We start from the raw sequence: 108,948 nt of genomic DNA, 5'->3' as shown, positions 1-108,948 counted from the left end.
TAAAATGACATTTTCACAATGACAAGGAGCAAGTACATCGATGTTCTTGTTCCGGGAGCAACGAGTTCTCGCCGATTGTGCACGTCGTAACTTGGGGTTTACGGGGGAGTGATTTTTCTGTAGGGAGCGACTGCCTGAACGAAGTGAAGGCCGGCCCCTATAGAAATCAGCTAAGCAAATACGCTGAAAGCAGCGCCGTTGGCCTGCCCGGCGCAAGTACCTGGACATCTTTCTTTTACGAGGGGGTCGTTTAGCGGAAAACAGAAAAATTACTCCCCCGTGAACCCCTGACAACGTATAAACGGGATACCATTACCACGAACGGCCTCACAAACTGCACTTGATAAAAAAGTCCGTTGGCGTTTTCGTCAACGGACTTTTTCTGGCTATCTTTGTACTGCCAAACGTTTCTTATGCGTCAACGATATTGGCTTGAATTTTTTCTTCCATTTCTTTTTCTGCCAGCAGATTCTTGAGGCCGATAACCTTAGCCTTCGTGCCGGTGAACGTGCCCACGAGGGATTCGGAGCAGAACACCACATCATAGTTGTTGGCCTGAGATTTGGCATCGCCCACGTTGGTATGATAGATTTCCGCATCAAGGCCCAATTTCTTGAACACCTTTTCGAGCTTCATCTTGATAATCTGGGAAGAACCCATACCAGAACCACATGCAGCGATAACTTTCAATTTAGCCATTTTCAAGCACTCCTTTATATTACACCTAGAATAATCTGTAACTCCTAGCGCCCAAGGAAGGGCGCCTGCGGACGTAAATCCCCGGATGGGATTTCAGTCCGCGTTTTCTTTTGGATACTTTTCTTTGCGCCAAAGAAAAGTATCACCTCGCATTAATCAATAACTACCTGATCCACAGGCACGCCCTGTTTCTTGGCGAGGATTTCCTTGTACTTATCAAAATCCTCGGCAATCACAAAGTAAGTATCTTTGTTCTTCGCGTAGAGAATCTGCGGGATTGACAGCAGCAGGATAACAACTGCTGCTACACCGATGTACTGGAAGTTTTCCATAATCACACCGATGAACGGCCATACAGCATCCCAGTCGAAGTTGCCGTGCCAGCCACCGAAGTTACCAGTAGTGAAGTGGTAAGCAGCAAAGCCGCCGCCCAGTACCTGAATGATGCCGGAGCAGAAGGGAATGATGGCTGCAGCGCGGATACCGCCGAGGCGGTTAGCAAATACAGCAAAGGTTGCATTATCGAAGAACAGGGGTACGAACCCGGAGATAATCAGAATCGGGCTGTTGAACACAATCAGGCCCATGATAGCCAGGAACTGACCAAAAGCACCGAACAGGAAGCCGAAGGTTACAGCATTGGGATGACCAAAACCATAGGTTGCGGCGCAGTCCACTGCAGGCACGGAACCCGGCAGGAGTTTTTCGGAAATACCCTGGAAGGAATTCGTGAGTTCGGATACGAATGTACGAACACCAAGCTGCAGGATAGTCAGGTAAACGGCGAAGTTCAAGGATTTTTCGAGGATGTAGAAACCGAAGTTCTGCTTAGCACCGAAGCCCTTATCAATCTGATGCATGAGGTCCGGGCCGAGAATCGTGATAATCGTACCGAAGAAGATGGTCATGAGTACGCCCGTTGCTACCATGTTTTCATTAAAGATGGACAGGAAACCGGGCAGTTTGAGGTTTTCCAAAGAATTTTTCGGGTTGCCGATTTTCTTGGCAATCTTGGAAACGAGGAAGATACCAAACATCTGCTGATGACCTGTTGCAAAGCCGCCGCCTTCGGTGAGTTTGGCTACCGGTTCAACGGTGAGGTTGGAGGCAACCGCCCAGTAAGTACCCAGAAGGATACCGAGCATAACGACAACCTGCGGGTCCATAAGACCCGGGAAGCAGAACAGTACGAGCCAGAGAGCCGTGGAGGACTGCTGTACCATAACGTGACCCGTGATAAAGAGCGTACGAATCTTTGTATATCTGCGGAACAATACCAAAAGGATATTCATGGTGAATGCAATCAGCAGAACCATCATCATCATCGAGAAGGAACGGCCTATATTTTCTACCGAAGCCTGGGCAGCTGCCTGACCGAAGTACGGGTCGATAACCGCTGCGGAGAGTTCAAATCTGTCCTTGAGCCCTGCAAGCACCGGACGGAAGTTGCCAACCAAGCCGCCGCTGGCTACGTTCAAAATCATGTAACCAACCGTACCTTTGATGAAGCCCGCCAGACATTCATACCATTTCTTGCCCAAAAGAGCGTAACCGGCAAAGACGATAAAGCCGATGAAGAAGGCCGGTTTCGTCAGGATGTTGTTTTGGAAAAATTCCCAAACGGATAATAACATTTCCATAACTAGCTATTTCCCCACTTTCATTTTCTTTTCCCCTGAGGGGAGAACCCCGTCTCCCCTCGCCACATAGCTTTTATTCCTCGATTTTCAGCAAATCTTCCGGCGTCTTAGCTTCCAGAACTTTTGCTACAATATCCTCATCGGATAAGGTTTCGGAAAGTGCCATCAGATTGTTGAGGTGGACTTCATCATCCGTTGCCGCGAGCACCACGAAGATGCGGGCATCTTTATCCGGGTCATTCGGGTCAAAGCTGACCGGCTTTTCCGTCTTCATGAAGCACATAGCCGTATCGTTTACGCCACGGCCGCGCTCTGCATGCGGAATGCAGATGTTCGGGGCAATGACGATGTAAGGGCCAAGCTCCTCCACCTTTTCAATGATGATTTCGGGATATTCCTTCTCGATGGTGCCATCAGCCAGCAGCGGTGCGCAGGCTGCACGAACCGCGTCACGCCAGTCATCGAACCCTTCATGGAAGGAATAGTGTTTTTTCTCCACAAATTCTTTGAACATTTACGATCACCTTTCAGATTACAAGCAGGAACGGAACGGGATATTCTGCGGATGCTCGAAGCAATCCTCGAAGCCCCGGCGATGATGGTAGTAGAGCTTATCCTTATCCTGCGGGTAAGTGTACTTACCGCCCACCTGCCAGAAGAAGGGATGGAACTTGTATTCGTTGCGGTCTTTCTTGAAATCGTAAAGAACCTTGATTTCTTCGCAGTCAGCCTGGAAGTTCGTCCATACATCCCAGTGGATAGGAACGACAACCTTGCACTGGAGGTTTTCGGCCATGCGCAGCACGTCGATGGAAGTCATCTTGTCCTGCATGCCAATCGGGTTCTCACCGAAGGAACCGAAGGCCACATCAATGTCGTAATCCTTGCCGTGTTTTGCAAAGTAAATGGAGAAGTGGCTGTCACCGGAGTGGTAAATATTACCGCCCGGGGTTTTGAGGAGGTAGTTAACTGCTTTTTCGTCCATGTCCGTCGGGCACTTGCCGGTGAGTTCTTCTCTGTCCGGGCCGGTGCTGTCCGTGGTTACGATGCAGGTTCTGTCGAAGCTGTCGAGCGCGATGATTTCGATGTCCTTAATCTTAATCGTGTCACCCGGCTTTACGACCTGACAGCGCTCACGAGGTACGCCCCATTTTACCCAAGTTTCCACGCTCTTTTCGGGGCCGATGAACGGAACCGGAATTTCCTTGCCGGTTTCATCCGTCGTGGTCATGCCGCTGTTGATGACATGTGCGGCCCATTCAGCGGACATATGGTCCTGATGGTAATGGGTGGCGAGCACTGCATCCACATGCTTGAAAGCGAAGGGGTCAATGACAAACGGCACGTTGCGGAGGTTTGGCTGCATCGTGCGGCAGCCGCACATATTTGCCATCTGGTGGCCAACCTTCATCTTGCCATCGCCATGGGTGCGCTTGCCATTGCCGCACCAGAGGTCAACCGTTACGTTGGCACCGCCCGGCGTCTTGAACCAAACGCCCGTGCAGCCCAGCCACCACATGGAAACCTGACCTTCCGAAACGACCGCCTGCTCGATGTCCTCAACGAGCCAGGTGCCCCATTCCGGGAACGTGCTGTTAATCCAGGATTCTCTTGTCATCTCACTAATCTTGCTCATTTTGCCCCTCCTAATACTGTAAATAAGCATAACGAACATTTTTACGTCGTTTTCCCCTTTATTATGTTCGTTATTGGTCTAAATCATTTTATGCTCATATCATACACCACATTTACGCTTATTTCAAGTCTTTTTTTAATTATTTTTTCGTAAAACGACTTTCTTTCTTTATTTCATCCATAAAATAATCATTTATCGGTCACATTTGTCCTTGATTTATGCTCATTTACGTTTTATAATAGAATCAAGCGTATAAGAGCATAACCTGCTCACAACGCAAATAATAAGGAATAATACGCCAAGGAGGTTTTCTCCATGAAAAATAGCAAAAGCGTAGTCTTCAAGCGCCAGCAGGCCTTGTTAAAGGAACTGCGGGAGGAAAAGACCATCGATGTAGAAACGGTAGCCCAGAAGCTGAATGTCTCCCCCACCACCATCCGCCGGGATTTGGTAATGTTTGAAAAACAGAACTTAATTGAACGGTTTCATGGCGGTGCTACCTTATTAGAAGAATCCCTGCGGGAGGAAGACAACCCCACAGACAACCGTGAAGCTGAAGATAAAGAACAAAAACACATTATCGCCCGCTATGCGGCCGAGCTGGTGGAAGACGGCGATACCATCTTCATTAATTCCAGTTCCACAGCCCTGCTGATGCTCGACTACTTAAAAGGGAAAAACGTCATCGTGGTGACCAATAACGGCTTTGCCGTAGGCCACCCCCATGACCCGCAGGTGGAAATCATTATGACCGGCGGCGAAATCTATCAGCGCCGCAAATCCCTCGTCGGCGAGTTCGCCCTGCACACCCTGACCAAAATCATCGCCGACAAGGCCTTTATAGGTGTCGGCGGCATCAGCGCCGAGGGCGGCATTACCACATCGGTACTCCCCGAAACCGCCGTGAATGAAACCATGCTGCGCCGCTGTCAGGGGAAACGCTATGTGCTGGCTGCTAACAGCAAAATCGGGCGCGAGCACAACTTCCATAGCGCCGATGTCAATCAGGTCAACTGCCTGATTACCTGCAAAGGGGCGCCCTCCAACGAACTGGATGCCATACGTCATAGCGGTGTAGATGTGGTGGAGCTCAATCTATAATTACAATTTAACTTCGATACATTAAGAAGCCCGGTGGCTGATAAAACTTTCCCGCAGCTTAGGCAAACTTGTCTAACGCGACGGAAAAGCATATCAGCCACCGGGCTTAATTTTTTTTCAAAAATTTTTTTCAAAAAGGCCACACACTTTTCAATCTCACGGATATAAAGAACAGAAAAAGAAATTACCAAGAGCGAAAGGTGATGATTACAATGACCAGACAAAATCTTCTCAAACAGAATCCGATAAACGACGAACAGCTTGGCAAAGTGAACGGCGGCGCAATCCCCATCGGTCCCATCCTCAAGATTGTCGCTCCCATTATCTTACCGCCTGTAATTGAACAGATACAAGAAACCCTAAAGAAACCGAAAGGCAATCCGGCCGTTCCCAACACCGACTTAAATCCATATGTAGACAAGGATGCAGTCCCGAAGAAAACTTACGATACCGGCGAACCAGTCCCCAATGAGGACTTAAACAAATATGTAGAGAAATAAAAACAACTATAGCGAAATGAAAAGGAGTGTATTATCATGACGAAAGAAATCCTCACCAATAAACTGGCCAACGAACAGCTCAACCAAGTAAACGGTGGTACCTTTGACTCCAACAAGCATGATGAACGAATCTACAATCAGGCAGGCATGCGTACGGATTATGGTTTCTTTGCCAAAGATAAGTTCTTTATCAAAAATAAAGACGGCAAGGAAATTTCCATCACTTATGCACAGGCAAACTGGGCCGTTGAATACTGGATGAATCACAATAAGCAGGCAACCTACGAAATCGTCGCTGCAAACTGCAAAAAATAAAGAATTTCCTGCATACCCATTACAAAAGGCGATGCCCACCACCGGCATCGCCTTTCCTTATTCCCTATTCCTAGCTCAGCACAAGCCCTGCTCAATAAAGCCGCGGATGGTCTTCATCACCCCGTGCTCCGCATTGCTCGGTGCTACAAACCGTGCCGCTTCCTTTACCGGCGGATAGGCATTTTCCATGGCGTAGCTGTAGTACGCCGCGCCCATCATTTCCAAATCGTTCATATAATCGCCAAACACCGCACATTCCTCCGGCTTGAGGCCCAGGCGTTTCTGCAGGGCTTTCACTGCCATGCCCTTGTTGGCGCCCTTGTTGGTCACATCCACCCAGTAGGCACTAGCCAGCACCACCTGCATGGAATCGTAATACTTGGCAAACAGCGGATAAATCTTCTCCGAGGCATCCCCATCGGGAGTGAAGAAGGAAATCTTGATGGGTTCGTCAGGAATATCGTCAAAGCTGTCCACGATTTCCACTGCGCGGAAATACTTCTTGAGCTCGCCCATCTGTTCCTCGGGCTGCTTGCCGCGCAGGAGGTACACCGTCTCCTTGCCGCAGAACACGTTGTAGATGCCATCTATCTCGTTGACGCTGTTGTAAATCTCCCGCGCCAGGTCCCTATCGATGATATCAGAAAAGAGTTCCTCCCCATGCTGGCGCACGATGGTGCCATTGTCGCTGACGAAGATAAACTTATCCTCGTACTTCTCAAAGCTTTTCAGCAGGGAAAAATACTGCCGTCCACTAGCAGGCGCAAACTGCACGCCCCGGGCATGAAGCGCATCCATCACCTCGTCAAATTCCTGCGGCAGCTGACCATTTTCATCCAGCAAAGTACCATCCATATCGGACAAAATCAACTTGATCATGTAATTCTCCTTATCTCACCTTTACAAATCAATTCCAAGTATAACAAATCCCTGTGTGACTGTCGATAGCACACAGGGAATTTTGTATCAGGCAATATTGTTCACAATCCACGCCAGCAGGTGTTCTTCCACTGAGCAGCCGACACGGTCAGCAATTTTTTTCGTATCCTCATGGGCGTTGGCCGGAGCAATGCCCATATCGGCTTCTGCCAGCATTTCATTGTCGTTGAGGTAATCGCCGCAGGCAATGATTTCAATGCCCGGCAGCTGTTCGCGGATAGCCGCCACCATGGAGCCTTTGGACACGTCTTTGGACACGAACTCATAGTAATTGTCCTCGGAGTAGAAGCCGTTAGCCAGCGCTGCTACGCCCATCTGCTCGGCAAGCTGCACATATTTTTCCAAATGCGCGTGCTTGTCGCAGGCAAAGAATTTGAGCCACGGTGTCTTGGCCGTGTCCGTAAGTTTATTGAGCTCCGTATGCGCATAACGGTAATATTCGTGCGGCAGACGCGGGTCGTCGTTCGCCTCCGGCGTAACGATATGGCAGTTATCTGCCGTATAGACCTCGATGCAGGCCTCGGGAAATTCTGCCAATGCGCGCGCAGCAAAGGCCGGCCAGAGATTTTCCGTATCCTTTGCCGTCAGCGGCATGGTCTTGAGCACTTTTTTGGTCGCCCAGTCATAGAGCATGGCCCCGTTGAAGAACACGGACGGCGCATTTATCGGCAGTCCTTCCACATAACCTGCCGCCGCTTCAGGCGTGCGCCCCGTGGCAATGGCAAAACGGCCGCCGCCATCCACAAAGGCCTGAATGGCCGCTTTATTCTCCGCAGAAATCACGCCGCCCCGCGGAATCAACGTGCCGTCCAAATCGGAAATAATCATTTTGCCTGTATATTTACCCATAATCTTTTGCTCCTTACAGTTTTATACCCACGGTGATTTCCTGCATAAAGGCCTTGGGCGTGGTATGCAGATATTTCTTGAACATCTGCGTGAAGTTCTTGTACTCGCCAAAGCCTGTCTGCTCGGCCACCTCGTAGACCCGCCAGGTGCCCGCCTGTAGCATTTCAATGGCCCGCTGCAAGCGATACTGGGTCAAAAGATTCCCAAATGTCTGCCCCGTTTCTTCTTTGAGCTTGCGGGAAAGGTAGCTGGACGAAACGCCCAATTCTGCGGCAATGGCCTCGCTGCTTAGCCGCCCCTGATAGCCCGCTTCGATGCGCTTGAGCACCGCCTGCACATAGGGGTTGCCCGTATGATAGGCCGCCTTTAAGCCCTCGTCCCAAGAGAACGCTTCCTCTGCTGCCGGTTCTTTTGACTTGTCAATTTTGGCCAGCGCCTTGGCTAAATCCGCTTCGTTGACCGGTTTCAGCAGATAGTCGCAGACGTCTAAATGCAGGGCCGTCTGCGCATAGGAAAAATCCGCATAGCTGGTCAGATAGATGACCTTGGCCGGATTTTTCTCGGCTTTCAGCGCTTCCGTCAAAGCAATGCCGTCCATCACGGGCATCTTGATATCCGTCAGCACCACATCCGGGCTGGTTTCCTGAATCACCCGCAGGGCCTCCCGCCCGTTGGCGGCCTCGCCCACCACTCTGGCCCCCAGTTTCAGCCAGTCAATGGTACACACCAGCCCACGGCGGATAATTTCTTCGTCTTCCACAATCACCAAACTAAGCATCTTGTGACTCCTTTTTGAGCAGGGGCAGGCACAGATGAATCTCCGTGCCCCCCGTTGCCGGACAGTCGATTTTAAGGCCGCATGCCTCGCCGTACAAGAGCTGCAGCCGCCGCTGCACATTGAACAGGCCCTTGTGGCTGCTGTTGTTGGCACTGCTCTGCAAGAGCGCTTGCAGCTCGGCCAGCTTCTCAGGCGCGATACCGCCGCCTGCGTCCTTTACCCGCACGTTCAGCTGGCTCTCCTGCCACTCGATGCGGAAGTTAATTCGCAGATTGCCCTCTTCATCCTCGCCGTATTTTATGGCGTTTTCGAGCAGCGGCTGGAACAGTAGTTTCGGCACAGGCACCGTCTCCGCCCGCTTATCAATCTCCATCGTAAAATCCAGACGGCTGCCGAAGCGGTACTTCTGGATTTTCATATAGCTTGCCAGATACTTGATGTCCTCCTGCAAAGCCACCTGCCGCCCATCTTCGGCAATGCTGTAGCGCAGAAGCGCCGACAGCGCCATAATCATTTCCGTAGCCGCGCCAGGGTCAAGGCGCACCATGAATTTGATATTTTCTAGCGTATTAAAGAGAAAGTGCGGATTGAACTGGGATTCGAGCTCCCTGAGTTCTGCAATGGTGGTGAGGTGGTCCAAAGCCTGCGCGGTCAGCTTACTCTCCCGGCGGACGCTGCGCAGAATCAGCGGAATCATCAAGAGCACCGCCAGCACAATGGCCCCAGCGCCGATAATGTAGCGCACCAGCAAATCCGTGACAGGGGTCACGGCATAGAGGCGGTACTCCTCTCCGCCAAAGGGAACAGGGGTACTGGTCACATAGAAAATTTCTTTGCCTTTTTTCACCAGTTCATTATCTGCCGTGGCAAATTCGCCCAACAGCTTGCGGCTTTCCATGAAGCGTTCCCCGCTCTTTTCGAGCCGGACATTGCCGAAATGGTCGGTGAGCAGCATGGGCACCCAACTGTCGCTGGCCAGACTGTTCAAATAAGCCGCCGGAATGTCGTAGAGCAGATAGCCGGCCACTTCACCATCCACCACGATAGCCCGCCCGCAGAGCAAATCCTGCCCCATGGGCGCCGGCAAAAATTCCTGACAGACGGTAAAGGGTTCCTTCCCCAGCCGCTGCCATATGCCCCAATGTTTCTTCACCGGCAGGATGCCCTTGGGCAGTTTCTCTCGGCTGCCCAGAAGCACATCCCCATCCTTATCCACCACATAAAAATCCGCCCCGGTATGGCCCACATCCTCATAAAGCCGCGCAAAGGCCGCGCCCCGCTTTTCATCATCTTCCTGCCAGCGCGACATATCCCTGCCCTTGGCCAAAAAATGCGCTGTAGCCGCCCCATGCTGGGAAAAATCATCACTGACCGCCGCCAGCTTCTCCGCAGCCTGCTCCCGCGCATCCCGATTTATCCCCACCACCGAATGACGCCAGCTGGCAAACATCAGCACCGAGCCAATAAAGGCCATAATCAACAGCGGCACTACGGCATAAAGAAACAATGCGCGCTGCAGACGGGATTCAAAGTAACGGTGCATGGTGAGGGCTCCTTTCACGAAAAATTTACTCTCTGATAAAGATATTTCCACATCTCATGCAGATGTATTGCTTTGTCCATGAATCATATTTCTCCTGCCACACCTGCATTTTTTCATTATACTTCCGTACCTCTCTATGATGACCTAATCTCACCAGCAACAGCAGAAACAATGGGCCAAGCAGCGCTTGTCCAAAGTTCAGCACAGCTGGTACCACCTCCTGCAAGGGTTTATCAAAAAATAAAAGTCCAATAATCCAACCAACTATAGGAAGCGCACAAAGAAATACCGATATATAGACGAACCAAGCAATACAACCAGCTCCCGGCTCCTGCGGTTTCTCCGGCGGAGCAACCTCTCTAGCCAAATCTGTGCTATGGTCATATGCGCCATTTATAATGTGCCCCCTCTTATAAACCAAGGGCGAAGAAGAAATATTGTCACTATTACAACGTGGGCAACGATAATTACTGGAATCCATATTTTATCCTTTCTGCGAATCATAAAGTAAAATAATAGTACAACAATCACTTTGCAATAAACTGCCCTTTCATTCTACCACAGAAAAGAACTATTTTACAGACTGCCAAACTCCACCAATAATGATTACACCGCCAGTTGCTTCGCGACAGGGCAGGGATGGTGGTGACAGCGGAGCGTTAGCCCGATGACGTGAAGAAATAATTTTTTCCCTACCGCTAAAAATAGCTTGAAAAGCCAACTGTCTGAGCGTAGCGAGTTTTGGCTTTTCAAGCTATATAAAAGGGAAAAAATTATTTTAGTCACAGGGCGCAGCGGAGTCGTTACCACCATCCCTGCCCTGTCGCGTCACTCTTTTGCTTTACTGCACGCTGGTAAAGATATCTTTGAACTTATCCAGCCATGCTTTCTTGTTCTTATTCACCACTTCTTCATTATCCGTGATGGATTTGATTTCAGCCTTCGGCAGCAGGCCTACCGGTGCGGCTACGTCATCGCGGACGCTGCGGCGATGGAGTTTCTGCGTGATGAGGGTCTGTGCTTCTTTGCTGGTGATGAAGTCGATGAACTTCTTGGCATTTTCCATATGCTTCGCATTCTTGATGATGTAAATGCCGTCCGGCTTGGAGATAACGCCTTCCTTCATGTAAACCAGCTTAACCGGCGCACCGTCAGCCACGTATTTTGCGCCGCCTTCTTCAAAGGTCAGGCCTACAGCATATTCACCATCTGCTACACCTTTATAAACAGCGGAGGAACCGGACAGCAGCTTGCCATCGAGATTCTTGGCCAGCTTCGTCACATAATCCCAACCTTTGTCGGGGTCGCCATTGCCCATGGCATAGAGCATATTAATCAGATGTTCGTAGGAAGAAGAAGATTTAGACGGGTCAGCAAAAGCGATACGGCCTTTGAGCGCCGGATTCAGCAGGTCTTCATAACCTTCCACCTTCACATCCCCAATGAGGTTCGTGTTAATCATGATAACACTGGGGATATCCGTGAAGCGGGTGATGGAACCTTCTTCATTCTTGAAGGCCTTCTGTACATGGTCTTCATTGGCGGAACGATATTCCTCAAAGAGCGCTGCTTTCGGCTTCATGGTCGAAAGGGAACCGCCCCAGAAGATGTCGGCCAGCGGATTGCTCTTTTCCGATTCCACACGTTTCAGGAGCTCGCCCGTACCTGCGGCCACGACTTCAACCTTGACACCGCTCTGTTTCTCAAATTCTTCCACCAGCGGGTTGATAAAGGCCAGCGGATGCGGGCAGTAGATGACGACCTTGTTCTCATCATTGCCGGCACTCTTTGCCGCATCCTTCTGTTCCCCGCCGCCGCCACAACCGGCAAAACAGGTGGTGAGCATCGCCGCGCCCAACAGGCCGGCAATCCATTTTTTCAGCTTCATAACGAAACCTCCCTTAAAATAAAGTTATAGCGCTATAACGCCATAGGCGTTTTATAACGTAACATCGCGGCGTCCGGATACCTTGAAGAAGATAACCATAGCCGTGATGGTCGTTAACGTAAGAATCGTAGACAGGGCCGCCGCCGTGCCGTAGCTGGCACGGATAACCTCGGTATAAATGGCTACCGACATGGTTTTCGTGGCACCTGTGAACAGGATTACCGAAGAACTCAGTTCATTGATGGCCGTAATCCAGGAGATAATCGCCCCGCTCATGACGCCGGGCAGCATCATCACCGCCGTGACCTTAAAGAAGGTCTTGAGAGGCGATGCCCCCAAGCTGATGGAAGCCTCCTCCAGACTGGGACTCAACTGATAGAGAATCGCAGAGCTGGAACGCAGTGTATAAGGCAAACGGCGGATAACCAGCGAAATGATGATGATAATCGCCGTGCCAGACAAAAGCATGGGCTCATCGTTAAAGGCCAGGAGCAGGGTAATACCCAGTACAGAACCCGGAATGATATACGGGAACATGGTCAAGGTATCAATGACATCCGTAAGCCAGCTCTTTTTGCGGGTGGTCAGATACGCCACCGTCATGCCCAGGAACACAATCATGACCATAGCCGCCGTACTGTAGAGGTACGTATTGGTAATGGCCGTGCCCAGGGATTCAAAAATCGTGCGATAGCTGTCTAAGGAATAACCATCCACAAAGATGGAACCATTGGTCTTGAGGAACGAAGTATAGATAACCACGAGCTGCGGAATCATCGAGAGCGCCACGAGCACATAAATGCACAGATGCATGATGATATTCTTGAGGCCCGTCATTTCCCCCACCGGCAGCGGCCGCAGAGAACTCATGGTAAAGGACTTTTTATTGACCACATATTTCTGCAACATAAAGATGGTCGAGGTAATCAGCACCATAATCGCCGCCATGGCCGCCGCGAAGTTGGCCTGGTCGCCGACTTCGTTGATGAACTCCGAGTAAATCATGACCGGCATAACGTTAAAGCCTTCGCCAATCAGCATTGGCGTACCAAAGTCCGCCATGGCATTCATAAACACCATCAGCGCACCGGCGAGAATCGTCGGCGTAATCAGCGGCAGCATAATCGTGACCACCTTCTTGATGCCGCTGCAGCCCAGACTTTCCGCCGCCTCAATGAGTGCCGAGTCGATATTTTTCATGGCCCCGGCCACATAGAGATAGATAAAGGGATAGAGCTTCAAGGTCAATACGAGCAAAATCCCCGCAAAGCCGTAGATGGACGGGAAGTCAATCCCCATGCCTGCCAGCCACTGCGTCAAAATGCCGCTGCGGCCGCCAATCAGAATCCACGAATACGCGCCGATAAACGGCGGGGACAGCAGGGAAATGATGATGCAGATTTCCACGATATTCTTACCCCGGACTTTGAACAGCGTCATAAAGTAGGCCAGAGCCGTACCGATAATCACGGCCAGCACCGTCACGCAGGTCGTGACGCTGAAGCTATTAATCATGGACTGGTAATAATATTTTCGGTCAAAGAAGTGGGTGAAGTTCTCCATCGTGAACTCCCCGGTCATGGCATCCTGGAAGGCGCTGGCAAACAGGGAGAACAGCGGATACATCAGGAATAAGCCAAAGACCACAATGGAGAGCAGGGTTATCCACGCCCAGAAGTCCCATTGGAATTTCTTATTCATTTTCCACCACACCTTCCATCAGGCTCTTGGAGCCGTCTGCCCGGAACACGTTGATTTTCGCGGCGTTGGGTTTGAGATAAACCGTGTCACCGATTTCCAAAACGCGCTCTGCGTGTCCCAAATCCTGACTGAATTCAATGGCGGGCTGGTCAGGCACCAGCATATCCTCGGGGAACTCAAGCCCATAGGTGATGTACTTGCCCAAGAAAACCTTGGTCTTGATGGTGCATTTCACGCCCTGGCCTTCGCCGCAGATGGAAAATTCTTCGGGCCGTACCGCGATGGTTACATCATCGCCGATTTTTCCCTCTTCGCTGAGGGTATTCATGGGCAGGACAAAACCATCCGCAAAGACCACGGCCTTGCTGCCGCCACTTTCCTCAATGCGGCCCTTGAAGAGATTGGAGTGACCGATAAAGGTTGCCACGAACACATTGTAAGGACGGGTGTAAATCGTATGCGGCGAAGCCGTCTGCTGAATCACGCCCTTTTTCATAACCGCAATTCTATCGGAGATGGCCAACGCTTCTTCCTGGTCGTGGGTAACGTAAACGGTCGTGATACCCACCTGCTTCTGCACCTCACGGATAGCCGAGCGCATCTCCACACGCAGCTTGGCATCGAGGTTCGACAGCGGTTCATCCATCAAGAGCACACTCGGATGAATGACGATGGCACGCGCCAGCGCCACACGCTGCTGCTGACCGCCAGACAGTCTCTCTGGCAGCCTGTCCTGATACTCCGTAATCTGCACCACATCGAGAATCTTATCGACTTTGGCCTTCATCTCGTCCTTCGGCATATTGCGGAGTTTCAGACCATATTCGACATTTTCCCGCACCGTCAGATGAGGAAAAATCGCATAACTCTGGAACACCATGCCGATATTGCGCTTGTGCGCCGGAATGTCGTTAATCACCTGGTCATTGAAGCGAATCTGCCCGCCCTCAATGCTGTTAAACCCGGCAATCATGCGCAGGAGCGTCGTCTTGCCACAGCCTGACGGCCCCAAAAGCGTGAAGAACTCTCCGTTTTTTATGTTCTGGGAAAGCTGCGGGATAATCGTCAAATCCCCATACCGCTTAACCACCTTATCCGCCGTAATGGCAACACTCATTGCCCTCTCCTCCATTCGCACTGTCTATTATTCACTAGCTTATATTTATTTTAACCGCAACATAAATAACAAACAATCCAGAATAAAGGATAAATGTCCGAAAAAATGAACCACTCCGTAAACGAAATGGTTCATGAAAAGTCCTATTTTTGTTTTGCCGCCCACATGGTTCCCACGCAGACCAGCACGGCTCCTAGCCACAAGAGCCAAATACAGGGCTTTACACTGATGCTCGTCGTCACCGGCTGGCTGAGTTCTGCCGTAAGGGCAGGCATACTCTCCAGACGAATCTGTCTGCCGCTTTGGGTAATCCCCGTCAAACGCAAACGCCTTTGGCCGTTAAAGACCTCAACCGGCTTTGATGTGCCGCCATCTTTGGTCGCAACCAGCTGCAGCTCTGCTTCTTCAATCGTATTGCCGTCCGTCACGCCGACCTTGGCCGTCACCAGCATGGTGCCATCGGCCTGCTGTTCCATCGCCGCTTCTTCAAAGCGGTACGCCAGCACATCATCCATGCCCATATGGCCCTGCTTCAGAATCATTTCCATGCGTTCCTTGTCCTTGGGCGGCGTGGGCGCAAGGTAAACATCACCGCCCAGCCCCTTGGCGATAGCCGGTTCCCGGGCCGCATCTTCACCATTGGCATGAAGTTTGGTCAGGGCGCGGACTTCCTGCCCGTCCACCTGATACACATAATATTTTTCCTTATTGCCATCTGCAAATTCCTGTCCCTGATAGCGGATTTCGTGGCCAAAAACCGTGTAACTTTCGCCCACCTGCAGTTCCTGACTATGCGACTGACTGCCCGAGCCGGCCAGCACAAAAGCCAGACAGGCAAGCCCCAAGCCAATATGTGCCACAGCTCCGCCTGTCCGCAGACCCGACTTGCGCCAGGCAAGAACAGCCGCACCTACCGCCAGCAGAGAAGCTGCGGCCAGCAGGCCAGGCAAGACCTGCCGCACGCCGGCAAGATAAGCCGTCCCTGCACCGAGCAGGCCCAAAATAAGCAGCGGCATGCTGGAGGCCAGAACTTTTCCCTGACCATAGCCGCGCAAAAGCGCACAGCTGATGACCAAAAGCATGGCAATCGCCAGAGGCATGGTCGTCCGCACATAAAAATCCGTATCCACAGCCGCAGGCTTTCCCATCAATTGCGTGAGAAGCGGCATGGACATGCCCAAAAAGACAATCGCGCTGACAAAGACCATCAGTAAAGCGCCCAAGAGCAGGAGAAACTCCCGGCTGTCATAGGAAGGATAATATTCTCCCTTGGGCAGGCTGCCCGCCTTAGCCATAAGCAGCAACAGCCCCGCCAGCAGCACAATGGCATTGACCACCGCAATGCTCATGCCAATGCTGTCTCCGGCAAAGGAGTGCACGGAAAAATCGCCTAATATGCCGCTGCGGGTCAGGAAGGTGCCATAAATGACTAGCCCATAGGCAAAGATACCGGCCAAATGCACCATCGTAATAACAGCCGGACGAATCTGCGCGGCCTTCAACACATGCAGATAGATGCCCGCCACGAGCCAGGGCACCAACGAGGAATTTTCCACGGGGTCCCAGCCCCAGAAGCCGCCCCAGCCTAAAACCTTATAAGCCCAATAGCCGCCGATAAAAATGCCTGCGCCCAAAAAGCTCCAGGCGATAAGGGCCCAACGCCGCGCCGCTGGCAGCCACTCTTTGGCCTGCTGCCCCGTGATAAGAGCTGTCGCCCCATAGACAAAGGGCACTGCCAGCAGGGCATAACCGACAAAGATGATGGGCGGATGAACCGCCATCCACGGGTCCTGCAAAAGCGGATTGAGGCCAATGCCATTTTCCACCACATTCGGATTGGGCACAAAGGGACTTTTCGCCATGACCAGCACCGTAAGGAGTGCCTGCAAAGCCATATACACGGCCAGCCCAGCCGCAGGCAAAGCATGCTTCCTAAGCAGATAAAGACCTGCCATCGCATGAATCAGCAGCCAAAGCAGAAACGAGCCCTGCTGGCCTGCCCAAAAGGCGGAAATCTTATACACCAAAGGCAGTTCTATCGCCGAATAATTGGCCACATAGGCAATATCAAACCGATTACTCAGAATCAAGATAAGCAGATAAATGCTGGCCACGGCCGCAAAGGCAGAAGATAAGCCCATCAGGATGCGCCCGCGTCTTTGCCCTGCCTCACTCCCCCCGGCAAAGCAGAGCACTGCGCCGAGCGATAATAACAGGGTTAACGCTAACGAAATAACACCAACCAATCTCCATGCCCCCTTACTTTTGCTTCTGCTGTTCGTATTTGGACGGACATTTGATTAGCAGCTTTTGCGACTCAAACGCCGAGTCCTGATACTTGCCGATGGCTACAATATGATGGGCTTCGTCAAATTGGTCAGGCTTCGTCCCATGATAATGCACCAGCATGGTTTCGCCCGTCTCCTCATCCTGCAGGGTAAAGACGAACAAATCCCCCTCCATATGCGGAGCCGGCGCATTTTTCGCGAGCAGCCCCTTTACCTGCACGCTGCCCGTGCTCTTTTGTGCTTCGGCAATGCCCACATAGGGCGTGACCGCATCCATAAAGCTCCAGCCGGCATACCCCACAAAGGCCAATAGCAATACAGCCAATACAATTTTGCGATTCATACCTTTTCCCCCTCTGCCAAAAGCCTTTTCGTCTGCCACTTATACAGTCCGTAAAAGATTCCCGTCACATCCACCAGCGCCGCCATGAGTACAGCCAGCATCACCGTATCCATAGCCAGCCCGGAACCATTAATGACCGGCGACGGATGCAGGGAAAAATAAAGCCGCGGAATGATGAACACCAAAAACGGCACCGTCAAAAAGGAAAACAGCGCATAGACCGCCGCCGCCTTCGCCCGCTTGCGCCCTGCAGGCATCGCGCCCCGCAGGGTAAGATAGGCCCCATAAATCAGCAGCAGGACAAAAATCGTCGTCTGCCGCGGGTCCCAGTTCCAATACGCGCCCCAGGTAAGCTTGGAGAAAACTGCGCCGCTCACCGTGGCCAAAATCACAAAGAAAAAGCCCAGCTGTGCCGCCGCGGCACTTTTCGCATCAGCCAGCATTTCTCCTTTTTGCAAAAAACGCCCGCCTTCAAAGGCGCTGATAAAAAAGGCCAATACCGCGACCCAGGCCACGGGAATATGAAAAAAGGCCAGCCGCACATAGTAGCCCAAACCTTCTGCCGGCGGCACCACAAAAAACACCAGCCCCAAAACCAACAGGGTCAGCAGGCCGAGTATCGCCCTCATAAAAACTCCCCCAAACTAATCCTCATACCAAAGATAATCAAAGAGCACCGACGCCCCCATAAGCAAAACGCCATCGTAAAGCGCCATCCCGACAAGATAACTTAGAGGTGCTGAACCGCCGCCCAGCGCACCGGCCGTCAGAAAGATGGCCGGCAAAAACACCGGCAGGATGACCGGCAGCATCAGGATGGAAAACAGGCCGCTTTTGACCTGTGCCCCGCAGGTAAGTGCCGCAATAAGTGTGCCCGCCGCAGATATACCGAGCGTGCCTAGCAGCAGCGTTCCCAAGAATACGCCGCCCAGCACCACCTCAGCGCCCGTCAGCAATAAAAACAAGGGCGCAATAAAAACCGTCAGGCACAACAAGAGAAAGCCCGTATAGAGCAGCTTGCCCCATAGCACCATCTGTGCCGCCCCATACAGTTTCAGCGTGGGCAACGTCCCCGCCATATCCTCATCGGCAAAGCTTCGGTCTGCTCCGGCCATGGAAGCAAAAAACAAAATAATCCAGAGAAGCGCCGCCGCCAGGTTCGGCTCTAACGGCGCGCCCTGCAGCGCCATGCTAACGCAGGCCAGCGTGGTCAGCGCAAACATCAGCATCGCCCACCAGGCGGCCTTAAAGCGCAGGCCTAAGGTAAATTCCTTGACAAAGACCAGTTTAATCCCCGGCCAAAGCGATGATTTCATCTGCCAGCGCCTCCTCTCCGGGGTCATTCGTAGCGAGTGCTACCAGTATATTTTGCTGGGCGGCCGCCCGCACCTCGCGGGCCACCATCGCCCGACCGGCTTCATCAAGATTAGCCCCCGGTTCATCGAGCAGCCAAATATCAGCCTGCACGGCCAGCAGCACCGCCATTTTCAGCCGCTGCCGCATCCCCGTGGAAAACTCCCCCGTATAGGCCGTATTCGCAGCCTTAAAGGATAGTTCAACCCGCTCCAAAAGCTGCCGATAAGCCGCATCCGCAAGCGAAATCCCCCGCAGCCCCAGAAAAAAATCCATATTTTCCCGCGCGGTCAGGCGGTCATAAAAACGCAATTCCGGCGTTACCATAGCCAGATGCTCACGCAGCGCCGCCTGTTTCAATACGCCATCATCAGCACATACCGTAACCGTTCCCTTGGTCGGCAACAACAGATGCCCAGCGAGTTTCAAAAAGGTGGATTTGCCGCTGCCATTGCAGCCGGTAACGGCTGTAATCCGGCCGCTATGCAGTTTAGCGCTCAACGGGCCAAATATCTGCCGTCCATGAAAGGACTGACTGACCTCGCTAAATTCTATTGTCATCATAACTTAGTCCATCGCCGCAATCTTTACGGCATCCAATTCCATCCAATCCTCACCTGTGTGCAGGAGCCCTTCCGTCTGCATGCTGCTGATTTCACGGGTCAGCGCACTGCGGTTGCATTCCAGCTCCTTGGCCAGCTGCACCCGTCCCGGCACATGCACACGGGCTTTGCCCTGACGCTGCTCTTTATAGAGCAGATAGAGAATCAGCCGTTCCCGCAGTGTCTTTTGCGAGAGAATCTTGATTTTCTGCATCATCAGCACGTTTTTGCGGCAAAAGGCTTCCAAAAGGTTCTTCATGACCAGACCATGCGTGCGCCCCAGCTTCGGCCCTGCTGTCAGCAAAGACTGATAAGGAATCCAAAGCACCAGCACATCTGTCAATGCTTCAATGGCCATATCGTACGGAATCTGCGGCATAATGGCCGAAGTGCTGCCGAGCATCGCCCCCCGCTCCAGATTATGGCTGACATTTTCATTGCCGAAACGGTCTTCTGCCAATACCTGAGCCTCACCTTCCACAATGACACCGATATTGTGGTTTTCCTCATAAGCCTCCAAAATCCGTGCGCCCCGGCTGACCCGCTTTATCTTAGCACCAGTAGCCGCAATGAATTGCTCCACCTCTGCTGCCGGCACCCCCTGAAACAGCGGCAGCTCATGCAAATCAAGATGATAAACCTGCATCGCCTTCACTCCTAAGTACACATTTTTTCTTCATTATAGCAATAATAACGCGATCATCATGTTGCTTTGGCAACTGTATATAGTAATTATTCTATCAGGCGTAATAAACTCCTGCATTGGAGTATCCTACAAGAAATGAATCGCTGTTTTGTAAGGATATTTTCATAACAAAACCGCCCCTTAACGAGGCGGTTCTGTTCATTCGTCAGCATTATGTTTTTACAAGCTGCCTTTTACCAAAGCATTGGCATCCTGAATTACCTGATGTGCCAAATCAATGGCTTCACCGCTGATGCGCATGCACTTGTCCGGATTATGGAAGCCGTTGCCGTTTTCGGCGGCTACCCAGTCCCAATACCACTGTGCTTCACGCAGTTTCAGCCGTACAGGTGCCAGTTGTTCATCGGTAGCACCGGCATCCATGGCGGCCTTTACGGCCAGATGCGCTTTGGCTACCGTCTGTCCGGCAATGCGCTGCAGTTTGAAATTATTGTCATGGATGGTCTTCACCCGGGCAATCAGTGTTTCCTTGCTCTCATCATGGCACTTGAGGCAGGATGCTTCGATTGTCTTAAGCGGGCTGGTCATCCAATGGGAGGTGTATTTCTGACCGTTTTCCCGCATATAGGGCATATGGCAGTCCACACAGGTCACACCGGCATCGGCATGAACACTGGTCGTCCAGATTTCAAAATCCGGATGCTGCGCCTTGAGCATCGGCGTCTTGGAATCGGGATGGAGCCAATCCTGTTTGAAGGCGCCCAACTGTTCACTCTGCGTCTGATAGAACTTGAACTGTTCTTCCGGTTCCCAACCGGCAATGAACGGATGACGCACCCGGCCATCCTCTGCCATAAAGTAATATTCGTTATGGCACTGGCCGCAGACATAGCCCCGCATTTCATTATGGGAAGCCTTGCTGATATCGATGCCCTTCAGCGCCATGGATTCAACAAATCCCTGCTGGTAAACGCGCAGTTCCATGGTATCCGGGTCATGACAGGTAGAACAGCCCATATACAGGTCTGTGCCTTCCACGGTATCCTTGTTGGTATAAGGCGGCGTTGCCTCAGCAAACGGCAGGCTGGCAAAATCCCAACCGCTTTCCTTATACCATTTGTCGTACATCCAGGAACCCTTGCAGACAATGCAGTTGCCCTTCTGCGGCGGGATGCGCTGAGAATTTATCTGGTCAACGCCTGCCCATGTGTGTCCACGGGCCACATCGTACTGTACCGAGAACTTATAGCCTTTGAAATTCTCCTTGATTTCCGGCTGCATTTCGATATAGGATTTTCCCGGGTCGCTGCCGCCGTAACCGGTGGGGCTTTCCCCGCCCTGATTGTTTTTCATATAGGAATTATATTCCAACGGATAAGCCTCTTTATAGGCTTCCTTGCCCAAATGGGCATAATTTTCATGGGATATCTTGGCCAGCTTGACGCTGTCATCATTAGGCGCTGCACCCAGACGCACCACCACGAAGCCGAAGAACAGCGCACAGACGGCCACAATCCCTGCTAGAATTTTTTGCAGCTTACTCAACTTTTATCCCCCCTTCGAGATGGTTGCTTCCATGAGCTATGCGGCTGTGACATTTCAGACAGTCCGCGCCGGTATCCTTGTCCACACCTACGGCCATATGCACGCCACTCATGGTCTTTTCATGGCAGCGCAGGCAGTTGCCATTCACGGTCTTTTCCCCGCCCGCAGACAAATCAATCCGCGCCGGATAATCTCTAAGCACCGCATGATAGGTATCCACCATGCCCGTACGGCCCTTCTCAATCATGTAGATGGCCATATTGTCATGGGGAAGATGACATTCCACACAATCCTGTTTGCTATGCGTTGACTTGGCAAAGGACGCTGCTTCGCCCTTCATCGCATGGCAGGAACCACAAAAGGCCACCGACCCGGAAAAAGACATCATGCCCGCTCCGATGGCACAAACCACCAAGCCAATCGCGAATCCGCCCGCCAGACAGCCCAGGGTATGTTTGGTAAAAAATGCTTTCCAATCCACTGCCGCTCCCCTCCTCTCAACTTTGGCCCCATTATATCATTATTCAGAATAATTTGAGGTTGCCACAGCAACTCCCCTAAAAAAAAATTTCAAAAAAAGGCTGAAAAAGCCCACTGCCTGCTTGCAGTTTGACTTTTTCAGCCTTAACATCCGCTATTTATTTTTACATCCGCTTAACCGGCACCGGCCCACGGGAAAGAGCGATGGCGCCCGTGCGGGCAATTTCGATAATCTCGTACTCCGACAGCACCTCGATAATGCCGTCAATCTTGCTCTGCTGACCCGTGAGTTCGATGACGACATTTTCCTGACTCACATCCACGATGCTGGCGCGGAAGATATTGACGATATCGATAAGCTCAGCACGGTTGCTCTTGTCCGCCCGGACTTTAATCATCACGAGCTCGCGCTCAATGGATTCGACCTCGCTGAGGTTGACGATTTTGATAACGTCAATGAGTTTGCCCAGCTGTGTAACCACCTGGTCGAGTTCATTTTTCGACTCCACCGACACCACGATATTGATGCGGGTCACATCCGGCTCCTCGGTGTAGCCAGCGGAAATACTTTCGATATTGAAGGCCCGGCGGCTGATAAGCCCCGATACATGGGTCAGAACACCAGGTTTATTGTCTACAAGAACCGCGAGTAAATATTTCTTCATCATTTGCTACCTCCCAGCACCATCTGGTCAAGCCGCTTGCCGCCCGGAACCATCGGCAGGACATCTTCCTCCTCGGGAATCAGCACATCGATAAGAGCAGGCCCTTCTTCGGCCATAATCTGCGGCAATACCGTGTCGAGTTCTTCCTTCTTGGTCAGCCGGTAGCCTTTTAGCCCCATGGCCTCTGCCAATTTCACAAAATCCGTCTTGCCCTTGAGTTCGGACTGGGAATAATGATGATTGTAGAACAGGCGCTGCCACTGCCCCACCATGCCCAAGATGCAGTTATGGACAATGACCACCTTCACATCGATATTGTTGTCCGCAATGGTGGCAAATTCCTGACAGTTCATCATAATACTGCCGTCACCGGTAAAGAGTACGACTTTGCTCTTGGGTGCACCTATCTTAGCACCCATAGCCGCAGGCAAACCGTACCCCATCGTGCCCTGACCGCCAGAGGTCAGGAAATGACGAGGCTTAAATACATCAAAGAACTGTGCCGCCCACATCTGATGCTGGCCCACATCCGTAACCGCAATGGTATCCTTATCGGAAAGCTCGCTGACTTTCCGAATGAGTGCCCCCGGTTTAATGACGTCCCCCTGTTCCACATAGCTGAAGGGATGTTCTTTGTGCATTTGCACCACTTCATCCTTCCAGCCCTTAAACTTCTCGGCAAACGGTTCGCCGACAGCCGCCAGCTGTTCATTGAAGCGGGGCAAAGTCCAGCGCAAATCACCAAGCACCTGCAAATCCGCCGTGACATTCTTATTGATTTCCGCCCGGTCGAGTTCAAAGTGAACGATTTTTGCCTTGGGTGCAAAGCCGTCCACTCTGCCGGTCACGCGGTCGCTGAAGCGCATGCCGATACACAGCAGCAGGTCGCATTTCTGAATGGCCATATTAGCAGCATAGCTGCCATGCATCCCCGCAAAGCCCAAAAAGCCCTCGGTATCAGCAGACACGGAGCCAAGCCCCAAAAGCGTTGAGGTCACCGGCACACCCAATTTCTGCGCCAGCTTCTGCACCTCGGCGGCGGTATCGGAACTGATGATACCACCGCCCGCAAAAATCAGCGGCCGTTCCGCCTTGCGCACCGCTTCCACCGCGGCCGCAATTTCCTCTTCATGGCCATCATAGACACCAGAATAGCCACGCAGTTTTACCGTTTCCGGATATTCATAGTCGATTTTGGCATCAAAAACATCCTTGGCCACATCAATGACCACCGGCCCCTTGCGTCCCGTGCGGGCGATAAAGAACGCCTCTTTCAGAACGTGCGGCAGTTCCTTGACATCCTTGACCAGATAGTTATGCTTGGTAATCGGCGTCGTAATGCCGAAAATATCGGCCTCCTGGAAAGAATCCTTGCCGATATAGGGATTGGCCACCTGCCCCGTGATGCAGACAAGCGGCACCGAATCCGTGCAGGCCGTGGCGATACCTGTAATGAGGTTCGTTGCCCCCGGCCCGGAAGTGGCAAAGACCACCCCGACTTTCCCGGTAGCCCGCGCGTAACCATCCGCCGCATGAATAGCCCCCTGCTCATGCCGGGTCAAAACATGCGGAAATTTCATCTTGTAAACCGCGTCATACAGTGTCAGCACCGCTCCCCCAGGATAGCCGAACACCACATCCACGCCTTCCTTTTTCAGGCTCTCCAATACCGCCTGAGCTCCATTCATCATCAAATCAAGCCCTCCCCACCGTCTGCGGAGCCATGACAAAACACAACCTCACAGTCTCTAAGTTTACATTCCAAGTTAAAGTCATAGGGTTATTATACACTATTTGTATACAATATTACAATACAAGAACACCATAAGTATTTATTCTATAAAAAAATACCGGCTAACTTATTCGTCAGCCGGTATTAAAATTCCTGCTATACCTTAAACTTCGCTACTTGTTTCTTGAGGTTTTCGGCGCCTTCCATGGAGGCGTTCATCATTTCGAGAATGTCGTTAGCCTTCTGGGCCACGTCAGTGACTTTTTCAGCCACGGTGGTATTGCCCACAGCCCCTTCATGGGTGGCCTTGGCGATTTCTTCCATGGACTGGTTCATGGTTTCCACGGCGCGGATGAGGTCCTGCGATGCCGTGTTGCTCTTCTTGGCAAATTCATTGACGTAATCGGCATCTTCCTGATAGCGAATAGCCGTTTCGTTGATGAGCTCGTAATCCTTGCCCACCTTTTCGTCCATGAACTTCAAGAGGTCAAAGGCACCATCGGAGAGGTTCTGCACCGAACCGGTCACCTTGCTGGTGAGTCCCTTAATCTTTTCGGCAGTGTCATGGGACTGTTCAGCCAGCTTTCTGACCTCGTCAGCAACTACAGCAAAGCCACGGCCTGCATCGCCGGCTCTGGCTGCTTCGATGGCGGCATTGAGGGCCAGCAGATTGGTCTGCTCGGCGATTTCCGTAATGTCCTGCGTGAGGTTATTGATGTTATCGACAACCTTAACGGACTCAATGGCTTCTTCGAGGGATTTCTTCGTGCCCTCATACATCTGTTCGGCTTCTTTGCTGGATTTTTCCATGGTGGCCTTGAGCGAGCCTGCCCGCTGGGCAATTTCCACGGTATAGCCCTCACTGTCAGCAGCGTCCTTAGCCGTAGCATGGATTTTTTCCCGCAGATGGTCGGAAAGATTCTGCATGCTCACGGTGGAGGCAGCGGTTTCTTCCATGCCAGCGGCCATTTCCTCGGTTACAGCCGACATATCCTGCGTGCTTTCATTGAGGTTGCCGACCAAAGCCTGAACATCCGTCACCATGTTGGCGCTGTTTTCCGCCTCGTCATGGACATTTTTCAGCACGGAACGCAGGGATTTCTGCATTTTGTCAAGGGCCTGCACCATCATGCCCACTTCATCCTGCCGATGGGCAAGTTCGGCAGGAATTTCCTGCGTGAGGTCACCGTCAGCCACAGCATTGAGCGCGCCAATGGAGGCAGCCAGCGGAGATGCGATATTCTGGGCAATCAGGAACGCAATGGCAATCCCCACCAGCAGGCCTGCCAGAATAATGCCCACGAAAATCTTAATGGTCAAATCGTAATTGGCATTGTTTTCCTCAAAGAGCACCTTGCCCTGCAATACATTATCCGGAGTCAGCACTGCCATATCCGTAGCGATAACGTCCGTGGTGGAGAGGTTCTCAAAGAGTTTTATCTTGTCCGCCTGGGTGGTGCCCAGCGATTCACAGGCCTTGACCTTGGATTCGGCCGTCACGATATTTTTTTCCAGGCTGGCAATGATTTCCTGCGCCCGGCTGCTTTTGTCGATTTCCTTGACCTTGGCGATATTGTCCTTGATGGCAGACAATCGTCCGCTGATATCCGCCAGCACAACCTTGCGGCTGTCCAGAGAGAAATCCTGCTGCAACAGATAGGCCACATCCACATCAATGCCCCGCAGATGGTTGTTGGCATCATTGAGGTACTGGGTGGTCATGAGGTTGTAGTTATACATATCGTCCAAGGACTGTTTGGACTTGTGATTGGAATAAATCCCCACTGCCGCCACCACGCAGGTGATAATCAGCATAATCGCCGACAGCAGCAATATCTTGGTTCTCACACTCAGGTTTTCCATGACGGTATCCCCCTCCCCTTATTTGCGGAACTGCGCTACATTTTCCTTGGTAACGGGGGTAAAGTTCACCGTGATGTTCTCCGTGGGAACATTCCCCTTCAGACAGGATTCGGTCAGCTGAAAGGCCCCAGCCGCCAAAGCTTCGGCATCCTGCTTGACCGATTGGCTCATTTCCCCGGCAGCGATAAGCTTCAGGGCATCATCCACGGCGTCAACACCGGATACCAGACAGCCATTTAAGCGGCCCGCATCTTTAAGCGCCTGCACCGCACCGATGGCCATGCCATCGTTGGCCGCAATAACCCCGTCAATCTGGGGGAACAGCTTCGTCCAAAGCGCTACGTTTTTGAGAGCATCCGCGGTACTCCAGTTGGCGGAGATGCTGGCCAGAAGCTGCACATCCGGACGCTTGTCCAAGCAGGCTTCTTTGAATCCCTGCCAGCGCAGAACGCTGCCCGCAAAACCTTTTTCGCCTTCGAGATAAACCACCTTGGCATTGGGCGGCAGGTTCTTGGCCATGTATTCGCCCTGCATAATCCCCGCCTGCTTCTCATCGGGCATGCAGGAAAGGAATTTGCCGCCGTTCAGGCCGCGGTTGGTGATGATGATGGGAATACCGGCCTCGTTGGCCTTCTCCACCATGGGCACCATCGCCGTGCCATCAACAGCCAGCAGCACAATAGCACTGGGCTTTGCCGCAATGGCCTCCTTCATCTGGTCAATCTGCATGTTCACGTCGCCCTTGGCATCCCGAAATTCCATCGGAATGCCGGCAGCTTTCGCCTTGTCCTCAAAGGACTTCTTAATCATGTCGGTAAAACCGTCCCCATCCTTATGGTTCAGGTAAAACACCGTGCCCGATGCACTTCCGCCGCCGCACCCCGTAAAGCACAACATGGTCACAGCAACCAACATCAGCCCTAGCAGTGTCCGAAATAGTTTCATCACACCCACTCCTCTTTCCCAGACATAAAATTAAACAATTTCCTCATGTTCCTCAGTGAGTTCATGAGCTAATTTTATTAAAACGCGGGTAATCCGCGCTCCGTCCACTTCTTCCACGTAGAAAAAATTTCCCTGAGCTGCTGCCATCTGACCGACCTTTGGCTCACTGCCAATCTGGTCATAAAGCCAGCCCCCTACGCTGTCCACATCTTCATCTTCAATGGTGATTTCCAAAATATCTTCGAGTTCTTCCAAGAGCATCTTGGCATCCACCGAATATACATTGTTGCCTCTGGCTTCCGCCGTGGGACGTTCCTCGTCAAACTCGTCCTGAATGTCGCCGACGATTTCCTCCATGATGTCCTCAATGGTCACCATGCCTGCCGTCCCACCATACTCGTCCACGACAATAGCCATCTGACTGTGGCTGCCCTGCATGGTCTTTAAGAGAACATTGACATCCATGCTCTCGGGCACCACCAGCGCCTTGCGCGCCAGTTTGCGGAAATTCGGCCGCCGCCCGCTGGCCATGGCCTTCATCAAATCCTTCACATGCAGGAAACCGATGATATGGTCTTTGTCCTCCTTGCAAATGGGATAACGGGTCATCTGCTCGGAGAGAATTACATCCATATTCGCCTGCCAGCTGTCCTCCAGATAAATAACCACCATATCCGTACGCGGCGTCATGATTTCCCGCACGTTGAGCTCCGTGAAGTCAAAGACATTGTCTACAAAATCTGCTTCGGTATCATCAATCAAGCCCTGCCTGTGGCTTTCCTCCATAAGCAAGCGGATTTCTTCTTCCGTATGGGCTGATTCACTTTCGCTGGCAGCCTTAAAGCCCATACGCGCCGTCACCCAGTTGGCCACATGATTGAGCAGCCAGACAAAGGGATACATAATGCGATGAAAAATCAGCATGGGCAGAGCGACCGACAGCATGATTTTTTCCACGTTCTGAATGGCCATAGTCTTCGGCGTAAGTTCACCCAGCACAATATGCCCCGCTGTGATGATGGAAAATGCCACCACTAAAGACAGGGTATGTCCCACCATATCATCCAGCCCCGCCATCTGCGTAAATGGCAGGATAAGCTGCGCTACGGCCGGTTCACCGACCCAGCCTAAGCCCAATGAGGCCAGCGTAATGCCCAGCTGGGTTACAGAAAGTGACGCATCCAGATGGTCGGTGAGCCTTTTGGCGTACACCGCCCGGCGGCTGCCCTCCGCAATCAAGGTTTCCAGCCGTGACGAACGGATTTTCACGCAGGCAAACTCTGCCGCCACAAAAAAGCCATTCATAAAGATTAAAAACGCGACCAGTACTAACTGCAATAGTATCGGTACAATGTCCAAAAGTTATTCCCTCCAAATGTTTTCGCTCACCTATGGTTATGTATTTGGTTTACTTCGCCGTTGCCTTCCGTTTTCCCTGCCGATTTGTATGTTTCTTATTTTTAGAGAAAGTTTTTTTCGGCAACGTGTTGTTATTGTTCTTCTTCACAGCCGCTTTTTTCTTGGCCGGTGCAGGCTTATCGCCGCCCTTCAACGGCTTGAACGCTATGCCCAGCTTCTTTTCGAGCTGCTCTAGCTTGTAGGCTTCCTTGTTGTCCGCCAGCGTGATAACCGTGCCCTTGGCTCCGGCACGGGCCGTACGGCCTGCACGGTGCTGATAAACTTCACTGCTTTCCGGCAGGTCGAGGTTGAATACATAGTCTACATCCGGAATATCGAGGCCGCGAGCCGCTAAATCCGTGGAGAGCAGGAGCTTAATGCGCCCTGCCTTAAAATCGGCAATGGCCTTCTGGCGGGCCTGCTTGTTATTATGTCCCAAGAGCGTGCCCACCATAAAACCTTCGTAGCGCAGCTGCGCCAAAATGCGCTCGGCATCAAAGACTTTGTTGATAAAGACCAGCCCGCGCTTGACTGCCAGACGGCGGGCCAAATGACGCACCGTTTCCACCTTGTTGCGGAACGGCGTCATGCGGTAGAGGTCTTCGCGCAGAGCCTGTACTGCAGGGTCTGCCTCCACCTTGATGACTTCCGGATGCTGCAGGAAATCTGCCCGCTCCAAGGCCTTTTTCGGTGCCGTTGCCGAAACCATCACCACCTGACGGTCTTCCGGCAGCAGGCGCACGACATCCGCGGTGTTTTCCATATTCTGGTCGTCAAAGAGGCGGTCGAACTCGTCGAGTACCAGCATTTTGACCTTATGCAGTTTGAGTTTATTCTTCTGCGCCAGTTCGATAATGCGGCCGGCAGAACCCACAATCAGCTGTGGTTTATCTTTCAGCTTATCCATTTGGCGGGCAATATTGGCCCCGCCGATAAGCCCCTGCACCTTGAGCCCCAGACCTGCGCCCTGCGCGAGGTCACGCGCCACATTTGTAATCTGCATGGCCAGCTCATAAGTCGGCGCTAAAATCACCGCCTGCACATCGCGGGAATCCGTGTCGATTTTCTGCAAAACCGGCAGCAGATAGGCCAGCGTTTTGCCTGTGCCCGTGGGGGCCTGAGCCACCAAATTGCCGCCGCCCAAAACTTTTGGAATAACAGCCTCCTGCACCTTCATAGGGGATTCAATATTCTGTTTCGTTAAAACAGCGGCTAACGCTTCGCTGATGCCGAGGTCTATAAAATTGCTCATTTTTTGATTACCTTTCTCTTGTTCGTAATAGTTGCTAATAAGTGCTGGGAGCGGGGGCACGATTGGGGAGCTGCACTAAATGTCTGGCATGATTAGTGCGTGAATCTAGTTACTCGCGCCGGTCACCACGGCGCATTTACATCGCATTGTCCAGTTTTTTTGACTTGCCAGCCAGCGGAGCAGTCGTTCCGCTCCCCAATCGTGTCCCCGCTCCTGCCGCTTTTGCGGCCGTTGCTATTCGCTTACTTTTTCATCGATTGCTATTGTGGGGAATGTGCTTTCCCACAATAAAACGCTTCAAACATATTCCTTAGATTATGAAAGCATTATACCATAAAAGACAGTCCTGCGCATAAAACTTCGCGCAGGAAAAAACGGGCAGTGGATTGGGGGAGGGGGCATGTTTTGCGGGTGGAACGACTGCTCCGCTGGCTGGCTCCACGAAAGGCCAACAAGCTAAGATGTCAGTGCGCCGTGGTAACCGGCGCAAGCACCTATAAGCCACGACTTTCCCATGCCAGACATTTAGTGGAACCCGCAAAATATGCCCCCTCCCCCAGCACCAACGCCTCAAAAGCAGGAATAATTACCTTTAACAACGAATAAAGATAAGGGTAATTTTATCTATGCAACAAAGGAGGTTCACTATCTTGAAAAAAATAATCACGTTATTTGCCATCGCCCTCTGCCTGACCCTGCTGCCCACCAATTTCAGCACCGCAGCAGCCACTCCTGCAGTTCAGGGCAAGAAAATAATCTTTATCCCTCTTGACAACCGTCCCATCACGGACAAGGAAACGCGGGAAGTTGCGGAGAAGGCCGGTTATAACATCGTCGTGCCGCCCGAAACCTTGCTCGGCAGTCGTGAGCAGCACGGCGACCCGGACGGCCTTTGGCATTGGCTGCAGGATAATGCACGCGGTGCAACAGCCGCGGTTGTTTCCACCGATGCCATGATTTACGGTAGTCTCGTCAGCTCCCGCAACCATGAACTGACACAGGAACAAATCACCGAACGGGTAAACCGCTTCCAAAAACTCCATCAGGATTTTCCCCGCCTGCCCGTCTACGGCTTTGGCACCATTTTGCGCACCCTCTTAACCGCGACCCATTCCGGCGCGGGCATGGAACCGGCAATTTATCAGCAGAACGCGGTAAAAATCCGCGACTACAGTGCGCTCCGCGATAAAACCGAAATGGGGCTGGCCTCCAAAAAAGAACAGCGCGCCATGCAGAAGCTGGAACAGGAAATCGCTCCGGCTGTCATGGAGGACTGGACGCACCGTCACAACCTCAACTACAATGCGAACAAAGCGCTGATGGACCTCACCAGACAGAACAACCTGTCCTTCCTGCTGCTCGGCGGTGATGACGGCGCTTTATACTCCCAGACCCATTACGAAATCCGCCACCTGCAGGAATATGGCCAGAATATCGGCAAGACGAAATTTCAGGTAACCTCCGGCGCCGATGAGCTCGCCATGGTCATGCTCTGCCGGGCCATTCTTGACGACAAGCGCGATATTCCCTTTGTCTACACCGCCTACAATATCGGCAAAGGCCGCGACACCATCCCTGCTTATTGCAACGAAAAAATCGGCATGGATATGGATAATACCATTATCGCCGCCGGCGGCCTGCAGGTTCCTGCACCGGAACGCGCTGAACTTATCATGGCCATCAACACCAATCCGGACGGCAAAACCGGCGAGGCCAACTCCCCCGCCAACACGACTAAGCCCCGCAAAGGCACCAAGCCTTTTGTAAATATGGTCAAGGATTTTGTCAGCAAAGGCTATCCCACAGCTGTAGCCGATATCGCCTATGGCAACGGTGCGGATAATGCCCTGATGAACGAGTTGCACAAAGCCGATTTGCAGTTCAAACTGCTGGCCTACGGTGGCTGGAACACCGCGACCAACACCACGGGCTTCCTGCTCGGCACAGGGATGCTTGCCAAATGGATGGACAGACAGTCGCAGGAAGAACTGATGCTGACCCGCTACTTAGAAGATTGGGGCTATCAGGCCAACGTGCGCCAGAGCCTTGCTAGTGCCGTTTGGAGCCAGCCCGGCTACAATCAGCAGACCGGCGACCTCAACGGTGCCCGCAGCTTTGCCGCCGCCAAAGGCACAGAGCTGCTCAAAGCATTTGCCCAGAATAATATCAAAATCCCCGCAGGACTTTCCCTGGAGAAATTCCATATTACACATCCTTGGAACCGCCTGTTTGAATGTGCGATTTTCTTCTGATTTCATTCGCAGGATACATAGCTGACTCGTCAAATGACGGGTCGGTTTTTTATTGGAGTGTTCCCCGCCCAGCAATGCGCCCTGCCTTCAGCAGGCAAAATAAAAAGAGCACATCGGATGCGATATGCTCTCTGTCTATTCTGTAATCAAGCGAGAATGTTGTTTTTGGGCTTACCCGGTTGTGTCCACTTTGGTTTAAAGAAATCGAAGAACTCCTTTATTTCCTTAACTCCATTTTTGACTTTGTTTTCCAATTTATCCATAAATTTCTTCATCCCTTTATCACATTCCTTGCTTGTAAAGAATGCACTACCTCCAGCTACCATGTCCAGTTCCATAACGTCCAGCTTATTCATGAATTTCTTATCCATTTTATTTTCCCCTCACATCTTTGTGTGTTGTTATCTTGCTTTCTGTTCTTTATATCCCCGAACGCCAAAAGTGTGTAGCGATGTGAAAAAAAATTTTGTAATGCAAATAAGCGCGGTGTCCGGTGATGTCTTTCCTTAGCTTGACAAACCTGTCTAAGCGAAGGAAAGATATTACCGAACACCGCGCGTCTTAGTATATCGATGTTCTACGAATCCAATAACGGCATGCCCTTATTATCATCGAAGGTCGCCGTACACCGCGGATAATTCGTGCATCCCCAGAATGCCCCGTTTTTCCCGCGAATCAGCCGCAAATGCCCTTCCCGGCATTTCGGACACAAATATTTATCATCCGCCGCCTTGCTTTCCTTGGCGGCTTTTTCCATGGGACTTGCCGAATACTTTGGCTTATCGCCCCAGTTCTGCCACTGGCGTGATGCCGGACGGCTGGCCTCATAGCTTGCCATATCGGCCGCCATCTGTGCTTCGTAATCGGCCGCAGCAAACAGGGAATTCAAATCCGCCATATCCTGCGCACTGGGGCCGGCGCCGGTCTGGGCATAAGCCATTGTGGGAGCCGGTCGCGGCGTGGGCGCAGTACGAGTGCGCACCGCTCCGCCGCTTTGCCGCGCCAGCTGACTGGCCGATATTGCCGCAGGGGCAGTATTGCGGAAACTGCGTGCCATTCTTGCCTTGGCATCTTCAAAATCCGGCTTGCCGTCCTTATCGTTGCAGGTCATACGGCATTTAGGATAGTTGGAACAGCCCCAGAACAGGCCGTTCTTCCCCTTGCGCTGGGTCAGTACGCCGCTATGGCAGCGCGGACAGACATTTTCGCCCGTGACTTCCATCTGCGCATTGCCTGCCTTGCCGCAGAGTTTTTTCGTGAATTCAATCTGCCCCTGCAAAAATTCTTCCAACGTGCCGTCCCCTTCGGACATGGAATGGAGCTTATCCTCCCAAATCGCCGTGGAGTCAGGATAGGTCATTTCATCAGGCAGGGCATCGACCAGAAGATAGGCCGCAGGCGTGGGCACGAGATACTTCTTCTTGCCCTGTTTCTGCATGAATTTACGCTTGACCAAATCCTCGATAATGGTCGCACGCGTAGCTTCGGTGCCGATACCGTAGACGTCCTTTAACTGCTTTTTGGCTTCGGGATTCTTCACGTACTTGTGGATTTCCTTCATGCCCGCGAGCAGCGTGGATTCCGTAAAGCGTACCGGCGGTTTGGTGGCGCGCTGGGTAATATCGCCCTTTTCATAGGTGACATTATCCTTTTTCTTCATCACAGGCAGGGTTCCGTCACTCTCGTCCGATTCATTGTCGCTGTCGTTATCCTCGTCGGCAGATTTTTTCTTTGCCGCCTGATACATAATTTTCCAGCCCAAATCCCGCTCTGTACGCCCGCTGGCCGTGAACAGTTCATCCTTATAGGTAACCTCGACCTTGGTCTGGTCATAGAGGTGTACCGGATAGAACTGCGCCATATAGCCGCGGGCAATCAAAAAGTAAAGATTGCGCTCCTCGGTGGTCATGGTCTGCATATTGGCCTTGACCATAGTCGGAATGATAGCATGGTGCGCCGAAATCTTCTTGTCATTCCAGGCTCGGCTTTTGCATTTCGTATCAACGCCATTTGTCCAGCCTGCCAGCCGTTCATCTCCGGCCTGCGCCAGATTGGTGATGATTTTCGTGGCATCGCCAAACTGATTGGTGGGCAGATATTCACAGTCAGAACGCGGATAGGTGGTGAGCTTTTTTTCGTAAAGCTTCTGCGCCGTATCGAGCACCACCTGCGGGGCATAGCCAAACATCTTGCCCGCCAGCACCTGCAAAGAGGACAGGGAAAACGGCAAGGGCTGCGGCTCCTGCTTTTTCGTCTTTTGGTAAGCCGAGATTACACCTTCGCGCGGCTCCTGCTGAAATTCTGCCAGTTTTGCTTCGGCGATAGACTTGTCAATCAGGCGGTTTTCGCTGTCCAGCCCCGCCATGGTATCCTTGGGCTTCCACTGCGCGGCAAAGCGGCCATTCTCGTGGGAAAACTCGGCCTTAATCGTATAGTAATCGACGGGCTTGAAGTTCTCTATCTCTCGCTCCCGGCGCACGACAAGCGACAGGGTCGGCGTCTTGACCCGGCCAACGGGCAGCACCAACTTATCATGGCCCGCCCGCCGTGCCGCCAGCGTATAAGCCCGCGAAAGATTCATGCCGATAAGCCAGTCCGCCCGCGCCCGCGCCAGTGCCGACTGCTTGAGATTGAAGAACTCACTGTTCTCCCGCAGGTTGGCATTGGCTTTCTTGATACTCGCCTCATCCAAGGCATTCAAGAGAATCCGTTTGACCGGCTTTTTATTGCCCAGATAGTCGAGCACCTCATCCACCAGCAGCTGCCCCTCACGGTCAGGGTCCCCGCCATGGACGATTTCATCACAGCGCTCAATGAGCCCCTTGACGATGGCAAACTGCTTTTCGCAGGATTTATCGACAAAGAGCTTCCACTGCTGCGGGATAATCGGCAGGTCTTCAGCCCGCCATCTTTTATACTTCGGGTCGTATTCGTCAGGCTCCGCCTGGCGCAGGATATGACCAAAGAGCCAGGTCACGACCCCTTCCCCGGTTTCCAGATAGCCGTCACCACGGCGCACAGGCCCCTTTAGGCATTTGGCGATCTCCCGCCCCATGCTGGGCTTTTCCGCAATATATAAACGCAATTTTTCTTACACCTCAAAAAATCAATCGATAAATTCCATAGATAACCAGCCCGAGCCAGCAGATGACGAACAGGGTCGCCGTAAACAAAATGGCCGGCATATAGCGCAGCATTTTCCCCGCCTGCGCTTCTGCCTGATAGCGCACATGCGACGGCAGCAGATTCGTAAGTCCCATGACCGCCGCCGGCACAATCACCGCATCATCAATGACTCCTGCCAAAGGAATGGCATCGGGAATCAAATCAATCGGACTGACCAAGTATAAAATCGCCGCGATTAACAGCCCTTTCACATTCTTCGGGGTATCCCGATGTTTCAGAGCCACCAGCATCACCAGCAAATCATAGCGAAACAGTTTCAAAAAAGTCAGGATTCTACGCATAATTTATAACACCTCACAACAGGAGCGCATTTATCTTTTGGTCGAGAATGTCCAGATTATTGGTGGAAATACTCAGCACCTCCGCCCCCTTAGACACTTCACTCTTGGCCTTCTGGGTGCAGGCATGGGAAACGGCGTTGGTATTAATCACGAGGATATCCGTCCCTGCCAGTTTGTCCCGGTCAAAATTCTTATTGCTGCCAATTATCTTAAAGCCGGGATGGCGGGCCACGACCTTGGCCTGCCAGGCTTCAGTGCCGCCGATAACAGCAACCTTTAACGGCAAATCCGCAAAGCAGTCGCTATCTTCCTCCACCTGCGCTTCTTCCTCTGTGGGAACTTCTTCTGCCACAGGCTTTTCCACCAGTGGCTCATGCTTGCGCAAACGCTCCCTCACTTCCGTCAGCTTTTCCTGCAGGCGGATATTTTCCACCAATATATCTTCGTATTTTTCCCTATAGCTGTCCCGCTCCGCCTGGAGCACCGCCAGCTGATTTTCCAAATCCGCACAAATCGTTTCCAGCTCCGCCAGCCGCTTCAACGCACTTTTCGGAGGCTTCGTCTGGGCCATCACATTCACCTCATCTTCATCTGCTATTGTACTATGAATTCTTGGTGAGTCAAGCCTGCAAGATGCAGAGGACAGGAAAAAAAACGTTCATTAGTTAGTGCGTGCTGTAATATTTTTGTTACAACTCAGTGGGGGCGGAGGTGGTAAGCAACAAGTACATCGATGTTCTTGTAACGGGAGTAACGGATTCGAGGCAATAACCCAGGCCGTACCTTTGGGCGAATGGGGGAGTGCTTTTTCTGTAGGAGCGACTGTCTGAGCGCAGCGAAGACCGGCCCGCCGTAGGAAGTTACTAAGTTAATGCGCTGAAAGGAGCGCCGCCGGCCTGCCCGGCGCAGGTAACGAAACAGCTATAACCTTGCAGGGCGGGTCGTTTAGCGGAGACAGAAAAAGTACTCCCCCATTTGCCCCTGACAGCGTACAAACGGGATACCTTTTGCACGAATCCGCTTATAATTTCTTATAACACGACGCATATATTAATTGACAATAGTATACCTCCCTGTTATAATTAGTTACAAATTTACAGTTAATAATCATTCTCTCTACCAACAGGAGGAAAGCGATGAGTAAAAAATATTTCCCTTTGTCCACTGACAAATTACATGAAGTCATCCAGAAATTCCCCACACCCTTCCATATATATGAAGAAAAAGCCATCCGCGAAAACATCCGTGCCCTGAAAGATGCGTTCAGTTGGGCACCGGCTTTCCATGAACAGTTTGCGGTCAAAGCCCTGCCCAATCCCCGCATTGTGCAGATTCTCCACGAAGAAGGCGCTGGCACCGACTGCAGCAGCCTCGCCGAACTCTTAATTTCCGAAGCCGCCGGCCTCAAGGGCGAGGAAATCCTGCTGACCTCCAACGATACGCCCGCTGACGAATTCCAAAAAGCCGTGGAACTGGGCGCCATCATCAACTTGGACGACATCACCCATCTGGACTATCTCGAAGAACACGCAGGCCTGCCGCAGGTGCTCTGCTTCCGTTACAATCCCGGTGACGAGGTTGAAGGCAACGACATCATCGGCCAGCCCACGGAAGCAAAATACGGCCTGACCCATGACCAGATGCTCGAAGGCTACCGCCGCGCAAAAGAAAAAGGCGTCAAGCGCTTCGGCCTGCACACCATGGTCGCTTCCAACGAGCGCCGCACGGAAGCCTTCCTGCTCACTGCCCGCCTGATGTTCGATTTGGCGGTGGAACTCAAGGAAAAACTGGATATCTCCGTGGAATTCGTAAATCTTGGCGGCGGTTTCGGCATTCCCTACCGCCCCGAGGAAGAACCGCTGAACCTCAAGGAAATCGGCGAAGGCATCCATCAGCTCTACAACAAGATGATGGTTCCCCATGGCCTCGATAAGGTCGCCATTATGACAGAAAGCGGCCGTGCCATGACCGGCCCTGCCGGCTGGCTGGTTTCTACTGTCCTGCATGAAAAGCATACCTACAAGGACTATATCGGTCTGGATTCCTGCATGGCTAACCTCATGCGTCCGGCTCTCTACGGTGCTTACCATCATATCACCGTAGCCGGCAAGGAGGACGCCCCCTGCGACCATGTTTATGATGTGACAGGTTCCCTCTGCGAGAACAACGACAAATTTGCCATTGACCGCAAACTGCCGGAAATCAATGTCGGCGATATCGTGATTATCCACGACACCGGCGCCCATGGCAGCGCCATGGGCTTTAACTACAATGGCAAGCTCTGGTGTGCAGAACTGTTGCTCCGCGAGAACGGTTCCATTGAACTCATCCGCCGCGCCCAGACCATTGATGATTATTTTGCCACATTAAAATACCCGGGCTCACTGCTGTAAGTCCGGGCAAGAAAATCACATATTGACCACTACACAATTCCGGCCATTATTCTTGGCCTGATACAAGGCACCATCGGCGCGCTTGAACAGCGTGGCGGCGGTGTCTTTTTCGTTCTGCCAAAGGGTGATGCCAATGCTACAAGTTATCCTATGGCCTGCAAAAACCATACCTTCCACCTGCTGGCGAATCTTCTCGGCCAAAACCTTTATTTCCGTCAAATCGGCGCTGTTTACCAGCACGAGGAATTCCTCGCCGCCCCAGCGGACGCAGGGGTCGTCTTTGTCCAGCTGCTGCCGCACCACGGTGGCAAAGCCCCGCAAAACTGCGTCTCCGGTATCATGGCCATAATTGTCATTGATTTTCTTGAAGAAGTCAATATCAAGCATCAGCATGCCAAAGGGGATGTCTTTTTTCCGGGCCTTAGCGATAGCCGCCGCCAGTAAATCCTTCAACTTGTTGCGGTTATAACAGCCCGTAAGCGCATCGGTTTCGGATTTTCGCTGTATGACGGCCACTTCCTGTTCCAGCCCGGCCGTCTGCTGCAACAGGGATTCCTCGTGACGCACCTGCTCCCGCAGGATGCAGATAACGAAGTACAAAAAGGCATAGGCCCCCAACGGCGTCAGATACATACGCCATGGCAACAGATGATAGTGACCTGCAAGCCCGTCAAAAAGCCCGAGCAGAGTAAAGGCCACCGTGGGAAACAGTACCGCCTTGCAGAGGGCATCCCCCTCCCTAGCTGCCTGTATGCACCAATATATAGCAACGCCTTCCCCCAAAGGCAGGAGCAGATAGAAGAAGGGCATCAAGCCATTCATGGTGTGCAAGCCCAGGCACTCGCCTGTCATTGCTATCACAAAGAGCAACACATTGGCGCCCAGCAAGTATTTCATGCGGGCATAGCTTTTCCCCTTTAAGAGTTCCAACAGCACGAGATTGGAGGTGATGGGCAGCAGGTAGGCAAAAATGCTCAGCATGTACCACCAAAAACGTGGCCAATCCCCAAAGAGACTTTTCACGTTGGACGCACTAACACACCAGAACACGAACACCGTCATAAAGAGGGTGATATACGCGTAAAGCCGTTTCCATCCCTGCGGATTGAAGTAATAATAGAGGAACATGATAAAAATGATGGCCAGACCAACGGGAATCGCGATGACCAGCGGAATATCCGAAAAAAAGAGCTGGCTCATCTGAACCTGTTCTGTATCTACCGAAAACATGCTAAACCAGCCCAAGTCTTTGGCAGCATGGGCATAGAGCTCAATCACCAATAGCTGCTGACCGGAAAATTCCGGCAAGTGAACCATATAGGGCTGTGAGCCTTCATCAAAACGCTGTGGCTGAAAACTGCCTGCCGAAAAGAAATACTCATCCCCCAGCCACATGCGCACCGCCTGTTTGGCTGTCAAAAAGAGCAGGATTTTCTTTTGCGGCTCTGTATCGTTCACCTTCACTGCCAAGAGCAGTCGGTCGGTGCCCTGCTTGAAGAGAGGCCGGCGTTCCAAATCAAAGAGGGGCCAGCTTTCCACATTCTGCCGGGCAAAATTCGGGGCGGCCGTGAAGGGGTCCCCCGTAAATTCATAGTAATGCCATGGGCCTTCGAGTTCCGCAGCCTGCGCACTGCCGCCTGCCAGCAACCCCAGTCCCAAAACCAGGCAGAGCAAAATTCTATATATGCTTTTTCCCATCTCACTCTGCCTCCTTTCCCTTTTCTCCGCTTTTATTCTACCGCCACCTGATTGCGGCCGTTGCACTTAGCTTTATAGAGAGCATCATCCATGCGGCGGAAGATGCCCACCTGACTGTCGGTATCCGCATGCCACTGCGCCACGCCAGCGCTTACCGTAAGCTGCCGATGACGGAAGAAAGGATGCACTTCCACCTGATGGCGGATTGTATCAGCCAGCACACAGGCCTGTTTCACATCATATTTAGGACAGTAGATAACGAACTCCTCACCGCCCCAACGGAAGAATTCCTGTTTTTCCGTCAGCTGACTGCGCACAAGTTCCGCAAACTGCCCCAGCACCCTGTCTCCAGCTTCATGTCCATAGGTGTCGTTAATGTCTTTGAAGTAATCAATATCCAGCATAATCAGCGAAAACTTTTTGCCCGCCGTAATCTTTTGACGAATGAAATCTTCAAAAGCGCCCCGGTTGCGGCAGCCTGTCAACTCGTCCAATTCAGCGCGGGCCATGGTGGCGGCAATTTCAACCGTCAGTTCTTCCGCATGAGCCTCCAGTTCCCGTTCCCGCACAATCTGCTCCCGCACCATACAGATGACAAAGGTGGTGCAGGCATAGATGCCCAACGGCAGCAGATAAAAATGCCAATTCCAGAAACGGGTGTAGAGCAGGACGCCATCTACCAAGCCCAAAACAGCCATTACGACCATGGGCACCAGTGCAAATTTGGCGTAGGTGTTCCCCCGTCGAATGGACTCCCACATGCTATGAAAGACAAGTGCCTGTAAGCAGAGCAGGGAGCCATAGAGCAACTGGCGGCAGACGAGCAGGCCGTCATGTCCTGTAAATTCGAGCAGCAGGGCCACACCAGCTAGCCCCGCATACCCCACCACGGTACGGTTAATGGCTGGGCGCAAATCCGCCTCCAATATTTCGGCCATCAGGGAGTTGGCCACCACCGGCAGCAGATAACAGAGGAAATTCTCCAGAAACCGCCAAACCACCGGCGCATCCCAAAGCAACTGCTTCACATTGGACAAGCTCACCGTCCAAATGCCGATTATCGTCATCAGCAAAATCAGCTTGATATTAAGCCAGCGGTGCGCCGCCCGGTTGAATACATACATCAGGGTAATCATGGCCAGCAGAACTGCCACTGGCAGAGAAATCACATAGGGAAAATCCATCGAGAATATGCGCTTGGCCTGAGCCTCCTGGCTATCCACGATAAAGTTCTTAAACACCCCCAACTGATGGGAGTGATCCGCATAAAAGTGAAAGAGCAGCATGGTCTGATGGGGCACATATGGCAGCTCCATCAAATGCCATTTGCGGCCATGCCCCAGAAAGCGGGCAGAAAAATCCCCATCGCTGTAAATTTTGCTGCCCTCCACAAAGACCTCTACTGCCTGCCCATCGGTTGAAAACAGCAGGGTATTCTTCTGCGGTTCCGTAGGCAGCAGGGAAACCTCCAGCCAGACCTCGTGATTTTCCCCGGGAATGGGAGACTGGAAGCGGCCAAAGTCAAAGTACTTCCACTTGCCCTCGCTGTCCTCCGTCAGGTACTGCCAATCCGTGCCAATCACCGCCGCCCGCCCGGAAGGCAGGAAAAACAGCATGCCAAAAAGGAGGCACAAAACAACTAGGCTTATCCGCTTCATCGTCTGCGCCTCCTTCAATAAAAATCCGCTTTCCTTAGCTTATATAATTAGATATTACAAGGGCAAATTCCTTTATTCACTTTCCTCATCACTGTAGAGATTTTTGAACCAGTGCAGATTGCTCTTAGGCTCCCGGCAGACCCGGTTGCGCCCCGTGCGCTTGGCCATATAGAGGGCATCATCCACCCGCTTTAAGAGCTGTGTCTCCGAATCATCTGCACCATGCCAGGATGCCACGCCCAGACTGCAGGTAATGCGAATCTTGCCGTCATAGAGCGGCGTACTCTCCACCTTTTGGCGCAGCCGCTCCGCAATCATCATGGCCTCCGCACCAGTGCAATGACGGAACAGGATGATGAATTCCTCACCGCCCCAGCGGACCAGCACATCCTTCTTCTTGATATTGTGCCGGATTACCTCCGCAAAACCGGCCAGCACTTCGTCTCCGACCTCGTGGCCGTAAGTATCGTTAACCGTCTTGAAAAAGTCGATATCCAGCATAATCACAGAGAAGGGCTCCTCCTCATTCTTATGCTGCAGGATTTCCGTGGCCAGCACAATCTCCAGCTTATTGCGGTTGTAGCACTTGGTCAGATTGTCCATGGTGGCCTTTTCTATGGCCTGGCTGACCTCCTGCTTAAGACCGGCCTCACGGCTCATCAGCATGCGTTCCCGCTTAATCTGATGGCGCATGATAAAGGCCACGAATACACAAAGCGAAAGGGTGGTATAGGGCAGTAAATAGCCATCAACTACATACCAGTGGCGATAAAGGGAAATGCCATCCAATGTGCCGGCGCCTGCCATAAAGAGCAGGGGCACTGACACCGCCCTTGCATACATATTACCCTGATGGGCAGAACGAGCAATGGCATATAGTGCTGCCATTTCCAGCAGCGGCAGGCATGTATAGAGGAGCACCCTGCCCCGGCTCATGCCGTTGAAGCCCAAAAACTCTGCGCCCACGGTGATAAACAAAAGCACCGCATAGATGAGCACCGTCCAGCGCACCATCTTCTTGTAGCTTCTGTCCACCACCTGAAAGATTACGATATTGGCCAGAAGCGGCAGCAGATACTCCGACATCTGCATACTGAAGCGCCAGAACAGCGGCGCATCCAGCACATACTGCTTGGAATTGGTGGCGCAAATCATCCAGATAATGAACACCGTGATAAAGGCAATAAAGGAATTATAAAGCCTTTTGGGCGCAGCAGGACTGGTGGCGTAAATCATCATCATCACCAGCATGAACACCGCCAACGGAATATTCATCAAATAGGGCACATCCTGACGGAAGATGCGCAATACCTGTTCCACATTGCCATCCAGCCAAATCTGGCCAAAGTACCCCAAGGTAGCATCCGAGGCCGAATAAGCATGAATCCTTAGCTCCCGGCCCCCGCTGCCATCCGGAATACTCACGATATGCCAGCGCTGGCCATAGGACATAAAGGCCGGCCGCATCTCCCCATAGGTATAGATACAGCTATCGCCCAGCCAGACTTCAAAAGCCTGATCGCGGGACTGAATCAGAAGCGACGCATCCCGCGGCATATCCTGCGGCAAATTGGTCTTGAGCCATACCTGCTGCGTATCGCTTTCCACCGGCGGATTCTGCGGGAAATCAAAAGGGTGCCAGGGCTCCCCTGCCGCTGCACCTTCCTCTGTCTGCCAGAACCATTGCCCAGCCAATTCAGCCGCTATCCCCCGCATGGGCAGCAGCAAGATGCAGACAAAAAAGAGGGAACAGGCCAGCCATAGCAATAAGGCCGTGCCTTTCAAAGCCGACTTTAATTGCAAGGTTATCCCTCCCTCTTTGTTTGTTTTAATTTAATTTATGCCAGCACGCGAGCAAGGCGTACCAGTTCCGGATTCAGCGTCTTGGTGTTGTTTACGGCATCAAAGAGATTTACGCCCACAACCTTGCCTTCATTGAAGCCAAAGACCACATTGGTTGCACCGGAGATAATGGCAAGCGCTGCCTTCTCACCCAGCATGGAAGCCTTGATACGGTCTTCAATGGTCGGAGAACCACCGCGCTGAATGTGACCGAGTACGGATACGCGGGTATCGATGCCCGTCTTGTCCTCAACGACCTTGCCGAGGCCCACAGCAGAGCCAGCGCCTTCTGCTACCACGATAATGCTGTAGCGCTTGCCGGCATCATACATAGCCTTGAGTTCATGGCAGATTTCATCGAGGTCATATTTCACTTCCGGTACGAGCACGTATTCAGCACCGCCAGCGATACCAGCCATCATAGCCAGCCAGCCGGAGTTGCGGCCCATAACCTCTACGAGCATGATGCGGCGATGAGCAGAAGCCGTGTCGCGCAGCTTATTGATGGCATCGACGATGGTGTTGGCAGCCGTGTCGCAGCCGATGGTGTAATCCATGCCCCAAACGTCGTTGTCAATCGTGCCCGGTAGGCCGACAATCGGCATGCCCGTTTCCTTGGACAGGAGAGAACCACCAGTCAGAGAGCCGTCACCACCGATGATAACAAGGCCCTCAATGCCGCGCTTTACCAGATTGTCAAAGCCCTTCTTGCGGCCTTCAGGAGTCTTGAACTCCATACTGCGGGCCGTGCCCAGGAAGGTACCACCGCGCTGAATCATATCGGACACGCTGCGGCTCGTAAGTTCTTCGATATGATCGTCAATCATGCCGGCATAGCCGTCATAGATACCATATACCTTTACCCCTTCATGCAGGGCAGTACGTACTACAGCGCGAGCTGCCGCATTCATCCCCGGGCTGTCGCCACCAGAGGTCATTACGGCAATTGCTTTTTTAATCATGCAAACATCTCTCCTATATAGAAATCCATAACAAACAAAACTAATTCAAAACATACCTGTCTTTATTTTACGCAAGTCACTAGCAAATGTAAAGTATTTCCGCGCAATTTGTCGGGCTTAACGAGAAAAACCTTCCCCGCAGGGAAGGTTTTTCTATAAAGTTTCTAAATTACACCTTCATGATGCCCAGAGCATAGCAGATGATGCCCAGTGCGAAGAGGCCGAAGATAATCCAGATTGCGTTGACTTTACGCTTCAGGAGTGCCATGCAGGCAAAGGTCATGAGCAGAGGAACGAGGCCCGGCATCAGCTGGTCGAGGATACCCTGAACCGTCGTTACCACATGTTCGCCCTTAGCGTTGGTGATTTCAGATACCACTACCGGAATGTTAACGGAAGTCCATTTGTTAACGAGCGCGCCCATTACGAACAGACCGAGGATGGAAGCACCTTCCGTAATCTTCTGCAGCTTGTTGCCAGCCACATCCTGTACAACATCCGTACCTTTGGCATAGCCGTACTTAATACCGTACCAGCGAACGCCCAAACGAATCAGGTTGAAGAGAACGAAGAACAGGATCGGGCCGATGATGCTGCCAGTCATAGCAAAGGAAGCACCGAGAGCAGCCGTAATCGGACGGAGCGTACCCCAGAAAATCGGGTCACCAACACCAGCCAGAGGGCCCATCATACCAACTTTGATACCGTTGATAACACCGTCGGGAATGTCAGCACCGTTGGCTTTCTTTTCCTCGAGAGCGGCCGTGATACCGATAATCGGAGCAGTTACGAACGGCTGCGTGTTGTAGAATTCCAGGTGACGTTTGATAGCCTGCTTCAGTTCTTCACCTTCATAGAGACGGCGCAGGATAGGAACCATACCGAAGCAGTAGCCCAGGCCCTGCATACGTTCCATGTTCCAGGAAGCCTGCAGGAAGTTAGAACGGACGAAAGTCCAGAAAAAGTCGCTAGAAGTAATCTTCTTTTCCATTATATTATCCTCCTCAAGTTTCAGCTCAGTGCAAAATTAGTCCAGTTCGTCGTCAAGGTCGCTGGAGCTTGCAGCGGCAGCAGCCGGAGCAGCAGCAACTTCAGAATACTTCGGGTTGAGCTGGATGTAAACCACAGCGCAAACGAGGCCGATAACGCCCAGAGCAACCAGGTTGAAGTTCGTGAAAGCAGCGACAACGAAACCGAGGAAGAAGAACGGCATGAGGTACTGTGCGCCCATCATGTTGATAACCATTGCATAACCAACAACTACGATGAAGCCACCAGCAACCTGCAGACCACCGGAGATAACGGGAGGAATAGCATTGAGCATGTCCTCAACAGCGCCCGTACCAACCGTCATAGCAACGAGCAGAGCGGGGATACCAACGCGGAGACCCTGCAGCAGCAGTGCGCCGTAGTTGCAGAGGTCGATACCGAAGAGGTTGCCTTCTTCAGCATAATCATCAGCTTTGTGCTGGAATACCACGGAAACCGTCTTACAAATGATAGCCAGAACCTGACCAGCAGCAGCCAGCGGCATAGCGATTGCGATACCCGTTGCCACATCCTGATGGCTGGCAATTACGAGAATTGTGGAAATTACAGATGCCAAAGCTGCATCCGGAGCGATTGCCGCGCCGATGTTCATCCAGCCCAGAGCCATCATTTCCAAAGTACCGCCAATGATAATACCGGTAGTCATATCGCCTAAGATAAGTCCAGTAACGGTGCAAGCAATCAGCGGACGGTGAGTCTGCATTTCATCGAGGCAGGAACCCATACCCGCAATTGTTGCAAAAATAAAGATTAACAAAATTTGCATAGTGCCCATTATATATTCCCTCCATTATGATAATCCTGCGGTGACGGGCCGGCATACACCCCAGCCCGCCGCCGCAAAAATACGGCCAATTATTTGAGGACATCCATCAGCATGACTTTCTTATCCGTGTCAACCTTGCGGATTTCCAGTTCAATGCCTTTTTCATTCAGCTTCTTGAAGGATTCGATATCCTGATCGTCAACGGAAACAGCGCCCGTAATCTGATGCTTGCCTTCGTGGAAGCTCATGCCGCCGATGTTAACGCTCTTGATGTCTACGCCATGTTCTACCATGTAGAGAACGCTGGTCGGGTTCGTGAAGAGCAGCAGGCATTTTTCGTTTTCGTATTTCGGGTTGTTGTAAACGCGAACAGCTTTTTCGAGGTCTACAACGTGGGATTTGATACCAGCCGGAGCAACCTGTTTCAGAAGCGTTGCGCGGATGGTGTCTTTTGCCACATCATCATCGCAAACGATGATGCGGGTGCAGCCCGTAACCTTGGACCAAACAGTTGCTACCTGACCATGAATCAGACGGTCATCAATTCTTGCAAGTACGATATTCATTACAGTTCATCCTCCTCATCATCGGCAATCTGGCTGGCATGGAACGTCTGCAAACCGCTGCGGCCTGCTTCTACGGCGCGTTCCATCAGAGCTTTGATGTCAGAACCATCATCAGCCAGCTGAGCGCTGCACATCTCGATGAGCATCGGCAGGCTTACGCCGGTAACAATGCCATAATTTTCGTTGCTGATTACCAGACGGCAAGCAGCGTTGTACGGGCTGCCACCGAACAGGTCGTTCAGGAACAGCACACCATCCTTGCAGTCAAGGCCTTTGATGGCTTCTTCGTACTTAGCCACCACATCGTCCGGGCCTTCACCAGGAACCAGCGTTACAGCTGCAACATTTTTCTGTTCACCGCAAATCATTTCACAGGAACGAACCAGTTCTTCTGCGAAGATGCCATGCGTACCAACAATAATACCAAACATTCTTTCTACCTCCTAAACAATTTCCCCTAAATTCATATTTATGGTTGAATTTGAACGTTTTTGGCTTTTTTGCCTTACGCCCCTATATAATGCAAGATGCGTGCCAACTTTGTGTATCAAAAACGAAATTTTATGTTTTCGTTTGTTTTTCCGTGGTTTTCACGTTTTTTTCAGAATAATAATCTTGTTTATGATACTATAATTCTTGTTTTGATACACTTCGATACACTATTCAATACTCTTTTCCTAAAAATGACCCTCATCATGATAAAAAAAATACACTATGACAAATGTCATTGTCATAGTGCATTATCTGTATCAGAGCATATTCGCCATAAAATAATACTCATCTTCGTCAAAACGTAATTTCAGTGTTTCATCGAAGATTTTGGCCGCTTTTTTGAGCGCCATGAGTTTCTTTTCATCTACGGCTGACTTATCTTCCTTATATACCAGCGGGCTGCGGGTCACCACACGCTCCAGGGCACAGCCGCAGTGCACGAGCAGGCGCACCCGCAGGGGATTGGAAAGTTTTAGCTGCAGGTCAGCTTCCAGTGACTTGTCAAATTCCAGCAGCACACTCATGATTTTGGCAGGATTCAAATAAGTAAGGAACCGCTGCAGGGATTCTTCGCAGAGCCGCTGCACCACCATATTTCCCTTACCCTTGCCCTCGTTGGGGGACAAGCTCGTTTCCAGCACCGACTCGCTGTCAAAGACCAGCTCGGTAAGCAGCCGCTCCCCTTCGCCGTCAATCAGCTGTTCCAAGGGAATGAACGGCACGTTCATGGCAGGCTTCTTCATGCCCACCGCCGCCACAATGCGATATTCCTTGGCGATTTCCGCCAGCCGGTCATCCATATGCAGAACGCCGATGGGAATGACCTCGATAATCCGTCCCGCATGACGCAGTACATCTTCCACGAGCGCCTTAAGTTTCATGGCCGCACCGTGTCCCGAGGAACAAATGGTCACAATGGCTTCCTGTGTATTAATGGGCAGCTCATGTGTATCAACTGCCTCATAACCTTTGAAACTCAACAGGGATTCATAGATACTATCCAAATCCATGCCGGCAATATCCACCTTGCGCATGGCTTCGAGTATCAGCGGCGTGGAAACCATATCCAGCGTGCGCACAGGAATCTTGAGCCGTTCAGAGAGCATGGCCCCGATATTGCAGAGGGAGCCCATATCGGCAAGGATGAGTACCCCCTTCTGACATTCCATGCCCTTGAGCATGGCCGCCGTCTGTTCGAGTATATCCTGCGGATTTACCTCCAGCGGCATATCAATGGCAATGATGTTGGTGTCCGTGGAGCTGAACAGCCGCTTGGCCACATCCACCATAGAACTGGCCGTAGCCTTTCCGTGTGTGGCCACCAGAATGGTGATTTTTTCTTCCAAATCATCATCATCCGAGGATTCCAGCAGCAGTGCGATATATTCAATCTCGGCCTGCGGCACCTTCACATGGTAGTGCTTTTCAATCAGCGCGCCTAGTTCCTCCGCCACCCGCATATAGTCCGAATCCTTGGGGATGGCCCCTTCGATTTCCGTGTAGGGAATGGACTCCTGCGCTTTGACCCGCTTGAGGAAGGCCGACAGATGCAAGCTGAACGCATACAGGAACCGGTCGCGATAACTGCGGTTGAGCCGTTTCTGCACATAGAGAGAAATCTGCTCGGAAAAATCCACCAGCGCCTCATCCACAATCTTTAAGAGGCGTTCCCGGGTGGTCATGTTGACGGAATGCTTCTTATTATATAGTTCCTTTACATAGACATTCACATCCGTGGCTACAATCTGCTTGACGAGCTCATCACTGATACCTTCTCCTTTAAGCAGAGCCACCTTATCTTCCACGACCTGATAGAGGTTGAACCCTTCCCGGCTGCCCTCGTCATCCACCTTGAACTTGCCCCCCGGTGGAGACACGAGCAGCGGTTCGCTGACATACTGGGTCAGTTCCGCCAAAGCCTGACGGTTGGCCGAAAGAGTCAGCAGACCGTCCCGCACGCCCAAAGGCAGCATGCGGAAGTCCGCCTCAATAAAGCTCGGATTGTCAATGCCGTTCAAAAAAGCCTGCGCACAGAGCAATTTGATGTTCGATTTCAGCTGGCCCACATTGCCGCTGCCGATACTGCCAATCAAAGCCTTGACAGCTTCCACACTGATGCGCACCGGCTTTTTGACCCGCTGGGCTTCTTCCATAAAGAGCAGCTTCAAAATATCGAGCTTTTCTTCCAATGTACGTTCCGACAGCGGCTTAATGGTAATGATGTTAGGAATGCGGCGCACAAAAGTCTTGGTCAGCGCCGAATTGGGGTCCTCTGTAGTAGCCCCGATAATCAGCACCTTGGCCTTGCGGCTGCGGGTGGTTTCCCCCAGGCGGTTGAACGTGCCCGTATCCATAAAGTAGAAAATCATTTCCTGACCTTCAGGCGGCAGGCGGTGAATTTCGTCGAGGAACAGCACGCCGCCGTCCGCTTCTTCCACCAGACCGGCTTTCGCTGTATCCGCTCCCGTAAACGCCCCCTTGATATGGCCGAACACATGGGAGATTAAGAGCTGCGGATTGTTGTAGTAATCCGCGCAGTTAAAAGTGATAAACGGCGCATCTTCGGAGAAGCGCTTCATGGCCTTGCCATACGCAAACATCATATGGGCAAAAAGCGTCTTACCGACACCAGTCTGGCCGACAATCAACGTATGCAGGCCATCCGGCGGATAGAGAATTGCCGCCTTCCCCTGCTCCACCTGCCGCTTGAGGCTCTTATCCGCACCAATCAGCCGGGCAAAGGGATTGGCTTCTTCTTCCGCATCACTGGCAAAGAGACGCTTGCACTCCTCCACATCACGGAACTGCAAAGGCCCCTGCCCCAATTCTGTCCCCAACAGCTCCGCTAGTGTCTCCCTGTCAAAATACCGCACCGGCCGTCCGGTAAACTTCACAATCTTGTCCTGCCGGTGCAGTTCATTTAATTCCTTGGACACATTATTCCGCAGGATATCCAGCTCCGCCGCAATCTCCTGGGCATCAAAACCGATTTGCCCTGTCAAATCCTTGGCCTTAATCGCTGCGGAACGCTCCTGTATATAAGTCAAAATCCGCTCACTGCGTTTCAACTGTATCACACCCCTTCGATACTCTTTCTAAATCATATAACAGAGTATCAAAAAAGGCAAGCAACCGATAAGCTCGTTGCTTGCCTTTTTCTTTAATAACGCTGTCTATCTTTGAGCGCCCGTTCTACTTCGCGTTTCGCGGCTTTCTCATGCAAATCCTGCCGCTTGTCGTAGTTGTGCTTGCCCGAAGCCAAAGCCAGTTCGAGCTTGGCCTTGCCATTCTTGAAGTAAATCTTGAGCGGCACGAGGGTAAAGCCCTTTTCCCGCGTCTTGGCGAAAAGCTTGACGATTTCGCTCTTGTGCATCAGGAGCTTGCGGGGGCGCAAAGGGTCATGGTTGAAGATATTGCCCTGGTCATAGGGGGAAACGTGCATGTTTTCCACGAAAATTTCCCCGTTCTTAATCATGGCATAGCTGTCCTTGAGGTTGGCCTTGCCCGCCCGCAGGGATTTCACCTCCGTGCCTTGCAGGGCAAGCCCGGTTTCATATGTTTCATGAATGAAGTAGTCATGCCGCGCCTTGCGGTTTTCGCAGACCACCTTCATGCCGATATTCTTCTTGCCCATTGTATCACCTCAGTTGTTATTTGCTATTGCCCGTGCCGCCTTCAGTCTTGCGGTGCGGACGGGGACGACGCTTGCCCTTGGACTTCTGCGCCTTTTCCTTTTCGGCCTTGGCGGCAGCAGCGGCCATCTCCCGCTCCTTCTTCTCATGGTATCCGGGAGGGTCCGGCCAGACGGCACTGTTGAGCCCCGTCACATAGACCCGATGATAGCCGGCCTCTTTGTCGCTGCGGCGTTCCTCACGGTTGCGGCTGCGGCCTTCTCCGCGGAAGGAACCCGTTCCAACACGGCTTTCCTTATCGGCCCGCTCATTCTTGCCCGGGCGGCGCTTGCGGTCAGCCTTAGGCTTACGGCTTTCACCCTCGCGCTTTTCGCCCTGCGGCTGGGGCAGTTTCTCCCCGGAAGCACCGCGCTTCTTGTGGCCGTGACGCTTCTTGGCAGGCTTCTGCTCCTTCTGCTTGGTTTCTTCCTCCGTCAGCATGGGTTCTGCAATCAGTTCATCTTCCAAGAGCGGCTTGGCTGCCTTCTTGGGACGGGGCCCCTTCTTCTTGTCCCCTTTGCCCTTTTTGCTGTTATTGCCCTTCTGCGCAGGGCGTTCCGGCACATACTGGCCGTTATCTTTCAACACAAAATCCAAATTCCGTTCCTCCACATTGGCCCGCGCCAGGATTACCTCTACCTCGTCGCCCAGACGGTACTGGGTGCGGGTGCGCTCGCCAATCATTGCATATTGTTCTTCCACATATTCGTAATAGTCATTGGTCATGGTGGAAACATGAACCAGACCTTCCACGCCGTTATCGAGCTCTACAAAGATGCCGAAAGCGGTCACACCGCTGATAACACCCGTGAATTCTTCGCCCACGAACTGTGCCATGTACTCGATTTTCTTCATGTCCGTGGTTTCCCGTTCCGCCTCGATAGCCACACGCTCCCGCTGGGATGTATGGTCGGCGATTTCCGGCAGAACCATCTTGAGCTTTTCCTGACGCTCAATGGGCAGACTGCCCGTAGCAAAAGTCTCCCTGAGCAGACGGTGAACAATCAAATCCGGATAGCGGCGAATCGGCGAAGTAAAATGCGTATAGTAACGGGCCGCCAGACCAAAGTGGCCCAGACTCAATTCACTGTAACGGGCCTGCTGCATGGAGCGCAGGGATACCGTGCTGATAATCCGTTCCTCGGGACGGCCTTCGACCTTTTCCAAGACCTTCTGCACATCCATGGGCTTAATCTGCCCGGCCTCATCCCGCTTCACATAGAGGCCAAAGGTAGCCAGCAGATTGTTGAGCCGCTCGATTTTCTCTTCGCTCGGCTGCTCGTGAACACGGTACATAAAGGGCAGATTCTTCGTATCCATATGGCGGGCCACGGTTTCATTAGCCGCCAGCATGCATTCCTCGATAATGGATTCGGCAAGGCTGCCCTCACGCTTGATAAGTGCCACAGGATGACCGTTTTCGTCCAATTTGACCTTTACTTCCGGCAGGTCAAAATCAATGGAGCCGCGGCGATGGCGCTTTGCCTTCAAGGCATGGCGCAGCTCGGCCAGCGTTTCCAGCATCGGCAGGATGTCGCTATTATCGGAAACAAAGGGCTCTGCCTTGTCCACGAGAACCTTGTTGACGATATTGTAAGTCAGGCGGCGGTAAACATGTATCACCGTCGGAATAATCTCGTAGCTTGTTACCTCACCCTCTGCAGAAATCTGCATTTCGCAGGCCATGGACAGGCGGTCAACACCAGCGTTCAGACTGCAGATGCCGTTGGAAAGTTCCTTGGGCAGCATGGGAATAACCCGGTCCACAAGATACACGCTCGTACCGCGGGCATAGGCTTCCCGGTCAAGCGGCGCATGTTCCCTGACATAATGGCTCACATCGGCGATATACACGCCCAGGAAGAAGGAACCATCCGGATTCTTGCGGGCATAGACACCATCATCCAAGTCCTTGGAATCCTCGCCATCCACCGTCACAATCTGCAAATCGCGTCTATCGCGGCGGCCAGCATATTCGGCCGGATTCGGCTCCGTTTCCGTGGCCGTGGCTTCTGCCTGTACATCCTCCGGGAACGTCTCGGACAGTTCATACTGGCGCATAACGGAGAGCACATCCACACCGGGGTCGCCCACCTTGCCCAGCACTTCAATGACCTCGCCTTCCGCACTGCGGCGGCCGCTGGGCCATTTGGTAATTTTCACGACTACCTTGCTGCCGGTCTTGGCGCCCTTGAAATATTTTTTCGCCACAAAGATATCCTGCGTGAGCTTCACGTTATCCGGCGTTACAAAGCCAAAGGTCTTGCTGCGCTCGAAGGTGCCCACAATCTTTTCATTGGCACGTTCCAGAATACGGATGATTTCCCCTTCGCGGGAACGCCCTTCTTCCTGCGCAGGCGTGACGCGTGCCACCACGCGGTCCCCGTGCATAGCCGAGCCCACGGCATTAGCGGGCACAAATACATCCGATTCATCTTCCGTTTCCCGCACGTCGGGAATGATAAAGCCAAAGCCCTTGGCCGTCATGGAAATACGCCCTACCACCAGATGCATCCGGCTCGGCACCCCGTAAAGGTCACTGCGGTTCTTGATAATGGCGCCCTCTTTTTCCAACTCTTCCAGCGCCACCGGAAAATCCACTAGCTCCTCGTCCGTCAGTCCCATAGCTTCGCCTAATTCCTCTTCGGCCAGCGGTTTATAGGCGCTTTCCTTCATATAGGCGAGGATTCTTTCTTTTAAGTCCATTTGTTCTCCTTACAAATTTCGATTCTCCCACAGTCATTTCTTTAATTCTGCAGGAAGGCCACAGCCTCTTCAAAAACTCTCTCTCTTTCACTGGCCAGCGGCAGAAGATGTCCCGACTCCTCCAGCCAAATGATTCGCGCCTGTCCTTTTACATGGGACAGGATATAATCCGCACTCACCGGTGCGGCAGTATGGTCATCACGACTATGCATGATGAGCAGCGGAGCCGTTACTTCCTCAATGGCTCCCTTGGTCTTTTCGATAACGTCCACCAATTCATGAATAGAGATTAAAGGCATTTTCCGATAAGTACGATTAGCGGCAGGCGGTACGTTCTTCAGACGGCGGCGAGCCTTGGGCACATAGCCGCCATAGCAGGCCTCACGAGGCGGCAGAGCCGCAAGTCCCCGCTCCTCGGGGATAAAAATCGGCGCCGCCAGCGTCACCACATGGGAGACGATTTCTTCCGTGGCCAAAAGCAGGGCAAAGAGCCCGCCCATGGAATGGCCGATAACGGAAATATCCTCACAGTAGCCGGACAACAGAGCATAGCCGTCCCGCACAGAGTCCATCCAGTCTTCCCAGGTCATGTGACTCATATCCTCTACCGTGGTGCCATGGCCTGCGAGCCGCACCCCCAGCACGGTAAAGCCCTGCTTGTTCAAAAATTCCCCCATCAGCAGAAGCTCCGCCGGCAGTCCCGTAAATCCGTGGATAAGGAGCACCCCTTTTTTCCCGCCGGGCATAAAGAAGGGCTCCGCTCCCGGTAGTATCATCCTTTCACCCCCTAAACTTAAATATCCCTGTTCCGGCTAGAGAACAGGGATATTGCCGTTATTAGCTTGTCATTTTGGCAATCACCATGGTGATAATGGCAAACAAGATGGCAAGTACCACCGTCACCCGCGCCAGCAGGGCATCCATCCCCCGGGCCTTGCCGGAGAATACGGTATCAGCGCCGCCGCCCATGCCGCCCATGCCAGCGGATTTTGCTTCCTGTCCCAGTACTGATGCGATAAGGCCAATGGCCACAATTGCATCAATTATCATCAAAACGGTAAGCATTAGATAAGCCTCCCTTTAATTACAGTCTCCAGTCAATAGTAACACAATTACAAGGGCTTGTGCAAGTTTTTTCTCCATTAGTTTGCGGGGATGAGTTCGAGACTAGAGGCGCGTCAGGCGGGGCATATCTGCCCTACGCTCAACACCTTGCTTTGCACACAATATTTGCAGGGCATTATGTCTTTCTTGCTTGGACATATTCTGTTATAATATATGTGCCGCCTCGAAAAAGGAGGTGAGTATTCCTTGAGTCGGAAAATCGTGGAGTTGATACTAGCTCCGCTGATAGTGGGTATCCTAGTGACATTGTTCAACTATTGGCTGAACCACTAATGGCAAAGTAGTAGAGAACACCCCCAGTACTGGCATACTGGGGGTGTTCGAGTATTCCTTGTTCGGTTTTCGTACTTTCATTATAGCATCACACATCAGAAAAATCAATATTTCCCCGTCATTGACGCGTCTAACGTCGTCACTTACTTTTATCATACAGCTTTCCGTCTTTTCTGGTTGGACATATTCTGTTATAATGTATGTGCCGCCTCGAAAAAGGAGGTGAGTCTCGGTTGAGTCGGAAAATCGTGGAGTTGATACTAGCTCCGCTGATAGTGGGCATTCTGGTGTCATTGTTCAACTATTGGTTGAATCACTAAAAGCAAAGTAGTAGAGAACACCCCCAGTACTGGCATACTGGGGGTGTTCGAGTCTCGGTTGTTCGTTTTCGTAACCTCATTATAGCACTCCACATCGGGAAAATCAATCATCCCCACCCACGTTTTATGCTCCCTTAAAATGAAAATGTACGTTCCAACGCATCCAGCCATACTCCATTATTGTAGTCATAGGTACGGATGACAATGCGGTCTTTGTAGATGTAAAGTGAATTGTTGTACAAATATCGCGCATCTATTGTCGGATTGTGGATATTGACCAGATTTTCATTGATACGGTTCACACGGATGTCCGCATAGCTGTCATTGGTCGGTGGCGTATGCGTATGGCCGGATATCCAGAGGCTGCCCGGCGGAACAGCAGACAAAATTTCCAAAAGCTTCTGCGATGGCTGCGCCGTAGCTGCCACCGTATTAATCTTCTTACTATACGTGCGCAAAGTTCCCATAATCGGGCCATGGAAAAAGAACAGTATCGGCCCGTTACGATGGGACGCAATTTCCTTCTTCAGCCAGACAAGCTGCTCGTCTGAAATCTCCACCGAACTGTGGCATCCATCCGGGGACAAATACAGCAGCCGGCACCGCCCCACATCACGGGCGTAATAAGCCCCAGGCAAATGATACCGCTTTTGAAAAGCTGCCAGCTTTGCCTTTTTCTCGGCCAAAGTCCCCGCTGCTAATTTGTGCTTTTTGCCATTCTTCGTTTCAACCGGCTCGTCCTTGTATGCATAGTCATGATTGCCCGCTACAGCATAATAAGGAAATTGCAGCTGCCCCAGATAATCATCTACCACACGGAACTCTTTCTCATTGCCATAACGGGCAGCCAAATCGCCTAACAAGGCCACCTCATCCACATCCGCCCACGCATTTACGGTTTTTAGCAGGTTTTGTTTTTTCGCCCAAATATCGGCCTGTGCTTCCTTGTTCGGAAATTTCTTTACCCGCACAGGCAGATGCAAATCGCTGATAAGCAGAATGTGATAATAATCCCGCCCTTCGGCGAAGCCCAAAGGCATGCCGCCCATAGCAAACCAACCTAAAAAAGCAACTGTAGATTTTAGGAAATCTCTACGTTTCATGGCAAAATCGCTCCTTATAAATACAAAAGCTTTAATTCCATGTTCGGTTTTCGTACTCCCATTATAGCCCCTCCGCATCAGGAAAATCAATCATATGTATCGAATGGCGTATCCACCATGCAGATCTGTGTTATTCGCTAAAAAAGAACAGCTACTGCACACATCACATTTATGTGCAGTAGCTGTTGGGAAGCTGCTAATCAGGTAATATCTTTTACGAGCTCGTAAGTATCTTCAACAATGTTTTTAAGATCGTTCCACCAGCTGCCACCAGACACATTGTCCAGTTCCATAATCTCCAGTTCTTTCTTCTCCACTACGTTAAGTTCTTTCTTCTCCATCATTTTGAACATCCCCTTTCTATTGATATTGTTATTGGATAGGATTTACCGTATCATACACGAGCTTCATGCCCTTCCAGGTCACTTCCACCGCTTCGTTTGTAACATCTTTAACGCCGTCCCAGACATCTTCTACAACATTTTCAACCTCATCCAAAAGGTCACCAAAGAAATTACCACCGGCCACTGTGTCCAATTCCATCAAGTTGAGTTCTTTCTTGTCCATCATTTTTGACAACCCCTTTCTGTTGTGCTTAGTTGACTTTGTTTACCTTTGTCTATACTTACGATTGATAAGGTCAAGCATTACAAAAATTTTTTCCAGAACTCGATGCTGCTACAGACAAATTCGCTAAAGCAGGCTTAGTGGCTTGGAACGCAATCAAGGCGGGGGTAATAACTTTCACCTCAATAAATACGGTAAATAATATTGCAATGCCCCTAAAATACCTATACAATAATACTAAGTGGACTATCTTCGTCCATGCACCAAACGATATGCCCAAGTTATTGGAACAAGGAGTGATTATCGTGAAAAACTTTTATACAGAAATAGACGGCATTACTATGAACTTTAACGACATTGGTAAAACTGAGGATGGCATGGAATATATAAGAATATACTTTGAAAAACCTGTTGAAGGTGGTTTTCATTTTCTCGAATCCACTCTTCCTTCCCTTAACATCGTTGAAGCTGAGGGATTTTCGGAACAGGAACAAAAAAGCCTTTTAGACTATGCCAGCAGAAACGCATTTATTATATGGGAGCTTGCCCGAGAAGGAGGGATGGGGGTTGCCTAAAGTCTGCCAATTTGGTAATTTGAATATCATTATGCGCTGGCTGGCCGCTAATAGACAGCTTATTGAAGATAAATGGGAAAAACATTTCCGCAATAATTGACAAAAAACCTCTATTCTTCTTAGAAGAATAGAGGTTTATCATTTCAATATGGTGACCCAGGAGGGACTCGAACCCCCGACCCTTTGATTCGTAGTCAAATACTCTAATCCAACTGAGCTACTGAGTCATTGGTTAACTGCTCTCGCAATCAACAGAAATTATTATAGCGTTTACGAGAGCAGGTGTCAATACTTTTTTGAAATTATTTTTCCAAAACTGCTTCCACTTCAGCTTCTACATCATCCTGTTTATTGATCAGGCGATTAAGCAGGGGAACTGTCAGGGCCATAACCAGCGTTACGCCCAGTGTAACCATACCGATCTGCGTGAACACGTCGGAGTAAACACCCAGCGTCAGCACAGGGTCGGTTACATCCTTCGGCACAGCCGTGAGGCTGGCTACCCAGCCGCCGATAATGGAGGAGATAGCCGTGGTCAGGAACCATGCGCCCATCAGGAAGCCGATGAGTTTCTGCGGCACGAGTTTGGAAATCATAGAAAGGCCCAGACCGCTGATGAGAAGCTCGCCGATGGAGCTCAGGAAGTAGGAACCTACCAGCCACCAAGCCGATACGATACCTGCTTCGCTGGCAAAGTTAGCCGAGAAGCCAACCACGAGGAAGGAACCTGCCGTCAGCAGCATGCCCAGCGCAAACTTGGCCGGCATCGAAAGGTCTTTGCCCTGACTGCCAAAACGGGAATAGAAGTATGCCAGAACCGGGCTGGCCAGCATAATCCAGAACGGATTGAGGGTCTGGAACACCTGCGCGTCAGGAATGTTAATGCCCATAATGCTGTGTTCCACGTTCTTAATCGCAAAGAAGTTGAGCGACGTCGGCATCTGATTATACAGCGTGAAGAACACAATAGCTTCCACAATCAGAATCATAGCCGCAATCATATGGCTGCGGGTAGCACCAGAAGACTGGAAAATCATCTTGATGAATACACCGTACACCAGAATACCAATGATAAGGAGCAGCCAGTGTGCTACGGACAGATGGCTGAGCAGCCAGCTGGATATAAAGGTCATAGCCACAACGCCAGCAATCGTTGCCAGAAGTTTCGGCATGGACAGTTTTTCAGCACCTGCCGGAGAGTCAATGCCCCGCACAAGGTGACGGAAACTTACGAAGCCGCCGATAGCCAGCACCAGACCCATAGCGCAAATCATAAAGCCCAGATCAAGGCCGTACTGCGCACCAATGATAGGCACGAGCAGCATGGAAACGAAAGAACCGATATTTACGGCCATATAGTACATGGTAAAGGCACTGTCCAGTTCTTCCTCTGCGCCTTCATAGAGCTTAGAGAGCAGGGAGGACGGGTTTGCCTTGAAGATACCATTACCGCAGGCAATAGCACCGAGTGCCAGGAACACCATATCCTTGTTAGTACCGGCCATGCCCATCATGAAGTAACCAATCATGAGCACCGCTGCGCCCAACGTAATCGTGCGCTGGGTCCCCAACACTTTATCGCCTAAAAAGCCGCCAATGGATACATAACCATATACCATGGCGCTGAATGCACCAAATACTACGAAAGACTCTGCATCTTCCATGCCCAGGCTCTTAACAAAGAAACCTGCCAAAACGGCCTGCAGGCCATAAAAACCAAACCGTTCCCAAAATTCCAGGAAGAAAAGCATATTAAACGCCTTTTTACGGTTCACCGGTTGCGTTCCAACCATAAAACATTCTCCTAACTTCTTACAAATTACACATACAACAACGCATTTTCCACAATGTTTGTTACGAGTAGACATTATAGCACAAATTTAAGTATCTGCAAACCGCCCGTAAGTGTAAAAACTGTTACATGGACAACTATACATTTTTTGCCTCTGTATTTCAAAGACATTTGTCTTTATATCAAACTACTATCCAATCATCATAATGCCGCATCCTCATACGAGGAAATATATGTTATAAAAATAACACAAAAATTTTATCGTATATGTAAAGATGTATTTTTATCACTACAAGGCCATAAAATGTCCACAATATGTATACACTACTCCCGCCTGCAAATTGACATTTGAAGGATATTTGTTACAATAATAGCGGACATACAGTCCATTACTTTATTGCAGAAAGAAAGGTTTTATCATGCTCTACATCGTTACCTGTCTTATAACAGAGGAAGCCAGTACGGAGTTTTCCATCATTGGCGCCGCCGCCGACAAAAAAAAGGCCGCCGCTATGGCCGCCGAAATTTACAAGGATTATAACAAGGTTGCATCCTTCCAGAATATCGAAATGATTACGGAGTGGCTGGCCACCCGCAGCAGCTATTCCTTCCGCAAAGACAAAAGTCATCGCCTGCAGCTGGCCATCACTGAAGTGGATACCGAAACGGAAACCGCCAATAAGCAGGTAATCTTCTCTGCCGCCGCTGAACAGGACGAGCTCATGCGCAAGGTCAGCCAGGCACTCTTTGAGGGCAAACACACCGCCGAGCGTGGCGGCGAAGCGCCCTCCTGCCCGATAGGGTAATTTCACCTCATCCGAGCGCTTCGCGCCCACTCTCCAGGGAGTCCACCGGACTCCCGCGGCTCGCCGCCCCCTCAAGGGGAAGGCTTTCTCGCGCGCCTTTGCACCTCATTGTAATGTACGAAAAAGCCCGGTCATGGGTAATGTTTTTCCGGAACGTTTGACAAACCTGTCTAAGTGAAGGAAAAATATTACCCATGGCCGGGCGTCTTTATGGCTATATCTGGTGCGATTGGCGCGATTCGAACGCGCGACCTGCCGCTTAGGAGGCGGACGCTCTATCCAACTGAGCTACAACCGCAACATAGATTAGTATAGCAGAAATCCTGCCAAATGAAAAGCCTTGCCACAAAATCGGCAAGGCCATTTCTATTTTAGGAATCCCGGCGGCAGATATCTGCGCCCAGTCCTACTAATTTATCTACTAAGTTATCATAGCCACGGTCGATATGATGGATGTAGCCCACCTGGGTTTCCCCTTCGGCTACGAGACCAGCCAGCACCATAGCAGCACCGGCGCGCAGGTCAGTGGCTTTCACCTGACAGCCCGTCAAGGTTTCCACGCCCTCCACCACAGAGGTACGGCCGTCAATCTTGATGTTGGAGCCCATGCGCTTGAGTTCATCCACATGCATAAAGCGGTTCTCGAACACCGTTTCCGTCACGAGGCCAGTGCCCTCCGAGATAGCCAGCATGGCCATAAACTGCGCCTGCATATCCGTCGGAAAGCCCGGATACGGCATGGTCTTGATATCCACAGCCTTGGTCCGCTTGTCGCAGGTCACGCGGATGCCATCCACATCTTCTTCAATGGTAACGCCAGCTTCCTTGAGCTTGGCGATAACCGGTTTCAGATGTTCGCTGATGGCGTTTTCGATATAGACATCCCCCTGCGTCATGGCAGCGGCTACCATATAGGTACCTGCTTCAATGCGGTCAGGGATGATGGTGTAATCACGGCCTGTCAGTTTGGGCACGCCTTCAATCTTGATTACGTTGGTACCCGCACCGCGAATCTTAGCGCCCATCACGTTGAGGTAATTGGCCAAATCCACGATTTCCGGTTCCTGCGCGGGATTTTCCAGCACCGTGACACCTTCTGCCATGGAGGCAGCCATCAGAATGTTCTCCGTAGCCCCTACGCTGGGGAAGTCCAGATAGATTTTCGCACCTTTGAGGCCTTCCGGAGCCGTGGCTTCGATAAAGCCATGACCAATCTTAATCTTGGCCCCCAGGGCTTCAAAACCTTTCAAGTGCAGGTCGATGGGACGAGTGCCAATGGCACAGCCGCCGGGCAGGGAGATTTTCGCCTGTCCACAGCGAGCCAGAAGCGGCCCCATAATCAGGAAAGATGCCCGCATCTTGCGCACCAAATCATACGGCGCTTCGCAGCTGCCGATTACCGTGCTGTCCACGTTCAGCTGATGCTTTTCCTCATCAAACTCTGCCTTGACCCCTAATTTCTTCAAGACCTCGGTAATGGTGTGTACATCTTCCAGAGCCGGGACTTCGTCCAAGAGGCTTGCCCGCTCCTGGCCCAAAAGAGTCGCTGCAATGATGGGCAGCACCGCATTTTTGGCCCCGCTGATTTTTACGCGCCCTTTGAGTGGACGTCCCCCATGTATAATCAACTTTTCCATTAAGTTCCTTATCCTCCTAGTAGTCATGCTCTTCAAAAAGCACCAACCAATAGTTTACCATTAACCGTCGGTCTTTACAATAGGTTAGTTCTACTTTTGCCCAGGAACGCTTCCCCTTAGCGTTCCACTGTCAGCGAGGCATGAATCACATTGTCAATGATGTAGCCTGTCGCAAATCTTGTCTCGCCCGGAGTCACCGGTTTCTTGCCCAGCTTGTCGAGGTTGCTGACCCGCTCTTTGCTCTGCTGCATAGCGGCCTGCTGCGCCTCCTGCACGGCACCCTTGCTGACCGGTTTCTGTACCTGTCCCGGAGCAATGACGATTTCATTGTTCTTGCCGGCTCTTTCCAGCTTTTTCAGTTTGTCTTCCGTGGTCTGCTTGTTGTCGCCTTCACTGACCACATCCACGCCAGACTGCTGCAGGAGCATCAGCGTGGTGACAGGCACCAGACCGCCGCCCCGAATATCCAGATTCAGCGTGCCGCTGGGCTGTGCCACGGGTACCGTGTACGGAATAATCAGCGTTTCCTTGGCTTTGCGATAGGGTTTGATGGTGGTGGTGAATTTCACCGTCTCACCTGGTTTGACCTTTTTCTTGTCCGGTACGGCCGAAATCAGCGAAGCCGTTTTGCGGTCGCCGTCCACGGTAATGTCCACCTGTACATCGATGATGTCCGATTCCTTGTCGGAATTCTGGCAGATGGTGCTCATGGCCTGCATAAGCTCTGCCATGGCAATCTGGCCTACATCCGCCGTGTTGTAGAACATATTATCTCTTGCGACCACACCATCCTTCACCGCATCGGTGCGAATCTTAAAGCCGACTTTGGCTGTGCTGCCGCTGAGATTGTCGCTGGTCTTGGAAAGCGCCGCATAGGCAATGCCGCCGGAAAGCTGCGGCAGGAAATCCTCGTCATAGGCAATCCGTGCACCGTAGTTTTCACTGCGGGAAAGGCCGTTGTCCTTGACATTGACCTTGATGGGAACCACCGACGGGAACTGTCCCAAAGTCCCAGCAATGCCCGTAGCCCGGTCCTGACTGATACGGCCGATGATATTGCCGATATTGGCCACCTTCATGCCGTTGCTCTGACCGCTGATGGTGCCCACCACGGTAGCATCGGTCATAAAGTAGTTCACATTCCCCCGATGGAGGAATGGATGGCCAAAGGCCAGAATCCGCTTGCCGTCCACGGCCGTAACCGTGCCCGTAGCACCTACGGCAAAGTCACCATAGGTTACCGCCACGCCCACTGCCGAGCCCGGTTCGAGCGTAGCATGGTAGTCGGTCTTATTCATATCCGCTGCGCTGGGTGCCCCCATGGGCAGGAACTTGTAACTGCCCTGCGGGTCAATCTGGCGCTTCAGAAAATCCAAGCCTGCCTGATTGAAGCCGGAAAAATACATGACATCCTTGGGTTCTGCGTTGGCATCTGCATTCTTTTCCGCATCGGAAGCAGGCTGTTTTTCCTTGCCCTTTTCCTTATCAGCAGCTACTGCCGCCCGCGCTCTGTCGAGAAGTTCATCCCCATAGACTTTCTTATCCTGGGATTTAGCCCGTTCTTCCTGCTTTTTCTTCTTCTCGGCTTCAGCCTTTTCCCGCGTTTCCGCCGCTTTCTTGATATTTATCGTGGAAATATGCGTCTTGTTCTTCTTGTCCGGCATGGACCAGAGGGGCAGCATCTCATCAATCGGCGTAATGAAGAAGGTATACGGCGTCATATCCTTGATACCTGCTGCCACGGCGCCGATAAGATAGCCATCCACATAGACCGGACTGCCGCTCATGCCCTGCAAAATGCCGCCGGTCTGCTCAATCACAGGGCCGGAAGCCTTGGCCATAATCATGGGTTGGGAGCCTTTGCCGTTGTCCATGTTGCCCACGATATCCACCTGGAAATTCCGCAGCTCGCCGCTGCTGTCAATCACCGTGTAGGCCGTGCCCGACATCCCTTCCGTTACCTGACTGTGGGGCAGTATCGGGTCCATAGCCATCCCTGCAGTCGGCGGCACAGCCAGCATGGCCGCCATTCCTAAAGCAGCCACTTTCCTTATATATTTACGCAAAACAATTCACCTCATTTGCTCGCTTTTAATCATTATCTTTTTATTATATCGTGATTAAGACGTTTTTGCCATAGGCACAAAGTCCCATTCGGATTATTTATTGGTGAGAACCAGTGCCGACCCCACGGAGCGCTCATGGCCATCGCTCGGCGAGTTCTGCAGTTGGCCGCCCACTACCAGAGCACTGGAACCGCCGCCATCCAGATTCATGGCGTCCTTGGCGCCCATCTTCACCAGCAGTTTTGCCCAATCGGTGAGGGTCAGACCCTTGCTGCTCGCCTGGCGGCCATCTACCACGCCAAAGAGGTAATTGCCGTTTTTAAGGATGGCCACTGCACTGCGGGGAGCACGCCCATAGCGGATATCCGAGGGGAACTGTTCGGCTCCGGCCGTTACGTTCACCTGACCATTCTGCACCAGACGCGGGCCGGCGCCCATGATTTCCAAAGCCTGATTCCAGGGAGCGCCCAGTTCCTGGGAGATAACCGCCCGGTCTCCGACCTTGACTCCGGCAAAGGCATCTGCAACCTTACCATGCACCGATACCACGCAGCCATTCTTGGGAATTACGGAATTGCCCGTGTTGATGGCGGTTACCTTGCCATTTACCACGGTGTATTCCCGGCCAAACTCATTGGTTCGCGTGCGGCTGCCGTACCAGTGATTGTAAACGGTCAGATTGTCCGCACCGCGCTCCGCATCCACACCGGATATCGGCTGGGTCACTTTCCCCAGAGTCACGCGGCCCGTGTAGGTGACCTGCCCCATGAAGGGCTTGCCGTCCGAGCCAATGCCCAGCGCGGTGCGCCGATAATAAGTAGTGCCTGCCATATCGCCATCAATCTTCACCATGCCGATGGCATCGCCATTGCCGGCAAAATAGGTGGCATTGACGGCCGCCACCGCATCGGTCATATCGGAGATGCCACTGGTGGTCTGCAGCCCCGGCACCCGGCCGCGGGCCAGTACCGGCTTAATCTTATAGAGATTCTTGTCCGCTTCGATAAAGTACGCGGAAATCTGCCCAGCATCATCCCAGTAGACATACTCACGGCTTGCCAGTCCTGGCGCCACCATTTCCGTATACAGGCCATCATAATGGAGATTCATCACATTGCCACCGGTAATGATCGTGCCCGGTTTCTTATTGGTACCCGGCTTAACCTGTCCCGCAGGTTTCTGCGCCTGCTTGCGATCGCTTCCCGCGGCCTGCGGCAGTATATCGATAAAGACGCGGGCAGGATTCGCAAGCTTTGCCACCTTATAGGTCAGACCGGGCTTCAGCCGCACCGACACTAGGAGATGCCCGTTCTTCTCCGTGTAAGACACCTTCTCAATGCGGGAGCTGGAGAAGGATTTTTCATCGATACTGCGCTTGTCCGCATTGTAAAAATCCAATGTCACCGTCCGCTTGTCGCTGGAAACCGTCACATTGTAACGGGGCATTGCCGACCAGTCAAAAACCACCCGGTCGTGTGCCGAGCCAGAATGATAGCGCACGGAATTGAGGTCCGCTGCCTCAGACCAGGCAGGAACACCTAATAAAGATACGGCCAATGTCAAAGCCGTCAAATTACGTTTATTGAAAAACAAAATATGACCTCCCTGAATAGAAATCGGGACGGCCCTTTCACCGTCCCGCCTTCCATTCATTTTATCACATTTTGCGATGCATTGCGACTCTCAACCTGCGGTTTGAGCTGTTTGTACATCATATCCGCAATACCAATGCCGCCGCCCGCCGCCACGTTCTTCATCAGTTCGTCATCCCGCATGTCCTGAAAAATTTTCAGAGCATGGGACTCGCCGAAAAGGGTGTTTTCCGGCACCGTGGCCCGCATTTGGCGATACATCATATTGAGAAAGATGGCTTCAAATCCCTCACAGGCTTTTCTAAGTTCCTTATCCCGCTTTTCCATGGCCTTGGCTTCTTGAAGGGCCGCTGCCTCCTTGGGATTCAAGGCTTTTTCCGCCCGGCCTTGTACCTCCTCAAGAATCTTAGAGAACTTCACCGAGTCGGCCGCGGCTTTGGCCGAATTATAACTGGTGTTGCCGCTCCCCTCTAAGCCTGGCGCTGTAAGTGGTCCTATCTGCATTGCCATCACCTGCCTCTTGCAAACAATCTTAAATCAGCTGCAGGTCTGCATGAATAGCCCCGGCGGCCTTCATTGCCTGCAGGATGGAAATAATATCTCGCGGGGTTGCACCTACTGCGTTGAGTGCCCCGACAATATCGTTGATATTGGCCGTAGCCGGCAGTACCACGGTGCTGGCCTTATCCTCCGTCACGGTCACATCCGTATTCTTGGTCACGATGGTAGTACCATAGCTGAAGGGGTCCGGCTGATTGGCATTTTCGTTTTTCTGCACCCGGATGGAAAGGCCGCCCTGCGTGATGGCGATTTCGTCCACCGATACATCACCGCCCATAACAATGGTACCCGTGCGCTCGCTTACCACAATCTTGGCCACATTATCCGGTATAATTGGCAGTTCCTCAATGGATGCCACAAAGCCCACGACATTCCCACGGAAATAGGAAGGAATGTTTAGGTCAATACGCCCGGGGTTCACGGCTCGCGCCACGTTCCCATACTGGGAGTTGATGGCTGCCGCCATGCGGGTTGCCGTGGTGAAATCCGGATGGGCGAGGGACAGCGAAATGCGTCCGTTGGTGCCCAAATCATCCTCCACCGTCCGTTCCACGATAGCCCCATTGGGCGTCATGCCCACCGTAGGGAAGTTCTTGGTTGCCGTGGAATTGTTGCCTCCACGGCCAGCCTGAAAGCCACCGGTAGAAACAGGGCCCTGTGCCACGGCATAGACATTGCCGTTGCCCGCCTTCAGCGGCGTCTGCAGGAGCGTACCGCCCTGGATGCTTTTCGCATCACCCAGGGATGATATCGTAGTATCAATCGTATCGCCTTCCCGCACGAAGGGCGGCAATGTAGCCGTTACCATAACCGCTGCCACATTGGAGGATTTCAGGGAGCCCTGATTTACCGCCACGCCGTAAGTCTTCAACATATTTACAATGGACTGTACCGTTTCTGTGGATTTATTGGAATCGCCACTGCCGTTAAGCCCTACCACCAGACCATAGCCCATGAGCTGGTTGGAGCGGACGCCCTGCACCTTGGCAATATCCTTTATCCGTGTCACCGCATTATCTGCCGAAGCCAACGAGGGAAGCCCTCCTAAAACCAAAGCCCCGGCCAATAAACAAGCCAATACTCTTTTCATAAATAGCCTCCGTATCCTGTTAGAACAAGAAGTTGAATATCTGCGTCAAAATACCCTGCCGCTGTTTCGCGTTCAGGGGGCCCTTGCCGTCAAACCGCACTGTGGCTCCCGCAATCTTCGTTGAAGAAATGGTATTGTTGGCGGTCACATCTTCCGGACGGCATATTCCCTTGAAGGTAATCTTGTGTTCATTCTTGTTATTCCAGATGGACTGGGTGCCTTCCAGCACCAGATTGCCGTTGGGCTGCACATCCACCACCGTCACCGTCACATTGGCACGGGTGGTATTCTTGGATGAAGCCTCCCCATCGGCATTAAAGGAATCCGAACCGCCAATGGAAGCCGCTTTGATGAAATCAAAAATGCCAATACCAGCATTCACAGATGACTTTCCGCTCTTGCTGTTGGAAGTGGAGCGGGTATCCGAAATGCTGGTGGACTCACTGATGACAATGGTGAGGATATCCCCCACATCCTGGGCCTTGCGGTCAGCAAAGACACTGCGAATCTTGCCTCCATCTGCCGCCCATAAAGACTGCGCATCTACCGTAGCCGGAGCCAGTGCATAGAAAAGGCCTCCCGCCGCCAGAGCCAGCGCAATCTGCCGCTTATATTTATTCTTCATAGTCACTACCTGCCTTTTTCTGTCACTCTATCTCCACGGTCGCAGCATCCACTACCTTACCCTGCAGAATCCGGGAGGAATTGGCATTGCGTACCTTTATCCTGCCCCCCACACGGCCCTTCTGCATGGCAATGCCATTGGCACTGACCTCTATGCCCTTATATTTGGTCACGAGTTTTACAGGCGTGCCCGCCTGAATCACCACGGGATTTTGCAGCATATTCTGCTCCAAAGGCTGTCCCATATGGATATAACGCACAGGAACCCGCCCGGCAATATCCTCAAACGAGGAAAGATAGCGGCCCTGCCCGCCATGGACTTCCCGCTCCTCTAACCGCACGGCATTCGGCGCGATGGCTTTTTCCAGAGCCAAATCCGTCCCCGCCACCAGCACCTTATCAAACACCTGCACCCGATAATAGCAGACTACCTGACGGTAGAGTTTTTCATCCAGTAACAGGCGAATATGCACCGGCTGAACATTGCCGTAACGCAAAGGCCCGGGAAGTTCCGCCTCATAGCGCAGTTTCCCGGCTGGCAGCCGCATATCACTGGGTGCATTGGTCAACGTCAGCACATGCCGCCGCTTCTCCCCGGCTTTATAAAATTCCAGTTCCAGCTGCTGCCGCGCAATCCCTGCCAGCTTCTGGGAACTTATCATCTGCGGGAAGACTTCCGCCTGCATATGGCCGCCATAAACAGCTTCTGCCTGCGGCGAAAAAGCAAGGGCTAACAGACAGAAGAAGCCACTCCATAGCATACAGAGTATGCTGCGAATGGCTGGGCGGCTCCTCTTAATATTCATCAGCGTTTAAGCCCGTTGGCAATTTCCAGCATGGAATCGGAAGTGGTGATAGCCTTGGAATTGGACTCATAAGCACGCTGGGAAACAATCATATTGACCATTTCCTCCACAATCTGCACATTGCTCATTTCCAACGTGCCCTGGGTAAGCGTTCCCGCCCCGTCCTCACCGGGATTGCCTTCAATAGGCTGACCGGATGCTTCCGATACGATAAAGAGATTCTTGCCAATGGCCGTAAGCCCCGCAGGATTGACAAACCGGGCCAGCATAATACGCCCCACATTCTGCTGCGTACCGCCTGCCGGCGTTTCCGAAACCTGACCATCGCCAGCAATAACAATGGAGTCCACTGGCGAATTCTCATTAAAGGTAATACCGTCTGCCAGCAGATAGCCGTCAGAGGTCACAAGGCGCCGCTGAGAATCCAGCTTAAAGGAGCCATCACGGGTATAGCCCGTGGTGCCGTCCGGCAAAGTCACGCGGAAATAACCTTCCCCCTGAATGCCGACATCCGTGGGATTTTCCGTCGTCTGCAGCGGCCCCTGCGTGATTACGCGCTGCGTAGCCGCAACACGGGTACCCAAACCAATCTGCAGTCCGGTAGGATACTGATTATCCTGCCCGCTCTGTGCCCCGGCATCCCGCAGGGTCTGATAAATCAAATCCTGAAACTCCGCCCGAACCTTCTTGCCGCCATACGTATTTACATTGGCAATATTATTGGCAATAACATCCATATTAGTCTGCTGCCCCTTCATCCCCGAAGCTGCCGACCAAAGTGCTCTCATCATAACGAGCTACCTCCCTTACACCACGAACTTCTCCCATATATATCGAACAAAACTTCATAAAACTTAAGCATTATTTAGGTAAGGCGCCCCACATCGTTTACCGATTTATCCAGCATCGCATCCTGGGTCGTAACCGCCTTGGAGCCGGCTTCGTACATGCGGTAATTATTGATGAGTTCCACCATCTCCGACACCACATTGGTATTGGAGCGCTCCAACAGTCCCTGCTGAATCTCCCCCGTCGCAGGTGCAGGCCGCGCGCCTTCCTGCGGATAATAGAGATTATTCCCCTGTTTGAGCACCGCCCGCCGATTGTCGAACTGCACGAACTGCAGCTGTCCAATCTGCACATTGTCGGCATAGACTTCCCCTTTGCTGCCCACCATAATGCTGACCGTGTCCTGCGGGATGGTGATGCCGCGCCCGTTGCGCCCGAGCACCGTCTGCCCATTCACGGTCTGAATCTCGCCTCGGGCCGATTTATAGAAGTTGCCGTCACGGGTATAGCGCACCCCGTTTGGCGTCTGAATGGCAAAATAGCCGTTGCCGGAAATGGCCAAATCCAAAGGATTTCCCGTGGTTTCAAAGGCCCCCTGGCTATGCTCGGTGGCAATTTCGTCAATATAAGAACCCAGCCCCAAAGTCCCCACCACAGGATACTGTTCCCCAACATGGAACTGCTTGAAACTGGTTACGTCATTATGATTAATTCCGTCGTTGATGCGTTTAATCAGCATGGGATGGAACTCCCGGCTGATGGCTTCATCCCGTTTGAATCCGGTGGTATTGGCATTGGCAAGGTTGTTGGCCAGCGTATCTGTGCGCTTGCTCTCGGTAATCATGCCCGTGCCTGCAGTATATAGGCCACGCCACATAGTATAATCCTCCCTTAAAACCTCATCCGTCTCGCATATGCTCGACACCTTCCTCCATAGAGGAAGACATTTCCATACTTCTTCTTGCCTGTATATTTCGCGCAAAAAGGCGAAACTCCTTTCGAGTTTCGCCTTTGTCAAAAAAATATATTTTTTATCGTCCAGTCTTTACATTGCGGGCTTTGCCGTCAAATTTATTAAAGCTGTCCAGAGCCATGCCGCAGCCGATAGCCACGCAGCTCATGGCATCTTCTGCCAGGGCCGTAGGAATATCCGTTTCACGGCGAATCAGCTCATCCAGACCGTAGAGCATTGCGCCGCCGCCCGTAAGCACAATACCGCAGTTCATCACGTCTGCCGACAGTTCCGGCGGTGTGTCCTCCAGCACCTTCTTGACGCAGTTGACGATTTTCGTCACGCTGTCATGGGTGGCTTCTGCTGCCTGTGCCGTGGTAATCTGCACGTTCTTCGGCAGACCGGAGAGCATATCGCGGCCACGCACATCCATGATTTCATTGCGCGCACCAGCAAAAGCCGCGCCTACACGCATTTTGATTTCCTCGGCGGTGCGCTCGCCAATCATGATGTTGAATTCCTTCTTCACGAAAGCGGTGATATCCTCATCGAACTTGTCACCGGCCACGCGGAGGGAGGCACTCGTCACAATGCCGCCCAAGGAAATCACGGCGATATCCGTAGTGCCGCCGCCGATATCCACAACCATGGAACCACGCGGTTCTACGATATCAAGCCCGGCGCCCAAAGCGGCGGCCAGCGGTTCTTCAATGAGCTGGGTATGACGGGCACCAGCCTGCTCAGCAGCTTCCTGCACCGCACGCTGTTCCACCATGGTGCAGCCCGAAGGAATGCAAATCATGATGCGGGGACGGAAGACGAAACGGCGGCCCACCACCTTTTCAATGAAGTGGCGCAGCATGCTCTCCGTGATGTCGTAGTCGGCGATAACACCTTCCCGCAGTGGGCGGATAGCCACGATATTGCCCGGCGTACGGCCAATCATCTGGCGTGCTTCCTCACCGATAGCCAGCACGCGGTTCGTATCGCGATCCACTGCCACAACAGAGGGCTCACGTAGCACGATGCCCTTGCCCTTTACATATACCAGCACGTTAGCCGTGCCCAAGTCAATACCAATATCTAAAGACATGCCAAACATATGTCAAACAATCTCCTTCCGAAGTCAGCCAATCAAAGTAACAATCTATAATATATAATAAATAACCTGTAAATACAACCGCCTCTTATAAAAAATCTACGGCTTTCCCGCAGGTCTGACGAATTTACACATTTTCCCGTCATTTTTGACAGTTACACTAATTTTGCGAAAAATATTGCTTTTGTTTCTTTGCAAATACTTATTGACACCAGGTATTAATAGTGCTACCATTAACACGACTTAGGGATATATTTCACAATTTGATTCAGGGGGTAATAACAAAATGAACAACAGAAGAAAAATCGTCGTCATCGGCGCCAGCAACGTTGGCTCCGCAGTTGCCAACAAAATCGCTGACTTCCAGCTTGCTACGGAAGTAGTCCTCATCGACCTCAACGAAGACAAGGCTTGGGGCGAAGCTAAGGACTCCAGCCATGCAACGAGCTGCATCTACAGCACGAACATCAAGTTCCACCTCGGTGACTATGAAGACTGCAAAGATGCAAACATCATCGTTATCACGGCAGGCCCGTCCATCCGCCCGGGTGAAACTCCGGACCGCCTGAAGCTGGCTGGCACCAACGCTAAGATCATGAGCTCCGTAATGGGCGAAATCGTTAAGCGCACGAAGGAAGCTATGATCATCATGATCACCAACCCGCTTGACGTTGCGACTTATGTTGTTTCCACGCAGTTCGATTATCCGCGCAACCTCATCCTCGGTACCGGTACGATGCTCGAAACCTATCGTTTCCGTCGCATCCTGGCTGACAAGTACCAGGTTGACCCGAAGAACATCAACGGTTATGTTCTCGGTGAACACGGCAACGCTGCTTTCGTTGCTTGGTCCACGACTGGCTGCGCTGGTTTCCCCATTGATGATCTGGATGAATATTTCCATCGTACGGAAAAACTCAGCCACGAAGCTGTTGAACAGGAACTCGTGCAGGTTGCTTACGATGTTATCAACAAGAAGGGCTTCACGAACACCGGTATTGCTATGGCTGCTTGCCGCTTCATCAAGTCCGTTCTCTATGATGAACACACCATCCTGCCCTGCTCCGCAGTTCTCGAAGGCGAATATGGCATCAAGGACGTGGCTCTGTCCATTCCTCGTATGGTTTGCGCTGATGGTATCATGCGCTCCTTCGAAGTTCACCTCACTGACGATGAACTCGAAAAGATGCACAAAGCTGCTCAGAGCGTTCGTTCCGCTCTCGATGGCGCTGGCATCAAATAATTTCATTTGTTACGGAATTGAAAAATCCCGCTGGACAATGTCCAGCGGGATTTTTTTGTTGCCTTCCCCTCTGGGGAAGGTGCCAAGCGAATGCGCGGCGGATGAGGTTCAGCAAGTATGGCACTCGTCGTAAATGCCTGCTTTTTTCAGCGTATCGACAACGGTTGCGCCGATATGGGCAACGGTGTCAGCCACTTCAATGCCAACGCCGTTGAGGGCCTTAATCTTATCGGCAGCCGTACCTTTGCCGCCGGAGATAATTGCACCGGCATGGCCCATGCGTTTTCCCGGAGGCGCCTGACGGCCGGAGATGAAGGCAGCAACCGGTTTATTCGGCATGTTTTCCTTAATCCATTTGGCGGCGTCTTCTTCAGCCGTACCGCCGATTTCACCAATCATCAGCACAGCCTTGGTTTCGGGGTCATTCTTGAAGAGTTCCAGTGCATCGATAAAGTCCGTACCCTTGACAGGGTCACCGCCGATACCGATAGCAGTCGTCACACCAATTCCGGCGTTCATAAGCTGGAAAGCTGCTTCATAGGTCAAGGTTCCAGAGCGGGAAACGAGGCCTACATGACCTTTTTTCTGGATATTGCCCGGAATGATACCGAGTTTTGCTTCATCCGTGGTCAGAATGCCCGGGCAGTTCGGCCCAATCAGGCGGGTCTTCTTGCCTTCCATATAGCGGCGAACCTTGACCATATCCTGTACGGGAATATGCTCGGTAATGCAGACTACCAAATCAAGACCGGCATCCACACCTTCCATGATGGAGTCAGCGGCGAACCTTGCGGGTACATAGACCACGGAGGCCGTAGCCCCGGTTGCGTCCACTGCGTCCTTAACGGTGTTGAATACGGGAACTCCTTCTACAACTTGTCCGGCTTTGCCCGGCGTTACCCCAGCGACAATCTTCGTGCCATAGGCCAGCATCTGCTTCGTATGGAAGGTGGCCTGTTTGCCCGTAATGCCCTGTACGATTACCTTTGTATCTTTATTTACTAAAACACCCATTTAGATGGCCTCCCTTACTTTGCTGCCTTGACACGTTTTACGATTTCTTCCGCGCCGCCCTCCATGGTCGGTGCCATGATGACGTTGGCAATCGGAGAATCCTGCAAAATCTTGCGGCCCTGTTCCACATTGGTGCCCTCTAAGCGCACAACTACAGGAACCGGCAGGGACTTGCCATCATCCGAGATAATCTTGGCTGCTTCGACAATACCGGCTGCTACTGCATCACAGCGGTTGATGCCGCCGAAGATATTGACGAAAATGCCCTTGGCCTGACCGCCGTCCAGCATAATCTGGAAGGCTTCGGCAATCTTTTCCGGCGAGGAATCGCCGCCCACATCGAGGAAGTTGGCAGGCTCACCGCCATAGTGTTTGATGATATCCACGGTAGCCATGGCCAGACCTGCACCGTTAACCATGCAGGCGACATCGCCGCCGAGGTTGACGTAGTTGAGGCCAGCTTCTGCTGCACGGCGTTCCTTGGGGTCTTCCTCGCTCTCATCACGGAGTTCTTCAATATCCGGATGACGGAACAGGGCGCTGTCATCAAAGTTCAGCTTCGCATCGAGGGCAATCACATCATCTTCCGCCGTAACTACGAGCGGATTGATTTCGGCCAGCGAGCAGTCCTTGCCGACAAAAGCGTTGTACAGGCAGGTCATGAGCTTCGTAGCCTTGCGGATGGCCGGCTGCGGAATATTGATATTGTAGGCCATGCGGGTAGCCTGGAACGGTGCCAGACCAACCACCGGGTCAATGTATTCCTTGAAAATCTTTTCCGGCATTTCAGCGGCAACTTTTTCGATTTCCATACCGCCTTCTTCGGAGCCCATCATAACCACGCGGGCCGTCTGACGGTCAATGACGAAGGACAGGTAATATTCCTTCTTGATATTGGAACCAGCTTCGATGAGGAGGCGTCCCACCTTCTTGCCTTCCGGCCCCGTCTGATGGGTCACAAGCGTTTTGCCCAGCAACTCACTTGCATAATTTTTCACTTCATCAAGATTCTTGGCCAGCTTGACACCGCCAGCTTTGCCGCGGCCGCCAGCATGAATCTGGGCCTTCACTACGACTACAGGAGTGCCGATTTTCTTGGCATTTTCCACAGCTTCATCCACCGTGAATGCAGGCAGCCCCTCAGGAACTGCTACCCCATAGGCTTTCAATACGGCCTTGCTCTGGTACTCATGAATATTCATCAAACATGCCTCCCTGAAATTGGTATGACCTTTTCGAGAATGATAAAATGCTTTATGTTCTCGTTCATGTTTATATTGTATGCTTTTTTCGTATTTTTGTCTACTATTTATTATTCATTGCATGTATTCGCTAAAATTATCGTAATTAATGTTTTTATATTTCCCCATCATTTGCGACACTAATGAATAAAAATTACATATTGGTATTATAAATTTAGTTAATCTTTTGGGCAAAGCACGAAAATCGTCTGGGATTCCCATTTTTCCCCGGCTTTGATGATGGGCTGCGGAAAGTTCGGATTAGCCAGCGCATTCGGGAAATACTGTGTTTCGAGGCAAAAGCCGGAACGATACTGGAATTCCACGCCCTTCTTGCCCGGCAGGCCGCCTTCGAGGAAATTTCCCGTATAGAACTGTACGCCCGGCAGGTCGCTGTAACAGGTCAGCGTCAGGCCGCTGTTATCCGATTCGGCATAGGCCACTTTCTTGAGCCCGCCCTTGAGGTAATCAATCGGGCAATGCGGGTCATAGCCGAACATCCCCGGCTTCATTTCCACGCTGACCGGTTCCTCACGGATAACCCAATTGTGGTCATAGCCCTTGCCCATGACGAGCTCATCAAAGTCATCATCAATATGAGCGCCAATTTTCGTCGGCTGGCGCAAATCCATCGGCGTGCCCTCTACATCAAGAATACGCCCATCCGGCAGGGATTCGCTGTCCGCCCAAGTGTACTTGTCAGCAAAAATCTGGATTTTCTGGTCGAGGATGGACGGGGATGCAAAGCCATCCAGATTGAAGTAGCTGTGGTTGGTCAGGTTGCAGATGGTATCCTTGTCACTGACCGCTTCATACTTGATGGACAGCTCATTGTCGTTAGACAGCGAATAGATAACGGCTACATCCATATTTCCTGGATAACCTGCGTCCCCATCCTTGCTGTGATAGGTCAGCCGCACGCCTTCATAGACTTCCTCTGCCTCCCAAAGTTCATTATGGAAGCCCTTGCTGCCGCCGTGGATATGGTTCTGATTCTTGGAGCCGGTATTCAAATCCAGTTGGTATTCCTGCCCATTGATGACGGCCTTGCCGCCGGCAATGCGGTTGGCATGACGGCCCACAACGCCGCCCATGCTGGTATCGTCTTTCTCATAAGTCAGTGCATCCGCATAGCCCAGCACGATATCTATTTTCTGATAATCTTTGGCATAGGTACTCCAGCTCACGAGCCGGGCACCATAGTTGGTGACTTTTACTTCCGTCCCCTTAGTGTTGCGCAGGGTATAGAGAAACGCCTCACGACCATCGCTTAATTTGCCAAAGGATTCTTTCTTGATGATTGCCATGAAAATACCTCCCGGTCATTCAACTCTGAATTGACTACGATTTCTTACAATTCTATACAAGTTTCACTTTACTCTTTCTTGTTTTATTTGTCAACCACCTGTGAAGATTCAATTTAATTTATCATTTTTGACAGAATGTGTTATAATGTCATTATTGGTTACATATTTATAAATGGAATAATATTATATGTATTTCAAGGGGGATTATCATTATGGCAACCGAAAAGAAAGTTTATGTCTTCTTCAACTGTGATGAAGAAAAGACAGAGAAATCCATGAACATCTTCTACAACAAGACCATCTACAACGACACGAAGAAAGCCCGCAAGGAACTTCTGGCCAAGGTAGAAGAAGAAGTCGCAGCCGGCCGCGTGAATATCGCCGAAGGCAAGGACGCTTCCGTCAACAAGGCCATTCTGGAAGGCGACCCGACCAAAGCAGACAAATATCTGCAGTATGCTACGATTAAGGCATTCAGCTTCATCTAATACCCCGCCGACAGGACTGCGTTGACAATACGCAATAAAAAAGCCCGTATATACTGTTTCTTTCACTGAGACGCTGCGCGTCAAACGTTACAGAAACAGTATATACGGGCTTTTATTGATTGTTTTCGTCTTGTCCTGTGAGAAGGTTACTTAATGAACGCATCCAGCTGCGTTACATCAATTTCCCTCAAGCTGTCCACCACTCTGTCGGCCAGGGTTAAATCCTGCTTGCCAGAGTTGGGATTGCGGTAAGCAGTGCAGAACATACCGGCCCTTTTCGCGGCCAGAATGCCGTTTTCCGTATCCTCGATTACCATACAGTCAGCAGGCTCAACGGCTAAGCGTTCCGCGCTAATCAAATAGATGGCCGGATTCGGCTTGCTCTCGGGCAGTTCCCCGCCGGAGAGTATCGAAGTGAAATACTTGCGAATGTCGAAGCTGTCCAGCACTGTATTCATCACCCGCACATTGGAGGATGTAGCAAGCGCCAGAGGAATGCCTGCCTCATACAGGGATTTTATGAGTTCCACGCTGCCCTCCACTGGGGCAATTTCCCCGCTTTGCAGGATTTCCAGATAGTGGGCATGCTTATAATCTGCCATATCCTGCGGATTGATATCCGTGCGACCATATTTGGCCAAAGTTTCGCGGAAGATAGCGCCACTTGTACGCCCCATATAATGAATCAAATCCGCTTCATTAAAGGGAATGCCGAAATGTGCGAAGGTATCCATTTTCACCCGGCTGTGGATGGGTTCGCTGTCAATGATGACCCCATCCATATCGAAAATTACTGCTTTTACTTGTTTCAAATATCCTGACTCCTCTGCACCAAACCCATAAAGGCTTCCTTATCCATGGGCTTGGCAAAATAATATCCCTGAATCTCCCGGCAGCCAATCTTGCTCAAGAAATCCAGCTGTTCCTGGGTTTCCACGCCTTCCACCACGACATCCATATTCAGGTGCTTGCCCAGTTCCACAATGCTTTCCATAATGGCTCCGGCGCGGCTGGACTTGTCCACTTCCTGCACAAAGGCCATATCGATTTTGAGCACATCCACCGGCAAATCCTTCAACATGGACAACGAGGAAAAGCCGCTGCCAAAATCGTCCATGAGTACGGAAAAACCATTACCCCGGAAGGCCCGCACCATGGCAATCAGCTGATGCGGATTTTCCATATAGGCGCTTTCCGTGATTTCCAATTTCAGCATCTTAGGTTGCAAATCGTATTTTTTAATCAAGGACTGCAAGAATTCCAGCAAATCCTGACTGTAGAAATTCAGCCGTGAAATATTCACCGAAATCGGCAGCGGATTAAAGCCTGCGTCAATCTGCGCCCGCAGTACCTTGCAGGCCTCCTCCCAGACGAAACGGTCCAGCCGCACAATAAAGCCGTTGTTCTCAAAAATAGGAATGAACTTCGACGGCGGAATCGGCCCCTTGGGATAATTCCAGCGTACCAGCGCCTCCGCCCCAATGATTTTCTTGGACGGAATCTCATACACCGGCTGCAGATTGATGACGAACTGCCCCTCATGCAGGGCATATTCCATATTGCGGACAATCATCTGCTCCTCAATCATCTGATCCCGCATGGCCTTGTCATAGAAAGCATAACGGGTCATATAACGGCCTTTGATGCGATTGAGAGCCATATGCGCGCGGTCACACATCTGATCCACCGGCAGAAAGACATTTTCCACAGGATAAACCCCTGCATAGAACAGAATATTGTGGCTGATTCCCAAGGACTGAATGGTGCTGTCCAGCCCTGCAATAAGGGTATCCATATCCAGTTTTTCCGTAGGCTGGCAAAGGGCAAAATGGTCGGCCTCAATGCGGGCACACAGACCGCCGTCCCCCGTCAGCACGTTGAAATAAAACGCTGCCGTCTTCAAAATGAGGTTACCGGTCTCGATGCGGAACAGGTCGTTGACCACCTTGAAGCAGCTGATGTCCAGATACACGATGCTATACCCGGTCTGATGATGCTCCTGCATCAGTTCTGCCGCCTTGCGGTAGAACGCCTCCCGGTTGTAAATCCCCGTCAGACTGTCCTTTTCCACATGCTGGTGCATCTCGACCAGCTGGCGGTTCTGCGCCATCTGCGCCACCTTGCGCCACTCATTTTCCTCACGGGCCATAACGTTGCGGATGCGGCAGCGCACAATGGTAGGATTGTAGGGCTTCGTAATAAAATCCGCCGCCCCCATCTCCATGGCCCGGGCCTCGCTATCCCCATCATTATTGGCCGTCATGACCACCACAGGAATCCCCGCAAGCTGGTCATTCCGCTTCATCATGGCCAACACCTGAAAGCCATCCATCACCGGCATAACCAAATCCACCAATACGATATTCACCGATTGGCCTTCGATGATTTCCATGGCTTCCTGGCCGTTCTCGGCCTCCATGATTTGATATTCTTCCTGGAAAAACTGGGTCAGCACCACCCGGTTGATTTCCACGTCATCCACAATTAACATTACTGGTTTATCGTCCACAATATCACCCTCTTAATGTGTGATTTTTGAATCACGCCCATAGGTATACTAACTATATTATACTACAGAGGCCACGAAAAATCCTTCTATCCAAAAAGAAAAGCCTTCCCCTTGAGGGGAAGGTGGCAGCCCACCGGGCTGTCGGATGAGGTGTCGTATACGACAAAAGGCGCATTCGATCTTGCAGGAATCAAACACGCCTTTTATCAAAGCTTTATGTAAATTCTTCTTTTTAATTAGAACCTTGCCTGGAAAACAAGATTCAAGAGGAAAAGAAAGCCCAGTACGTAGCTAAGCGCATGAACATTGCGCCAGCCGCCGTTCAGGATTTTGAGCAGCGGATACGCGGTGAACCCGAAGGCCAGCCCCGTCGAAATACTGCCCGATAACGGAATCAGCACCACCACCAAGAAGGCGGGGAACCACTCCGAAAAATCCTTGAACTCCATGTATTGAAGCTGCTGCATCATCATTGCTCCCGTGATGATAATTACCGGAGCAATGGCCGCCGCCGGCACATAAGCCAGCAGGGGAATGAAAAACAGCGACAGAATAAATAAGATAGAAGCCGTCAAGGCCATAAGCCCGGTGCGTCCGCCGCTGGCAATACCAGCCGCACTTTCCGCCGCCGCCACCGTCGGACTGGTGCCCAGCATACTGGAAACCATGGTGGTAAAGGCCGAACCCTTGAAGGTCTTGGGGAATTTCGCCTGATTGGGCAAAATGCCCTCGAGCAGTCCCATCGTCTCAAAGACCATAATCATGGACATGGAAAACACTGCCAGTAAAAACGGTATGGACAGCAACCTCGAAAAATCCGCCTGCAGCAAAAGCTGCGGATAAAGACCGATGTCTGCCAGATTCACGCTAACCTGACTGCCCTGCCCCACGCCCATAAAGTAACCAAGCACGCTGGTCACCACAATGGCGATGAAGAAACTGCCCATCACATTGCGCAGGTAAAGAGCCAGACTCAGCACCAAGCCGAAGATGGCAAGCAAAGCCGCCGGATTCGTCAGCGAACCCAGTTCGATAATCGAACTCGTGCCGCGGCGGATAAGTTCCGCCTTCTCCAGACCAATCTCCACGAGAAAGAGTCCAATGCCTGCCGTAATCGCACATTTCAGCGACGGTGCCACAGCACCGCTAAGACGAGCCGCCCATTTCGAGCAGGCCACAAAGGCAAAAATCAAGCCCGAAACCAGCGAAATCGCCAGCGCCTCATGCCAGCTAAGCCCCATCTGCACGCAGATGGTGTATGTAAAGAAGGCATTAATCCCCATGCCGGGAGTCAGCACAATGGGCGCATTGGCCACAAAAGCCATCAGCAAACAGCCAATCACCGACGAAAAAATCGTCGCAAACACGGACAGTTCCACCGGAATCCCCGCGTCAGCCAAAATCAAAGGATTGACTATTATAATGTAGGAAATCGCAAAAAATGCTGTGATACCTGCTACGATCTCCCGCTGCCAAATCTTTGGATGGCTCAGTGCATGACCAAACAAATTCCGCATCATTCGCGCTCCCCTTCCATTTTATCTCATTTCACTGTTAGTTTATCCTTTTTTAGGCAATAAAAAAAGGACATTCGTCCAAATTAATGTCCTTTTTTATTTTGTAAAAATCATATATAATGAAAGAAACGTATTTTGACTATAACGGAAAGGAACCGCCTCTATGAAACTCCAATACATTCTCGACCATATGCCTGCCGACATTAAACGGCAGACCACCCATAAAGTCTACCTGCCCGGCGAGTCCATTGTCCGCAAGGGCGAGGAAGCGAAGCACGTCTATCTGCTGACCAAGGGCGAAACCCGGGTCAGCAACGAATTTGCCAGTGGTCAGCGCTATACCTTCGGCTCCCTTGATGTGCCCGATTTGATTGGCGATTTAGAAGTACTGGCAGGCCAGCAGCTTTACGCCGCCTCCAATGAAGCCAGTTCCACCTGCGAAGTCATCGCCATGCGGGCCGAAACCTTCCTGCAGTGGATGCGCATTGACAACGACTTCGCCGTAGCTGTCGCTCAGCTCCTGGCCGCCAAGATGTACCCGACCTCCAACGAAGCGGGCCGTGTAAAATTCCTGCCCAGCCTTGACCGCCTCCATGGCTACCTCTTAAAACGCCTCGGCGATATCGAAACCGACCTCTTCATCCTCCACACCAGCCGCCAGCAGATTGCCGACGACATCGGCACCAGCGTAAAAACCGTCAACCGCGGCGTGGTAAAACTAAAAGAAGCAGGGCTTATCTCCCTGCTCCACGGAAAGATTACCATTAACAAAGAGCAGCAGCAGATGCTGAAAGAGACATTTACAGAAGAGTAAAGTTAAGTTCTATGCCTGAAAGCCCTTGATGACTTATTCCTGCGCTAGTACACGCTTCGCGTGTAAATCGCTTAGGAACAAGTCATCAAGGGCTTTCATCGATAATTGACTTGTCAAAAACATTAAATCTGATATACTATATCTAGCGCACATCCTGTGTGCTGGCCACCATAACGGTAGGCGGCGTGTTTCCCTCGCAGAAAGGGTCGTAATCCCTTAGAGAAAGCGGGGTCATAATGGTGAGTGATATGTCATTTCAGCTTTTAATGCTGTTGCTTATTATCATCGTTCTGAAAAAGAAATAACCGCCTGAGCTCCTACACTTGACGGTTATTCGTAACTTATATGCCGATATTAACCAACGAGCTAGGAAAGCACGCCGTCTATCGGTGGTCTTTTTTATCTGTCTTTAGTGTAGCACAAATCAGCATAAACTGCAAGAAAAAGACCTCCACCGAAGTGGAGGTCTTTGTTAGTTGCGTATAATCTGCTAATCGATTGATTAGAACAGGAATTCAACGCGGCCGAAGATGCTGTTGTACGTCTTGTCCTGACCGATGAGCTTGCCGTTACCATACTGGAGCTGGGTAACGATGTTCTTGAGAGGAACATACTTAACGCCGATTTCGAAGCCCTTCGTACCAGCCTTAACAACATCCCAAGTCGGATGAATAGCAGCACCGTAACCGAGGTAACGATAAGCAGCCCATGCGCCCCAAGTGCCCTTGTTAGCCGGCTGAGCGCCTTTGTAGCTTACCTGATAGGAGAAAGCAGTCTTCTGATCCGGATTAACGCCAGCATTTACATAATTTTCAAGCTTCTTATTGCCACGAGCATAAACAGCATCAATAGCAACATTCTTATCGAACTTGTAGCCAGCACCTACAGACCAAACACCATCTTTAATGCCTTCTTTAGCGGTACCATAAGGAATGGTACCAACAGTAATTCTATCACCGATGTTGAACTGCTGATAAGCAGCACGAGCCGTCAGCTTGCTCTTACCAGCATAGTTCAGGCCCACGCCCCAATAGTTAGATGTTTTAACGTCACCTTTAGCAGCACTGTCATTTATGGCATCAATCGTATTGCTGCTCAGACGGCCATAAGCCAGAGTAGCTTTGAGGTCTTTACCGAAGGTTACATCGAGACCGGAGAAAGTGTCATCGAATACGATGTCATTAGCAATCTTGTTGCCCATCTTACCAGCACGGACCTGGAAGTTCTTGTAGTCGCCCTGTGCCCAAACACGTTTGAGATGAACATTGTCATCATCCTTACCCGTGTCATGAGTCATGTTAATCTTAGCATCGAGACGAGCATTTACATGCCAGTTCTTGTTTACTTCAGCGCTGGGTTCGAGGCGGAATAACAACTGATTCGTGTCAGCATTGTCTGCAGTATTCGTCGTGTAAGTTTTGCCAACGTTCGTACGCTGCCAAGTGTATTCAGCTTTGCCGTTCCACTTAACCATGTCAGCGTTGCGTTCGAGCTTAGCTACGCGAACACCCAGGTTGTTGAGTTCTTCAGCGAATTCAGCAGCCAGTTTGTCAACCAGAGCTTTGTCAGCACCGGAGGTGTTCTTAGCCATAGCTTTAGCTACCATCTGAGCCATTTCGTAACGGGTGATGTTACGGTTGCCCTTGAAGGTGCTGTCGCCATAGCCTTCGATAACGCCGTCAGCAGCCAGCTGGCTTACAGCGTCATAAGCCCAATGGTCAGCAGGAACATCGGAGAACGGATTTGCAGCAGCGAAAGTCGTGCTAGCTGCACCAACAACCAGAGCGGTCGTCAGAGCGGATACGAGAGTCTTCTTCATGAGAAACTCCTCCTTCTGTAAAATAGAATTAATATTCGTTCTGAAGGCGGAATAGAAGACTTTGCGAGTGTCCATGTTTCCTCAGCAATTTTCCATTCGTTTTTCAGAACCTAAGTTAGTTTAACATAATATAAAACGATTTGCAATAGGAAACTAATTAAATTTCCATTAAATTTCCATTAAAAATTCAGAATCAAGGCAATACTTTATGAGCGTTACTAGATTGTTCGTGCCCGAAAAGCCCGTGGCAGTATATTCCTGCGCTAGTACGCGCAAGCGCGTAAATCGCTTAGGAATACACCGCCACGGGCTTTTCGTAGGTAACTTTAGGGCACTTTTTCTTGACTTTATCGCTATAAAATGCTATATTTTTCTTGTAAAGAGAGAGTATAGACATGTTATACCCAAAGAAAAAGCCCTGCCGAAGTGATGACCGGCAGGGCTTTTCTTAGAATCATCTGCAATAAGCGCAGGGAGTACATAATGGCTAGATTACCACCGCTGCTTGGGGCTTACAAGCCTAGCCAGTGCAAAACAAGCTCAGCGATAATGCCGCCGATGATACTTGCCAGCACAGAAGCCGCAAAAGAGAGTTTAGACATGTCTTCCCCTCCTCTCTCGCCGGATTAACCTTTGATAGAGGCTGTGGCAACAGAGACATTATAGCATAAAAAGACCATTACGGTAAATGTCCATCTACCATAATGGTCTTTTCTAATTCTTAATTGGTGCGGTCGATGGGACTTGAACCCATACGTCTTGTGAACACTACCCCCTCAAAGTAGCGCGTCTGCCAATTCCGCCACGACCGCAACATATTCAATAAAAAGGTTTTACACATAAAAATGGTGCGGACGAGAGGACTTGAACCTCCACGATGTCACCACCACTAGTACCTGAAACTAGCGCGTCTGCCGATTCCGCCACGTCCGCATTAAGGTGTCGTCGGTGTAAGCACCGAACCAACACAAACGATTATACGGGATAATTCTGAATGTGTCAATAGGTTTTTGAAAAAAATCAAAAAGGAAGCCGTTCCCAGCTTCCTCATAATTCAATATGGTGCTCGCCGAGGGATTCGAACCCCCGACCCCCTCCATGTGACGGAGATGCTCTAGCCAACTGAGCTAGGCGAGCTTATGGTGGGGTTAACAGAATTCGAATCTGTGACCTCCTCGATGTCAACGAGACACTCTAACCAACTGAGCTATAACCCCATGTCGTAAGGACAAGACTCATTATAGCCAATGTTTATTGTTCTGTCAAGGAATTATTGTGATTTCATCATACAAGCGCTATAATATTGTTGTTGCCACAGCCTTCGTCAAAGGTTAATCCGGCGAGGAAGGAGGGCTGTTTATGAATTTCTCTCAATTTTGGTTATCGGTACTTGCAAGTTTTATCGGCGGTATTATCGTTGAGCTTGCACTCTACCTGCTGGGCCGCTGACCAGTGGCAATGTGGTAATCCAGCATAATGTACTCCCTGCAAGCATCAGCAGATGAACAAGAAAAGCCCCCGCACAGGCATCACTCTGGCGGAGGCTTTTCTTTGTTCGGTACTGTAATGAACTTCTCTCAATTCATTTGTATTTTCAGTCTAGCATCGACGTCTTTTTTTGTCAATGATTTTTTACGGCCAGTAAGTGCAATACTAAAACTTTCCTCCCCCGCCGCCGTGGCTGCTGTCGCTGGAGGATGATGAGCTGCCACTGCTCTTGGATTTTTGCCGGCGGGTCACGGTGGTATAGAGGTATCTGTCCTGCCGCTGGAAGATGTCAACGCTGTCCTGTTTCAGGTAAGCGCTGGCTTCTACGGCAGGAGTAACATTGCTCATGCCGCAGATGAGGTAATAGGCAAAGAAAAAGCCGCTTGCAGCTGCCACCGCTGCCGCGATAATCGCTGCCCAAATGTCAAATTCATCACCAGGGTCATAGGGAACACCCTCTTTTTCGTAATAACTCAGATAGCGGTCTATACCATCCACGAAGTGATGAAAGCCATCGCTGTAATCACCATTGGACAAATCATCCAAAAAGAGATTTTTGAGGCCATGAATCCCCGCTTCGTCGGTGATTTTCGCCCGCATTTTATTATCGGTGGAGATATACCAGTCACGGCTGCCCATGGCCAGCACGAGGACAATACTGCCGTTTTCCCCATTGGCAAAGTTTTTGTCCAGAATGTTGTTGGCGTATTTGCCAATGCTGATGCCCCCCGGCACATCCTGCATGGTGCAGATGCCGATTTTGATTTTATGGGCGGCCTCTACCTGCTGGATTTTTGCCGTAAGCGCTTCACGCTGGTCGCTATTCAGAAGTTTTGCCTGGTCCACCACGGGCGTGGCCGCCAAGGCCGCAGTCTGGCAGATAAGCAGGAATGCGAGGCAGGCGCCCTGCAGGATTCTTAAGAATTTTTTCATCGCCATTCCCTCCTCAATCTGCCAGCAGCCACTTGGCTGCATAGTACACAATGGGCAGGACTACGGCAAAGACCGCCAGCCCATAGGCCACGGCTTTTTTCATGTCGTAGGGAAGGCTGCCAACCACCTTGCCGGACTGGCCGTTCATCATAAAGGTATAGGGCTTGTCCTGATAGCGGGTGGTGACAATCCAGACGGGTGCCATACAATAAGCCACAACGCCTGCCTGTTTCTTCACATCGGATTCGGTGCAATGAACACTGTCATATCCTTCCACCGTGTCCGACAGCACATCAATGGCACTCTGCTGTACCCGCTTGTCCGCCCGCGGCACGGAAGCCTCAGCATCCACATCGTATTTATCCGCGAGAAAGCCTGTCATATAGGCGTTGGAAAAGGGCACCATTTCGCTGTAGTCGAAGGGTTCAATGCTCTCCATATAGGTGTCGTCCATCTTTTCACTGCCGTCCACCGGGATGCGGGAAAAAGCCATACTACCGGAGCGCAGGCACTCATAATGGCTGGTCTCCGTGACTTCCTCGTCACTTGTTTCGTAGATATGGATTTTCTCCGCCCGAAAATGAGCATAAGCATCCACCTCGGAATCAAAGAGCCAGAACGGCACATAGATCGCCTGAATGGCCTCAATACGATTCTGAGACTTAAAGAGACTGGGCAGCAGCCACTTGTTTTCATAGAATGCTTTGAGCGCCGCCTTGGCATCGTCCTTGGTCTTTTTGAACGGAATGATGTAGTCGGGCTTGAGCATGCCCTCAAAACGGCTGGGCAACATCACCGCATGACCACAGTAACAGCATTCCGTGGCCATGGTATTGCCATCGGCCACAATTTCCGCACCGCAGGACTCGCAGGTGTAGGACTTAAACGCCTCTGCTTCTTCGGCTGTCCACTCGCCCCCCGCTACTGCCGTATCCCATTTTTCATCTTCTCGTTCGGCGGCTTCTGCCGCCATGGCCTCTTTGGCCTGAAACAGTGCTTCAATAGATTCCGCCTCAAGCTCCGTACCGCAGTATTCACAGGTTATCTTCTGCGTGCCGGGCTTAAAATCCAGTGGCGCACTGCAGTTAGGACATTTATAAGCTACGGAAGAACTTGCCATACCGCCACCTCCTTATCCAATATCAATTTCATCACGGACGCGGACTCCCGCATTCAGCGCAGAACTTGCCGCTGTTTTTGGCCCCGCATGCACAAACCCAATCACCAGCAGGACGGGGTTTGCCACATTCCGAGCAGAATTTGCCCGTATTCTTGGCGCCACATGCGCAGGTCCAGCCGTCATCCGGTTTGGCAGCACCGCATTCGGAACAGAACTTGCCCGTGTTGCCGCTATGACCGCAGGCACAAGTCCAGCCGCCTGCAGGTGCCGCCTGACGGGCAGTGGCCTGCTGTGCCTGGGCAGCTCTTTGCGCCTGCCCCTGCGCCATCATATCACCGACATTGATGCCATTTGCATTGCCAGCCATGTTCATCCCCATAAAACCGATAGCTGCGCCGCCTTCGTTGTTCGCCGCATCACGCAGAGCATCCGCCTGCGCCGCACCATAGAAACCTGCCATCAGCGACGGGTCGCGGCCCAGCACGGCAGCTTCCTGCATCTTCTGCAGTTTTTCAAGCACTGCCTGACTCTCATCCGTAAGGCTGACGCTGGCCACCGCTACGGACACCACTTCAATGCCGCGCAGATTGCCCCATTTCTGGCTGAGACTTTCGTTCAAGGCATCGGCAATATCCTGAGAATGTGCCTCCAATTCGTCATAGCCCACCCGCATAGCCGAAACTTTGGCCATAGCCGGTTTGAGTGCCATCATGAGTTCGGATTTGAGCTGACTGTCGATTTCCTCACGGCTGAACGTATCACTGACATTGCTGGCAATGTTGGTGTAGAACAGAACCGGATTGGTAATGCGGTAGCTGTACTCACCGAAGCAACGAATCTGAATGGTCTGCTCATAGTTCAGCGTGTCATCCCGCACCTTGAAGGCAATCGGCGACGGCGTGCCGAACTTGTTGCCATAGATTTCCTTGGTATTGATGTAGTACACCCGCTGGTCACGGCCTGTGTCTCCGCCAAAGGAGAAACGGCGGCCGATTTCTGCAAAGACCTTCGGAATTGTATCGGAAAGGTCGCCTGTGAACAGCGACGGCTCCGTTTCCCGGTCATAGGTGTATTCACCCGGTTCGGCACAAATGTCCACCACCTCACCATTTTCCACAATGATGAGGCACTGGCCATTGTTGACTGCTACTCTTGAGCCCTGGGAGATGATATTGTCGTCCCCCTTGTTGGAAGAACCACTGCCGGTCTTGCGGTGCCCCTTGGCCATAAGTACGTCTGGCGGCAGACTGTCACAGTAGATGTATTCTTTCCACTGGTCGCCTAGCACACCGCCCACGGCACCAATTCCTGCTTGTAAAAGTCCCATAATTTTACCTCCTATGTAAATCCAATAAAGACAACTTTATCTGTACTAAGATTCGCCATGCCGCAGACAAATTCCCCCTTGCAATACAATAACAAAAATGATATACTGAAAAAGTCGTTGCGGGCATAGTTCATCGGTAGAATGAAAGCTTCCCAAGCTTTAGAGGTGGGTTCGACTCCCATTGCCCGCTCCAATAAGAAATTGCAGGAGCTGCGAACGCAGCTCCTTTTTGGCGTCTTTATCAGAAAAAATTGCCGTGCCCTTAACCGGCACGGCAATTCTTCCTGTATAACAGCCGGTCTATCCACCAACTGAACAGTTATCTTATGTATGTCCAATTCATATCAGCTGTCTTAATCCTAAATTCGTCAAAGTCTTGTGGGAATACATCATCACTAGTCACATACAGATCGTTAAATTTCTTGGTTCCTGGAGCCACTGCACCATAAAGATCTATCGTCGAGCGGAAGTAGAAATTGTCTCTTTGGTAAATGACTTCTCCCTGCTTGTACAGTGTTATGGACATAGTCATGTTGTTGATTCGGACAACAGGATTATTGGTTCCATTATAAAAGAACCCATGAAGCTCCAGCCTGTGATCATTTGTATAAGTTACGCCAGTAGCCAGCCATTCCATGTCATGGGTATTAGCCATGACAGAATCATTATAGTTCTTCAAACGTGTCTGGATATCTGCCAACCTCTGCTTTTCTCTTTCCCGGGCCTGCCTTGCTTCTTCCTCCTGTCTGCGGCGCTCGGCTTCTTTCGCCGTATTTACAAAAGCTGTCAGGTTATCCTTCAACGTAGTCAGGTCCATGGATGAAGCAAAATCCGTCTGTCCGACTTCTACGCTGGCTGCCTGTTCCCGCAAATCCTGCACCTTATCGTCAATAGCCTTTATCTTATCCGCGGTATCAACAGACAAAGGCTCCTTTACCACCGCCGCTACAGCCTCGAGTATAGAACGCTCAATCTCTGCCGCCGCATAAAGATTGCTACAAGACTGCTTGTATTTACTGCTGGGATGGGCACTTTTCAAATCACTGCAAAACTTATCCATGTTGGTTCTGGCAACAGCCAGTTTGTCTGTCCAATCCTTCACAGTCTCGTTGTCTGCCTCACCTGGCAGGGACTTAACCTCTTCCAGCAGGGACTTGATTTCCAAAGTCATCTGCTCACCAGACACACACTGAGACTCAAAGCGATTAGCCTGCTGATGGAAGTAATAAAATGCGCCCCCCACTGTAAGAGCCAACACTATGGCCAAAGCCCCCAGGTAAACGGTAAGTTTTTTCTTCTGCGGCTCCCTGCCCAAAGAATTTTTACTCTGCTCATCTGCTTGTATCTGCATTTAACTAAGATCCTTTCAACTTATTGATAACTTACCTGCTGAAGCGGGTCCTCACCGTACTGATTGGCTCCCTTAGTACCAGGGCAGAATATAATATACAAATAGAAGAGAATGTTTACATAAGGTATTAATCCAATCAATATTATCCAACCAGAGTGCCCCAAATCATGACACCGGCGAATCTCCAGCATAAGAGAAGCCGCAATGAACGGCAGAATCAACACCAAACTTGGCAATAACAAAAACAACCCCAAGATATTAGCCGCACCAGAGTCTGCCTCCAGCATTACTGCACCGATCCCCAACATGATATACGGAATTAGCGCCATCAAAAAAAGCTTGATTCCTGCGACAAAATATGCCCAACGATTCAATCGTCCCTGCGTAGTCAAATACCGGCCCTTGAACCGCTGCACAAATGAATCACGCTCTACTTTTTTCTGCCATTCTGCATTGGACACATTCTGGAGCCGTTCTGCCACATTGTTTTTCACTACATCAAATTCCTTCTTGATATGATCAACGCTATCATTATGCATCACCGGAGTCTGCTGTGGTTCTACAGCTTCCAGTTTAGTGCCGCAGCTGCCACAGAATTTCGCATTTTCTTCCAACGGAGCACCACATTTTGAACAAAAATAAGCCATTTCTATTTCCCCTTTCATTTATCATTGGGACGTAAGCCGTGCATAAGTTTAGCCTTTACTACCCGGCGTACCGATTCCTCTAGGCGCTGTTCACTAATTGTCCCGCTTTTCACAGCATCATAGATGCCCATATAGGCCTCCTCGGCGTGCTGGTAATCATGGCAGACCAGCACGATATCCGCCCCCGCCAAAATGGCATCTGCCCCCACTTGACGGAAGGATTTATGGTTGGCAATGGCCCCCATTTCCATATCATCCGTGATGACCAGGCCCTGATAGCCCATTTCCTCCCGCAGAAGACCGGTGATGATTTTCTTAGACTGGCTGGCAGAATGTTCCCCATCAAAAGCAGGATACTTCAAATGTCCCACCATGATCATGTAATCAAGCCCCTTGCCCTTGTCCGTATCATTGAATGTCTCACGGAAAGGCACCAGATCCGATTTGCGCAGTTCGCCTTCACTGGCCTCTACAGAAGAAACTTCCTTATGGGAATCCAGTTTTCCCCTGCCTATACCGGGAAAATGCTTCAGTGCACAAATCATGCCGCTTTCCTTATAGCCTGCTACGGCCTGCTGGACAAATTTCAAGGTGTCATAGGGATCCTTGCTGTAAGAACGACTGTCCTGAGATCCCACATCCGCCACAGGGGCAAAATTCAGATTGATGCCCACGGCCTTCAGCTCTGCTGCTGTATCCTGAGCTAATTTTTTTGCCTGCTCCGGCTTTCCATGTTGTCCCACTTCCTCTTGTGATGGCGGCGGAGTAATGAAATTCTTGCCACGCACCACCAAACCACCTTCCTCATCTATGGCCACAAACAATGGCAATTTCTCATCTGCTTTGGCCTGCAGATTATACACAAAAGTCTTGGTCTGCTCCTTGTTCTCCAAATTTCGGTCAAAGAGAATAATGCCACCATAATGGAACTGGTGCAACACATAAAGAGTATCATCATTCACCGCGGTGCCCTGCACCCCAATCATCATCAACTGGCCAATTTTTTCTGTTGTGGACATGGAAGAAACAAGCTCATCCACTTTCTCGTCCAAAGTCAGTTGTTTTTCAACTTTTCCCACTGCAGCTGAATGTAATTTCTCTGCTGCCGGCTCTTGGGACACAAAGCGGGAAGCAAATATGCCGCCTCCCAGCACTGCCAGCAAGAATGCCATTACCCCCAAGACAATCAACCGCCGCTTAACCTTCTTGTCCATTGCCTCTCCTTAAATCTTTTTGTTGTTTACGGCAGCGATCTTCCATGCACCACCATCCTTTACCACTGTAGCAGTACTGCGGAATCTGTTTTCTTCATACCCCCCCGGACGTCGGTCACGGGCCACTAAAATAAAGCTGACTTCTGCACGATCTGCCTGCACATCCGACACCTGCAAATCTGTAACGCGGCTTTCAATGGTATTGGCAAAGCCCCTGGTCCAATTATCATAACTCCCCATAGTGTTCTGCATATTATCATTCAGCAGATTGTACGCAGAGCGATAATCCCTATTAGTTATGTATTTGTGATAGGAAGCCACCACATTCTTGGCAGCGTTGCCCACAGCCTGTGTATCTACCTTGGGAGCTTCAGGAATCCTCACACTGATGTAATCAACCTTATTCTGTCCATTGATAGCAAAACGCAGGATACCGTCATTGCCAGTCAGCGATTTGAAGTTGTACTCATACAGTACCAGTCCTTCGTAATTGGTCTTCATGGCATCACTGCCATAAGCATCTATAACCTCCTGTAGCGTAGAACCTTCATGTATGCCCCTCTTAGTAGAACAAGCAGCACCGTCAGACACGAACGACGTTACTACGCCACCTTTAGTGCCTACCTTCATACCATCATAAAAATAAAAAACATGACCTTCTTTACCATTTTCATGGCTTTTTTCCTTGCCCAACTTGGAATGTAAGTCATCCAGGCTGATATCAAGATCAACGCCCCCCAAGGAAAGGTCCGTTTTAGCCACCAACTGAGGCTTTCCTTTTTCCTTGCTACTGTCAGGGTTCTTGGTCAGGGAGCGATAACTGGAGGCAGCTGACGTATCAGAACCAGCCGAAAATTCCTTAAAGCAAATACCTGCCAGGACAATGAACAATACGGCTATCACGCCTATGATAACACGTTGTGTGCCATTGGTGCCAGATCCTGTTGCAGTTGGCTGCATCACCGGCGTCTGTGGCATAGGCGGAATCTGCGGCCTTGGCGGAGTCACTGGCTGGGATTCTGCTGGCTTGTTCTCCTTTTGAGGCGCACCACAGCCAGCACAGAACTTTCCTTTATTTCCCTGTCTGCCGCACTGGCCACAAGTCCATCCTGCAATTGTCGACTCTTCTGCCGCCCGCTTTACTGCAGCTTCGCTTTCTGCCTGAGTTTTGCCACAGGCTGTACAAAACGGCCCCTTATTCTCCGACTTGCCACAATAGCAGTCCCATGTCTGCGGTTCCTGCAGCAGGGCATGGTCTTCCATTGTCTCAGACTCGCTTTCCTCCGTTGATTCTTCTTCCTCAACACCCCAACGCAGGGCACCAATCAAAATGCTCATAACGGAGTCAATACGCTTTTCCTGCATATTACCAGACTTAAGACGCTCTTCAGCATCAATCCTGGCTTTTTCCTGATCCTCCTCGGGCCCCTGATCTGCAGCCAAAAGGAGCTCACCTATATCATGCTGCTGAAAAGCTTTCTTCAGCGCATTGATATAGCGTTGATCCACACCTTCCAGTTTGGGCTCCAGTTTTTCAATCAGCTCATCTTTCCTGCCCAGAATCTGCCTATCTTCCTTCAGCAAAGCTTCCAAGGCTTCTTGTATACGTTGTTCTCCCTGTTCCATACAAACACCTTTCTCATTTACAGGTTAAAACTTCTCTTGAAAATTTCAAAACGGCTCTGGAACTGATCATAATATTGCCCCCCCGTCACATATTGTCCTGTGTTCCCTAATATGCCCTGGCGCATGCACTCAGCACGTTTTGCCTGCAGCGAAAACATGCCTTCTACTTCTGCAATCAATTCAGAATCATTGATGATGCCATCCTTGTTCCAGACACGATGCCGTTTTTCTATGGCTTTTATTACATTGCTTTCATAATCCAGCAAACTGCTGTTGCTAAACTGCCCAGAGTTTATTTTGCCAGCCAAATCAGCCAGTTCTGTTTCATTTGCCGCCAGCGCTTCTGCTACACTTTTTATACATGCTTTTCTCCGCCTCTGCGTGTCATCTGTTTTGAGGTTGCTTTCAGTTGCTGATGGGGCAGATGTCTTTTGCTGCACAGTTGCCACATCTGGAGTCTGCTGATTCCGATAAATCATATAAGCGCCACCTGCCAACAACAGTACAATAATAACCAACAACAAGACTATTACCGAATTATTGGCTGAAGTTGGCTGCCCAGTCACAGGCTGCCTGGATGCAGGTGCAGGCAGCTCAGGCTGCGGAGTGATTTTCGCCACACTCCCACAACTAGTACAGAAATTGGCATCATCTTCCAACGGAGCACCGCATTTAGTGCAAAAACCTGCCATAAACGTTTCTCCCCCATCCCTATAGCTTAATTAAGGATCAATTCACCTTTATTATATATTTGCAAATCAATTGTCAACACGGCCGGTAATCTGAGCTTTATATTTTGATATGTATGCCCCTGCTGGAAATTAGATCTAAAAAGCTCCTTCATCCCACCTGCTCCATGATTGTCCCCTGTATAGGTTTTTACATTAGGCAGTACAAGATAATAGCTTTTATACCGAAAGCCCCACAAGTCGGCTTCTCCTAACGAAGGCGCTTCCTCAAATTTGGGCTTGATACGGGGATTATTGAAACGCTCATTAAAATTTACGCACTTAAATCCCCGAATATCGTATCTGCTGTGAAAAACTTTCTTGGCATTTTTAGCATCAAAACCGCTTAATTCCTGTATATGATTGAAGTCTTGAGCAAATTCATTGCATTTAACCAACAGCTCATTCTCTGAAGAATTTTTTTCTGCTGCAGGCCGTGCCACCATGCCGTAAGAAACAGGTTCTTCTTCATAATGCCGATTGCCAGCACTGACATCAACATTTTTTGCGGACTGCATGCTAAGCTCTCGGCACTTCCTTTCCAGAAGCACCAGTTGTCCTTCTAACGCCAGCAGGTGATTCCGTAATTCATAAAACTCCTCCCCACTAATAGCATTCTGTCCTATATGATTTTTTTCCCTAAAAGTCTCGCTCTTCCCTTTGCCACTTTTAATCAATCCCCAAAGACTTACGATCAACGCTGCCAATGCCATTCCTAATGCAACATATTCAATCACTTTCCAACATCTCCATGCACTCTTTCATTTCCATAATGAACACCGGCTCCACAAACACTTTCTTCGGCTCTAAGCCCATCTGGTTCACATAATAGCTTCTCACCTTGCGAGCAACTTCCTGATATCTTCCCTCATCCATTTCGATGCCTTCAAACCAGATATGGCGATTTTCATTGAACTTGTCAATGAACGCCTGTAAGGCAGCCACATTCTCTACCTCAATGCCCTTTGCGATATCATAGGCAGAGATAAATTCATTCGCTTCGTGCGTCTCGCCTTGCACAACATAGATATCACCGGCAAACTGCGAAGCTGCGATGAATTCATCCCGCCCTTTTTCACCAAAGAGTGTCTCCGTCTGCTGTGCCTCATCAAAGAATTCCGCATCGTTATGGGGGCGTTCCTCAATCATGCCCCCAGCCACCTCTACCTTAGGTGTATCGCTAAGATGGATCTTCATACCATATTTATCATCCAGGCCAGAATACTCAGCCAACATTTCCTTGAACACACCAAAGAAGGGATTCTCAGTGTCAAAGGTTCCACCAGACAGCCAATAGAACGCTCTGGAGCCATTGCCTCCCACATAGATATCCGGCAGATGATTTTCAGAGTAGATCCCCTGCTCTGACAACTTGCCAAGGAGTGCCCCCAGATAAGCAAACATACCCGCCATGGCCAACTGCGTCTGTTGAAGTACCTGTTTTATTTCTTTGCGTCCAGTATTATTCTTCAGGTTTTTGAGATACTGCTCACTGTTTTGGCGCATATCAGCATCAATCACGGCATTGCGATGTTCATCATCCATGCCTTCCATCGCCAACTTCTCGCCCTTGAAAAGCTCATAGTTGCGATAAATCGGTTTAAACAGAGTGCGACCAGCAAATTGAACAGATGTATGGTAGACGATTCTGGCCGGTTGTCCGCTGATGACAGAAATATCGGTGGTACCTGCACCAATATCCAAACAAATGGCACCCTCGCCAAAGTTTGTTGCCTTAGTGCCAAGTTTGTTGAAATGATAAGCAGCCGCTTTGCTTTCCGGCCAGTAATTGGTCACGCCCTCATTTTCCTTGGACATGCCTGACTGCTCATAGGCTTCCTGCACTGCCTCGCGGCAGGTAGCCTTAAACGCAAACTGCTGCTCTGCAGAAAACGCCGTAGGATAGGAGAAGTTCCACTCAACAGCTTCAGCCCCAGCTTTGGCTGCTTCCACCAGGCTCTGCAAACAAATCTGCTTCACGTAGGCTGCCACTTTACGGCGTCCCACATCATCATTCTTCCATTTCAGGTTAGCATCAATCTGCAAATTGCGCTGCTTGAAGTCCTCAGCATTGTTAGTCAAAAGCCAAAATACATTACCATCCTGCAACGGACGGATTTCTGTCTTCAAACGGCTGCTATTCAATACCTGGAAAATACTCAGGAAAGAACCATCCTGTTGATCTTCCGTTGAAGAAGGAATAAAATTCAGGAAGGTACGCGTTCTGGCTACGCCGCTTTCCGTAACAGGCATAAGATTTGGCTGGAACGCCAGTGGTTCCGGTCTGTAATTTCCAGAACGATGATAAAGCATGGTACCAGATGTACCAAAATCAATACCCACCTGCCATTTAAGCCTTGGTATAACCTGTACTGGCTGCGGCTCAGGCAACAAAAGGATGCCGCCTTCTACACGCTCAGCGTAAATGCCATTTTCCGCGGAAACATTAACCGTACAGCGAAGTGCCTCCGGGAATCCAGTCAGCCGAGCCGTGTACAAGTTAGTCATGCCATTCTCCGGCATATCCACGGCAATATCCTCACCATATTTCCAGGGGTACACATAGAAGAAATCCCTACCTGCACCTTGGGCACTCACATTCTGTGCCTCACTGTTTTCATAATAGAGATAGTATTTATTCCAGCCCTCACGCTTGATATTCGGCCACAGCTCAATGACCGGCACATTAGTCTGAAGATAGATGAGTTCCTGTTTTGGGTAGGTCTTGGTGTATTTGTAATCGGATTCCCCATGAACACCAGCCAGTGGGAACGCAAACTGCACGGTAATGCGGTCACTGAGATTCTCAATGCGCAGCCGCTGCGCAATTTCCTGGGGGGTGAAATACTCCAGGATTTCCGCACGCAGGGGCAAAATGGCACTGAGGTCATCTGCCGACAAGAGTTCACTGCCAGGCACTTTTAATGTGCCTGCCAGAGCATTCCCCGGCTCTATGACCGTCATGCGTTCCGTGAAGAAATCTTCTGGTCTGCGGAAAACAGCCTTGCCCAAAGGTGTGCGTCCAATATGGCTATTATCCTCAGCCAGCGCTTCTTCAGTAATATCGTTGGCCGAAATACCAGGCCACACCACTAGCTGTGCAGCAGGCACCCCTTCCTGAGCTGCAAAGTCCCGCACCATCTGGGGAGACACCAGCAGGATTTCTCCAGCCTTGTCACGGGCAGGTGACATCACCAAACGCACCGCAGAATCACTGGCATCAGCAGCCTTAGCCTCCACAGATTGGTTCAGGCAACGGAAAATCCCGATATTCATTTCCAAATTAGACGAAACCATTCTCTGGCCTGCAGGCAACTGAGCAGAGCGAGCCCGGATATCTGCCTGATAAGATTCCAAAGCACCAAAAAGGTTCAAGCAGGCAGCCTGTTCTTGATCAGCCGTGGGAATCGCTCTGCGCAGATCCTGCTCTACCTGCTGAAGCCAGGTGCAAAGAGCGCCCAGTTCGTCCACCGTCAGATATGGTATGGGATCGCAGAGATTTAAGCCATCTGCGCTCCAAGGCTGAGCCAAAATTCCCTGCATGGTACGCCGATAATCAGCGGCAGCGGCTACTAGTGTAGTGGGTGAAGTCATTGCTAGTGGCCTGTCCTGCAGGAGCAGGATATAGATGTCATGCCAGCTAGTGCTTTGGCTGATGCTCTCCGTAGGAGCAAGACCAGCCAGCACCTGCTCCAATCCACTGGAGCCAGCCCCCAGATGTACTGCCTCTGCCTTAAGATTAAGATGACGTATATCCTTTAAGGCAATCATGGCCAGCAGGGAACGCCATTCCCCCTGCACCTTATCATGAAGTCCTCTCACGAACTCCTGGGCACCAATCTTCTGGTCATCATAAAGCGCCATTTGGAAAAGTAGTGGTCTGGCCCACACATCCGGAATGGAGTCAATACTACCTATATCCTGCGTAGAGCCGCCCGCTGCCAAACTCTTCACCAGGGCCAGCAGGAAATCTCTCGTACCAGTTTCCTTCTCCCAGACACTTGCTTTGTCAGGATTGATAGCTGCGTCCTCATTGAGTTTCGGCAGCATGGGAAAATATTTATTGGCCATTTATCACTTACCTCCTCAAACCTTAGCGCAGCTGTCATAAAGCAACCGCAGAAAACGTCCAAAGCCCTGTGCATATTCCTCGTCCTGGATTTTGCCCTCGCAAAGGCGATGCCAAAGCTCATCCATAGTAACCTTGCTGTCATCAGGCAACACTAGCTTGGAAAATTGCAAGGGATTTTCCAGTCTGGCTGGCTGCGAACCAAAAACATTAGGATTGATGAATTCCACACGGCGGTTAGACGAGTGATGCTCCAACTGATCGATCCAAAGAGCAAAACTCTCCGCATACTCCTCAAAACTGCGAACTTCCACCGTATCAATGGAAAGTCCTGCCAGGAAATCACGGAACCAGGGGTACTGATAATCCTTCAACCTTCCAGAAGCCAAATCCGCCAAAACCGGCTTCACCAGATGCACATAGGCAAAGATGAAGCGGGCAAACTGCCCCAGGGCCTCACTTACACGCATCTCCTGACCATCATCCAGTTTGATTACAGGGAGATCACTCCACTGAAAACTGGACTCGTCACTATGGGAAATATAGGAGCACTGCTGCCCACTATCGGTCTTTTCTCCGTAGAAGTCCAAGGCCGCCATCGCACCATAAAAATCTACCATATGTGCACCATTATTCTGGCTGGCAGCACCGATGCTGAATTTATCCACAGCTGTCAGCTGATTATCACCAATAAAGTACATAGCATCATATCCGCTATCCTTCATAGCATAGTATTTTAGCGCAGCCTTGGTATTAGTCAGGAAATTCTCGGAAGAAGCATATATGCCGGCATTCTTTTCCTGCTCCGTGGGAGAAAAGGCAAAAAATGGCAAGATGAGCGCCCCACCAATGCGTGCCTGACCAGCATCACAATATTCCTTCAACATGGAGCGCAGGAGTCTAGCTACCGTAGGCATGCCGGCAGCTCCAGTACCACCAAAGACAGAACCTGCCAGGAATATCTTAGCTTCCTGACCATTCTTCACATCCTGCTGCACAGCATGGATGAGATTGTCCCATGCCGGATCCCCTGCCAGACTGAGGCTTTCCTTGCCCCTGTCCAGACCAGCTTTTTTGGCCATTACTGCCGCACCAATGGCGGGACGACCACGGAAGCCTTCATTTAAAGTAGTAGATCGCTCATCCTGAGTATAGAGGACTTCATAGAGCTTGCCGATGGACGTACCACGATAAGCCTGATAAGACATGATATCGTCCAAGTTCTTGTCCGTCTCTGTAGGGCTCCAGATAAAAGGACGGGAAAGTTTGATATTGGTCTTGAAGAGGGGGGTTCCCCTGCCAGTTTCCAAGGACTGGAACTCATGAAGGCAATGGAGGGCAGCACTGCTGCGCTTCAGATTACCATTACCAATGTCCGGATCAATGGCCATCACATATAGTTCAGACTGCTTCTGCTGATTAGGCATAAGGCCCGCCGCACACAGATGGGTAAGGGACTCCATGACCTTAGCGCCAGAACCACCTATGGATATGAAATAATAGCTCATCAGTTCTTTCCTCCTCTGTGTTTACGAATCTGGCTGCTACCCAGCGGCGTATATTTATAGGCATCACTGGTGGCAAAGATAGTAGCCAGCCAGTAACCAGCTACTACAAATAATAGCACGAATATCACGGGAATTATGGGACTCATGGTGAGAGCACTCTTCTGCGCCGCATAAATATAAGGCACTGCAAAAGATAAAACTGCCAGAATTACCCCCAATATAGCCCAAATAGTCCGTTTGCCCACCCCCAAAGGAGAGCTCACCGAAAATCCCCATTGGGAAAGAGCACACCATATCAGAGCGAAAAACGCCGCCAATGAGGCCATAATCATCACCAAAGTCTTATAGGGCACCTGCCATTTCTGCAAGGAAGCATTTGCCCCTGTCCCAATGAAGGAATGAGCCGATAAGGAACCTGCCTCATAGGCCGTCAGCCCCATCAACCCCATCCAGGCAACTATGCCCAACATATACAAAACCATTTTCACATTTCTGCTCATCCTGCTTCCCCTTTCATCGTGCATTTATAACTATGTTAATATTTGCCAGCGCAGGCTGAGCTGCACTCTGCATGGTATCCCGCAAGGACTCCAGAATATGCTGGAGATTGGCAGTCTTGGACCCATCAAATGCCCCTGGATCGAGATCGATATTCGCCATATTCCACTCCTTCACCCATGGTGGCATCTTCAAGCTACGAGCTTCCGGTGCCAACCTTGCATGAATAAAATTGACTTGTCCCATAGAAATAGCCTGATCTGGCACAAAGGTTACGGTGACAGCGTAATTCCCCTCGCCATCCACCGGGCCTACTTCAATTTTAGGCGCATCCGCACCGGCGTCCACCATCTTCCACGCTCCACTTTCTTCATCCAAGGCAAAGACTTGCATAACCTTATCCAGTTTGCCCATATCTGCCAGGCAGGCACCGATGCCAGGTTTGTACTTGCAAGTCATGGTCAGACTAGTTTCGTCACTACTACTGTCATAGCCGAACTCTCGGATACGCTTGTCCTTGACTTCCAGACTTTCGTTGCTGTAGAGATTTTTGCTGTCTGCTACCTGCAGTTCCGGGAAAGAAGCGCCTTCCGCTCCGAGGTTTTCCGAAAACATGGCATACTGCATCTCCACTTTCCCAGCTTCGCTGGCAAAATGTTCCTGCCATCGCTGTAGGAAATCCTTAATATCCTGTTCCGGCCCCATGATGAAGAGATAAAACGGACGATACTTGGCTGGATCGCTGCCGCTGTCCCAGCTGTATTTAGCAGCGTTTAGCCCCACATCATAGATGTCTCCCTGAAATGGGTTTTTCACACCAATGACAGCCACCCCCAGATGCTGAGCGAAGTATTTTTCCCGCAGTTTTTGTGTCACATTACTCCAATCCGCATCACTTTCAAACAGGTCCGTAATCACAATGGAAAGATGCCCCGCAGTAGCTTGATCTATAACCCTTCCAAAGGAGGTAACGGTCTCCGTATAAGTATCAGGACTACTGAAAGCCCTATAAGAACGCCCCTCCAATGGGGTTACCTCTTCACCAAAGCGGTAAAAATGTGTCTCCCCCATTGCTGTAGCAATATCGCCCAAGTTATCCGGCAGCAGCTTGTATACGCCAGAAGGCAACGCGGTATATCCTCTCATAGACTCGGTGGCATCCCAGTAAATATCAACTACTGGTGCTGACTGCGTCGTTGTCGCCGCTTGTCCAGCCTCTTTGGGAATCTCTATGGCAGTAATCTTTCCGCCTCCGCACCCTCCCATAAGCATGCTGCCTAATATCAGCATAATAGTCCAAAGCTTCCGAAACTCTTTCAAAATATCCCGCCTTTCTCATCACATACAAAAAGCCCTGACAGGCTGCTGTCAAGGCCAGTAAAATTGCATTTGTTCGCAACAAAAACATCTTAATTTGTTATCTGTTCTCCCCAGTGGCAGAATTAATAAGAGCCAACAAACACTACTCCCATAAAATCCCCCATCATTGCCACATCTAAACAATAAATTGACCTTAACTTATTCTAATTTTTCTTTAATATTATAACTGATAAATACTCCTTCTGCAACCAATTCTCAGAATTAGCATCCCACACTCCAGATATTCACGATTTTACGAATTTATAACGCTAAATAAACTCTTTTCTGACCACATCCGGCTCCCGTTGATTGTTCCGATAAGATTATTCAGTCACTACTTTGGGTAGTGGCTTTTTTCGTATGCAAAAAAAGAACGTACCTCCATTCGCGGAGGTACGTTCTGTCAAATAAGTTCGTTATTCTTAAGCTGTCTGTACAGGGTATAAAAGGCTGCGGGAAAGCCCAGGATAATGCCACCGATTATCCCGGCTTTTCCCAATTGGAGAAAATCTCCGATAAGACTGCCAATGTAACCGCATATGCCTACGAATACCACGAGGTAGATGCCAACTCCGCCCAGTATCGAAAAGGCTTTGACGGCCTGTTTGAGGCCGCTTGGTTCCTGTCCGGCCATCTTATTTGCCTACGAAAATATCAGGGCGGTTATCAGCCAGGCCATAATGGTAGAGAATGGCCTGAATGATGCGCTGGGAGGCTTTGCCGTCACCGTAGGGGTTTACGGATTCTGCCATGCGGCTATAGGCTGCTTCATCCGTCAGCAAGGTCTTGGCTTCGTTATAAACCACATCCCGGTCAGTACCGATGAGTTTTACCGTACCCGCAGCAACTGCTTCGGGACGTTCCGTAGTATCGCGGAGCACGAGAACCGGTTTGCCGAGGGCAGGAGCTTCTTCCTGCACGCCGCCGGAATCGGTGAGAATCAAATGCGCACGGCTCATCAAATTGGCAAACGGTTCATAGTCCAGCGGGTCGATGAGGTGAACCTTCTCCAAGCCGCCCAATTCTTCCTGCACGACTTCACGGACTTTCGGGTTCTTATGCACCGGGAATACCACTTCCACATCGGCAAATTCTTCCGTCAGCTGACGCAGCGCCTTGTAAACATGGCGCATGGGCTCGCCCAGATTTTCCCGGCGATGGGTGGTCACGAGGATGATGCGCTTGTTCTCAAAGTCGATATTCTGCAGCAGTTCATCTTCGAACTGGAAGTCATCCTTTACCGTATGATGCAGGGCATCGATAACGGTGTTGCCCGTGATGAAGATGCTTTCGGGCTTCACATTTTCCGCCAGCAGATTGCTCTCGGAGGTTTCCGTGGGCGCAAAGTTCAAGTCTGCAATGCAGCCCGTGAGCTTGCGGTTCATTTCTTCCGGGAAGGGGCTGTACTTGTCATGGGTTCTGAGGCCTGCTTCCACATGGCCTACCGTCGTCTGATGGTAATAAGCAGCCAATGCACCGGCAAAGGTGGTCGTGGTGTCGCCATGTACCAGCACGATATCCGGCTTTTCTTCTGCCAGCACCTTATCCAGGCCCATCATGGCCTTGGAGGTGATGTCAAAGAGGGTCTGGCCCTGTGCCATGATATCAAGGTCGTGGTCCGGCGTGATATTAAAGAGTCCCAGAACCTGGTCCAGCATTTCGCGGTGCTGAGCCGTTACCGCCACCACCGGGGTGATTTTGTCCGGGTGCTTCTGCAATTCCAACACGATAGGTGCCATCTTTATCGCCTCAGGTCGGGTGCCAAACACCGTCATAACCTTGATTTTCTTTTGTTCCATTAATAGTCCCCTCTCTATATAAGCCTTCCCCTATGGGGAAGGTGGCAGCCGCAGGCTGACGGATGAGGTTTCAGGCAATCTCTGACATGAACCTCATCCACCGCAAGGCGGTCCCCCTTCCCCAGAGGGGAAGGCAATCATTGCGAATATTTCTTTTAATGCTGCTGGGCTGAATCATTCATGCGGAAGATGCCGATGCGCTTTGCACCGTAGAGCACCAGAGCCACGACCATGCAGACGATGGCAATGGCGAACTGCGAGCTGACTTCCGTCAGCGCCACAGCGCTAAGCCCCAGCAAGGCGCTGATGACGTACATCAGCAGTACAGCCTGCCGCTGGCTGAAGCCCAAATCCATCAGACGGTGATGGAGATGACCTCTGTCCGGCTTGAAGATGGGCACACCGCCACGATAGCGGCGCACGATAGCAAAGGTGGTGTCCAAGATGGGCAGCCCCAAAGCCAGAATCGGTACAATCAGCGCAATGGTAGCCGCGCATTTCACCGCACCGATAACGGAGATACCTGCGAGCATATAGCCCAGAAACATACTCCCCGAGTCGCCCATGAAAATCCGGGCGGGATTGAAGTTGTAGTAAAGGAAGCCAATCGCAGAACCAGCCAGTGCTGCCGTCAGAACAGCCACGAGCAGAATGTTCTGCTGCAAAGCCACTAAGAAGATGGTGACGGACGCGATGGTAGCCACACCAGCCGCCAGGCCGTCAAGTCCATCAATGAGGTTTACCGTATTGGTAAGACCTACAATCCAGAAGATAGTCACGGGAATGGCCAGCCACTCCGTGTAGAAGAAATCACCGAAGGGGTCTGTGATGAAGTCAATGCGCACATCAAAGGCAATGACCAGCACAGCTGCCGCTACAATCTGCCCCACCAGTTTGACCTTGGCCGGCAAGTTCTTGTAATCGTCGATAACACCCACGAGCACAATCAAGGAACCGCCCACCAAGAGGCCGGTGACCTCAAAGAGCACATCCGGCTCCACATCGATGAACTGCATAATCCCAATAATCGCCACCATAAAGGCTGCGTAAATACCCAGACCGCCGATACGGGGAATAGGTTTTTTATGTACTTTTCTCGCATCAGGAGCATCCATGGCTCCCGTCTTGGCCGCCAGGAAAATCACACCAGGCGTAATGAGCAGAGCCACACCTGCGGCAATGACAAACGCCAACATATAATCCGGCATACAAGTAGCACCTCTTTTTCTCAAATAATTACTAGAAATTCATAACAAGCCTATTTTAGCGCAGAGGGCCTATAGTGTCAATGAAAATAAGCTGAAAGCGCAATTTTTTAAGAGAATTTTAATCATGAATTTCATCGGGGCGGCAGGTAACAATCGTACCATCGGTTTCGTAATAAATCACCTGTCCGAGCTTGGCATTGCGCAGCATGCGGCGACACAGCAGGCAGGGTTTGCCGGAGGCCAGCGTGCCGTCTGCATTGATGCCCACGATGTAAATAGTAGCCCCCTCCATGGCGGCAGGGTCGGCGTTGATGATGGCGTTCTGCTCGGCATGAACGGCCACGCAGAGCTCATAGTTCTGCCCTTTGGGTACATGAAGCCGTTCCCGCTCGCAGATGCCCGTGTCGATGCAGTTTGCTTCCCCACGCGGAGCACCGTTATAGCCGGTGCTGATGATGATATGGTCCTTGACGATAATCGCACCATAGCGGCGGCGCAAGCAGGTAGCCCGGCGGCCCACCGCCCGGGCAATATCGAGGAAATACTCCGTCCAATCGGGACGCGGCTGGGAATTCTTGTTCTGCTCCATTTCGTTACTCTCCTTTGCTCTGCTGTTCTTCCTGTAAAAAGCGGCGGGCTAAGATAACCGCCACAAAATCATCCACAGGCACCGGCGGCACCTGCATGGTGACGGGGATGAGGCGTCGCCATCCCTTGGGCGGATTAGCCTTCCAGTATTCGCCCTTGGCTAGTTCCGTGGTGCGGTATTCATCCCGCACCAGTACCATAAGCTCCGGCACCTCCTTCAGCCGCCCTTGGGCGATTTTGCTGGTGGTGCCGTTGCCGATAACGAGACGGCTAAAGCCGTAGTCAGCTTTAGCCGCAGTTACTTCTTCTATGAGTTTGTCTGTCTCGATGACCCGCTGAGTCAGGACCTTGCCCTCACCGTCAAGGACGGCAAAGCCGCATTTATCCCGCCCGGGGTCGAGGGCTGCGATAGTCATTGCGTGTTTTTCTCCACATTTATCTTCAGACGCAAGGGCCCGGAAGCATCGGTGTTGCCATTGGCATAAGCTGAAAGAATCACCGGCCCCCGCTGACCGCGGAGCTGTGCTACAATCTCGTAGAACTGTGCTCCTTCCATTACCCCCACAGTCCCCCGCAAGGGGTCAGGCAGAATGCCTTTTGATGTAGCGGCAAAGTTTACATCCTTCAAGAAGTTCATAATGGTCTGTTCCGCTTCCGCATCTGACCCCGCCATCATGTCGTAGGGGCGGGCAATGATGAATTCCTTATCCCGGAAAATCACACTGTTGGGATAAAGTTCCAGATTGGTGCGGACTTCCTCGCCCCGCACTAAATTGCCGGCGGCCACAATGCGTACCACCATATCCCGTGAACTCTTGGCAATGTTTTCTACCGCCGTGTCGTATTCAGGCTGGTAAATCCAAATTTCCTTGTCGGAACGGTCACTGCCGAAGCGGGCCGATACATTGCGATTGGCCAGAGCCGCCAGCGTCTGCATATCTGCGGCCACATCCTCCACGGAGCGATTGCCCCGAATTACGCCGCTGGCAATGATTTCTCCGGCGCGGAAGGCAATGTCGCCTTCACGGATGGTAATCAGACCATCCCTGAGCTGCTGCGTGCGCTGCTCCAAGGATTTGTTGTCGTCGGTCAGCTTGTCATTTGCCGCCAGGAGCTTCTCATTGGAGCCGGACAGTTCCTCATTCTTTGCCGTCAGCTGTGCCTTGGCACTTTCCAGCTCGGTAATGCCGGACTGCAGCTTAGCAGCCTCTTCCTCCAAGGTTTTCTGCTGCTTGTTGAGCCTGTCTACATCCGCTTTGGACTGCTGCAGGGCTGCATCCGTCTTTTCCTGCTCGGACTTAGCCATAGCCAAATCCGCCTGCGTATTCTCCAGATTGTTTTTCGTCTCCTGCATGGTGCGGTTCAGCTTCTCCATGCCGAAGAGTGCAGTGCGCACATTATCCGAAGCCGCTGCCATTACGCCAAAAGTCAGAGTGGTAATGACAATACCTGTGAATATCGTAATGATTATGGATGTATGCCGGGGACGCAGGCCAAAAATCGACAGGCGTTTCTTGCCGATTTTCGTGCCGAGCCTGTCCCCGATAAAGGCGATTACCCCGCCGGTAATAACCAGCACGGTAATCAAGGATATTCCTGACATCTGTCAACCACCTTTCCTAAAATTTAGCGGGCCGCCCGTCTGATAAGTAAGCCGCCTGAGATAAGACCGATAATATTAGGCAACCAAACAGCCAGCAGCGGTGGCAAGGCCTCACTGCGGGCCAAAGCGCTGCCCATGGTCATCAGCGCATAGTAAGCAAAGATAATGATGACACTCATCGCAAAACCTGCCGATGAGCTGTTGCGGGTCGGCTGCAGGCCCAAGGGCACACCTACCAGCGCAAATATCAGGCTGGCCAGAGGAACTGTCACACGCTGATAAAGTTCTGCCTCAATCGCACTCGTATTGACATACTGGGTCTTCATGATTTCAATCTGCGCCCGCAGTTCCTTCATGGTCATCTCTTCCAATTCCTTCTGCTCCCGGACAATCTGCTGGGGATTCGAAGCAATCGGAAGCACCTGGGTCTTAAAGCGAATCATATGTTCGCTCTGGTCTTCATTCTCGGAAATATCGTAAATGACACCGTTATGCATAACCCATTTCTTGCCATCCCAGTCCGCAAAATCTGCATTTTCTACATGCTTAACCTTGCCGTCCGGGCCAAATTCCTGCAACGTCACGCCCTGCAGCTGCTGTGTCTCGGCATTAAAGATACGCGCATAAGCCAGACGCTGCATCTTGCCCTCGGAAATTTCCTTGAGAATGATGTGTTCCTGACTCTTCATGGTCGTGTTGCCCTGAATCTCGTAATAGAGCACATTGCGGTAGGCAGTATTTGCCCAAGGAACCACGTATTCATTGAAGGCAATCGCCCCGATGCTGACAATGAAACCCAGGACAAGGGCCGGCATGGCAATACGGGAAAAGCTGATGCCGCAGGACTTCATGGCCGTTATCTCACTGTTGCTGGACAGGCGGCCGAAGGTCAGCAGCGTGGCCAGCAGCATGGACATGGGAAAAGTCCACATAACGACCCCTGGCAGACCAAAGATAAAGATTTTGATGACCGCCTGCAAAGAAGCACCGTAATCCGTTATGTACTGAGCAATCCGGAATAATGTCCCCGAACCGATGAACACCGCAGAGAACGCGCAAATGCCAAAGACGAAGGTCATGAAAACCTCGCGGAATATATATTTGTCCAAAATTCGCAATCGCATATCTGTTCTCCTTACAAGGTAAAATTCTCGCCGAGATAAAATTTCCGCGCGATGGGGCTCTCCGCAATCGTGTGGCTATCGCCCTCCAGCAGAATTTTACCTTCACTCAGTATATAGGCCCTGTCCACAATCTGCAAGGTCTCGCGCACATTGTGGTCCGTAATCAGGATGCCCATGCCCCGCTGACGCAGGTACTGGATAATCTCCTGAATGTCTGCCACAGCCAGCGGGTCAACGCCGGCAAAGGGTTCATCCAACAGGATGAACTGCGGCTCCAGCGCCAGACAGCGGGCAATTTCCACCCGGCGGCGCTCACCGCCGGAAAGTTCTGTGCCCTTGCGTTTACGCACATGGGTGATATGAAACTCCTCCAAAAGCTCCTCGAACTTGTTTCTCTGTTCGGCTTTGGAAAGTTCCGTGGTCTCCAAAATGGCCATGATATTTTCTTCCACTGTGAGTTTGCGGAAAATGGAGGACTCCTGGGTCAAATAGCTGATTCCCAAAGAAGCCCGGCGATACATGGGCATTTTGGTGATATTCACATCAGACAGGAACACCTCACCGGAGGTCGGCTGCTCCAAGCCCACAATCATGTAGAATGAAGTGGTCTTACCCGCACCGTTAGGGCCTAAGAGGCCTACGATTTCCCCCTTTTCTACACGCAGGGACACCCGATCCACCGCGGTGTGTTCCTTAAACTTTTTTACCAGATTTTTTGCCTCAATATGCAAAGCTCTGCCCTCCAAATTTATCGTTACAGCCCCTTACTTGACCTTGGCTCTGCCATTAGGGTCAAGATAAAGGGTAAGTCTATTGCTCTTCATGGTATTGTTTTCCTGAATGGCCCAGGCGTTGCCAGTCATGATGACACGGCCCTGTTCCTTGCCCACGTAATCTGCGTGGTCGCCGCCGGCTTCCATCTTGCGGGACGGACTGTTGACATGAACATTACCTTTGCCAATGTAATGTTCATCATCCAGCCAGCCTTCCATATAGTCAGCCGTAAAGGTGTCGCCACCATCCGTAATCGTGCCGCCCGTAGGGATTTTCACATATTTGTTCTGATTGGGATAGTAGTCCACATGTTCACCCGTAAAGGTCTTCTGGCCCTGAACCCCATGCACATTCCCTGTGGCACTCATATGGCCCTGACCATCGGAGACAACCTTGTCACAGGTAACACGCAAGTCGTCACGCACCGCGATAACATTGCCTTCCACGGTACCTTCCTGGGTCTTGGAGTTATATGTAGCCTTGGCACCGGTAACCTTGGCATTGCCCTGCTTCATCAGCACATCACCAGTGGCTATAGCCAAGCCGCTTTTCATATCGTATTCCACCGTGTCAGCATCCAGACTGGCCGGTTCATTTGCGGCGAGCAGTGTACCCACAGGCAGAGCTGCGGTCAAGCAAAGGGTCAATAAAAGCTTTCTCATCTTATTTTGCATTTGTATTTCCTCCTTTGGCCAGATGGGCTTTGCCAATCACCTTGACTTTGTTGAAGCCGTCACTGCTTTCAATCCGCGCACCCGTAGCCAGCATATCTTCTTTCGTGACCTTGGCACTGCCCACAGCAGCCAGCAGCTGCTTGGCAGCCTCCCAGCGCAGTTCATCACTAGTCAACCTGGCACCATCGCTGTTTTTCACATCCACATTGCCGGCAATGACAATGTTCTTGGTCTTATCCT

The 108,948-nt window shown here is 51.2% G+C and carries 99 protein-coding genes and 7 tRNA genes (1 of these 106 cut by a window edge); 13 read left to right on the top strand and 93 right to left on the bottom strand.

Going from position 1 to position 108,948, the window contains the following annotated elements; genetic code table 11:
• Positions 1-411: 411 nt before the first annotated feature.
• The 4 genes from T320_RS04385 to ulaG form a co-directional block, all read right to left on the bottom strand.
• Positions 412-699, bottom strand: coding sequence for a PTS sugar transporter subunit IIB (locus T320_RS04385; protein WP_037353343.1), 288 nt, complete (start codon positions 697-699; stop codon positions 412-414).
• A 152-nt stretch (positions 700-851) separates the two neighbouring features.
• The gene (locus T320_RS04380; RefSeq protein ID WP_037353340.1) at positions 852-2,339 is read right to left on the bottom strand and encodes a PTS ascorbate transporter subunit IIC; all 1,488 of its coding nucleotides are present in this window, start codon (positions 2,337-2,339) and stop codon (positions 852-854) included.
• Between the two features lie 73 nt (positions 2,340-2,412).
• The gene (locus tag T320_RS04375; RefSeq protein WP_026759398.1) at positions 2,413-2,853 is read right to left on the bottom strand and encodes a PTS sugar transporter subunit IIA; all 441 of its coding nucleotides are present in this window, start codon (positions 2,851-2,853) and stop codon (positions 2,413-2,415) included.
• 18 nt (positions 2,854-2,871) lie between these two features.
• A complete protein-coding gene (gene ulaG / locus T320_RS04370) occupies positions 2,872-3,975 on the bottom strand; it encodes an L-ascorbate 6-phosphate lactonase (protein ID WP_037353336.1) in 1,104 nt (367 codons plus the stop codon).
• A gap of 315 nt (positions 3,976-4,290) precedes the next feature.
• Here ulaG and T320_RS04365 point away from each other — a divergent pair, with 315 nt between their 5' ends.
• The 3 genes from T320_RS04365 (at position 4,291) to T320_RS04355 (ending at position 5,891) form a co-directional block, all read left to right on the top strand.
• Positions 4,291-5,076 carry a DeoR/GlpR family DNA-binding transcription regulator gene (locus T320_RS04365; RefSeq protein WP_026759400.1) on the top strand — a complete coding sequence of 262 codons (786 nt, stop codon included), beginning with the start codon at positions 4,291-4,293 and terminating at the stop codon, positions 5,074-5,076.
• A gap of 212 nt (positions 5,077-5,288) precedes the next feature.
• Positions 5,289-5,576 carry a hypothetical protein gene (locus tag T320_RS04360; RefSeq protein WP_143035163.1) on the top strand — a complete coding sequence of 96 codons (288 nt, stop codon included), beginning with the start codon at positions 5,289-5,291 and terminating at the stop codon, positions 5,574-5,576.
• A 36-nt stretch (positions 5,577-5,612) separates the two neighbouring features.
• The gene (locus T320_RS04355) at positions 5,613-5,891 is read left to right on the top strand and encodes a hypothetical protein (RefSeq protein ID WP_026759402.1); all 279 of its coding nucleotides are present in this window, start codon (positions 5,613-5,615) and stop codon (positions 5,889-5,891) included.
• Between the two features lie 75 nt (positions 5,892-5,966).
• Here the strand turns inward: T320_RS04355 and T320_RS04350 are convergent, their stop codons facing one another.
• The 22 genes from T320_RS04350 to T320_RS04245 form a co-directional block, all read right to left on the bottom strand.
• The gene (locus T320_RS04350; protein WP_037353333.1) at positions 5,967-6,770 is read right to left on the bottom strand and encodes an HAD family hydrolase; all 804 of its coding nucleotides are present in this window, start codon (positions 6,768-6,770) and stop codon (positions 5,967-5,969) included.
• An 87-nt stretch (positions 6,771-6,857) separates the two neighbouring features.
• Entirely contained in the window at positions 6,858-7,679 is an 822-nt protein-coding gene (locus T320_RS04345; RefSeq protein ID WP_037353330.1) for an HAD-IIB family hydrolase, read from the bottom strand.
• A gap of 13 nt (positions 7,680-7,692) precedes the next feature.
• Positions 7,693-8,457, bottom strand: a complete 765-nt coding sequence (locus T320_RS04340) for a response regulator transcription factor (protein WP_037353327.1) — start codon at positions 8,455-8,457, stop codon at positions 7,693-7,695.
• Entirely contained in the window at positions 8,450-10,000 is a 1,551-nt protein-coding gene (locus T320_RS04335; protein ID WP_037353324.1) for a cache domain-containing sensor histidine kinase, read from the bottom strand. Before T320_RS04335 ends, T320_RS04340 begins: the two co-directional genes overlap by 8 nt.
• 25 nt (positions 10,001-10,025) lie before the next feature.
• Positions 10,026-10,367 (bottom strand): hypothetical protein, encoded by a 342-nt coding sequence (locus T320_RS04330; protein WP_197019367.1) that lies wholly within the window; start codon positions 10,365-10,367, stop codon positions 10,026-10,028.
• 474 nt (positions 10,368-10,841) lie between these two features.
• Positions 10,842-11,888 (bottom strand): ABC transporter substrate-binding protein, encoded by a 1,047-nt coding sequence (locus T320_RS04325; RefSeq protein WP_037353319.1) that lies wholly within the window; start codon positions 11,886-11,888, stop codon positions 10,842-10,844.
• Positions 11,889-11,939: 51 nt separating this feature from the next.
• Complete coding sequence (locus T320_RS04320; protein ID WP_037353318.1) at positions 11,940-13,589, bottom strand: ABC transporter permease; 1,650 nt, start codon at positions 13,587-13,589, stop codon at positions 11,940-11,942.
• Positions 13,582-14,706, bottom strand: a complete 1,125-nt coding sequence (locus T320_RS04315) for an ABC transporter ATP-binding protein (protein WP_026759409.1) — start codon at positions 14,704-14,706, stop codon at positions 13,582-13,584. Before T320_RS04315 ends, T320_RS04320 begins: the two co-directional genes overlap by 8 nt.
• Positions 14,707-14,849: 143 nt before the next feature.
• The gene (gene ccsA, locus T320_RS04310) at positions 14,850-16,952 is read right to left on the bottom strand and encodes a cytochrome c biogenesis protein CcsA (RefSeq protein WP_037353316.1); all 2,103 of its coding nucleotides are present in this window, start codon (positions 16,950-16,952) and stop codon (positions 14,850-14,852) included.
• A 13-nt stretch (positions 16,953-16,965) separates the two neighbouring features.
• Positions 16,966-17,337: a cytochrome c maturation protein CcmE domain-containing protein gene (locus tag T320_RS04305; protein ID WP_037353313.1), complete on the bottom strand. Its 372-nt coding sequence runs from the start codon at positions 17,335-17,337 to the stop codon at positions 16,966-16,968.
• A complete protein-coding gene (gene ccsA, locus T320_RS04300) occupies positions 17,334-17,966 on the bottom strand; it encodes a cytochrome c biogenesis protein CcsA (protein WP_037353310.1) in 633 nt (210 codons plus the stop codon). Before ccsA (T320_RS04300) ends, T320_RS04305 begins: the two co-directional genes overlap by 4 nt.
• A 15-nt stretch (positions 17,967-17,981) precedes the next feature.
• The gene (locus T320_RS04295) at positions 17,982-18,653 is read right to left on the bottom strand and encodes a heme exporter protein CcmB (protein WP_037353309.1); all 672 of its coding nucleotides are present in this window, start codon (positions 18,651-18,653) and stop codon (positions 17,982-17,984) included.
• Entirely contained in the window at positions 18,625-19,254 is a 630-nt protein-coding gene (locus T320_RS04290; protein ID WP_037353307.1) for an ABC transporter ATP-binding protein, read from the bottom strand. The genes T320_RS04295 and T320_RS04290 overlap by 29 nt, the downstream gene beginning before the upstream one ends.
• 3 nt (positions 19,255-19,257) lie before the next feature.
• Entirely contained in the window at positions 19,258-19,938 is a 681-nt protein-coding gene (locus T320_RS04285; RefSeq protein WP_037353305.1) for a Crp/Fnr family transcriptional regulator, read from the bottom strand.
• A 219-nt stretch (positions 19,939-20,157) separates the two neighbouring features.
• The gene (locus T320_RS04280) at positions 20,158-21,483 is read right to left on the bottom strand and encodes an ammonia-forming cytochrome c nitrite reductase subunit c552 (RefSeq protein ID WP_037353303.1); all 1,326 of its coding nucleotides are present in this window, start codon (positions 21,481-21,483) and stop codon (positions 20,158-20,160) included.
• The gene (locus tag T320_RS04275; RefSeq protein ID WP_037353300.1) at positions 21,476-21,964 is read right to left on the bottom strand and encodes a cytochrome c3 family protein; all 489 of its coding nucleotides are present in this window, start codon (positions 21,962-21,964) and stop codon (positions 21,476-21,478) included. The genes T320_RS04280 and T320_RS04275 overlap by 8 nt, the downstream gene beginning before the upstream one ends.
• Positions 21,965-22,127: 163 nt before the next feature.
• On the bottom strand, positions 22,128-22,628 hold the full coding sequence (ilvN, locus tag T320_RS04270) for an acetolactate synthase small subunit (protein ID WP_026759418.1): 501 nt from the start codon (positions 22,626-22,628) through the stop codon (positions 22,128-22,130).
• Positions 22,628-24,319, bottom strand: coding sequence for a biosynthetic-type acetolactate synthase large subunit (gene ilvB / locus T320_RS04265; RefSeq protein WP_037353297.1), 1,692 nt, complete (start codon positions 24,317-24,319; stop codon positions 22,628-22,630). Before ilvB ends, ilvN begins: the two co-directional genes overlap by 1 nt.
• A 197-nt stretch (positions 24,320-24,516) precedes the next feature.
• Entirely contained in the window at positions 24,517-26,223 is a 1,707-nt protein-coding gene (locus tag T320_RS04260; protein ID WP_037353293.1) for a methyl-accepting chemotaxis protein, read from the bottom strand.
• Positions 26,224-26,241: 18 nt separating this feature from the next.
• Positions 26,242-27,168, bottom strand: a complete 927-nt coding sequence (locus T320_RS04255; protein ID WP_037353290.1) for a sugar ABC transporter substrate-binding protein — start codon at positions 27,166-27,168, stop codon at positions 26,242-26,244.
• Positions 27,169-27,198: 30 nt separating this feature from the next.
• Positions 27,199-28,527: a hemolysin family protein gene (locus T320_RS04250; RefSeq protein WP_037353288.1), complete on the bottom strand. Its 1,329-nt coding sequence runs from the start codon at positions 28,525-28,527 to the stop codon at positions 27,199-27,201.
• 49 nt (positions 28,528-28,576) lie between these two features.
• A complete protein-coding gene (locus T320_RS04245; RefSeq protein WP_037353286.1) occupies positions 28,577-29,818 on the bottom strand; it encodes a DEAD/DEAH box helicase in 1,242 nt (413 codons plus the stop codon).
• A gap of 650 nt (positions 29,819-30,468) precedes the next feature.
• Between T320_RS04245 and T320_RS04240 the strand changes: the two genes are divergently transcribed.
• The gene (locus tag T320_RS04240) at positions 30,469-32,070 is read left to right on the top strand and encodes a DUF4127 family protein (protein WP_051608586.1); all 1,602 of its coding nucleotides are present in this window, start codon (positions 30,469-30,471) and stop codon (positions 32,068-32,070) included.
• A gap of 146 nt (positions 32,071-32,216) precedes the next feature.
• Here T320_RS04240 and T320_RS04235 read toward each other — a convergent pair whose 3' ends face one another.
• The 4 genes from T320_RS04235 to T320_RS04220 all read right to left on the bottom strand — a co-directional run bounded on the left by T320_RS04235 (position 32,217) and on the right by T320_RS04220 (position 36,108).
• A complete protein-coding gene (locus T320_RS04235) occupies positions 32,217-32,441 on the bottom strand; it encodes a hypothetical protein (RefSeq protein WP_037353284.1) in 225 nt (74 codons plus the stop codon).
• Positions 32,442-32,647: 206 nt separating this feature from the next.
• Positions 32,648-35,155 carry a DNA topoisomerase III gene (locus T320_RS04230; RefSeq protein WP_037353282.1) on the bottom strand — a complete coding sequence of 836 codons (2,508 nt, stop codon included), beginning with the start codon at positions 35,153-35,155 and terminating at the stop codon, positions 32,648-32,650.
• Between the two features lie 13 nt (positions 35,156-35,168).
• On the bottom strand, positions 35,169-35,537 hold the full coding sequence (locus T320_RS04225) for a YkvA family protein (protein WP_026759426.1): 369 nt from the start codon (positions 35,535-35,537) through the stop codon (positions 35,169-35,171).
• Between the two features lie 13 nt (positions 35,538-35,550).
• Entirely contained in the window at positions 35,551-36,108 is a 558-nt protein-coding gene (locus tag T320_RS04220; RefSeq protein ID WP_037353279.1) for a hypothetical protein, read from the bottom strand.
• Positions 36,109-36,673: 565 nt separating this feature from the next.
• Between T320_RS04220 and T320_RS04215 the strand changes: the two genes are divergently transcribed.
• A complete protein-coding gene (locus tag T320_RS04215; protein WP_037353276.1) occupies positions 36,674-37,930 on the top strand; it encodes a diaminopimelate decarboxylase family protein in 1,257 nt (418 codons plus the stop codon).
• 15 nt (positions 37,931-37,945) lie between these two features.
• Here T320_RS04215 and T320_RS04210 read toward each other — a convergent pair whose 3' ends face one another.
• The 13 genes from T320_RS04210 to secG all read right to left on the bottom strand — a co-directional run bounded on the left by T320_RS04210 (position 37,946) and on the right by secG (position 54,391).
• Positions 37,946-39,628: a GGDEF domain-containing protein gene (locus tag T320_RS04210; protein WP_037353272.1), complete on the bottom strand. Its 1,683-nt coding sequence runs from the start codon at positions 39,626-39,628 to the stop codon at positions 37,946-37,948.
• A gap of 32 nt (positions 39,629-39,660) precedes the next feature.
• Complete coding sequence (locus T320_RS04205) at positions 39,661-41,286, bottom strand: GGDEF domain-containing protein (RefSeq protein ID WP_037353271.1); 1,626 nt, start codon at positions 41,284-41,286, stop codon at positions 39,661-39,663.
• A gap of 72 nt (positions 41,287-41,358) precedes the next feature.
• A complete protein-coding gene (locus tag T320_RS04200) occupies positions 41,359-43,089 on the bottom strand; it encodes a GGDEF domain-containing protein (protein WP_037353269.1) in 1,731 nt (576 codons plus the stop codon).
• Between the two features lie 35 nt (positions 43,090-43,124).
• Positions 43,125-44,090, bottom strand: a complete 966-nt coding sequence (pfkA, locus tag T320_RS04195; RefSeq protein WP_037353267.1) for a 6-phosphofructokinase — start codon at positions 44,088-44,090, stop codon at positions 43,125-43,127.
• 169 nt (positions 44,091-44,259) lie between these two features.
• The gene (gene manZ, locus T320_RS04190) at positions 44,260-45,081 is read right to left on the bottom strand and encodes a PTS mannose transporter subunit IID (RefSeq protein ID WP_026759433.1); all 822 of its coding nucleotides are present in this window, start codon (positions 45,079-45,081) and stop codon (positions 44,260-44,262) included.
• 36 nt (positions 45,082-45,117) lie between these two features.
• Positions 45,118-45,915, bottom strand: a complete 798-nt coding sequence (locus T320_RS04185) for a PTS mannose/fructose/sorbose transporter subunit IIC (protein WP_026759434.1) — start codon at positions 45,913-45,915, stop codon at positions 45,118-45,120.
• An 80-nt stretch (positions 45,916-45,995) separates the two neighbouring features.
• The gene (locus T320_RS04180) at positions 45,996-46,472 is read right to left on the bottom strand and encodes a mannose/fructose/sorbose PTS transporter subunit IIB (RefSeq protein ID WP_026759435.1); all 477 of its coding nucleotides are present in this window, start codon (positions 46,470-46,472) and stop codon (positions 45,996-45,998) included.
• Positions 46,472-46,903, bottom strand: a complete 432-nt coding sequence (locus T320_RS04175) for a PTS sugar transporter subunit IIA (protein WP_026759436.1) — start codon at positions 46,901-46,903, stop codon at positions 46,472-46,474. Before T320_RS04175 ends, T320_RS04180 begins: the two co-directional genes overlap by 1 nt.
• A gap of 318 nt (positions 46,904-47,221) precedes the next feature.
• Positions 47,222-50,032: a sigma-54-dependent transcriptional regulator gene (locus tag T320_RS04170; RefSeq protein WP_037353265.1), complete on the bottom strand. Its 2,811-nt coding sequence runs from the start codon at positions 50,030-50,032 to the stop codon at positions 47,222-47,224.
• 92 nt (positions 50,033-50,124) lie between these two features.
• Positions 50,125-50,598: an SsrA-binding protein SmpB gene (smpB, locus tag T320_RS04165; protein ID WP_026759438.1), complete on the bottom strand. Its 474-nt coding sequence runs from the start codon at positions 50,596-50,598 to the stop codon at positions 50,125-50,127.
• Positions 50,599-50,614: 16 nt separating this feature from the next.
• Complete coding sequence (gene rnr, locus T320_RS04160; RefSeq protein ID WP_037353264.1) at positions 50,615-53,341, bottom strand: ribonuclease R; 2,727 nt, start codon at positions 53,339-53,341, stop codon at positions 50,615-50,617.
• Positions 53,342-53,382: 41 nt separating this feature from the next.
• Entirely contained in the window at positions 53,383-54,117 is a 735-nt protein-coding gene (locus T320_RS04155) for an alpha/beta hydrolase (protein WP_026759440.1), read from the bottom strand.
• Positions 54,118-54,178: 61 nt separating this feature from the next.
• Complete coding sequence (gene secG / locus T320_RS04150) at positions 54,179-54,391, bottom strand: preprotein translocase subunit SecG (protein WP_231465844.1); 213 nt, start codon at positions 54,389-54,391, stop codon at positions 54,179-54,181.
• A gap of 228 nt (positions 54,392-54,619) precedes the next feature.
• On the opposite strand from secG, the gene T320_RS15115 reads away from it, so the two are divergent.
• Positions 54,620-54,739: a type I toxin-antitoxin system Fst family toxin gene (locus tag T320_RS15115; RefSeq protein WP_156032740.1), complete on the top strand. Its 120-nt coding sequence runs from the start codon at positions 54,620-54,622 to the stop codon at positions 54,737-54,739.
• A 200-nt stretch (positions 54,740-54,939) separates the two neighbouring features.
• Positions 54,940-55,059 (top strand): type I toxin-antitoxin system Fst family toxin, encoded by a 120-nt coding sequence (locus T320_RS15110; RefSeq protein WP_143555546.1) that lies wholly within the window; start codon positions 54,940-54,942, stop codon positions 55,057-55,059.
• A gap of 134 nt (positions 55,060-55,193) precedes the next feature.
• On the opposite strand, the gene T320_RS04145 is transcribed toward T320_RS15110, so the two are convergent.
• The 3 genes from T320_RS04145 to T320_RS04140 form a co-directional block, all read right to left on the bottom strand.
• Positions 55,194-56,162, bottom strand: coding sequence for a metallophosphoesterase family protein (locus T320_RS04145; RefSeq protein ID WP_197019366.1), 969 nt, complete (start codon positions 56,160-56,162; stop codon positions 55,194-55,196).
• A gap of 200 nt (positions 56,163-56,362) precedes the next feature.
• The gene (locus T320_RS14560) at positions 56,363-56,506 is read right to left on the bottom strand and encodes a hypothetical protein (RefSeq protein WP_156032736.1); all 144 of its coding nucleotides are present in this window, start codon (positions 56,504-56,506) and stop codon (positions 56,363-56,365) included.
• Between the two features lie 28 nt (positions 56,507-56,534).
• Entirely contained in the window at positions 56,535-56,732 is a 198-nt protein-coding gene (locus tag T320_RS04140) for a hypothetical protein (RefSeq protein WP_026759443.1), read from the bottom strand.
• 137 nt (positions 56,733-56,869) lie between these two features.
• On the opposite strand from T320_RS04140, the gene T320_RS14360 reads away from it, so the two are divergent.
• Positions 56,870-57,304 carry a hypothetical protein gene (locus T320_RS14360; protein WP_051608585.1) on the top strand — a complete coding sequence of 145 codons (435 nt, stop codon included), beginning with the start codon at positions 56,870-56,872 and terminating at the stop codon, positions 57,302-57,304.
• 149 nt (positions 57,305-57,453) lie between these two features.
• On the opposite strand, the gene T320_RS04130 is transcribed toward T320_RS14360, so the two are convergent.
• A tRNA-Arg gene (locus T320_RS04130) sits at positions 57,454-57,531 on the bottom strand.
• Positions 57,532-57,606: 75 nt separating this feature from the next.
• The gene (locus T320_RS04125; protein ID WP_037353262.1) at positions 57,607-59,097 is read right to left on the bottom strand and encodes an oligopeptide:H+ symporter; all 1,491 of its coding nucleotides are present in this window, start codon (positions 59,095-59,097) and stop codon (positions 57,607-57,609) included.
• Between the two features lie 418 nt (positions 59,098-59,515).
• On the opposite strand from T320_RS04125, the gene T320_RS04120 reads away from it, so the two are divergent.
• Positions 59,516-59,902, top strand: a complete 387-nt coding sequence (locus T320_RS04120; RefSeq protein ID WP_037353261.1) for a hypothetical protein — start codon at positions 59,516-59,518, stop codon at positions 59,900-59,902.
• Positions 59,903-60,123: 221 nt separating this feature from the next.
• Here the strand turns inward: T320_RS04120 and T320_RS04115 are convergent.
• From T320_RS04115 to T320_RS04065, 11 genes are all read right to left on the bottom strand, one after another.
• Positions 60,124-60,200: transfer RNA gene (locus T320_RS04115), tRNA-Arg, on the bottom strand.
• Positions 60,201-60,273: 73 nt separating this feature from the next.
• Positions 60,274-61,539, bottom strand: coding sequence for a UDP-N-acetylglucosamine 1-carboxyvinyltransferase (murA, locus tag T320_RS04110; RefSeq protein WP_026759446.1), 1,266 nt, complete (start codon positions 61,537-61,539; stop codon positions 60,274-60,276).
• A gap of 116 nt (positions 61,540-61,655) precedes the next feature.
• Entirely contained in the window at positions 61,656-63,605 is a 1,950-nt protein-coding gene (locus T320_RS04105) for a SpoIVB peptidase S55 domain-containing protein (RefSeq protein WP_037353259.1), read from the bottom strand.
• A 93-nt stretch (positions 63,606-63,698) separates the two neighbouring features.
• The gene (locus tag T320_RS04100) at positions 63,699-65,198 is read right to left on the bottom strand and encodes a phosphodiester glycosidase family protein (protein WP_081824767.1); all 1,500 of its coding nucleotides are present in this window, start codon (positions 65,196-65,198) and stop codon (positions 63,699-63,701) included.
• A 56-nt stretch (positions 65,199-65,254) separates the two neighbouring features.
• Complete coding sequence (locus T320_RS04095) at positions 65,255-65,701, bottom strand: rod-binding protein (protein ID WP_037353367.1); 447 nt, start codon at positions 65,699-65,701, stop codon at positions 65,255-65,257.
• A gap of 28 nt (positions 65,702-65,729) precedes the next feature.
• Positions 65,730-66,848: a flagellar basal body P-ring protein FlgI gene (locus T320_RS04090; RefSeq protein WP_037353257.1), complete on the bottom strand. Its 1,119-nt coding sequence runs from the start codon at positions 66,846-66,848 to the stop codon at positions 65,730-65,732.
• Positions 66,849-66,867: 19 nt separating this feature from the next.
• Positions 66,868-67,473 carry a flagellar basal body L-ring protein FlgH gene (locus T320_RS04085; protein ID WP_037353255.1) on the bottom strand — a complete coding sequence of 202 codons (606 nt, stop codon included), beginning with the start codon at positions 67,471-67,473 and terminating at the stop codon, positions 66,868-66,870.
• Between the two features lie 22 nt (positions 67,474-67,495).
• Positions 67,496-68,278 (bottom strand): flagellar basal body P-ring formation chaperone FlgA, encoded by a 783-nt coding sequence (gene flgA, locus T320_RS04080; RefSeq protein ID WP_037353252.1) that lies wholly within the window; start codon positions 68,276-68,278, stop codon positions 67,496-67,498.
• The gene (gene flgG, locus T320_RS04075) at positions 68,278-69,069 is read right to left on the bottom strand and encodes a flagellar basal-body rod protein FlgG (RefSeq protein WP_026759453.1); all 792 of its coding nucleotides are present in this window, start codon (positions 69,067-69,069) and stop codon (positions 68,278-68,280) included. Before flgG ends, flgA begins: the two co-directional genes overlap by 1 nt.
• 74 nt (positions 69,070-69,143) lie before the next feature.
• Positions 69,144-69,944: a flagellar hook-basal body protein gene (locus tag T320_RS04070; RefSeq protein ID WP_037353249.1), complete on the bottom strand. Its 801-nt coding sequence runs from the start codon at positions 69,942-69,944 to the stop codon at positions 69,144-69,146.
• Positions 69,945-70,098: 154 nt separating this feature from the next.
• Positions 70,099-71,121 (bottom strand): rod shape-determining protein, encoded by a 1,023-nt coding sequence (locus T320_RS04065; protein WP_026759455.1) that lies wholly within the window; start codon positions 71,119-71,121, stop codon positions 70,099-70,101.
• Between the two features lie 283 nt (positions 71,122-71,404).
• Here T320_RS04065 and T320_RS04060 point away from each other — a divergent pair, with 283 nt between their 5' ends.
• Complete coding sequence (locus tag T320_RS04060) at positions 71,405-72,361, top strand: L-lactate dehydrogenase (RefSeq protein ID WP_014423306.1); 957 nt, start codon at positions 71,405-71,407, stop codon at positions 72,359-72,361.
• 108 nt (positions 72,362-72,469) lie between these two features.
• Here the strand turns inward: T320_RS04060 and sucD are convergent, their stop codons facing one another.
• The 3 genes from sucD to T320_RS04045 form a co-directional block, all read right to left on the bottom strand.
• A complete protein-coding gene (gene sucD, locus T320_RS04055; protein ID WP_037353245.1) occupies positions 72,470-73,375 on the bottom strand; it encodes a succinate--CoA ligase subunit alpha in 906 nt (301 codons plus the stop codon).
• A gap of 14 nt (positions 73,376-73,389) precedes the next feature.
• Entirely contained in the window at positions 73,390-74,577 is a 1,188-nt protein-coding gene (gene sucC, locus T320_RS04050; RefSeq protein ID WP_026759457.1) for an ADP-forming succinate--CoA ligase subunit beta, read from the bottom strand.
• Positions 74,578-74,795: 218 nt separating this feature from the next.
• Positions 74,796-75,923: an aldose epimerase family protein gene (locus T320_RS04045; RefSeq protein WP_037353243.1), complete on the bottom strand. Its 1,128-nt coding sequence runs from the start codon at positions 75,921-75,923 to the stop codon at positions 74,796-74,798.
• A gap of 212 nt (positions 75,924-76,135) precedes the next feature.
• On the opposite strand from T320_RS04045, the gene T320_RS04040 reads away from it, so the two are divergent.
• A complete protein-coding gene (locus tag T320_RS04040; RefSeq protein WP_026759459.1) occupies positions 76,136-76,411 on the top strand; it encodes a hypothetical protein in 276 nt (91 codons plus the stop codon).
• A 146-nt stretch (positions 76,412-76,557) separates the two neighbouring features.
• Here T320_RS04040 and T320_RS04035 read toward each other — a convergent pair whose 3' ends face one another.
• The 3 genes from T320_RS04035 to T320_RS04025 all read right to left on the bottom strand — a co-directional run bounded on the left by T320_RS04035 (position 76,558) and on the right by T320_RS04025 (position 80,440).
• The gene (locus tag T320_RS04035) at positions 76,558-77,223 is read right to left on the bottom strand and encodes an HAD family hydrolase (protein ID WP_156032734.1); all 666 of its coding nucleotides are present in this window, start codon (positions 77,221-77,223) and stop codon (positions 76,558-76,560) included.
• On the bottom strand, positions 77,220-78,920 hold the full coding sequence (locus T320_RS04030) for a putative bifunctional diguanylate cyclase/phosphodiesterase (protein WP_037353241.1): 1,701 nt from the start codon (positions 78,918-78,920) through the stop codon (positions 77,220-77,222). Before T320_RS04030 ends, T320_RS04035 begins: the two co-directional genes overlap by 4 nt.
• Positions 78,921-79,156: 236 nt before the next feature.
• The gene (locus T320_RS04025; RefSeq protein ID WP_231465843.1) at positions 79,157-80,440 is read right to left on the bottom strand and encodes an NCS2 family permease; all 1,284 of its coding nucleotides are present in this window, start codon (positions 80,438-80,440) and stop codon (positions 79,157-79,159) included.
• Positions 80,441-80,600: 160 nt separating this feature from the next.
• Between T320_RS04025 and T320_RS04020 the strand changes: the two genes are divergently transcribed.
• A complete protein-coding gene (locus T320_RS04020) occupies positions 80,601-81,251 on the top strand; it encodes a Crp/Fnr family transcriptional regulator (RefSeq protein ID WP_026759463.1) in 651 nt (216 codons plus the stop codon).
• 502 nt (positions 81,252-81,753) lie between these two features.
• On the opposite strand, the gene T320_RS04015 is transcribed toward T320_RS04020, so the two are convergent.
• The 8 genes from T320_RS04015 to T320_RS03980 all read right to left on the bottom strand — a co-directional run bounded on the left by T320_RS04015 (position 81,754) and on the right by T320_RS03980 (position 87,938).
• Positions 81,754-83,070, bottom strand: coding sequence for an S-layer homology domain-containing protein (locus tag T320_RS04015; RefSeq protein ID WP_037353239.1), 1,317 nt, complete (start codon positions 83,068-83,070; stop codon positions 81,754-81,756).
• A gap of 726 nt (positions 83,071-83,796) precedes the next feature.
• A tRNA-Leu gene (locus T320_RS04010) sits at positions 83,797-83,882 on the bottom strand.
• 34 nt (positions 83,883-83,916) lie between these two features.
• Positions 83,917-84,003, bottom strand: a tRNA-Leu gene (locus tag T320_RS04005).
• A 127-nt stretch (positions 84,004-84,130) separates the two neighbouring features.
• Positions 84,131-84,207, bottom strand: a tRNA-Val gene (locus T320_RS04000).
• A 3-nt stretch (positions 84,208-84,210) separates the two neighbouring features.
• Positions 84,211-84,287, bottom strand: a tRNA-Val gene (locus T320_RS03995).
• Between the two features lie 436 nt (positions 84,288-84,723).
• Positions 84,724-85,491 carry a TPM domain-containing protein gene (locus tag T320_RS03990; RefSeq protein ID WP_037353237.1) on the bottom strand — a complete coding sequence of 256 codons (768 nt, stop codon included), beginning with the start codon at positions 85,489-85,491 and terminating at the stop codon, positions 84,724-84,726.
• A gap of 13 nt (positions 85,492-85,504) precedes the next feature.
• Positions 85,505-86,611 (bottom strand): TFIIB-type zinc ribbon-containing protein, encoded by a 1,107-nt coding sequence (locus T320_RS03985; RefSeq protein WP_037353235.1) that lies wholly within the window; start codon positions 86,609-86,611, stop codon positions 85,505-85,507.
• Positions 86,612-86,642: 31 nt separating this feature from the next.
• Positions 86,643-87,938 (bottom strand): SPFH domain-containing protein, encoded by a 1,296-nt coding sequence (locus T320_RS03980; RefSeq protein ID WP_037353232.1) that lies wholly within the window; start codon positions 87,936-87,938, stop codon positions 86,643-86,645.
• Between the two features lie 119 nt (positions 87,939-88,057).
• On the opposite strand from T320_RS03980, the gene T320_RS03975 reads away from it, so the two are divergent.
• Positions 88,058-88,131 (top strand) — tRNA-Gly (locus T320_RS03975).
• Positions 88,132-88,257: 126 nt separating this feature from the next.
• On the opposite strand, the gene T320_RS03970 is transcribed toward T320_RS03975, so the two are convergent.
• The 20 genes from T320_RS03970 to lptC all read right to left on the bottom strand — a co-directional run.
• Positions 88,258-89,289, bottom strand: coding sequence for a hypothetical protein (locus tag T320_RS03970; protein WP_037353229.1), 1,032 nt, complete (start codon positions 89,287-89,289; stop codon positions 88,258-88,260).
• Between the two features lie 20 nt (positions 89,290-89,309).
• Positions 89,310-89,936 carry a DUF805 domain-containing protein gene (locus T320_RS13850; protein WP_051608583.1) on the bottom strand — a complete coding sequence of 209 codons (627 nt, stop codon included), beginning with the start codon at positions 89,934-89,936 and terminating at the stop codon, positions 89,310-89,312.
• A gap of 14 nt (positions 89,937-89,950) precedes the next feature.
• Positions 89,951-91,150: a glycoside hydrolase family 3 protein gene (locus T320_RS03960; RefSeq protein ID WP_037353226.1), complete on the bottom strand. Its 1,200-nt coding sequence runs from the start codon at positions 91,148-91,150 to the stop codon at positions 89,951-89,953.
• Between the two features lie 9 nt (positions 91,151-91,159).
• Positions 91,160-92,776, bottom strand: coding sequence for a hypothetical protein (locus tag T320_RS03955; protein ID WP_037353223.1), 1,617 nt, complete (start codon positions 92,774-92,776; stop codon positions 91,160-91,162).
• A gap of 17 nt (positions 92,777-92,793) precedes the next feature.
• Complete coding sequence (locus tag T320_RS03950; protein WP_072023986.1) at positions 92,794-93,468, bottom strand: zinc ribbon domain-containing protein; 675 nt, start codon at positions 93,466-93,468, stop codon at positions 92,794-92,796.
• Between the two features lie 26 nt (positions 93,469-93,494).
• Positions 93,495-94,241, bottom strand: coding sequence for a hypothetical protein (locus T320_RS03945; RefSeq protein WP_037353218.1), 747 nt, complete (start codon positions 94,239-94,241; stop codon positions 93,495-93,497).
• Positions 94,234-97,575, bottom strand: coding sequence for an acetate and sugar kinases/Hsc70/actin family protein (locus tag T320_RS03940; protein ID WP_037353216.1), 3,342 nt, complete (start codon positions 97,573-97,575; stop codon positions 94,234-94,236). The genes T320_RS03945 and T320_RS03940 overlap by 8 nt, the downstream gene beginning before the upstream one ends.
• Positions 97,576-97,590: 15 nt before the next feature.
• On the bottom strand, positions 97,591-99,081 hold the full coding sequence (locus T320_RS13845) for a tubulin-like doman-containing protein (protein WP_051608582.1): 1,491 nt from the start codon (positions 99,079-99,081) through the stop codon (positions 97,591-97,593).
• Complete coding sequence (locus T320_RS03930) at positions 99,081-99,581, bottom strand: hypothetical protein (protein WP_037353213.1); 501 nt, start codon at positions 99,579-99,581, stop codon at positions 99,081-99,083. The genes T320_RS13845 and T320_RS03930 overlap by 1 nt, the downstream gene beginning before the upstream one ends.
• 13 nt (positions 99,582-99,594) lie before the next feature.
• On the bottom strand, positions 99,595-100,725 hold the full coding sequence (locus T320_RS03925; protein WP_156032730.1) for a hypothetical protein: 1,131 nt from the start codon (positions 100,723-100,725) through the stop codon (positions 99,595-99,597).
• 616 nt (positions 100,726-101,341) lie between these two features.
• A complete protein-coding gene (locus tag T320_RS03920) occupies positions 101,342-101,572 on the bottom strand; it encodes an AtpZ/AtpI family protein (RefSeq protein ID WP_026759467.1) in 231 nt (76 codons plus the stop codon).
• Position 101,573: 1 nt separating this feature from the next.
• Complete coding sequence (gene wecB / locus T320_RS03915) at positions 101,574-102,737, bottom strand: non-hydrolyzing UDP-N-acetylglucosamine 2-epimerase (RefSeq protein ID WP_037353208.1); 1,164 nt, start codon at positions 102,735-102,737, stop codon at positions 101,574-101,576.
• A 155-nt stretch (positions 102,738-102,892) separates the two neighbouring features.
• Positions 102,893-103,945, bottom strand: coding sequence for an MraY family glycosyltransferase (locus T320_RS03910; RefSeq protein ID WP_026759469.1), 1,053 nt, complete (start codon positions 103,943-103,945; stop codon positions 102,893-102,895).
• A gap of 118 nt (positions 103,946-104,063) precedes the next feature.
• Positions 104,064-104,534: a deoxycytidylate deaminase gene (locus T320_RS03905; RefSeq protein WP_026759470.1), complete on the bottom strand. Its 471-nt coding sequence runs from the start codon at positions 104,532-104,534 to the stop codon at positions 104,064-104,066.
• Between the two features lie 4 nt (positions 104,535-104,538).
• Positions 104,539-104,949, bottom strand: a complete 411-nt coding sequence (locus tag T320_RS03900) for a RuvC family protein (protein ID WP_037353205.1) — start codon at positions 104,947-104,949, stop codon at positions 104,539-104,541.
• Positions 104,946-106,136: a DUF3084 domain-containing protein gene (locus tag T320_RS03895; protein WP_037353203.1), complete on the bottom strand. Its 1,191-nt coding sequence runs from the start codon at positions 106,134-106,136 to the stop codon at positions 104,946-104,948. Before T320_RS03895 ends, T320_RS03900 begins: the two co-directional genes overlap by 4 nt.
• A gap of 23 nt (positions 106,137-106,159) precedes the next feature.
• On the bottom strand, positions 106,160-107,260 hold the full coding sequence (locus T320_RS03890) for an LptF/LptG family permease (RefSeq protein ID WP_037353201.1): 1,101 nt from the start codon (positions 107,258-107,260) through the stop codon (positions 106,160-106,162).
• An 11-nt stretch (positions 107,261-107,271) separates the two neighbouring features.
• Entirely contained in the window at positions 107,272-107,991 is a 720-nt protein-coding gene (gene lptB, locus T320_RS03885) for an LPS export ABC transporter ATP-binding protein (RefSeq protein WP_037353199.1), read from the bottom strand.
• Between the two features lie 33 nt (positions 107,992-108,024).
• Positions 108,025-108,708: an LptA/OstA family protein gene (locus T320_RS03880; protein ID WP_026759475.1), complete on the bottom strand. Its 684-nt coding sequence runs from the start codon at positions 108,706-108,708 to the stop codon at positions 108,025-108,027.
• A protein-coding gene (gene lptC, locus T320_RS03875; protein ID WP_037353197.1) for an LPS export ABC transporter periplasmic protein LptC crosses the window boundary here: on the bottom strand, positions 108,698-108,948 show its final stretch. 307 nt of this gene lie beyond the right edge of the window; 251 of the gene's 558 nt are visible here — the last part of the coding sequence; its start codon lies off the right edge, out of view — the gene reads right to left on this strand; its stop codon occupies positions 108,698-108,700. The genes T320_RS03880 and lptC overlap by 11 nt, the downstream gene beginning before the upstream one ends.

Origin of the sequence: Selenomonas sp. FC4001, from assembly GCF_000701565.1 — a bacterium.
GTDB lineage: Bacteria > Bacillota > Negativicutes > Selenomonadales > Selenomonadaceae > Selenomonas_A > Selenomonas_A ruminantium_B.
The sequence above is the reverse complement of the archived record's forward strand: the minus strand, read 5'-3'. Positions and strand labels throughout refer to the sequence as shown.

Excerpts from the sequence above, each read along its gene's own strand:
- T320_RS04385 (WP_037353343.1), bottom strand. The coding sequence starts at position 699 with ATGGCTAAATTGAAAGTTATCGCTGCATGTGGTTCTGGTATGGGTTCT.
- T320_RS04380 (WP_037353340.1), bottom strand. The coding sequence starts at position 2,339 with ATGGAAATGTTATTATCCGTTTGGGAATTTTTCCAAAACAACATCCTG.
- T320_RS04375 (WP_026759398.1), bottom strand. The coding sequence starts at position 2,853 with ATGTTCAAAGAATTTGTGGAGAAAAAACACTATTCCTTCCATGAAGGG.
- ulaG (WP_037353336.1), bottom strand. The coding sequence starts at position 3,975 with ATGAGCAAGATTAGTGAGATGACAAGAGAATCCTGGATTAACAGCACG.
- T320_RS04365 (WP_026759400.1), top strand. The coding sequence starts at position 4,291 with ATGAAAAATAGCAAAAGCGTAGTCTTCAAGCGCCAGCAGGCCTTGTTA.
- T320_RS04360 (WP_143035163.1), top strand. The coding sequence starts at position 5,289 with ATGACCAGACAAAATCTTCTCAAACAGAATCCGATAAACGACGAACAG.
- T320_RS04355 (WP_026759402.1), top strand. The coding sequence starts at position 5,613 with ATGACGAAAGAAATCCTCACCAATAAACTGGCCAACGAACAGCTCAAC.
- T320_RS04350 (WP_037353333.1), bottom strand. The coding sequence starts at position 6,770 with ATGATCAAGTTGATTTTGTCCGATATGGATGGTACTTTGCTGGATGAA.
- T320_RS04345 (WP_037353330.1), bottom strand. The coding sequence starts at position 7,679 with ATGGGTAAATATACAGGCAAAATGATTATTTCCGATTTGGACGGCACG.
- T320_RS04340 (WP_037353327.1), bottom strand. The coding sequence starts at position 8,457 with ATGCTTAGTTTGGTGATTGTGGAAGACGAAGAAATTATCCGCCGTGGG.
- T320_RS04335 (WP_037353324.1), bottom strand. The coding sequence starts at position 10,000 with ATGCACCGTTACTTTGAATCCCGTCTGCAGCGCGCATTGTTTCTTTAT.
- T320_RS04325 (WP_037353319.1), bottom strand. The coding sequence starts at position 11,888 with ATGAAGCTGAAAAAATGGATTGCCGGCCTGTTGGGCGCGGCGATGCTC.
- T320_RS04320 (WP_037353318.1), bottom strand. The coding sequence starts at position 13,589 with ATGAATAAGAAATTCCAATGGGACTTCTGGGCGTGGATAACCCTGCTC.
- T320_RS04315 (WP_026759409.1), bottom strand. The coding sequence starts at position 14,706 with ATGAGTGTTGCCATTACGGCGGATAAGGTGGTTAAGCGGTATGGGGAT.
- T320_RS04305 (WP_037353313.1), bottom strand. The coding sequence starts at position 17,337 with ATGAATCGCAAAATTGTATTGGCTGTATTGCTATTGGCCTTTGTGGGG.
- ccsA (WP_037353310.1), bottom strand. The coding sequence starts at position 17,966 with ATGAGGGCGATACTCGGCCTGCTGACCCTGTTGGTTTTGGGGCTGGTG.
- T320_RS04295 (WP_037353309.1), bottom strand. The coding sequence starts at position 18,653 with ATGAAATCATCGCTTTGGCCGGGGATTAAACTGGTCTTTGTCAAGGAA.
- T320_RS04290 (WP_037353307.1), bottom strand. The coding sequence starts at position 19,254 with ATGATGACAATAGAATTTAGCGAGGTCAGTCAGTCCTTTCATGGACGG.
- T320_RS04285 (WP_037353305.1), bottom strand. The coding sequence starts at position 19,938 with ATGCAGGTTTATCATCTTGATTTGCATGAGCTGCCGCTGTTTCAGGGG.
- ilvN (WP_026759418.1), bottom strand. The coding sequence starts at position 22,628 with ATGAAGAAATATTTACTCGCGGTTCTTGTAGACAATAAACCTGGTGTT.
- ilvB (WP_037353297.1), bottom strand. The coding sequence starts at position 24,319 with ATGATGAATGGAGCTCAGGCGGTATTGGAGAGCCTGAAAAAGGAAGGC.
- T320_RS04260 (WP_037353293.1), bottom strand. The coding sequence starts at position 26,223 with ATGGAAAACCTGAGTGTGAGAACCAAGATATTGCTGCTGTCGGCGATT.
- T320_RS04255 (WP_037353290.1), bottom strand. The coding sequence starts at position 27,168 with ATGAAACTATTTCGGACACTGCTAGGGCTGATGTTGGTTGCTGTGACC.
- T320_RS04245 (WP_037353286.1), bottom strand. The coding sequence starts at position 29,818 with ATGAGCAATTTTATAGACCTCGGCATCAGCGAAGCGTTAGCCGCTGTT.
- T320_RS04235 (WP_037353284.1), bottom strand. The coding sequence starts at position 32,441 with ATGGATAAGAAATTCATGAATAAGCTGGACGTTATGGAACTGGACATG.
- T320_RS04225 (WP_026759426.1), bottom strand. The coding sequence starts at position 35,537 with ATGCGTAGAATCCTGACTTTTTTGAAACTGTTTCGCTATGATTTGCTG.
- T320_RS04220 (WP_037353279.1), bottom strand. The coding sequence starts at position 36,108 with ATGGCCCAGACGAAGCCTCCGAAAAGTGCGTTGAAGCGGCTGGCGGAG.
- T320_RS04215 (WP_037353276.1), top strand. The coding sequence starts at position 36,674 with ATGAGTAAAAAATATTTCCCTTTGTCCACTGACAAATTACATGAAGTC.
- T320_RS04210 (WP_037353272.1), bottom strand. The coding sequence starts at position 39,628 with ATGGGAAAAAGCATATATAGAATTTTGCTCTGCCTGGTTTTGGGACTG.
- T320_RS04205 (WP_037353271.1), bottom strand. The coding sequence starts at position 41,286 with ATGAAGCGGATAAGCCTAGTTGTTTTGTGCCTCCTTTTTGGCATGCTG.
- pfkA (WP_037353267.1), bottom strand. The coding sequence starts at position 44,090 with ATGATTAAAAAAGCAATTGCCGTAATGACCTCTGGTGGCGACAGCCCG.
- manZ (WP_026759433.1), bottom strand. The coding sequence starts at position 45,081 with ATGGAAAAGAAGATTACTTCTAGCGACTTTTTCTGGACTTTCGTCCGT.
- T320_RS04185 (WP_026759434.1), bottom strand. The coding sequence starts at position 45,915 with ATGGGCACTATGCAAATTTTGTTAATCTTTATTTTTGCAACAATTGCG.
- T320_RS04180 (WP_026759435.1), bottom strand. The coding sequence starts at position 46,472 with ATGAATATCGTACTTGCAAGAATTGATGACCGTCTGATTCATGGTCAG.
- T320_RS04175 (WP_026759436.1), bottom strand. The coding sequence starts at position 46,903 with ATGTTTGGTATTATTGTTGGTACGCATGGCATCTTCGCAGAAGAACTG.
- smpB (WP_026759438.1), bottom strand. The coding sequence starts at position 50,598 with ATGGGCAAGAAGAATATCGGCATGAAGGTGGTCTGCGAAAACCGCAAG.
- rnr (WP_037353264.1), bottom strand. The coding sequence starts at position 53,341 with ATGGACTTAAAAGAAAGAATCCTCGCCTATATGAAGGAAAGCGCCTAT.
- T320_RS04155 (WP_026759440.1), bottom strand. The coding sequence starts at position 54,117 with ATGATACTACCGGGAGCGGAGCCCTTCTTTATGCCCGGCGGGAAAAAA.
- secG (WP_231465844.1), bottom strand. The coding sequence starts at position 54,391 with ATGATAATTGATGCAATTGTGGCCATTGGCCTTATCGCATCAGTACTG.
- T320_RS15115 (WP_156032740.1), top strand. The coding sequence starts at position 54,620 with ATGTGCCGCCTCGAAAAAGGAGGTGAGTATTCCTTGAGTCGGAAAATC.
- T320_RS15110 (WP_143555546.1), top strand. The coding sequence starts at position 54,940 with ATGTGCCGCCTCGAAAAAGGAGGTGAGTCTCGGTTGAGTCGGAAAATC.
- T320_RS04145 (WP_197019366.1), bottom strand. The coding sequence starts at position 56,162 with ATGAAACGTAGAGATTTCCTAAAATCTACAGTTGCTTTTTTAGGTTGG.
- T320_RS14560 (WP_156032736.1), bottom strand. The coding sequence starts at position 56,506 with ATGATGGAGAAGAAAGAACTTAACGTAGTGGAGAAGAAAGAACTGGAG.
- T320_RS04140 (WP_026759443.1), bottom strand. The coding sequence starts at position 56,732 with ATGATGGACAAGAAAGAACTCAACTTGATGGAATTGGACACAGTGGCC.
- T320_RS04125 (WP_037353262.1), bottom strand. The coding sequence starts at position 59,097 with ATGGTTGGAACGCAACCGGTGAACCGTAAAAAGGCGTTTAATATGCTT.
- T320_RS04120 (WP_037353261.1), top strand. The coding sequence starts at position 59,516 with ATGCTCTACATCGTTACCTGTCTTATAACAGAGGAAGCCAGTACGGAG.
- murA (WP_026759446.1), bottom strand. The coding sequence starts at position 61,539 with ATGGAAAAGTTGATTATACATGGGGGACGTCCACTCAAAGGGCGCGTA.
- T320_RS04095 (WP_037353367.1), bottom strand. The coding sequence starts at position 65,701 with ATGCAGATAGGACCACTTACAGCGCCAGGCTTAGAGGGGAGCGGCAAC.
- T320_RS04090 (WP_037353257.1), bottom strand. The coding sequence starts at position 66,848 with ATGAAAAGAGTATTGGCTTGTTTATTGGCCGGGGCTTTGGTTTTAGGA.
- T320_RS04085 (WP_037353255.1), bottom strand. The coding sequence starts at position 67,473 with ATGAAGAATAAATATAAGCGGCAGATTGCGCTGGCTCTGGCGGCGGGA.
- flgA (WP_037353252.1), bottom strand. The coding sequence starts at position 68,278 with ATGAATATTAAGAGGAGCCGCCCAGCCATTCGCAGCATACTCTGTATG.
- flgG (WP_026759453.1), bottom strand. The coding sequence starts at position 69,069 with ATGATGAGAGCACTTTGGTCGGCAGCTTCGGGGATGAAGGGGCAGCAG.
- T320_RS04070 (WP_037353249.1), bottom strand. The coding sequence starts at position 69,944 with ATGTGGCGTGGCCTATATACTGCAGGCACGGGCATGATTACCGAGAGC.
- T320_RS04065 (WP_026759455.1), bottom strand. The coding sequence starts at position 71,121 with ATGTTTGGCATGTCTTTAGATATTGGTATTGACTTGGGCACGGCTAAC.
- T320_RS04060 (WP_014423306.1), top strand. The coding sequence starts at position 71,405 with ATGAACAACAGAAGAAAAATCGTCGTCATCGGCGCCAGCAACGTTGGC.
- sucD (WP_037353245.1), bottom strand. The coding sequence starts at position 73,375 with ATGGGTGTTTTAGTAAATAAAGATACAAAGGTAATCGTACAGGGCATT.
- sucC (WP_026759457.1), bottom strand. The coding sequence starts at position 74,577 with ATGAATATTCATGAGTACCAGAGCAAGGCCGTATTGAAAGCCTATGGG.
- T320_RS04045 (WP_037353243.1), bottom strand. The coding sequence starts at position 75,923 with ATGGCAATCATCAAGAAAGAATCCTTTGGCAAATTAAGCGATGGTCGT.
- T320_RS04040 (WP_026759459.1), top strand. The coding sequence starts at position 76,136 with ATGGCAACCGAAAAGAAAGTTTATGTCTTCTTCAACTGTGATGAAGAA.
- T320_RS04025 (WP_231465843.1), bottom strand. The coding sequence starts at position 80,440 with ATGATGCGGAATTTGTTTGGTCATGCACTGAGCCATCCAAAGATTTGG.
- T320_RS04020 (WP_026759463.1), top strand. The coding sequence starts at position 80,601 with ATGAAACTCCAATACATTCTCGACCATATGCCTGCCGACATTAAACGG.
- T320_RS04015 (WP_037353239.1), bottom strand. The coding sequence starts at position 83,070 with ATGAAGAAGACTCTCGTATCCGCTCTGACGACCGCTCTGGTTGTTGGT.
- T320_RS03990 (WP_037353237.1), bottom strand. The coding sequence starts at position 85,491 with ATGAAAAAATTCTTAAGAATCCTGCAGGGCGCCTGCCTCGCATTCCTG.
- T320_RS03985 (WP_037353235.1), bottom strand. The coding sequence starts at position 86,611 with ATGGCAAGTTCTTCCGTAGCTTATAAATGTCCTAACTGCAGTGCGCCA.
- T320_RS03980 (WP_037353232.1), bottom strand. The coding sequence starts at position 87,938 with ATGGGACTTTTACAAGCAGGAATTGGTGCCGTGGGCGGTGTGCTAGGC.
- T320_RS03970 (WP_037353229.1), bottom strand. The coding sequence starts at position 89,289 with ATGCAGATACAAGCAGATGAGCAGAGTAAAAATTCTTTGGGCAGGGAG.
- T320_RS13850 (WP_051608583.1), bottom strand. The coding sequence starts at position 89,936 with ATGGCTTATTTTTGTTCAAAATGTGGTGCTCCGTTGGAAGAAAATGCG.
- T320_RS03960 (WP_037353226.1), bottom strand. The coding sequence starts at position 91,150 with ATGGACAAGAAGGTTAAGCGGCGGTTGATTGTCTTGGGGGTAATGGCA.
- T320_RS03955 (WP_037353223.1), bottom strand. The coding sequence starts at position 92,776 with ATGGAACAGGGAGAACAACGTATACAAGAAGCCTTGGAAGCTTTGCTG.
- T320_RS03950 (WP_072023986.1), bottom strand. The coding sequence starts at position 93,468 with ATGGCAGGTTTTTGCACTAAATGCGGTGCTCCGTTGGAAGATGATGCC.
- T320_RS03940 (WP_037353216.1), bottom strand. The coding sequence starts at position 97,575 with ATGGCCAATAAATATTTTCCCATGCTGCCGAAACTCAATGAGGACGCA.
- T320_RS13845 (WP_051608582.1), bottom strand. The coding sequence starts at position 99,081 with ATGAGCTATTATTTCATATCCATAGGTGGTTCTGGCGCTAAGGTCATG.
- T320_RS03930 (WP_037353213.1), bottom strand. The coding sequence starts at position 99,581 with ATGAGCAGAAATGTGAAAATGGTTTTGTATATGTTGGGCATAGTTGCC.
- T320_RS03925 (WP_156032730.1), bottom strand. The coding sequence starts at position 100,725 with ATGAGAGGATATACCGCGTTGCCTTCTGGCGTATACAAGCTGCTGCCG.
- T320_RS03920 (WP_026759467.1), bottom strand. The coding sequence starts at position 101,572 with ATGGCCGGACAGGAACCAAGCGGCCTCAAACAGGCCGTCAAAGCCTTT.
- wecB (WP_037353208.1), bottom strand. The coding sequence starts at position 102,737 with ATGGAACAAAAGAAAATCAAGGTTATGACGGTGTTTGGCACCCGACCT.
- T320_RS03910 (WP_026759469.1), bottom strand. The coding sequence starts at position 103,945 with ATGCCGGATTATATGTTGGCGTTTGTCATTGCCGCAGGTGTGGCTCTG.
- T320_RS03905 (WP_026759470.1), bottom strand. The coding sequence starts at position 104,534 with ATGGAGCAGAACAAGAATTCCCAGCCGCGTCCCGATTGGACGGAGTAT.
- T320_RS03900 (WP_037353205.1), bottom strand. The coding sequence starts at position 104,949 with ATGACTATCGCAGCCCTCGACCCCGGGCGGGATAAATGCGGCTTTGCC.
- T320_RS03895 (WP_037353203.1), bottom strand. The coding sequence starts at position 106,136 with ATGTCAGGAATATCCTTGATTACCGTGCTGGTTATTACCGGCGGGGTA.
- T320_RS03890 (WP_037353201.1), bottom strand. The coding sequence starts at position 107,260 with ATGCGATTGCGAATTTTGGACAAATATATATTCCGCGAGGTTTTCATG.
- T320_RS03880 (WP_026759475.1), bottom strand. The coding sequence starts at position 108,708 with ATGCAAAATAAGATGAGAAAGCTTTTATTGACCCTTTGCTTGACCGCA.